Source organism: Streptomyces sp. SM10 (genome assembly GCF_002910915.1).
GTDB lineage: Bacteria > Actinomycetota > Actinomycetes > Streptomycetales > Streptomycetaceae > Streptomyces.
Genome location: NZ_NEUF01000194.1, coordinates 14,063 through 98,513, shown reverse-complemented (window position 1 = coordinate 98,513; position 84,451 = coordinate 14,063). Strand labels below are relative to the sequence as shown.

At 70.8% G+C, this 84,451-nt stretch carries 79 protein-coding genes, 7 pseudogenes and 1 riboswitch; of the genes and pseudogenes, 41 read left to right on the top strand and 45 right to left on the bottom strand.

Annotation, left to right across the window (positions count from 1 at the left end):
- Positions 1-149: 149 nt before the first annotated feature.
- The 3 genes and pseudogenes from B9S57_RS33915 to B9S57_RS33905 form a co-directional block, all read right to left on the bottom strand.
- Positions 150-458, bottom strand: coding sequence for a hypothetical protein (locus B9S57_RS33915; RefSeq protein ID WP_258036754.1), 309 nt, complete (start codon positions 456-458; stop codon positions 150-152).
- A 40-nt stretch (positions 459-498) separates the two neighbouring features.
- Positions 499-831: pseudogene (locus tag B9S57_RS33910) on the bottom strand (substrate-binding domain-containing protein); the annotation flags it as partial.
- A gap of 136 nt (positions 832-967) precedes the next feature.
- Entirely contained in the window at positions 968-2,407 is a 1,440-nt protein-coding gene (locus B9S57_RS33905) for a pre-peptidase C-terminal domain-containing protein (protein WP_107499037.1), read from the bottom strand.
- A 342-nt stretch (positions 2,408-2,749) separates the two neighbouring features.
- Here B9S57_RS33905 and B9S57_RS33900 point away from each other — a divergent pair, with 342 nt between their 5' ends.
- The 12 genes from B9S57_RS33900 to B9S57_RS33845 all read left to right on the top strand — a co-directional run bounded on the left by B9S57_RS33900 (position 2,750) and on the right by B9S57_RS33845 (position 14,307).
- A complete protein-coding gene (locus tag B9S57_RS33900) occupies positions 2,750-3,703 on the top strand; it encodes an ABC transporter substrate-binding protein (protein WP_258036753.1) in 954 nt (317 codons plus the stop codon).
- Between the two features lie 2 nt (positions 3,704-3,705).
- Positions 3,706-4,665 carry an amino acid ABC transporter permease gene (locus B9S57_RS33895; protein ID WP_103760982.1) on the top strand — a complete coding sequence of 320 codons (960 nt, stop codon included), beginning with the start codon at positions 3,706-3,708 and terminating at the stop codon, positions 4,663-4,665.
- Positions 4,666-4,670: 5 nt separating this feature from the next.
- Entirely contained in the window at positions 4,671-5,423 is a 753-nt protein-coding gene (locus tag B9S57_RS33890) for an amino acid ABC transporter ATP-binding protein (protein WP_181011568.1), read from the top strand.
- Positions 5,420-6,634, top strand: a complete 1,215-nt coding sequence (locus B9S57_RS33885; RefSeq protein WP_103760980.1) for a M20 family metallopeptidase — start codon at positions 5,420-5,422, stop codon at positions 6,632-6,634. Before B9S57_RS33890 ends, B9S57_RS33885 begins: the two co-directional genes overlap by 4 nt.
- 127 nt (positions 6,635-6,761) lie before the next feature.
- A complete protein-coding gene (locus tag B9S57_RS33880; protein ID WP_103760979.1) occupies positions 6,762-8,054 on the top strand; it encodes a cyanophycinase in 1,293 nt (430 codons plus the stop codon).
- A gap of 129 nt (positions 8,055-8,183) precedes the next feature.
- Positions 8,184-9,056 carry a MurR/RpiR family transcriptional regulator gene (locus B9S57_RS33875; RefSeq protein ID WP_103760978.1) on the top strand — a complete coding sequence of 291 codons (873 nt, stop codon included), beginning with the start codon at positions 8,184-8,186 and terminating at the stop codon, positions 9,054-9,056.
- 159 nt (positions 9,057-9,215) lie between these two features.
- A complete protein-coding gene (locus B9S57_RS34805) occupies positions 9,216-9,476 on the top strand; it encodes a hypothetical protein (RefSeq protein WP_181011569.1) in 261 nt (86 codons plus the stop codon).
- Positions 9,477-9,537: 61 nt separating this feature from the next.
- Positions 9,538-9,789: a hypothetical protein gene (locus tag B9S57_RS33870; protein ID WP_365909803.1), complete on the top strand. Its 252-nt coding sequence runs from the start codon at positions 9,538-9,540 to the stop codon at positions 9,787-9,789.
- A gap of 610 nt (positions 9,790-10,399) precedes the next feature.
- Positions 10,400-11,932: a sodium-dependent transporter gene (locus B9S57_RS33865; RefSeq protein ID WP_103760976.1), complete on the top strand. Its 1,533-nt coding sequence runs from the start codon at positions 10,400-10,402 to the stop codon at positions 11,930-11,932.
- Complete coding sequence (locus tag B9S57_RS33860; RefSeq protein WP_103760975.1) at positions 11,932-12,069, top strand: methionine/alanine import family NSS transporter small subunit; 138 nt, start codon at positions 11,932-11,934, stop codon at positions 12,067-12,069. The genes B9S57_RS33865 and B9S57_RS33860 overlap by 1 nt, the downstream gene beginning before the upstream one ends.
- 954 nt (positions 12,070-13,023) lie before the next feature.
- On the top strand, positions 13,024-13,350 hold the full coding sequence (locus B9S57_RS33850) for a MerR family transcriptional regulator (protein WP_103760974.1): 327 nt from the start codon (positions 13,024-13,026) through the stop codon (positions 13,348-13,350).
- Between the two features lie 474 nt (positions 13,351-13,824).
- The gene (locus B9S57_RS33845) at positions 13,825-14,307 is read left to right on the top strand and encodes a hypothetical protein (protein WP_103760985.1); all 483 of its coding nucleotides are present in this window, start codon (positions 13,825-13,827) and stop codon (positions 14,305-14,307) included.
- 274 nt (positions 14,308-14,581) lie between these two features.
- Here B9S57_RS33845 and B9S57_RS33835 read toward each other — a convergent pair whose 3' ends face one another.
- The 3 genes from B9S57_RS33835 to B9S57_RS33825 all read right to left on the bottom strand — a co-directional run bounded on the left by B9S57_RS33835 (position 14,582) and on the right by B9S57_RS33825 (position 17,141).
- The gene (locus B9S57_RS33835) at positions 14,582-16,105 is read right to left on the bottom strand and encodes a catalase (protein WP_103760973.1); all 1,524 of its coding nucleotides are present in this window, start codon (positions 16,103-16,105) and stop codon (positions 14,582-14,584) included.
- 151 nt (positions 16,106-16,256) lie between these two features.
- Positions 16,257-16,523 carry a GlsB/YeaQ/YmgE family stress response membrane protein gene (locus tag B9S57_RS33830; RefSeq protein ID WP_103760972.1) on the bottom strand — a complete coding sequence of 89 codons (267 nt, stop codon included), beginning with the start codon at positions 16,521-16,523 and terminating at the stop codon, positions 16,257-16,259.
- A 264-nt stretch (positions 16,524-16,787) separates the two neighbouring features.
- On the bottom strand, positions 16,788-17,141 hold the full coding sequence (locus tag B9S57_RS33825; protein ID WP_103760971.1) for a PRC-barrel domain-containing protein: 354 nt from the start codon (positions 17,139-17,141) through the stop codon (positions 16,788-16,790).
- Positions 17,142-17,680: 539 nt separating this feature from the next.
- Positions 17,681-17,774, top strand: a riboswitch (TPP riboswitch).
- Here B9S57_RS33825 and B9S57_RS33820 point away from each other — a divergent pair.
- Entirely contained in the window at positions 17,764-19,179 is a 1,416-nt protein-coding gene (locus B9S57_RS33820) for a cytosine permease (protein WP_103760970.1), read from the top strand. It overlaps the preceding riboswitch by 11 nt.
- 261 nt (positions 19,180-19,440) lie before the next feature.
- On the opposite strand, the gene B9S57_RS33815 is transcribed toward B9S57_RS33820, so the two are convergent.
- A complete protein-coding gene (locus tag B9S57_RS33815; RefSeq protein WP_103760969.1) occupies positions 19,441-20,379 on the bottom strand; it encodes a GlxA family transcriptional regulator in 939 nt (312 codons plus the stop codon).
- A 218-nt stretch (positions 20,380-20,597) separates the two neighbouring features.
- Here B9S57_RS33815 and B9S57_RS33810 point away from each other — a divergent pair, with 218 nt between their 5' ends.
- The 4 genes and pseudogenes from B9S57_RS33810 (at position 20,598) to B9S57_RS33795 (ending at position 23,193) form a co-directional block, all read left to right on the top strand.
- On the top strand, positions 20,598-21,287 hold the full coding sequence (locus B9S57_RS33810) for a DJ-1/PfpI family protein (protein ID WP_103760968.1): 690 nt from the start codon (positions 20,598-20,600) through the stop codon (positions 21,285-21,287).
- 54 nt (positions 21,288-21,341) lie between these two features.
- A complete protein-coding gene (locus B9S57_RS33805; protein WP_103760967.1) occupies positions 21,342-21,668 on the top strand; it encodes a hypothetical protein in 327 nt (108 codons plus the stop codon).
- Positions 21,665-21,895 (top strand): annotated as a pseudogene (locus B9S57_RS33800) (hypothetical protein); the annotation flags it as partial. The gene B9S57_RS33805 and the pseudogene B9S57_RS33800, both read left to right, overlap by 4 nt.
- A 29-nt stretch (positions 21,896-21,924) precedes the next feature.
- Positions 21,925-23,193: an MFS transporter gene (locus B9S57_RS33795; RefSeq protein WP_103760966.1), complete on the top strand. Its 1,269-nt coding sequence runs from the start codon at positions 21,925-21,927 to the stop codon at positions 23,191-23,193.
- Between the two features lie 230 nt (positions 23,194-23,423).
- Here B9S57_RS33795 and B9S57_RS33790 read toward each other — a convergent pair whose 3' ends face one another.
- The 4 genes from B9S57_RS33790 to B9S57_RS33775 all read right to left on the bottom strand — a co-directional run bounded on the left by B9S57_RS33790 (position 23,424) and on the right by B9S57_RS33775 (position 27,502).
- On the bottom strand, positions 23,424-24,221 hold the full coding sequence (locus B9S57_RS33790; RefSeq protein ID WP_103760965.1) for a VOC family protein: 798 nt from the start codon (positions 24,219-24,221) through the stop codon (positions 23,424-23,426).
- An 85-nt stretch (positions 24,222-24,306) separates the two neighbouring features.
- The gene (locus tag B9S57_RS33785; RefSeq protein WP_374936010.1) at positions 24,307-25,665 is read right to left on the bottom strand and encodes a carboxyl transferase domain-containing protein; all 1,359 of its coding nucleotides are present in this window, start codon (positions 25,663-25,665) and stop codon (positions 24,307-24,309) included.
- Complete coding sequence (locus B9S57_RS33780) at positions 25,658-27,121, bottom strand: acyl-CoA synthetase (protein WP_103760964.1); 1,464 nt, start codon at positions 27,119-27,121, stop codon at positions 25,658-25,660. The genes B9S57_RS33785 and B9S57_RS33780 overlap by 8 nt, the downstream gene beginning before the upstream one ends.
- Positions 27,122-27,253: 132 nt before the next feature.
- Positions 27,254-27,502 carry a hypothetical protein gene (locus B9S57_RS33775; protein WP_103760963.1) on the bottom strand — a complete coding sequence of 83 codons (249 nt, stop codon included), beginning with the start codon at positions 27,500-27,502 and terminating at the stop codon, positions 27,254-27,256.
- A 233-nt stretch (positions 27,503-27,735) separates the two neighbouring features.
- On the opposite strand from B9S57_RS33775, the gene B9S57_RS33770 reads away from it, so the two are divergent.
- Positions 27,736-28,167 (top strand): Lrp/AsnC family transcriptional regulator, encoded by a 432-nt coding sequence (locus B9S57_RS33770; RefSeq protein WP_103760962.1) that lies wholly within the window; start codon positions 27,736-27,738, stop codon positions 28,165-28,167.
- Here B9S57_RS33770 and B9S57_RS33765 read toward each other — a convergent pair.
- The 3 genes from B9S57_RS33765 to B9S57_RS33755 all read right to left on the bottom strand — a co-directional run bounded on the left by B9S57_RS33765 (position 28,145) and on the right by B9S57_RS33755 (position 31,450).
- Positions 28,145-29,644, bottom strand: a complete 1,500-nt coding sequence (locus B9S57_RS33765; RefSeq protein WP_103760961.1) for a GAF domain-containing protein — start codon at positions 29,642-29,644, stop codon at positions 28,145-28,147. The two genes, B9S57_RS33770 and B9S57_RS33765, sit on opposite strands and share 23 nt — an antisense overlap.
- A 17-nt stretch (positions 29,645-29,661) precedes the next feature.
- A complete protein-coding gene (locus B9S57_RS33760) occupies positions 29,662-30,699 on the bottom strand; it encodes a rod shape-determining protein (RefSeq protein WP_103760960.1) in 1,038 nt (345 codons plus the stop codon).
- A 178-nt stretch (positions 30,700-30,877) separates the two neighbouring features.
- Entirely contained in the window at positions 30,878-31,450 is a 573-nt protein-coding gene (locus B9S57_RS33755) for a hypothetical protein (protein WP_103760959.1), read from the bottom strand.
- 121 nt (positions 31,451-31,571) lie between these two features.
- On the opposite strand from B9S57_RS33755, the gene B9S57_RS33750 reads away from it, so the two are divergent.
- Entirely contained in the window at positions 31,572-32,267 is a 696-nt protein-coding gene (locus B9S57_RS33750; RefSeq protein ID WP_103760958.1) for a hypothetical protein, read from the top strand.
- Between the two features lie 13 nt (positions 32,268-32,280).
- Here B9S57_RS33750 and B9S57_RS33745 read toward each other — a convergent pair whose 3' ends face one another.
- A complete protein-coding gene (locus B9S57_RS33745; RefSeq protein ID WP_103760957.1) occupies positions 32,281-32,718 on the bottom strand; it encodes a MarR family winged helix-turn-helix transcriptional regulator in 438 nt (145 codons plus the stop codon).
- Positions 32,719-32,831: 113 nt separating this feature from the next.
- On the opposite strand from B9S57_RS33745, the gene B9S57_RS33740 reads away from it, so the two are divergent.
- The 3 genes from B9S57_RS33740 to B9S57_RS33730 all read left to right on the top strand — a co-directional run bounded on the left by B9S57_RS33740 (position 32,832) and on the right by B9S57_RS33730 (position 36,186).
- Positions 32,832-33,851, top strand: a complete 1,020-nt coding sequence (locus B9S57_RS33740; protein WP_103760956.1) for an NADP-dependent oxidoreductase — start codon at positions 32,832-32,834, stop codon at positions 33,849-33,851.
- A gap of 203 nt (positions 33,852-34,054) precedes the next feature.
- The gene (locus B9S57_RS33735; protein ID WP_103760955.1) at positions 34,055-34,483 is read left to right on the top strand and encodes an organic hydroperoxide resistance protein; all 429 of its coding nucleotides are present in this window, start codon (positions 34,055-34,057) and stop codon (positions 34,481-34,483) included.
- A 185-nt stretch (positions 34,484-34,668) separates the two neighbouring features.
- Positions 34,669-36,186 (top strand): alpha-N-arabinofuranosidase, encoded by a 1,518-nt coding sequence (locus B9S57_RS33730; protein ID WP_103760954.1) that lies wholly within the window; start codon positions 34,669-34,671, stop codon positions 36,184-36,186.
- A gap of 78 nt (positions 36,187-36,264) precedes the next feature.
- Here the strand turns inward: B9S57_RS33730 and B9S57_RS33725 are convergent, their stop codons facing one another.
- From B9S57_RS33725 to B9S57_RS33690, 8 genes are all read right to left on the bottom strand, one after another.
- Positions 36,265-37,008 carry an alpha/beta hydrolase gene (locus B9S57_RS33725; RefSeq protein ID WP_103760953.1) on the bottom strand — a complete coding sequence of 248 codons (744 nt, stop codon included), beginning with the start codon at positions 37,006-37,008 and terminating at the stop codon, positions 36,265-36,267.
- Between the two features lie 241 nt (positions 37,009-37,249).
- The gene (locus B9S57_RS33720; RefSeq protein ID WP_103760952.1) at positions 37,250-38,416 is read right to left on the bottom strand and encodes an aldose epimerase family protein; all 1,167 of its coding nucleotides are present in this window, start codon (positions 38,414-38,416) and stop codon (positions 37,250-37,252) included.
- A 27-nt stretch (positions 38,417-38,443) separates the two neighbouring features.
- Positions 38,444-39,688, bottom strand: a complete 1,245-nt coding sequence (mmsB, locus tag B9S57_RS33715; RefSeq protein ID WP_103760951.1) for a multiple monosaccharide ABC transporter permease — start codon at positions 39,686-39,688, stop codon at positions 38,444-38,446.
- Complete coding sequence (mmsA, locus tag B9S57_RS33710; protein WP_103760950.1) at positions 39,685-41,235, bottom strand: multiple monosaccharide ABC transporter ATP-binding protein; 1,551 nt, start codon at positions 41,233-41,235, stop codon at positions 39,685-39,687. Before mmsA ends, mmsB begins: the two co-directional genes overlap by 4 nt.
- A gap of 32 nt (positions 41,236-41,267) precedes the next feature.
- Positions 41,268-42,377: a multiple monosaccharide ABC transporter substrate-binding protein gene (gene chvE, locus B9S57_RS33705; RefSeq protein ID WP_103760949.1), complete on the bottom strand. Its 1,110-nt coding sequence runs from the start codon at positions 42,375-42,377 to the stop codon at positions 41,268-41,270.
- Positions 42,378-42,507: 130 nt separating this feature from the next.
- Positions 42,508-43,491, bottom strand: coding sequence for a hypothetical protein (locus B9S57_RS33700; RefSeq protein ID WP_103760948.1), 984 nt, complete (start codon positions 43,489-43,491; stop codon positions 42,508-42,510).
- A 111-nt stretch (positions 43,492-43,602) separates the two neighbouring features.
- Positions 43,603-44,622, bottom strand: a complete 1,020-nt coding sequence (locus B9S57_RS33695) for a zinc-binding dehydrogenase (protein WP_103760947.1) — start codon at positions 44,620-44,622, stop codon at positions 43,603-43,605.
- Entirely contained in the window at positions 44,619-45,773 is a 1,155-nt protein-coding gene (locus B9S57_RS33690; RefSeq protein ID WP_103760946.1) for a mandelate racemase/muconate lactonizing enzyme family protein, read from the bottom strand. Before B9S57_RS33690 ends, B9S57_RS33695 begins: the two co-directional genes overlap by 4 nt.
- Positions 45,774-45,897: 124 nt before the next feature.
- Between B9S57_RS33690 and B9S57_RS33685 the strand changes: the two genes are divergently transcribed.
- A complete protein-coding gene (locus tag B9S57_RS33685) occupies positions 45,898-46,689 on the top strand; it encodes an EI24 domain-containing protein (protein WP_103760945.1) in 792 nt (263 codons plus the stop codon).
- Positions 46,690-46,728: 39 nt separating this feature from the next.
- Here the strand turns inward: B9S57_RS33685 and B9S57_RS33680 are convergent, their stop codons facing one another.
- From B9S57_RS33680 to B9S57_RS33670, 3 genes are all read right to left on the bottom strand, one after another.
- Positions 46,729-48,660: an FAD-dependent oxidoreductase gene (locus tag B9S57_RS33680; RefSeq protein ID WP_103760944.1), complete on the bottom strand. Its 1,932-nt coding sequence runs from the start codon at positions 48,658-48,660 to the stop codon at positions 46,729-46,731.
- 125 nt (positions 48,661-48,785) lie between these two features.
- Entirely contained in the window at positions 48,786-49,784 is a 999-nt protein-coding gene (locus B9S57_RS33675; RefSeq protein WP_103760943.1) for an aldose epimerase family protein, read from the bottom strand.
- 5 nt (positions 49,785-49,789) lie between these two features.
- Positions 49,790-50,704, bottom strand: a complete 915-nt coding sequence (locus B9S57_RS33670) for an SGNH/GDSL hydrolase family protein (RefSeq protein ID WP_103760942.1) — start codon at positions 50,702-50,704, stop codon at positions 49,790-49,792.
- A gap of 361 nt (positions 50,705-51,065) precedes the next feature.
- Between B9S57_RS33670 and B9S57_RS33665 the strand changes: the two genes are divergently transcribed.
- Entirely contained in the window at positions 51,066-51,560 is a 495-nt protein-coding gene (locus B9S57_RS33665; protein WP_103760941.1) for a DUF3145 domain-containing protein, read from the top strand.
- 246 nt (positions 51,561-51,806) lie between these two features.
- Here the strand turns inward: B9S57_RS33665 and fabF are convergent, their stop codons facing one another.
- The 5 genes from fabF to B9S57_RS33640 form a co-directional block, all read right to left on the bottom strand.
- Complete coding sequence (fabF, locus tag B9S57_RS33660) at positions 51,807-53,069, bottom strand: beta-ketoacyl-ACP synthase II (protein WP_103760940.1); 1,263 nt, start codon at positions 53,067-53,069, stop codon at positions 51,807-51,809.
- 79 nt (positions 53,070-53,148) lie between these two features.
- Entirely contained in the window at positions 53,149-53,397 is a 249-nt protein-coding gene (locus B9S57_RS33655; protein ID WP_014045780.1) for an acyl carrier protein, read from the bottom strand.
- A gap of 63 nt (positions 53,398-53,460) precedes the next feature.
- A complete protein-coding gene (locus tag B9S57_RS33650; RefSeq protein WP_103760939.1) occupies positions 53,461-54,492 on the bottom strand; it encodes a ketoacyl-ACP synthase III in 1,032 nt (343 codons plus the stop codon).
- Between the two features lie 13 nt (positions 54,493-54,505).
- Complete coding sequence (locus B9S57_RS33645; RefSeq protein ID WP_103760938.1) at positions 54,506-55,420, bottom strand: ACP S-malonyltransferase; 915 nt, start codon at positions 55,418-55,420, stop codon at positions 54,506-54,508.
- 89 nt (positions 55,421-55,509) lie between these two features.
- Complete coding sequence (locus B9S57_RS33640) at positions 55,510-56,709, bottom strand: CdaR family transcriptional regulator (RefSeq protein ID WP_181011567.1); 1,200 nt, start codon at positions 56,707-56,709, stop codon at positions 55,510-55,512.
- Positions 56,710-56,790: 81 nt separating this feature from the next.
- Between B9S57_RS33640 and B9S57_RS33635 the strand changes: the two genes are divergently transcribed.
- The 4 genes from B9S57_RS33635 (at position 56,791) to B9S57_RS33620 (ending at position 58,950) form a co-directional block, all read left to right on the top strand.
- Positions 56,791-57,459: a pirin family protein gene (locus B9S57_RS33635; protein ID WP_374936011.1), complete on the top strand. Its 669-nt coding sequence runs from the start codon at positions 56,791-56,793 to the stop codon at positions 57,457-57,459.
- 81 nt (positions 57,460-57,540) lie between these two features.
- The gene (locus tag B9S57_RS36135; protein WP_258036751.1) at positions 57,541-57,723 is read left to right on the top strand and encodes a hypothetical protein; all 183 of its coding nucleotides are present in this window, start codon (positions 57,541-57,543) and stop codon (positions 57,721-57,723) included.
- A gap of 55 nt (positions 57,724-57,778) precedes the next feature.
- Positions 57,779-58,567: a hypothetical protein gene (locus B9S57_RS33625; protein ID WP_103760935.1), complete on the top strand. Its 789-nt coding sequence runs from the start codon at positions 57,779-57,781 to the stop codon at positions 58,565-58,567.
- A gap of 191 nt (positions 58,568-58,758) precedes the next feature.
- A complete protein-coding gene (locus B9S57_RS33620; RefSeq protein ID WP_181011566.1) occupies positions 58,759-58,950 on the top strand; it encodes a hypothetical protein in 192 nt (63 codons plus the stop codon).
- A gap of 5 nt (positions 58,951-58,955) precedes the next feature.
- Here the strand turns inward: B9S57_RS33620 and B9S57_RS33615 are convergent, their stop codons facing one another.
- Positions 58,956-59,594, bottom strand: coding sequence for a DUF4232 domain-containing protein (locus B9S57_RS33615; protein WP_103760934.1), 639 nt, complete (start codon positions 59,592-59,594; stop codon positions 58,956-58,958).
- A gap of 672 nt (positions 59,595-60,266) precedes the next feature.
- Between B9S57_RS33615 and B9S57_RS33610 the strand changes: the two are divergent.
- The 4 genes and pseudogenes from B9S57_RS33610 (at position 60,267) to B9S57_RS33600 (ending at position 62,443) form a co-directional block, all read left to right on the top strand.
- A pseudogene (locus B9S57_RS33610) lies at positions 60,267-60,960 on the top strand (MFS transporter).
- A 15-nt stretch (positions 60,961-60,975) separates the two neighbouring features.
- Positions 60,976-61,247 (top strand): annotated as a pseudogene (locus B9S57_RS36600) (recombinase family protein); the annotation flags it as partial.
- Between the two features lie 32 nt (positions 61,248-61,279).
- The gene (locus tag B9S57_RS35060; protein WP_219818608.1) at positions 61,280-61,438 is read left to right on the top strand and encodes a hypothetical protein; all 159 of its coding nucleotides are present in this window, start codon (positions 61,280-61,282) and stop codon (positions 61,436-61,438) included.
- A gap of 192 nt (positions 61,439-61,630) precedes the next feature.
- Positions 61,631-62,443 carry a MerR family transcriptional regulator gene (locus tag B9S57_RS33600; protein ID WP_103760933.1) on the top strand — a complete coding sequence of 271 codons (813 nt, stop codon included), beginning with the start codon at positions 61,631-61,633 and terminating at the stop codon, positions 62,441-62,443.
- 416 nt (positions 62,444-62,859) lie between these two features.
- Here the strand turns inward: B9S57_RS33600 and B9S57_RS33595 are convergent, their stop codons facing one another.
- The 3 genes from B9S57_RS33595 to B9S57_RS33585 form a co-directional block, all read right to left on the bottom strand.
- The gene (locus B9S57_RS33595) at positions 62,860-63,258 is read right to left on the bottom strand and encodes a hypothetical protein (RefSeq protein WP_103760932.1); all 399 of its coding nucleotides are present in this window, start codon (positions 63,256-63,258) and stop codon (positions 62,860-62,862) included.
- 44 nt (positions 63,259-63,302) lie between these two features.
- Positions 63,303-63,824 (bottom strand): hypothetical protein, encoded by a 522-nt coding sequence (locus tag B9S57_RS33590; protein WP_103760931.1) that lies wholly within the window; start codon positions 63,822-63,824, stop codon positions 63,303-63,305.
- 71 nt (positions 63,825-63,895) lie between these two features.
- On the bottom strand, positions 63,896-64,204 hold the full coding sequence (locus tag B9S57_RS33585) for a helix-turn-helix domain-containing protein (RefSeq protein ID WP_103760930.1): 309 nt from the start codon (positions 64,202-64,204) through the stop codon (positions 63,896-63,898).
- Positions 64,205-64,282: 78 nt separating this feature from the next.
- On the opposite strand from B9S57_RS33585, the gene map reads away from it, so the two are divergent.
- Positions 64,283-65,059: a type I methionyl aminopeptidase gene (gene map, locus B9S57_RS33580; protein WP_103760929.1), complete on the top strand. Its 777-nt coding sequence runs from the start codon at positions 64,283-64,285 to the stop codon at positions 65,057-65,059.
- 218 nt (positions 65,060-65,277) lie between these two features.
- Here map and B9S57_RS33575 read toward each other — a convergent pair.
- Positions 65,278-66,061 (bottom strand): annotated as a pseudogene (locus tag B9S57_RS33575) (helix-turn-helix domain-containing protein).
- Positions 66,062-66,145: 84 nt separating this feature from the next.
- Between B9S57_RS33575 and B9S57_RS33570 the strand changes: the two are divergent.
- Positions 66,146-66,556, top strand: a pseudogene (locus B9S57_RS33570) (ATP-binding protein); the annotation flags it as partial.
- Positions 66,557-66,567: 11 nt separating this feature from the next.
- On the opposite strand, the gene B9S57_RS33565 reads toward B9S57_RS33570, so the two are convergent.
- Entirely contained in the window at positions 66,568-67,389 is an 822-nt protein-coding gene (locus tag B9S57_RS33565) for a serine hydrolase (protein ID WP_103760928.1), read from the bottom strand.
- A 108-nt stretch (positions 67,390-67,497) separates the two neighbouring features.
- Here B9S57_RS33565 and B9S57_RS33560 point away from each other — a divergent pair, with 108 nt between their 5' ends.
- Both B9S57_RS33560 and B9S57_RS33555 read left to right on the top strand, forming a co-directional pair.
- Positions 67,498-67,962 (top strand): MerR family transcriptional regulator, encoded by a 465-nt coding sequence (locus tag B9S57_RS33560; protein WP_103760927.1) that lies wholly within the window; start codon positions 67,498-67,500, stop codon positions 67,960-67,962.
- Between the two features lie 5 nt (positions 67,963-67,967).
- On the top strand, positions 67,968-68,984 hold the full coding sequence (locus tag B9S57_RS33555; RefSeq protein ID WP_103760926.1) for an aldo/keto reductase: 1,017 nt from the start codon (positions 67,968-67,970) through the stop codon (positions 68,982-68,984).
- Positions 68,985-69,009: 25 nt separating this feature from the next.
- Here B9S57_RS33555 and B9S57_RS33550 read toward each other — a convergent pair whose 3' ends face one another.
- The 7 genes and pseudogenes from B9S57_RS33550 to B9S57_RS33525 form a co-directional block, all read right to left on the bottom strand.
- On the bottom strand, positions 69,010-70,218 hold the full coding sequence (locus B9S57_RS33550) for an acyltransferase (RefSeq protein ID WP_103760925.1): 1,209 nt from the start codon (positions 70,216-70,218) through the stop codon (positions 69,010-69,012).
- Positions 70,215-71,258 carry an alpha/beta hydrolase gene (locus B9S57_RS33545; protein WP_103760924.1) on the bottom strand — a complete coding sequence of 348 codons (1,044 nt, stop codon included), beginning with the start codon at positions 71,256-71,258 and terminating at the stop codon, positions 70,215-70,217. The genes B9S57_RS33550 and B9S57_RS33545 overlap by 4 nt, the downstream gene beginning before the upstream one ends.
- A gap of 223 nt (positions 71,259-71,481) precedes the next feature.
- Positions 71,482-71,703 (bottom strand): annotated as a pseudogene (locus B9S57_RS36595) (alpha/beta fold hydrolase); the annotation flags it as partial.
- A gap of 130 nt (positions 71,704-71,833) precedes the next feature.
- Positions 71,834-72,514, bottom strand: a complete 681-nt coding sequence (locus B9S57_RS33540; protein WP_103760923.1) for a response regulator transcription factor — start codon at positions 72,512-72,514, stop codon at positions 71,834-71,836.
- Positions 72,511-73,857, bottom strand: coding sequence for a sensor histidine kinase (locus B9S57_RS33535; protein ID WP_181011565.1), 1,347 nt, complete (start codon positions 73,855-73,857; stop codon positions 72,511-72,513). Before B9S57_RS33535 ends, B9S57_RS33540 begins: the two co-directional genes overlap by 4 nt.
- A 170-nt stretch (positions 73,858-74,027) precedes the next feature.
- The gene (locus tag B9S57_RS33530) at positions 74,028-74,954 is read right to left on the bottom strand and encodes a DUF4429 domain-containing protein (protein ID WP_103760921.1); all 927 of its coding nucleotides are present in this window, start codon (positions 74,952-74,954) and stop codon (positions 74,028-74,030) included.
- A gap of 107 nt (positions 74,955-75,061) precedes the next feature.
- The gene (locus B9S57_RS33525) at positions 75,062-76,273 is read right to left on the bottom strand and encodes an alpha/beta hydrolase (RefSeq protein ID WP_103760920.1); all 1,212 of its coding nucleotides are present in this window, start codon (positions 76,271-76,273) and stop codon (positions 75,062-75,064) included.
- A 745-nt stretch (positions 76,274-77,018) separates the two neighbouring features.
- On the opposite strand from B9S57_RS33525, the gene B9S57_RS33520 reads away from it, so the two are divergent.
- Positions 77,019-78,629 (top strand): MFS transporter, encoded by a 1,611-nt coding sequence (locus B9S57_RS33520; protein WP_103760919.1) that lies wholly within the window; start codon positions 77,019-77,021, stop codon positions 78,627-78,629.
- 208 nt (positions 78,630-78,837) lie between these two features.
- Positions 78,838-79,266, top strand: a complete 429-nt coding sequence (locus B9S57_RS33515; protein WP_103760918.1) for a peptidase inhibitor family I36 protein — start codon at positions 78,838-78,840, stop codon at positions 79,264-79,266.
- A 166-nt stretch (positions 79,267-79,432) separates the two neighbouring features.
- Here B9S57_RS33515 and aceE read toward each other — a convergent pair whose 3' ends face one another.
- Positions 79,433-82,174, bottom strand: a complete 2,742-nt coding sequence (gene aceE / locus B9S57_RS33510) for a pyruvate dehydrogenase (acetyl-transferring), homodimeric type (protein WP_103760917.1) — start codon at positions 82,172-82,174, stop codon at positions 79,433-79,435.
- 481 nt (positions 82,175-82,655) lie between these two features.
- On the opposite strand from aceE, the gene B9S57_RS33505 reads away from it, so the two are divergent.
- From B9S57_RS33505 to B9S57_RS33495, 3 genes are all read left to right on the top strand, one after another.
- On the top strand, positions 82,656-83,093 hold the full coding sequence (locus tag B9S57_RS33505; RefSeq protein WP_103760916.1) for a DUF3052 domain-containing protein: 438 nt from the start codon (positions 82,656-82,658) through the stop codon (positions 83,091-83,093).
- A 168-nt stretch (positions 83,094-83,261) separates the two neighbouring features.
- Positions 83,262-83,729 (top strand): peroxiredoxin, encoded by a 468-nt coding sequence (locus tag B9S57_RS33500; RefSeq protein WP_103760915.1) that lies wholly within the window; start codon positions 83,262-83,264, stop codon positions 83,727-83,729.
- 229 nt (positions 83,730-83,958) lie between these two features.
- Positions 83,959-84,451: TerD family protein (locus B9S57_RS33495; RefSeq protein ID WP_103760914.1), on the top strand; the 493-nt coding region annotated here is incomplete at its 3' end.

The following is an 84,451-nucleotide window of genomic DNA, read 5'->3' as shown; positions in this document are numbered from 1 at the left end:
TGCCTCCGGGGCGCCCATGTCCTTTCCCCAGTGCGAGGCGCGCCCGTCCGTCGTCCGGTGTTCATCTTCGCCGGCACTCGAACAGGAGGTGAGCAGCAGGGCGGCCCCGAGGGCCGCGAGCAGCCGTGGCCGCAGGGCAGATCGGTTGTTCACCGGTTCTCCTCGTCGCCGCGCGAGACGTCCCCGCGGGACCCTTCGCGCCCAGGGTCCGCCGGTGTCACCCCGAGGGCTGAGCCACTGTTCAGATCCTGGGTGTAGGTGCCGCTGCTACCGCGCATGTCGAATTCCTGGGCGAAGCCCACTTTGTGCAGGCGCCCCATGTCGTCGTCGGGAATGGTGACACCACCGGGGAACGTCGTCGATTTTCCGGAGCCCCAGTTGTACCGGTCCCACACGTTGACCTGGTAGTCGAGCGAGACCTGTGGCTTGCCCCCGTCGCCCGGACTGACGGTGACCATGCCCGACACGTTCTGCTGGTGCGACCCGACCGCGTGGAACGGCCTGCCGGCCCATCGCCACGGCAGGCCGGCGCACCGAGGTGAGCGGGACGACGGCGGACGCGGCGAATTCGATGTCGCCGTAGCCGACCACCGCAAGATCCTCCGGCACCTTCAGCCCGGCTTCGTACAGCGCCTGGAGTACGCCCAGGGCAAGCAGGTCGTCGGCGCAGAACACGGCGGCGGGGCGGTGGGGGAGCCCGAGGATGCGGTGCCCGGCGTCCTTGCCCGCGCCCACGGTCAGGTCCGCACAGGCGGGCTCCCTCAGGGCTGTGAGCTGGAGTCCGGCTTGGTTGACGGCGTCGACGGCTCCCCTGCGGCGGTCCCGTGCCTGCGGCGAGGAGACGACCGGTGAGGCCGCCGTCCGCGTCGGGGATCAGGCCCTCGCACGGCCGACGGGTCTCACGCCGCGCTGACCCCGCGGGTGGTTCCGCCGGGCACGCCTGACGCCGGACGGTTCATTCGGTACGTCAGGACAGGGCGAGGCCGCAGCTGTAGGCGGCCGAACCCGATCCGGAGTAGGACTCCAGCTCCAGGTAGTACGTCCCGCTGCCGGACGCCGTGCGGGTGTAGGAGACCGCCTCGTCCACGCCGCGGCCGTTGTTGACGGACCGGGCCGCGGTACCGCCCGAGGAATCGAGCAGGTAGACGTCGGCGTCGTAGGCGTCGGGGACCGCGCAGGTCGTTGTGGCCCTCTGGCCCGAGGCCAGGGTGAAGGAGAAGTAGTCGCGGTCGGACGTGGTGGTCAGCGCACCCGTGACGGTGAGGGGCCGGGCGCGGCCGGAGACGTCGTCGGCCGCGGACCGGGAGTCGTTCGGCTCGCTCTCCTGGACGGTCGAACCGCCGCCCCCCTGGGAGCCGCAACCGGTTTCCGGCGTGCCGTTGTAGAGGTTGGACTGCGCGACACCGTTGGTGACGCTGCGCTTGTAGTAGCCGCAGGTGGGGCGATTCTTGAAGTCGAAGGTCTGGCCGGCGGTGAGGTGCCAGATCTTGAAGTCGGAGTAGGTCAGAGGCTTCCCGGCTGTGGCCTGTTCCGGTTGGTGGTCGCCGAGCACCACGTAGGCGTTGCCGCCGCTCAGTGTCGCGAGCCCGTTCTTGTCGATGAACAGCGAGCTGCCGCCCTCGTCGACGCCGACCCCCCACGCCTTGCCCTGGCTGGTGAGGCCGTCCTTGATGGCTCGCGCGACGAAGGCCATGGTCCGGCCCATCCGGTCACGGGCGACGAAGTGGGAGTCGTTGATGGTGTCCCCGTAGTCGGGCCAGTTGAACATGCCCGTCGTGAACGTGACGGACTTGTCGTACGGGTTGGCGAGCGCTCCCGCCGAGGTGGCACTGGCCCGGCAGGCGTCGTAGACGAGAGAGCTGTTGATGTGCAGGCCCGCGCTGCCGCCGCCGGAGCCTCCGCCCTTGGCGACGACGGACTGCACGGACGCCTGGAGGGCGGTGCCCTTCCACGCGGCGTAACGGCACTGGTCACCGCCCGCGAAGTAGACGAACTCCGCGTTGCGGATGTCGGTGTTCAGCTGGGTGTTGTTGCCGTCGGACGCGGCCGTGAGCGTCCAGGTGGTGCAGGAATTGACGCCGCCGAGGTCGGTGATGGTGTCGCATTCGGGCGTCTCGCTGCCTGATGAAGGCGCCGAGCCCGCCAGCACGACGACGTCGAGGCTCCCGGTGTTCGCGCGGATGGCGTTGATGGCCTTGGTCATCGACGCGGCGACCACGGCCCCGTCGCCGTTCATGGTGAAGGCAGGGCCGGACCAGCTGGGGCGGCTGACGTCGGAGGCGTTGCCCAGGCGGACGCGGTCCGCGGACGCCTGGGCGGGATGGCTGCTGACGCCCAGGGTCGCAGCGGCTGCGGCCATGATCACGAGGAGTGAGGTCAGGGGTCTGCTCGGCATGTGCACGGTCATCGATGCTCCTGGGTGCAGGACTGCATGAAGGGACGGGGCATGCCGCTTCTCCTGGCGTGAGCGGCGCCTCTCACGACGAGTAGTGGCGGCAGTAGCGGAACATACAAGCAGTTACTTGTTACGGGAAGATGTAATGCGGAGTTCGCCGAGAAGGCCTCGACGGGCGCACGTAGTGAGGCTTCTAGTCGAAAATGTGGTGAATCTGTAGCGCTTCGTCGGTGGTGTGTGGAGCTGTAACCGGCGTTACATCTAGTCGTATCGATGGTCATCCTGTAGCTTCCTCTCGTGTCAGAGGGGGAGGGTGTCCCTCCCCCGCAGGACTTCTGAGAGGGATCGATCGTGATGCCGAACTCCCCCCGCCGTGTCGGCGCGGCAGCTGTGACCGCGGTCGTGGCACTGATGGCGGTGAGCGCCTGCAGCAACGGTGTGGACGACGGCTCGGCGGGCCGGGCGACCGCAGAGGTAAGGGTCGCCGGGGTCACGGTGACCAAGGACAAGGCGTTGCACGAGGCGCTGCCCGAAGCCGTCAAGAAGTCCGGGAGGGTGAGAGTGGCAACGGACGTCCCCTACCCGCCCTTCGAGATGTTCGTCAGCGAGGGCAGCAAGGAACTGACCGGTCTCGACCATGACCTGGGGCAGGCGATCGGTGCGAAGCTCGGGGTGGAGTTCGTCTTCACCCCGCAGAAGTTCGACGGCATCGTGCCGGCACTTCAGGCGGGCAAGTTCGACGTCGCCATGTCGGCGATCACGGACAACAAGGAGCGGCAGAAGGTCGTCGACTTCGTCGACTACTCCCAGTCCGGCTCCGGCATCCTCGTGGCGGAGGGCAACCCCCACAAGATCATGACGCTGACCGACCTGTGCGGTAACCGAGTGGGGGTGCAGGCCGCCACCAACCAGCTCAAGCTGCTGACCGGGACGCAGGCGAAGTGCACCGCGGCGGGCAAGAAGAAGATCAGCATCTCCACCTACCCCAAGGACTCCGACGCCCAGCTGGCGCTGCGCTCGGGCAAGGTCGTCGCCGATGTGGCGACCAAGCCGGCCGCGGGCTGGACGGCGAAGACGGCGGACGGCGGCAAGGCATTCGACCTCGTCGAGGACCCGCAGGCTCCCGGCGGCTACAACGCCTCGCCGAACGGCATAGCGGTCAGCAAGAAGCTTCCCGGCCTCACCACCGCGGTCCAGAAGGCACTGCAGGCGCTCCTCGATGACGGCACCGTCACCAAGATCTACGAGAAGTACGGTGTCGCCTCCATCGCGGTCAAGGAAGCGACCCGGAACGCGGCGGTGGACTGACCATGCCCGCCCTCACCTCTCCCCTCGACGCCCATGCCCGCGAGGATTCGGCCCCACCCGGCATCGAGATCGTGCCCGTCCGCCACTACGGCCGCTGGCTGGCCGCCGTGGCCGCCGTGGCCGCGGTCGCCGGGCTGATCGGCTCCCTGGCCAAGAACGCCAACCTGCACTGGGACGTCATCGGCCACTTCCTCTTCGCCGACCTCATCTTCGACGGACTGGCGACGACCCTCTGGCTGACCGTCGCCGCCATGGTGCTCGGCCTTGGGCTCGGAACCGTCATCGCGGTCATGCGCCTTTCGCCCAACCCCGTGCTCTACGGGCTCTCCTCGCTCTTCGTCTGGATCTTCCGCGGCACCCCCCTGCTGGTGCAGATCATCTTCTGGGGATACGCGGCAGCGCTCTACAAGAACGTCATGATCGGGATCCCCTTCACGCACGTCACGTTCGTCCAGGCCGACACGAACACCCTGCTGACGCCTGCGGTGGCCGCCCTCCTGGCCCTCGGCCTCAACGAGGCCGCGTATGCCAGCGAGATCGTGCGCGCCGGTATCCAGTCGGTCGACGTCGGACAGACGGAGGCCGCGCACTCGCTGGGTATGCGTCCTGTTCTCACGATGCGCAGGATCGTCCTGCCCCAGGCCATGCGGGTGATCATCCCGCCGATGGGCAACGAAACGATCAACATGCTCAAGATGACGGCTCTGGTCTCCGTGATCGCGGCCCACGATCTGATGTCGAACATCCAGGACGTGTACGCGCAGAACTACCAGGTCATTCCGATGCTCGCGGTCGCCAGCATCTGGTACCTGGCCCTGGTGAGCCTGCTGAGCATCCCGCAGGCATGGATGGAACGCCGTTACGGCCGGGGGACCGCACGCGGCACCGGTGCCTCGCCCCTGCGGAGAGTGCTCGCGGGCGTCTCCTTGCCGGGCCGCGGGAAGAAGGAGTCGGACCGATGAACCCCATGGTGTACGCCCAAGGCGTACGGAAGCGCTTCGGGAAGCTAGAAGTCCTCAAGGGAATCGATCTGACCGTGGACGCGGGACAGGTGTGCTGCCTCTTGGGGCCTTCCGGGTCGGGCAAGTCCACGTTCCTGCGCTGCATCAACCACCTGGAGACGGTGGACGGCGGAAAGCTCTCCGTCGACGGGCAGCTGGTGGGATATCGACGACACGGCAACCGGCTGCATGAGCTGCGGGAACGTGAAATCGCCACGCGGCGGCGGGACATCGGGATGGTGTTCCAGCGGTTCAACCTCTTCCCCCACCTGACCGCTCTGCAGAACGTGATCGAGGCCCCGGTGCGGGTGGCCGGCGTCGGCCGTGACCAGGCCCTGGAGGAGGGCACACGCCTGCTGGAGCGGGTCGGCCTCGCCGACCGGGCCCGTCACTATCCGGCGCAGCTCTCGGGCGGTCAGCAGCAGCGGGTGGCGATCGCGCGAGCGCTCGCGATGAAGCCCAAACTGATGCTGTTCGACGAGCCGACCTCCGCGCTCGACCCGGAACTGGTGGGCGAGGTCCTGGACGTCATGCGGCAACTGGCCGCGGACGGCATGACCATGATCGTGGTCACCCATGAGATCGGTTTCGCCCGGGAGGTCGGTGACACCGCCGTCTTCATGGACGCGGGGACCGTGGTCGAGGCGGGAGCCCCCCAGCAGGTGCTGGTCGCACCGGAACAGGAACGCACCCGCGGCTTCCTGTCGAAGGTCCTGTGAGTACCCGCACCGGCCGGCAGCGCCGCACCGCTGACCTGTTGACGCTGGCACAGGCCCGTGGGCCGCACTACCTCGAGGCACTGGCCGAGCTCGTCGCGGTCGACTCCGGTTCGTACAGCCCGGCGGGTGTCGACCGCGTCGGCGCTCTCGTCGGCCGGCGACTGGACGGTCTCGGCTTCGAGACGGAACACATCAGACTGCCGCCGATGGGCGACCGCAGAACCGGTGACCTGCTGATGGGTCGGAAGCGCGGCGCCCTGTCGGTTTGGGAGGGAGGACGCAGGATCCTGCTCGCCGCCCACATGGACACGGTCTTCGAGGACGGCACCGCCGCGGCGAGGCCGTTCAGCCTGACCGGATCGCATGCCCGCGGGCCCGGGGTGAGCGACGACAAGGGCGGCCTCGTCTGCGGACTCACCGCGCTGGGCGTACTCCAGGAGGCCGGGCTCGACCAGTACGCGGAGCTGGTGTTCCTGGCCGTCCCCGACGAGGAGATCGGCTCACCGGCGAGCCGTCCCGTGACCGAGGACGTCGCCCGGGGCATGCACTACGCCCTGGCCCTGGAGTGTGCCCGGGAGAACGGGGACGTCGTCATCGCCCGCAAGGGAGTGGCCGACTTCCAGCTCACCGTCACCGGGCGGGCGGCCCACGCCGGCATCGAACCCGAAAGGGGCGCCAACGCGGCTCTCGCGGCAGCCCACCTCACCGTCGCCCTCCAAGCACTCAACGACCACTGGGACGAGGTGACGGTCAACGTAGGCATGGTGCACGCGGGCACCAGGACCAACATCGTCTGCCCGATGGCCGAACTGCACGTCGAGGTCCGCTCGGCCACGCTCAAGGGCATCCACCGGGCCCGGCAGGCGATCGAGGACATCGCCGCACGCCCGGCCGTCGTCGGTACCACCGTCCGGGTCGAGCAACTCGACCTCTGCCCCCCCATGGAGGACACCGGCGCCTCCCGGCAGATCCTTCGCACGGCCCAGACCATCGGCCGTGAACTCGGCCTCCCCTTCGGTGCCGCGGCGACCGGAGGCGTGGGCGACGCGAACTTCATCGCCGGTGCCGGAGTTCCCGTACTCGACGGTCTCGGTCCGGTGGGCGGCGGTGACCACAGCCCGGACGAATGGCTGGACACCACCACGGTGGCACCCCGTGTCGCCCTTCTCGCCGCACTGATCGCCGAGCTGGGTGACAGCCGGAACCACTGAACCAGCCGTTGTCCCACCGCCCGGACGCACGGCTCCGGTCCGGACGACAGAAGCCGCCCCGACCCGGCCGGAGCCCGCCGGGGGACACCACCCCTTCCTTCCCGTTCCGCCCCTGGAGGTATCAGTCATGCGTGTTCCGAGCAGAGCCGGCCGCACAGTCCTGGCAGGAAGCACCGCGCTCCTGCTGGCCCTCGCCGCCGCACCGACGGCCGTGGCACATCCCGCACCTGACCACCGCTCCGCCGGTTCGCTCGTCCTGGTGGGCGGAGGGCTGAAGGACGACAACGACCAGGTGTACGGCGAGATCATCGACCGGGCCGGCGGAAAGGGGCACGCGCGGATCGGTGTGCTGACCGCCGCTTCCGTGCCGGAGAGTCAGGACCCCCACGCCGGTGATCCGGCCACGTGCTCGAACTCCGCCTGCAACGGCGCCTACTACGCCGACCTCTTCACCCGGCACGGCGCGGCTGACGCGCAGTGGATCCCCGTCGACATCGAGCACGTCGCCGCCGCGGACTCGGACCGCCTCGTCGAGCAGATCAACGGCATGACCGGATTCTTCTTCGGCGGCGGTGACCAGTACCGCTACGTGACAAGCCTGATGCACGGCGCGGCCCACACCGACTCCAAGGTACTGGCAGCCATCCGTGCCAAGCTCGCGCGCGGGGCGGTGGTCGCGGGGTCGAGCGCGGGAGCCCAGATCATGGCCGGCACCGACATGATCACCGGAGGGGAGTCCTACGAGGGCCTGCGCGACGGCAGTCGTGCCGGCTACTTCGAGGACGCGTCCAAGCTCGGCTACCTGCCACAGGGCGGCTTCGGCTTCCTGCGCTCAGGCCTGCTGGACACCCACACCGGTACGTCGGGCCGCGAAGGCCGCTCGCTGCGACTGGCCGCCGACACCGGCCACCAGCGTGTCTACGCACTGGAGGAGAACACCGCTCTCGTCGTGGAACACGTCGGCTCCCGCGACGAGAGCATGCAGGTCGTGGGTCCTCAGGGCCTCGCCGTGTTCGACCTGAGACACGCCCGCACCCGCGAGGGAGCTGCCGGCTGGTCACTGACCGGGGCCGACTACAGCTACCTCACCGACGGTGACCGCTACGACCCCCGGCACTGGCGTGTGCGTCCCGCCGCGGACAGAACGCGCCTGCATCCGCAGGGGCGAACCGCGGTGCCCGAGAACAACGACGTGTTCTACTCCCTGGCCAACGCCGACGGCGTCCCGTACAGCTTCCTGGGTACGGCACGCGCCCTGGCTTCGTCGGCCGGGCAGCGTGAGGCCACCGCGTCCACCTACGAGTCCGGACCGCGATTCACCGTGACGTTCGCCAAGGACCGGCGTTTCACCGCCCTGACGAGCGACGGCACCGAAGCGACCACGCTGATCGCGCTGCATGTGTCCATCGACCCCACATAGCGACGGAGCGCGGGGCAACCCGGCAGGGGCCGGCCGGTGTCTCCCGTGGACCTTTGAGCATATTCGGGGACCGGCGGCCCGGTAGGCTTCGCCGACAAGGCCCTCGCGGCCCGGAAAGGGAATTTCACGATGGCTTCTGGCACGCTCGCCGACGAGATCAGGCTCAAGCTGGGCGAGCTCAGCCCTGCCGAGCGCAAGGTCGGCCGCGTCATGCTGGCCGGCTATCCGGCAGCGGGATTCGAGACGATCGCGACGATCGCCGAGCGGGCGGCGGTCAGCGCGCCGACCGTCCTCCGGTTCGTCGGACGCCTCGGCTTCCGGGGATATCCCGATTTCCAGGCGGCCCTGCGTACCGAACTCGACGAGCGCAGCGCGTCCCCGCTCTCCCTGTACGAATCCGCCGTGCACACCACGTCGGGGGACGAGGACGACAGCGACCAGTCACTGCTGCAGCTCGGCAGCCGGCTCTTCGCCACGGCACTCACCCAGAGCCTCGCGGAGCTCCCGCCGCATGACGTCAACCGGGCCACCCAACTGCTGGCGGATCCCAAACGGCGGATCGTCCTCGCCGGCGGGCGGTTCACGCACCTCCTGGCGCAGTACCTCGGTCTGCATCTGATGCAGTTGCGCGACGATGTCATGTTTCTGCCGGACCGTGATGTGGAACGCACGTCCGTGCTGGCCGCACTGACCCGCCGCGATGTGCTCGTCGTCTTCGACTACCGCCGCTACGAGGAGGACAAGGTCGCCATGGCCCAACTCGTGCGCGAGCAGGGAGGGAAGGTCGTCCTGTTCACCGACACCTGGCTCTCCCCGGCTACCGCGCACGCGGAGGTCGTCCTGCCGAGCCAGGTCACGTCCCCATCCCCCTACGACAGCCTCGTCCCCACGATGGCCGTCATCGAGACCGTCGTGGCGGCGGTCATCGTCTCGCTGGGCGAGGCCGCACACCAGCGCCTGCGGCTCGGCGAGGACGTCGCGCAGCGCGTGGGCCTGGTCTGACCGAAGCGTGGGCCGCTGACCCACGCACCGGGACCCGCCTGCCGGAACACACCGCGCTTCGGCGCCGTCCCACCCGCCTCGCCAGAGGAAACACCGCACCTCCGATGCGTTCGGTGGCCACCGCTGCCCCGGACCTTCCCGCTCGCGGAAGCAACTGTCATGCCCAGAAACGGGCGCACGCGCACCCTCGGCCCCATTTCCCTGATCCTCATCGGCTCGCTCGCACTGGCCGGCTGTGGTGGCGATCACGAGGCCGGCTCTTCATCCGCCGAGGCGACTTCCGTCGAGGTGATCCCCGGTGTCCTCGTGAAGTCCGACCCGGCCCTGCACGCGGGGCTGGGCGAACAGACGCGCAGGAGTGGCGTGGTGTGGGTGGCCACCGATCTGCCCTATCCCCCTTCGAGATGTTCACCAGCGTAGGCAGCAAGCAGATGACAGCGCACTGCGCAGCGGACGCGTCGTCGCCGACTACCTGGACGAGGTGACGGCCGCGTGGGTCGCCTCGACGACAGATGACGGACAGGTCTTCTCGACCCTCACGGGCGACAAGGCGGTCGGCCCTCACAGCCCCTCGCCGATGGGCATAGGGGTGTCCAAGTCCGACGCGCGGCTGTCACGTTCCATCCAGGTGGTGGTGCAGTCCCTCATGGACGGCGGCACCTACCTCAAGGTCCTGAAGAGGTACCACGTGCCTGGCATCTCCATACCGAAGGCGACGATCAACGCCGGCTAGCGGATCCGCTGTTGATGACGATCCCCTGCGAGTCGGATCGAGGGGGGCACAGGATCGTTCTGACCTGGGGAAACGCGTTCTTCTGGGGCGGTTTCCCGTGCAGCGCTCGCCGCGCGGGAGTGCGGCGAACGTGGCGCTTGGGGCAGGCGCGACAAGCCTTGTGTGGCTGTGACCTGGGTCTTTTCCGGTACCGGCTCCGTGGGAAGGTCATGGATGCTCCCACGACTCCTGCTCATGGCCGGCGAGACGTTCCTGGTTTCTCTGCACCCGCGGTGCCCAAGACCCGAGGGCGTCCTGCCCGGGCTGAGACTGGGCGCGCCGGTCTGAGCATCCCCGCCCCCATCGTCCTGCTCCCGGTCGGCTCCGCCGTCGGCGCACTGACGACGTCGACCCCGAGCCGCTGCTGGGGGCGGCGTTCTCACGGGGCCGCCGGGGCCGCCGGGGCTGGCGGGACCGCAGCGCGTGGTTCGGCGAACGTAGGCATCTCTCTGCCGTGTGCCGGGCGCTGTCACGCATTTGCCGGGCCCTGTCACGGCGTTCTCGGGCCCACTTCACGTTAGCGTTCCACCGGTCTGATCCGCAGCGCCATGAGGAGACACGAGGACTGTATATGGCAGATCAGCCACGTGAGCAGTGGGCCACTCGCACCGGGTTTCTGCTGGCTGCGATCGGGTCGGCCGTCGGACTCGGCAATATCTGGCGGTTCCCCGCCATTGCCTACGAGAACGGCGGTGGAGCCTTCCTGCTGCCGTACCTCATCGCGCTCCTCACGGCGGGCATCCCGCTGCTGATCATGGAGTACGCCATCGGGCGGAAGTACCGGCTCTCGCCCCCGGCCGCGCTGCGGAGGATGGCCCGGCCGGCAGAGGCCATCGGATGGTGGCAGGTCGTGATCGCCTTCGTGATCGCCACCTACTACGCCGTCATCATCGCCTGGGCCGTGCGCTATGTGGGCTTCTCCGTCGGCCGGCAGTGGGGTGACGACCCGGAGGCGTTCCTCTTCGGTGACTTCCTGCGGGCACCGGAGACACCGGGTTTCCTGGACGGCTATGTATCAGGGGTGTTCTGGCCGCTCATTCTTGTGTGGGCGGTTGTGCTGGTCGTCCTGGCGTTCGGAATCCGGCGAGGCATCGAACGTGCCAACAAGATCTTCATTCCGTTGCTCTTCGTCCTGTTCGCGGCACTGGTGATCCGGGCACTCACGCTGGACGGGGCGGCCACCGGACTCGATGCCCTCTTCTCGCCGGACTGGTCGGAACTCGGCAACGGCAGCGTCTGGGTCGCCGCCTACGGGCAGATCTTCTTCTCGCTGTCCATCGGCTTCGGCATCATGGTCACCTACGCGTCCTACCTGGGCCGCCGGGCCGACCTGACGGGCTCCGCGATGGTAGCGGGCTTCGCCAACAGTTCCTTCGAGATCCTCGCGGGCATCGGAGTGTTCGCGACCTTGGGCTATCTGGCCACCGCCTCGGGGGTCGGCGTCGACGAAGTCGCCGGCGCGGGCATCGGCCTGGCGTTCGTCGCCTTCCCTGCGGTGATCTCGGAAATGCCGCTCGGCGCCCTCTTCGGTGTGCTGTTCTTCAGCTCCCTGGTGATCGCGGGACTCTCTTCGCTGATCTCCATCGTGCAGGTGGTCGTCTCGGCCGTGCAGGACCGGACCGGAATGCGTCGCATGCCGGCGGTTCTGGGCATCGGCGGTTTCGTCGCGCTGGTGTCGGTCCTGCTGTTCCCGACCGAGTCCGGCATCTATCTGCTCGACGCGTCCGACCACTTCATCAACCAGTACGGCATCGCGCTGGCAGCTCTTGTCGGGCTGATCGTCGTCGTCTGGGTGCTGCGGCAACTCCCCGGCCTCCAGCAGGACGCTGACGCCACCTCCGCCATCCGGCTCGGCCGCTGGTGGCGCATCTGCCTCGGGGTCATCACGCCAGTGGTGCTGGGCTGGATGATGGTCGACAGCCTGCGGACCGAGTTCGAAGAGAACTACGAGGGCTATTCGACCGGGTTCCTGCTCTCCGCGGGCTGGAGCGTCGCCATCGGAGCACTGCTGGTCGGGGTGATCCTCACTCTGATGCCGTGGCCCGCCGGCGGTGAGGACATCGACCTGGACATGAAGTCGCCCGCAGACCGGAAGGACCGCTGATGTCCGCCAGCGCCATCGTCATGATGGTCATCGCCATGATCATCGTCTGGGGCGGACTGATCACCGCCATCGTCCGGCTGCGGAGCCACCCGGACCCCTCGGACCCGATGCCGCCCGACTCCCACCCGGCAGAGTGACCAGCCCGTAACGACCGGGCGGGGTGGAAAGTCTCCGCCGCCGAAGGCGCCTACTCACCGTCGAGCGCCCTTCGTACCGGGGAGTCACCCCGTCACGCTGATCACCGGGAGCGCTGAGGCGGGTGCGCCGTTCAGCCGTCTACTGGACACACCCTGAGCCAGCCGAAGCCCTGCGTCGCCCTCCAGGCCCGCTCCATGAGGTGCCCTCTGCCGCGGCCCCAGCCCCTCAACCGCCTGATCCAGTCGGGTGGAGCTGCTGCCTAGTCACCGGACACGAGAAAACCTGTGTCGGCAAGAGTAGACATTGAGTGGTGGTGTGGTTATGGTTTCTCTCGTAGCCGAGATCGAGGAAGGCCTGGCAGAGATGAACTGCCGGGCATGCGCAGGTGCATTTCGCAGGACGGTGCGGTGGTGGAGTCTCGAAGCCGGAGTGGTTGCAGATGGCGACGGGGCTGGCGACCGTGCCGGGTGGCCCGCAGTGATTCAGGGGCCGCCATGAGCAGTGCCGCAGTTCGCAATACCAGCAGCACGATGTTCAGCGGCACCTCGGTAAAGGCGTCGGCTGCGGGCGCGCGTACCGGGACGTTCGGCAGCGGGGTTCCAAGCCGGAGCAGGTAGCAGGACGGGCGACGGGGCTGGCTGCCGAAGAGTGGCGCTGTTCGAGGCCACAGCAGTAAGCAAGTGATCGGGTCCAGAGGGAAAGAACGGAGGAGCCAGGCGCCATCAGGATCGCCCGGGCGGAGTGTTGAGCCCGGGTACCGCAGGACATCGATAGTGAGGTGGTCTCCGGTCAAGCAACCGCGATCCCCGCACCCCCGGCGGCAGTTCGGCCGGGTCGGCGGAAACAGAGGGCCGACGCAAGATCAGGGTCGGCAGATGGTGTAGAAGGTCCTTCGGGGCCCGGGTGCGGATATGGCACCCGGGCCCCTCCAGCGTGTTCCACAGAGAGGTGCAATGACAGCAGACGACTCGTTCGGCCGTCTCGATGACGACGACTACCCCGCCTACACCATGGGCCGGGCCGCCGAGATGCTCAACACCACCCAGGGCTTCCTGCGCGCCATCGGCGAAGCCCGCCTCATCACCCCGCTGCGCTCCGCCGGCGGCCACCGCCGCTACTCCCGCTACCAACTGCGCATCGCCGCCCGCGCCCGCGAACTCGTCGACCACGGCACCCCCATCGAGGCCGCCTGTCGCATCGTCATCCTCGAAGACCAACTCGAGGAAGCCCAACGCATCAACGCCGAGCACCACCGGGCCGTCCGAACGACCGACCCCTAGCCCGCCCCAGGCGCATGCGACACGGACCGTGGGGGGCCGTCACCGGCTCGGGCGCCGTGGACGCTGCGTTCGGTCAGCTGGGCGCCAGCGAGAGCTGGTGCTGTCACGGGTCCAGTGCTTCGGCTCGGAGCCGGCTGCCGGGCGGGTCGCCGTCAGCGCGGCTGCCGCGGCGCGCCACTCGATCATGACGCCCGCACTCGTACAGCCCCGTTTTCCAGTACGAATGGTCGGTGGTCGCTTCGGTGGTCCGCTTGAGGGCGAGGGCGGCTGCGCCGCGGTCGATGGTGCGCTCGCGGCAGGGGGCGTCGGGGGCCCCGGAGCGCGGGGAGCGCGTTCCGCGGCCTTGTCGAGTATCGCCAGGCCTCCGCCGTAGCCGGCGGCCCGCCGTGGTGCGGAATCCGGTGATGCTGACCGTCGTGCTGAATCCTGTGTTCTGCGGTTTGCTGAAGGGGTGTGCAAACGAAGGGGCTCGTGATGTACCGCGACACGCTGCATACCTACCTCAACGATCACTTGGCCGGGGCGAGCGCCGGTTCCAGGCTCGCCCGCCGCATCGCCACCCGGCACAGCGACTCGGTGCGCGGCGCGGACCTGAACCAGGTGGCCGGAGACATCGACCAGGACCGGCAGACGCTGCTCGTCTTCATGGACACCCTGGGCGTACCTGTTCGGCGTTACAAGGTCAGTTCGGGTCGGGTCGCTGAACTGGTGGGGAGACTGAAACTGAGCGGCGCGATCTGCCGGCCTTCCGGGTTGAGCGCCGTCCTCGAGCTCGAGACCCTCCGCCTGGGCGTCGAGGGCAAAGCCCTGCTGTGGCGTACGTTGCGCGCGGTGGCGTCGAAGGACAGCCGCCTGAGCGTGTCGCAGATCGAGGGTCTGCTGGCGCGCGCGGAGCAGCAGATCGACGTGCTCGAGCGGTTGCGGATGACAGCAGCGGTCGTGGTCTTCTCTCCCTGAGCCACCGAAGTCGCCTCCAGCAGGGCAGGCGTACTGGCGGGAAGCCGGAAACGCGTAGGCACCTGGGGTCGGCGCCGACGGCGACTGCATCGGCGTGGACCCCGTTCCCCGAGGTCGCCTGCCTGCGCCGGTCCCCGCTGGTGGACATCGGGCTCGACCTGGCGCGGACCCTCCCTGCCTCCGGCCGGGTGGACCCCGTCCCGGGCGCCGGTCTGTGCCAGCACTGAAGGGGGAGGGGCCGCCGACCCCCTTTCGGGTGGCCGGCGGCCGGGCGTCAGGCTTTGTGCTGCATCGAGGAGCGGGCCGGGTTGCCCTGCTCGCCCGCCTTCGGGTCCTTCTCGCCAGCCTTCGCGCGGACGCCCTGCTCGACGCGCTTGCCGAGCGTGCTGTCGACGTTCGACCAGTACTGGAACGCCCGCTGCAGGATCGGTTCGCTCACGCCGTTGAGGAGGTGGCCGACGATGTTGTCCACCAGCCGGTCCCGCGCCGCGTCGTCCAGAACCTCGCGGACCATCGTGCCCGCCTGGCCCCAGTCGTCGTCCTCGGCGTGGTCGACGTACGCCGCCCGGGTGATGTCGCCGTCCGCGTACCAGCTCGGCGGGGAGCCGTAGCGTTCCGTGTCGGCCTCCGGGCCCCCCTTGGAGTTCGGGGCGTAGACCGGGTCGGAGGTCTTCCGGTACGCCATCGCTCCGTCCTTGGAGTACGTGTGCACCGGCGCGACCGGGGCGTTGACGGGGAGCTGCTGGTAGTTGCCGCCGATGCGGTGGCGGTGCGCGTCCGCGTAGGAGAACAGCCGGGCCAGGAGCATGCGGTCCGGGCTGGGGCCGATGCCCGGTACGAAGTTGTTCGGCTGGAAGGCCGCCTGCTCGATCTCGGCGTGATTGTCCGTGGGGTTGCGGTCCAGCGTCATCCGGCCCACCTCGATCAGCGGGTAGTCGCCGTGCGGCCACACCTTGGTCAGGTCGAAGGGGTTGAACCGGTAGTCCTTCGCGTCCTCGTACGGCATGATCTGGACCTTCAGGGTCCAGCTCGGGTACTCCCCGTCGCGGATGTGCTCGAAGAGATCACGCGTGTGGTAGTCGGTGTCCGCGGAGGCCATCTGGTCGGCCTCGTGCTGGGTGAACGTCTCGACGCCCTGGTCGGTCTTGAAGTGGTACTTCACCCAGAACCGTTCGCCCTGCGCGTTGATCCACATGTACGTGTGCGAGGTGTAGCCGTTCATGTGGCGCCAGGTCCGCGGGATACCCCGGTCCCCCATCAGCCAGGTGACCTGGTGCGCCGACTCGGGCGAGAGGGTCCAGAAGTCCCACTGCATGTCGTGGTCCCGGAGGTTGTTGTCCGCCCGGCGTTTCTGGGATCGGATGAAGTGTTGGAACTTCATCGGGTCCTTGACGAAGAACACGGGGGTGTTGTTGCCCACCATGTCGTAGTTGCCTTCGCTGGTGTAGAACTTCACCGCGAAACCGCGGGGGTCCCGCCAGGTGTCCGGGCTGCCCCGCTCCCCGGCCACGGTGGAGAACCTGATGACCAGGTCGGTCGTGGTGCCGGGCTGAAAGAGCGCGGCCTTCGTGTACGCGGAGACATCCGCGGTCACCTCGAACGTCCCGAAGGCGCCGCTGCCCTTGGCGTGCGGCTGACGTTCGGGGATACGTTCGCGGTTGAACTGGGCCATCTGCTCGATCAGGTAGGAGTCCTGGAGCAGGATCGGCCCGCCCGGGCCGACGGTGAGCGAATGCTCGTCGCTCTCCACCGGGGCGCCGGAGTCGGAGGTGGTCGGCTTGCGCGAGATATCGGTCATGTCGTCGCTTCCTCTTGTTTGTCTTTGCAGACGCGTCGGCGATGCCTCCTGCTACGGCTGCCCTACTGGACCTATACCAATGTAGGCAAACACGGTCGGATCGACCCGCCGAGAAGTCGACGGCGCGGACCGCCCGAGGGCGTGGGCCGTGTCAGCGGGAGCGCTGTCCCGCGACCAGCCGGTAGACCAGCAGGACGAGGACCGAACCGACGACGGCGGCGATCCACGTCGACAGGCTGAAGAATCCGTCGATCGAATCGACGCCGAAGACCACCTTGCCGAGCCAGCCGCCGAGCAGCCCGCCCACGACGCCGATGACGATCGTGACGAGGCAGCCCCCGGGGTCCTTGCCGGGCGTCAGCGCCTTGGCGATGAGCCCCGCGAACAGGCCGATGAGGATCCAGGCGATGATGCCCATGGAAATCTTCCTTTACCTTGCCGACGCCCGGCGCCCCCGTGGCGCCAGGAACCCTCCGCGTATCCCCGTAACCGAAGCTCACACATCCGCAGCCGCATCAACCACATCACCGAGCTGGTGAAGGCCGTCTCATCCTTCAACTCGCCTCAACGTGAGGTTGGAAAATGTCGGTGACTGCGCACTCGGAGGGAATTTGTCCCGTGTGAATAGCGGGGGCCGGAACGCTTGTAGCGTTCCGGCCCCCGCTATTCACACGGTTTCGAGTCACACACGACGGTGGCGACCGTAGTACTCGCCAGTCGTGCGGTGGAAGTCCGCATCGCCGATGTGCTTGTCCTTGTCGAACTCGGGGGAGTTCTTGATCTGGTCCTTCGTGAGGTCGACGTAGACCTTCTTGTCGTCGGTGTCGATCCGGCTCACCGTGCCCGCGGGAAGCAGAACATGCTTTCCGAAGATCCAGACACCGGTGTCGACCACCAGATAAGCGGAGGTGACATCGTCGGAGTGCTTGTCGACCTTGCCGATGCTGCCGTCCGTCGCCTCGACCTTGTAGCCGATGAGGTCGGTTCCGGCGGTGTGGCCGACGCTCGGCTGGTAACCCCACAGGTTGTCGCTCATGAAAAGCTCCTTTGTTCACGTCAAAAGACAAAACGTATTTGAGGTGGCCTTCAGGGGGTGCTGGAGCCTTTCCGCTCTGTCGCCCGCTCGGCAGCCCCTTACTTCGGTCTGCTGACAGCCTCGTGCCCCTTCTCGTCCTGCCTATGCCCGAGGAATGCGTCCGTGCTCGAACAGTTGCGGAGGAGAAGAGCGGCAGTGCTCTTCTTCCCGTGAGCCGCCGAAGCCGTCTGTGCACGCCCCGGTGCGGAGTTTCTCTTCTCCCGTGGATGGTGAGATGGTGCCGCGCTCCACATAGAGCTCGGCCTCCGCCTCGCACGCCGCGGCGGCGCTCTCTGTGAATCAGCCCATCGAATGCCCCGACATACAGCGGGAGGGGCGGGACGTGGACGTGACAACGATGTCACCGGGATCGGGGCGTCAACGGTCAGGACGGAAACGGGTGATCCCTGGTCGCCCCGCTCTCGGGTCGGCGGCCCCCGCTCCCGCCCCGGTCACCCCGGCGGCCGTGGCGGGGCGGCTGCCCGGCTATCCTGGCCGCCGAACCGGACACGGGGTGCCCCGCGCGGGGCTGAGAACACACCCGTCGAACCTGAACCAGCTAGCACTGGCGGAGGGATGTCTCATGCCGTTGCCGTACGCCCAGGACGACCGTGAGGTCGCGCAGCGGGCAGCCCCGGACCCGCGGCCCGCTTTCGGGGGGCGCATGCCGACCGCCCCCGGCGACCTGCGGATCGAGACGCACGGGATAGCCCCTGTTCCCGAGGACCGGCGCTACGGCGGTCCCGGCCGGTTGTTCACCGTCTGGTTCGCCCCCAACCTGACCATGACCGGCGTCTTCACCGGCACCGTGGGCATCGCGCTGGGCCTGGACTTCACCACGGCGCTCGTCGCCGTCGTGCTGGGTACGCTCGTGGGGGCGGTGCCCACCGCGTACCTCGGGACCTGGGGAAGTCGGACCGGGCTCGGCCAACTGCCTCTCTCACGGCTGGCGTTCGGCCGGGGTGTCGTCCTGCCCGGAACGTTGCAGTGGCTGTCCTCGGTCGCCTGGGACGCCCTGATCGGCCTGTTCGGCGGGGACGCGCTGGCGCAGCTCTGCGGCTGGCCCTTCTGGCTGGGCGTGCTGGTCATGATGGCTGCCCAGGGCGCGCTCGGCGTTCTCGGGTACGAGGCGATTCACCGGCTCCAGACCGTGATGACGTTCGTCCTGGCCGCCGCCTTCGCCGTGCTCTCCGTCAAACTGCTGGGCGGCGTCCACCCCGCAGCCTCCGGCACCGCGCACGGCGGTGACCGGGCGGGCGCGTTCGTCCTGACGTTCACGATCGCCCTCAGCCTGGCGCTGTCGTGGGCCCCCTACGCCAGCGACTTCAGCCGGTACCTGCCGACGGCCACCTCGCGGCCGCGCATGTTCTGGTGCACGCTGCTCGGCATCGGTGTCTCCTTCGTCGCGGTCCAGATGATCGGCCTGTGGGGCGCGTCCGTCCTCACCGACCAGACCGCGCGTGGGGTCGACACGCTTCTGGGCGGGGGAGCGCTCGGGGCGTTCGGTCTGCTCGCCGTGGCCCTCGCCGCGCTGTGCAGCAACGCGATGAACGACTACAGCGGTTCCCTGGCGCTGCAGACGATGGGGGTGCGCATCCCGCGCCCCGTTGCCGCCGCGCTCGCCGCGGCGCTCGGTTTCCCGCTCGTGCTGTGGATGCACGCCGCCGACACGACGGCGCGCTTCCAGAACGTGCTGCTCCTGGTTGGCTACTGGATCCCCGGCTTCGTCGCGATCGTGGCCGTCGACTGGGTGGTACGGGCCAGGGCCCGCCGTGGCGCACCGATCGACCTCGTCGCCGAGAGCGCCGTCGTCCGGCCCTGGTGGCCGGCGATCGCCGCCTTCGTGGCCGCCTTCGCCGCGGCGGTGCCGTTCATGAGCACCGGCCTTTACGTGGGCCCGGCGGCGAAGGCCCTGCACGGAGCCGACCTCGCCTACGGCGTGGCGTTCCTCGTGGCCCTCTCGGTCTACACCCCGCTGCGGCTCAGGCACCGCTCCTGACGGGCCCGGGCCGTCCTGCAGCGGCCGTGCGAACGGCCATGATGCGGGTGCCCGCCACACTGCGGTACGTCGCACGGCCGCGCACCGGATCGTTGTCCGTTCCACCGCGCAGGATGTAGAGGGCAGCGGAGTGACGTGGACGCCTCCTGGGCGTCGATTACCTTGACCTAGGGACATGTGACGGTCCGTCGGGTGACGGGGCATCGCCATCGCGGTGCGCTCCTGGGGCGTCGGCAGGGCCAGGGACTTCCCCCGCCGACGTCACCCGAAGGAGCGGCGGTAGCCGTGGGGGCTGACGCCGGTCGTCCTCTTGAATCGGTCGCGGAAGGCGGTAGGGGAGCCGAAGCCGACCTGGGCGCCGATGCGTTCCACGGTGTGCTCGGTGGATTCCAGCAGGTGCTGTGCCTGGCGGATGCGGGCGCGGTGCAGCCACTGGAGAGGGGTCGTGCCGGTCTGCTCGCGGAATCGACGGATCAGCGTCCGGGTGCTGATTCCGGCGTGGGCGGCGATGTCGGCGAGGGTGAGGTCGGTGCCGAGGTTGTCCTGGAGCCAGGCGAGCAGGGGTTCGAGGGTGCTGCCCCGAGGGGCCGGTGCGTAGTCATGGACGATGAACTGCGCCTGTCCACCCTCGCGTTCGAGCGGCATGACGGAGAGCCGGGCCGCATCGGCGGCGACCGCGGAGCCGTAGTCCTTGCGGATCATGTGCAGACACAGGTCCAGCCCGGCGGCGGCGCCCGCCGACGTGAGGATCTGACCGTTGTCGACGTACAGGACCTCGGGGTCGACCTCGATGTCCGGGTACGAGGCGGCCAAGAGGCCGGCCGCGATCCAGTGGGTGGTGGCCCGCAGGCCGTCCAGGAGCCCCGTGGCGGCCAGCGGGAAGGTGCCCGAACAGATGGACGCGATGCGCGTGCCGTCCCGGGCGGCGGCCCGCAGCGCGTCACCGACGGCCGTGCTGAGCGGGGCGGCGGGGTCGGCTGTGCCGGGCACGATGATCGTGTCCGCGCCCATGAGTCCTTCCAGTCCCCAGGGTGCGCGCAGCGTGAAGGCGCCGGCGTCCGTCTCCTCCTGCTCGGCGCAGACGCGGATCCGGTACCCCGGACGGCCGTCCGGGAGGCGGGTGCGGGTGAAGACCTCGATCGGGGTGGAGAGGTCGAACGGGATCACCTGGTCCAGCGCGAGGACGGCGATGGTGTGCATGGCACGAACGTACCCGGACGACGGGTGAGCGCCAGGGCTCATGGGGCGCGGAAACTCGCAGAGTCCCCTGTCTCCGCAGATCAGAAAGGCAGTGCAGGGCTTGGCGTTATCCCGTTGATACCTGGCATTCTCGCCTCTGGGCCGGGGCGGTACGGCCGGTTAGCGTCGGGATCGAACCCGGCGCGGACCGGGCCGTCCGGATCCTGAGGACCCTCCCCATGCATGTCCAGATCATCCTGTTCGACGGGTTCGACCCCCTCGACGCCATCGCCCCGTACGAAGTGTTCTACGCCGGCGGCACCGCCTCCGGCGGCCTGGTGACCGTGGAGCTCGTCTCCGCCGAGGGGCCGCGCGAGGTGATCAGCGGCACCGGGGCCTTGGCGCTGCGCGCCACGGCGGTCCTCGACCCCGCACGGGCCGGAGTGATCCTCGTTCCCGGCGCCTCGGGGCGGGTCGGCGAACCCGGCGAGGTCCCCGGGCACGAGGCGGGCGCCGAGGAGTGGCAGCAGGACGCGTTCATCCCCGTACTGCTGGGCCGCACCCTGACCACCGCGCTGCCCACACAGCTGAGGACCGCGATGGAGGACCCCGGTGTGATCGTCGGCGCGGTGTGCGGAGGGTCGCTCGTCCTGGCGATGGCCGGCCTCCTGGAAGGCCGGCACGCGACCACCCACCACCTGGGCCTGGACGTCCTCGACGCCACCGGGGTCCACGCGGTGCGGGCGCGCGTCGTCGACGACGGGGACGTCGTCACCGGTGCCGGGGTCACCTCCGGACTCGACCTGGCACTCCACCTCCTGGAGCGCGAGGTGGGCCCCCGGGTCGCCCACGCCGTCGAGGAACTGTTCGCCCATGAGCGGCGCGGCATCGTCTGGCGCGAACGGGGACCGGCCGTCACCGCCTCCTGACGGGCACACTCTCTCTTCCTCCCCTCCCCGCACACCACCGAAGGACATACCGACATGCCCGTCGAAGGCACCTGGGACCTCTCCGTCTCCACCCCCATCGGTACGATCGACGCCGTCGTCGAACTCCGCCGCGCGAACGGTGCCCTGGCCGGCGTCGCCCGCGGTTCGGGGGAGGAGGTCCCGCTCGGCGACGTCGCCCTCGACGGCGACCACCTCACCTGGAAGCAGGCCGTCACCAGGCCCCTCCGCCTGAACCTGGCATTCGCCGTGACGGTCACCGGCGACACGATGGCCGGGACATCCAGGGCCGGACGGCTGCCCGCCTCCCGGGTCACCGGCCGGCGCCGCCCCGGTCCGCAGGCCACGGAGCTCCGGCCGTGACGAAACTCTTCCTGTCCCTGCACGTCCTGGCCGCCGTCCTGGCCATCGGCCCGGTCACCGTCGACGCGAGCATGTTTCCCCAGGCACTGCGCAAGGCCCACGGCGAGCCCCGCGACGGTGAGCCCCTGACGGCTCCGAGACTGCTGCAGCGCATCTGCCGCGTCTACGCGGGCGTCGGCATCGCCGTCCCCGTCCTCGGATTGGCCACGGCCACCACCATGGGTGTGGCTCCCCGGCGGGGTCGTTACCATCCCGTGTGACCGAAACAGCCAAACAAGGTGTATCCCGCACACGCATACTCGCCGACCTGACGCCGCTGCGTACGTCCCCCGACTACCGGCGGCTCTGGTTCGGGAACACCGTGTCCTGGACCGGGCAGGGCATGACGGCGCTCGCCGTCTCCCTCCAGGTCTACGACATCACCGGCTCCGCCTTCTCCGTCGGGCTGATCGGTCTCTGTTCCCTCGTCCCGCTGGTGCTCCTCGGGCTCTACAGCGGAGCCGTCGCCGACACCGTCGACCGGCGCAGACTGGGGCTGTTCAGCGCGACAGGATCGTTCCTGCTGTCCCTGGTGCTGGCCGCTGTCACCTTCGCCGGGGTCGAGCGCGTGGGGCTGCTCTACGCGGTCGTCGCCCTCCAGGCCGTCTGCTTCGCGCTCAACTCGCCGGCCCGCAGTTCCATGATCGCCCGGCTGCTCCCGGCGGAGCAGCTGCCCGCCGCCAACGCGCTCAACGCGATGACCTCCACCACCGGCGGCCTGGCCGGGCCGATGCTCGGCGGTCTGATCGTCGGCTGGTGGGGCTACAAGGCGGCCTACACCGTCGACGCCGTCACCTTCACCGCCTCGCTGTACGCGATGTGGCGGCTGCCGTCGATGCTGCCCGGCCGGGGCGAGGGGGAGAAGGCCGCCAAGCGGGCCTCCGTCCTCGACGGCCTGCGCTTCCTCGGCAGCCGGCCCAATCTGCGGATGACGTTCTTCAGCGACCTCAGCGCCATGGTGCTCGCCCATCCGCGCGCGCTCTTCCCCGTGGTCGCCGTGGTCTGGTTCGGCGGCGACGCCAAGACCACCGGACTGCTCGTCGCCGCCCCCGCGCTGGGCGCGCTGCTGGGCAGCGTGTTCTCCGGCTGGCTGGGCCGGATCAACCGGCACGGGTTCGCCGTCCTGGTCGCCGTGGCCTGCTGGGGCGGGGCCATCGCCCTGTTCGGGCTGACCCGGCAGCTGTGGCCGGGGCTGGTCCTGCTCGCGCTCGCCGGCTGTGCGGACTCCATCTCGATGGTCTTCCGCAACACCATGCTCCAGGCAGCGGTCCCCGACGACATGCGCGGCCGGCTCCAGGGCGTCTTCATCGTCGTCGTGGCGGGCGGTCCCCGGCTCGGCGACCTCGTGGCCGGTTCCGTGGCCGACCTGACGTCTCCGGCCGTCGCGGTGACCGGCGGCGGGCTCGCCTGCGTCCTGGTGGTGTGCCTGCTGGGGCTGCGGTGGCGAGGTTTCGCCCGCTACGACGCGCGGGACCCGCAACCGTAGCGGGCCCGGCGGGTCCCACGCGCTCCGCGCGGGACCCGCCGGGCCCGTCCGTGCGTGCCGTGGTTCACGCGCGGCATCCCTCTGAACCGGCCGATGCGCCCTCAACCGTGATCATCGGCCAGGCGCGAACCGCTGTACCCGCGGGCTCACGTGCGGTACTGGGACTCGCCGCGCCGGTCCGTGCGCCGTGGGCTCAGGCACCGGCCTGGCGGAGGGGACCGGAGCGCCGGTCAGGGCGCCTCCGAGACGTCAGGCATCCGGCCCCCGGTCGTCGTGGGATCGAAGAGCGAGAACACCGCGCCCTGCGGGTCCGTCAGGGTGGCGAACCGCCCGAACGGGATGGTCATCGGACCGAACCGGAGCTCCGCGCCGAGCGACGTCGCCTTCTCCACCGACGCGTCGCAGTCCGCCACGGTGAAGTACACGTTCATGTGGGCCGGCACCTGGGGAGGGAACTCCGCCCCCATCTTCATCCGTCCGAGGACCGGGTCCGCGCCGAGGTCGTAGAGCGAGAAGTCGATCGCGTCGTCGTCCAGGTGCTTCACCCCGTACCCGAAGACGGCCGCGAAGAAATGGTCCGCCTTCTCCGGCTCCCGTGTGTAGACCTCGGCCCAGGCGTAGGCACCAGGCACGGTCCGCGCCTCGAAGCCCTCGTGGCGGCCTGCCTGCCACACCCCGAAGGCGGTCCCGCCGGGGTCGGTGGCCAGCACCATCGTCCCGAAGTCGCCGACCTGCATCGGCTCCACCAGCACCTCGCCCCCGCACGCGCGGATCTTCGCGGTGGTGGCGGCGGCGTCCGGGGACGCGAGGTACAGGCACCAGGCGTTCGGCGCGTCCTGGCCGGGCATGGGCGGCGACAGCGCCGCGACCGCCCTGCCGTCCACATGGGCCTGGGTGTACTCGCCGTACTCGGGCATCGACTCGCCGAACGACCAGCCCAGGAGCTCACCGTAGAAACGCTTCGCCCCCTCGAGATCGCCGAACGTGCCGTCGGCCCAGCACGGGGTGCCCTCGGATTGTGCGGCCATGGCTCGGACCCTTTCTTCGGTCGGCGGACGGTCCTTCCCGTCACGCTAGCCAACGGTCGCCCGGGCGGCGCGCCGAATCCCCGTCTCAGCCCTCCGGCGAGGCGGGCCCGACGACCGACCGGGCGACACCCAGCTCCACCAGGTCCTGGGGGCGGAGCCGGAGCTGGCCGGCGGTGGACCGCACCGCGTCCGGACCGCGCTTCAGGATGGCCGCCGCCAGTTCCGGTGCGATCACCGAGAAATAACTGTCCGCGGTGACATGGGTGTTGTCCGGTGAGGCCAGTGCCAGTGCACCGCCGGAGCCGCCCTCGCCGATCACGAGGGTCGTCACGGGGACCCGGGCGGCGGCGACGGCCGCGAAGGCGTCGGCGATGGCCGCGCCCGCGCCCGTGCGTTCCGCCTCCGCGTCGTTGGCCGCGCCGGGTGTGTCGATCAGGGTCAGCACGGGGAGGCCGAGCCGGTCGGCGAGCCGGATCACCCGGGCCGCCGTGCGGTAGCCCGCCGGGCGGGTCGCGGTGCCGCACTGGGCGGCGTACGCCACCGGCTGCCCGTCGCGCAGTCCCACCCCGCAGAGCATCCCCGGGTCCCTGCCGCCGCAGCGGTCCCCGCTCAGCGGCAGCCGGTGTGCGAAGTACGCGTCCAGGTAGGCCCCGGCCCGTGGCCGCTCCGCAGCCCGTGCCTGCTCGACCGCGTCCCAGCCCGTCTCCGGCAGTTCCGCCGCGGACAGGGCGTCCGGCACCTGCGCCGCCTGCGCCGGACCTGTGACCGTCAGCGCGGCCAGCCAGCGGCCCAGCGTCCCGGTCAGCTCGTCGGGTGTGACGACGGCGTCGATCTGGCCCGCCGCCAACTGCCCCTCGGCGGTGTACGCGTACGGGTCGGCGCCCGTCGGCCGCACCCGGGAGCCCGCGAACCCGATCTGCGCCCCGGGCAGCGCCAGCACCACATCGGCACCCGCCCCCACGGTGGCCCAGCCGCCCCCGGTCGTCGGATCCCGCAGTACGGCGATCTGCGGCAGCCCCTGGGACCTCAGCAGCGAGGACGCCCGGGCCACCCGCTGAAGCTGTATCAGCGCGATCATGCCCTCCTGCATCCGGCTGCCCCCGGTCGCCACGAGGGAGACGAGCGGCAGCCTCCGCTCACCGGCCAGCGCGTACGCCGCCTCCAGCCGGTCCCCGGCGCTGCGGCCCAACGAGCCTCCCAGGAAGCCGAATTCGAAGGAGACGAGGACGCACTCCCGTCCGCCGACCACCGCGGTCCCGTAGAGGACGGACTCCTCCTCCCCGGTCCGCGCCGAGGCGCGCTCCCGGGACTCCCCGTAACCGCTCCAGCCCAGAGGGCCGTCCGGAGGGAAGGGGCGGGCGGCCGGACGGTGTTCCGTGAAGCTCTCCGCGACGGCCCCCGCCGCCTCCCGCGCGGACAGGCGGGCGCACCGGGCGTCAGGCACCGAGCGACCTCTTCATGATCTTGCCCAGCTCGTTGCGGGGCAGCACATCGAGGTAGCGGACGACCCGCGGGCGCTTGTGGGGTGCCAGGAGGTCGGCCACGTGGTCGGCCAACTCCCGCTCGCCGGGCGGCGATCCGGCGTCCGACGGCACCACCCAGGCCACGATCCGCTCGCCGAGATCCGCGTCCGGCTCGCCGGTGACGGCCGCCTCGCGCACGCCGGGATGGTCCAGCAGGGCGTTCTCGATCTCACCCGCACCGATCTTGTAACCGCCGCTCTTGATGAGATCCGTGGCCTTGCGCCCGACGATCCTCACGTAGCCGTCGGGGTCGATCGTCGCCATGTCGCCGGTACGGAAGAAGCCGTCCTCGGTGAAGGCGGCCGCCGTGGCGTCCGGCCGGTTCAGGTAACCGGTGAAGAGGTTCGGGCCGCGCACCTGGATCTCACCGATGGACGCGGTGTCCGCGAGCACGGTGCCGTCCTCCTCGACGAGCCTGAGCTCCACGCCCGACAGCGGCGGGCCGACCGTCCCGGCACGGGGCGCGCCCTCGGCCCGTACGCCGGTGTTCATCAGGGTCTCCGTCATCCCGTACCGCTCGATCACCCGGCGTCCCGTGGCCGCCGCGATCCGCTCGTGGTCGTGGACCGGCAGGGCCGCCGAACCGGACACCAGCAGCCGGGCGCCCGTCAGGGCCTTCGCGAGGTTCCCCGGTCCGGCCGGCTCCGCCAGCGCGCCGGCCAGCCGGTGGTACATCGTGGGCACGCCGAACAGCATCGTCCCCCCGGAGAGCAGCTCCCGGGCCACTCCCTCGGCCGAGAACCGGCCGAGGTGGCGCACGGAGCCGCCCCGGCGCAGGGGGCCCAGGACGCCGAGGATCAGCCCGTGCACATGGAAGAGCGGAAGGGCGTGGACGAGGACGTCGTCGCCCGTCCACCCCCAGGCGTCCTCCAGCGCGTCCAGCGACGCGGCGATCGCACGGCGGGGCAGGACGGCGCCCTTGGGCGGGCCCGTCGTGCCGGACGTGTAGACGACCAGGGCGGGCGAGTCCTCGGAGGGCTCGGCGACGTCGGCCACCGGGGGGCCGGGGACCGCCCCGGCGCCGACGTCCAGGCGCTCCAGCCCGTCGAGCGCGGGCGGCAGTTCGTCGCCGGCCCCGGCCAGCACCACCGTCGGCTCGCTGTCGGCGACGATGTGCGCGAGCTCCCGCTCCCCGGTCCTCGGATTGAGGGGTACGGCGGGCACTCCCGCCCTGAGGGCCGCCACGACGGCCACCACGGTCTCCGGGGTGGACGTGGCCCAGACGGCGACGCGCCCCGCACCCGCGATCCGGGCGGCGAGGGAGGCGGAGGCCTCGGCCAACTGGGCGTAGGTCAGGACGTGTTCGCCGAACCGGACGGCCTCGGGGGAGTCCGTCCGGCCGGACGCTCCGCGCAGCGCGGGCAGAAGAGAGGTCACCCGGTGAAGCCTAGGGGGTACCGCCGGAGGCCGTCCGGGCCCACCGGTCCGTCACACGTCCGGATCCACCACCCCGCCACGGCTCCGCACCGACCGCCGGCCTCACGGCTCCACGGGTCCCTGCACGGGGCGTTACGGACCCACGGCCCGGATGAGCAGCAGCACCGGGGCGATCGGCAGGGCCGGGACGACGGGCAACGTCAGCCCGTACGCGCTGGTCAGGGCGCCCGCCGGTATGCAGCCCGGCGGACCGACGAGGACGGGAACCGCCACCAGGATCGACTGCCGGGTGCTCACGCCGAGCCGTTCCCTGACCTCACCCGACGGCGGGGAGACCAGGCTCCACGCCCAGGAGGTAGGCGCGAAACCGATCGTGGCCATGACCAGGTTCCGGTAGGCGGCGGCCGACTGCTTCCGGTCCGGAGCCGGGGCATGCTCGGCGGTGGTGTCCGCACGGCACGGTCGGGGGCGGGCGCCGGGCCGGGCGCGGCGGACTGGGCCATCCGGGTAAGGCCGTCGGACCGCAGGCGCCCCATGGGCCCCGGGCCTTCGAGGGGCCCGGCGCGAGGCCGCTCACCCGCCGCTTCCGGCCCTGTGCTGCGACAATCGCCGTTATGGACCGGTTGGACAGAGAGATCCTCGGCATTCTCCAGGAGGACGCCCGGATCTCGTACCGTGATCTGGGCGTACGCGTGGGGCTCAGTGCCAACGCGGCGGGTGACCGTGTGCGCCGCATGCGCCGCGACGGGGTGATCCGCGGCTTCACGGTCATTGTCGACCCGGCCGCCGACACCCGTTCGGGCCTCGTCGTCTTCATCGACGTCTCGCTGCGCCTCGACACGACGAACGAGGAGTTCGAACGCTCGGTGCTCACTCTGCCCGGCATCACCGAGGTGGTGCACGTGACGGGCGGCCACGACTACCTCGTGCGCGCCACGGCGGCGGACCCCGGCTCCCTGGACGCCCTGCTGCGCCGGCTGAAGAAGGACGCGGGCGTCGCCCACTCCAACACCCGGATCGCGCTCAGAGCGGCGCCTGCCAGGTGACGGTGGCCGACCGGCTGCCGTCCTCGGCACGCCCGTCGTCCGCGACCACGAGCCGCACCGCCGCACCCCCGTCGGGCAGCCGTACCGTCGCGTCCACCTCCACCTCGACGGCCGACACCCCCTCCCGCCGGTGCGCGGCGGCGAGGGCCCCGCGCAGCACGTCGAGCAGCTCGCCGTCCACGGGCTCCGCCACCAGGGAGTCGACGGCGCCGGTGAACTGCACGGACGGCTGGAAGCCGAGCACCGCCGCGGCGCCCCCCGTCTCGCGCAGTACCCGGCCGCGGAACGTCGTGGGGGCCTCGGCGGGCGGCTGCTGCAGGGCGAAGATCGCCGTCCTGACCTCCTGGATGGTGGAGTCCAGTTCGTCCACCGCCCTCGCGAGCAGCTCGGCCGTCCCGCTGTCACCCGCCGTGTCCTTGCGGCGGGTCGACTCCAGCATCATCTCCGTCGCGAACAGCCGCTGTACGACGAGGTCGTGCAGGTCACGGGCGATGCGGTCGCGGTCCTCGTAGACCGCGAGCTGCTCCCGGTAGTGCTGCGCGTCGGCCATCACCAGGGCCAGTGCGGCCTGGGAGGCGAACTGGGACGCGAGCAGCCGGTCCGTCTCCGTGTACGGGGCGTCGCCGCGCCGGCGGGGCAGCGCGAGCGTGCCGATGAGCCTGCCCCCGCTCTGCAGGGGCAGCATCATGCTGGGGCCGAACCGTGACCGTACCGGCGTCGTCATCCGTTCGTCCGTCGCGGAGTCCTCGATGAGCACGTCCTCGCCGCCCAGCAGCTGGACCAGGACGGGGGCGCCAGGCTCGATGGCGGTGCCGACGAGGCCCGCCGGATCGTCGGGGGTGGAGGCGGCGACGATCTCCATCCCCCCGCCCGGGGTCGCCTGGAGGATGACCCCCGCCACCGCCCCGGACAGCACCCTCGCGCGCTCGGCGACGGTCGTCAGCGCATCCGTCGTGCCCGCGCCGGCCAGCAGCGCCCGGGTGATGGCGGCCGCCCCCTCGATCCAGCGCTCCCGCTGCCGCGCCGCCTCGTACAGGTGTGCGCCGCCGATCGCGGCGGCGGCCTGGGAGGCGAGCAGCCGCAGCAGCGCCAGCTCGGTGTCGGTGAAGCGCCCCGGCTCCCGCGCGGTGAGGCAGAGGACGCCGAGCACCTCGGTGTGCACCCGGACCGGCGCCCCCAGGAAGGAACGGACCTGCAAGGGCGGGGGCGGTGCGCTCCGCGGGCCGGCCGTCAGATCGTCGACGCGCACCGCCTGGTCGTCGTCGACGAGGACCCCCAGGGCTCCCGTGCGGCCGTCCAGGAGCGGACCCGCGGCGCTCCGCTCACCGGCGGACATTCCGCTCGTGAAGAGGTCGGTGACACGGCGGTCCTCCCCGTGGAGGAGGGCCAGGGCGCCGTGGTGCGCCCCGGCCAGCGCCGTGGCGGTGTCCACGATGTGCTGCAGGGTGGCCCGCAGGTCCAGACCCGTCCCCGCCACCGGGAGCCCTGCGGCTCTCAGCCGACGAGCGGGGCGAGGACGAGGGGCTGGACCGTGCCGTCCAGCATCGCTCCGAGGCCCAGCACCGAGCACACGTCGGGCCGCTCGGCGATGTGCACCGGCACGCCCGTCGCGTCGCGCAGCATCTGGTCGAGTCCCGGCAGCAGGGCGCTGCCGCCGACCATCATGATCCCGGAGTCCGCGATGTCGGCCACCAGGTCGGGCGGGCAGTCGCGCAGCACCTTGCCGAGTCCGTCGAGCACCGCGGTCAGCGGGGTGTGGATCGCCTGGCGCACGGCGGCGGTGTCGACCTGGACCGACCGGGCCAGGCCCGTGGCCACGTCACGGCCGTGGATCTCCGTCACCGCGGGGCCTTTGAGTGTGAGGCCGTTGCCGCGCAGCGCCAGCTGCAGCGGGCGTACGGACTGGCTGGGCAGCATCAGCTCATGGTGCTGGCGCAGGTGCTGGATGATCGCGTGGTCGATGGCCTCGCCGCCGATCGGGATGCGTACGGCCGTCACGATCGAGCCGAGCGAGAGCACGGCGATCTGGGTGGTGGCCGCCCCGCACACCATGATCATGGTGGCGGTCGGCTGCTCCACCGGCAGCCCGCAGCCGATGGCGGCCGCGATGAGGGTGTCGACCAGCTCCACCCGCCGCGCACCGAGCCCCACGAGGGTCTCGACGGCCGCCCGCTGGGCCAGCGGATCGGCGTCGTGCGGGACGCAGGCGGCGGCGCGCAGCCGGGGCTTCCGGCGCAGCTGGCGGCGGAGCTTCTCGCCGAGCAGGTGGCGCAGCATGCGCTGGGCCATGTCGATGTCGACGACGGTTCCGCCGGAGACCGGGCGGGCCACCCGGATGTACGCGGGCGTACGGCCGGTCATCTGTTCGGCGAGCGCGCCGACCGCGATGAGCGAGCCGGTGCGCGTGTTCACGGCGGCGACACTGGGCTCGTCGACGACGAGCCCCACTCCCTTGATGTACACACGGGTCCTCGCGGCCCCGAGATCGACGGCTACATGGCAACGGCGCAACTGTTCGAGACTGACGGTCACGGCAGGGTCTCCCGAGAGCGCTGACGGGGGGTACCGGCGGCAGCCGGCTCTCCTCGCATCGTCGCGCCGGGGCGGGAGGGGCGCGCGCTGGGTGAGCCGTAGGGGGGACCCGGAGCTGACGGCGCGACAGATGCCGGGCGTCGTCGGGAAGCAGCCGCCGGGAATGCTGCGACAGATCTCAGGCGCCGCCGGGCAGCAGCCTCTGGAACAGTCCCCAGGTGAACTCGGCGACGCGGGGACCGCCGTCCGCCGGGTCGGTGAAGGCCAGCGCCCAGCGGGTCGGCGCGCTGCCCTCCATGGGGCGGGCGGGGGTGAAGGCCCTGGCCACCTCGTTCACGGTGCAGGACCACGGGGTCAGGTCGGCGGCCGTGTCCAGCACGGGGCCCGGTGCACCGGGGGCCCGCACCAGCCACTCGTTCCACACGGCTCCGCCGGGACCCGCCATGACCTCGAAGCGCAGGTCCGGCCAGAGGGGCAGCGGCCACAGCAGCGCGTCGCACTCCAGATCGCCGACCGTGCGGCGTACGGACGACTCGGGCGCGCCCAGGACGGAGCGGTAGCGGCGCAGCGCGCCCCGGCCGCGCGGCGCGCGCAGCATGGCCTGCCAGCGCCGGTTCGCCTCCCTCATCTCGGCGAGGGAGGCGCTCAGTTCATGACGGGCGTCCTCGACGAGGTCCGGCTGGTGGTCGGCCATCCGGCGCAGCAGGACGAGCTGGAACTGGAGCGGCCCGAACGGGGCGGGAGCGGTCATGACCCCATCCTGCCGCGCGGGCGGCGATCGGGGCGGCGGCCCCGGAGTTCCTGATTCCACACAGGATCCTCACCTGTGCGCCTTCCTGAGCTGTTCCTGGCGCGTCTAGTCTGCGGGCGCCATGGATTACTGCCACCCGTGCCAACGGCACCTCAACGGGGCGCTGGCCTGCGCCGGTTGCGGGACCCCCGCCGACGCGCTGGCCCCCTACGCCGTCGCTGACCACGCCGGCCGTGAGCCGGAACCCCCCGGCGAGACCCTGGACGCCTCCGGGGCCGCAGGTCACCGCCGCCGTGCCCGGGGCGCATCCCGCAGGCGGGGGCGCCGTACCCACCGGAGGCGGGGGCGTGCGCTGCTGCTGACGGCCGTGGGCGTGGTGCTGGCGCTGGGGGCGCTGAGCCTTGCCGAGCTGGCACTGGAGCCCGACGGGGGCAGCGGCGCCTCGGAGTACGTGAGCGAGGCCACGTCCTCCGCCACGGAGCCTGTCCCGTCCGCGCCGTCCAGCACGGAGCCCGACGATCCCGGCCCGGTGGAGGTGCCCACCGTCGTCCCGGTCACCGATTCCCACTCCGCGACCGCGACGAGTGGTCCGGCCCGCAGCACCACGGCGCCCGGAGTGCCCCCGTCGCCGTCCGCCCCCGGGGAGGTCTCTCCGTCCGCCTCCGAGTCCGGTGACCCGGAGGAAACGGAAGCGCCGGCCGAGCCCTCGGGCTCCGGGAGTCCGACCGCGGACCCGACCCCGCCGGAGCCGTCGGACGTTCCGGCGCCCACTCCGTCGCCGACGGAGACCTGTCACTTGTGGATCTTCTGCTTCTGACGCGGCAGACGTTCTAGGCGTTGTCGTCCTCGCCGAGCATCCGGCGCAGCAGGTCGCGCAGCACTGTCCGCTCGGCCTCCGACAGCTCGGCGAGCGGCTCCCGGGCGAAGTCCAGCGCGTCCCGCAGCTGCCGGGCCGTCCGGACGCCCTCCTCGGTCGGGGCGGCGAGCTTCACGCGCCGGTCGGCCGGGTCCGGGCGGCGTTCCACCAGGCCACGAAGCTCCAGCCGGTCGACTATGCCCGTGATGTTGGACGGTTCGCACTTCAGTTTCCGGGCAACCTTGCGCATGGGCATCGGCTCCAGCGAGAGCAGTCCGAGAACCCTGGCCTGGGCGCCGGTCAGCGCGTGCGCGGACGCGGCCCGGTCGTACTCCTCGTGGTAGCGCGCCACGACCCCGCCGATGAGCTGGATGACATCGAGGGTCAGCGGGTCGGTGCGCGAGGTGGCCATGACACCCAGCGTACCGAATTACTTGACAAGGTGAAATATCTGGACGCATGGTTGTTTCATGTACTGAAGCTTTTCCCGCTTCCCCCGGCACGACATCGAGGAGACCCGAGCCCATGTCCGCACTTCCCACGTCCAGCCGCGAATGGCACCTCGTAGCCCGTCCCCACGGCTGGCCCGCGGCCACGGACTTCGCCCTGCGCGAGGCGCCGGTGACGGCTCCCGGTGAGGGCCGTGTCCTCGTCCGCAACCTCCACTTCTCGGTCGACCCCTACATGCGCGGCCGGATGAACGACGTGAAGTCCTACACCCCGCCCTTCAAGCTCGACCACCCCATGGACGGCGGCGCGGTCGGCGAGGTCGTCGCGTCGAACGCCGAGGGCTTCGCCGTCGGAGACCACGTCCTGCACGGCCTCGGCTGGCGCGAGTACGCCGACGTCCCCGCCAAGCACGCGGTCAAGGTCGACGGCTCGATCGCCCCGCTCTCGTCCTACCTCGGCGTGCTCGGCATGCCCGGACTCACCGCCTACGCCGGGCTGTTCGAGGTCGCCTCCTTCAAGGAGGGCGACGCCGTCTTCGTCTCCGGCGCGGCCGGCGCGGTCGGCAGCCAGGTCGGTCAGATGGCGAAGATCAAGGGTGCCTCCCGCGTCATCGGCTCGGCGGGATCCGACGAGAAGGTCAAGCTCCTCGTCGAGGAGTACGGCTTCGACGCGGCCTTCAACTACAAGAACGGCCCCGTCCGGGAGCAGCTCGCCGAGGCCGCCCCCGACGGCATCGACGTCTACTTCGACAACGTCGGCGGTGAGCACCTGGAGGCCGCGATCTCCGCGCTCAACGTCCACGGCCGCGCCACCATCTGCGGAATGATCGCCCAGTACAACGCCACGGAGCCCGCCCCGGGGCCGCGCAACCTCGCCCTCGTCATCGGCAAGCGGCTGCGCCTCCAGGGCATCCTCGTCGGCGACCACGCCGCGCTCCAGCCGCAGTTCGTCCAGGACGTGGCCGGCTGGCTGGCCTCGGGCGAGCTCAAGTACAACGAGACGAAGGTCCAGGGCATCGAGCACGCCTACGACGCGTTCGTCGGCCTGCTGCGCGGCGAGAACACCGGCAAGATGATCGTCTCGCTGGACGCCTGAGCGGATCCGGCAGCCGCCGGGGCCGTCACGGCCCCGGCGGGCGCCACCGCCCTTCGTGGTCCGAGGCCGGCCGGACGTACGGCCTGCCGGAGTCCCGGACGGCGGGCGATCGGAGTGCCCGGGAGGCCACCGGTTAGGCTCGGGCCAAGGCCGTCGCGGTCGTGGGCGCGAGTCGCGGCGCATCAGCAGGAGGAATCACCCGCATGACCATCCAGAACATCGACGTCGCCTACACCGCCGTCGCCACCGCCGAGAACGGCCGCGACGGCCGCGTCTCCTCCGACGACGGCAACCTCGACGTCGTCGTCAACCCGCCGAAGGTGATGGGCGGCAGCGGCGCGGGCACCAACCCCGAGCAGCTCTTCGCGGCGGGCTACAGCGCCTGCTTCCAGGGCGCGCTCGGTGTGGTCGCCCGCCAGGAGAAGGCCGACATCTCCGGTTCGACGGTGACCGCTTCGGTCTCCATCGGCAAGACCGAGGCGGGCGGCTTCGGCCTGGAGGTCGCGATCAGCGCCTCCATCCCGAACGTCGACACGGCCACCGCCCAGGCGCTCGTCGAGAAGGCGCATCAGGTGTGCCCGTACTCGAACGCCACCCGGGGCAACATCAAGGTCGAGCTGTCGGTCGCCTGAGACCGCACCCGATCGCGTACGACCGAGGGCCGCATCCCGTCACATGGGGGTGCGGCCCTCGGCCGTGCGCCCGCGCGGCTCCGCAAAAGGCGCGCGCACGGGCATTGACGGCCGCGGAGGCGGAACTCTACGGTCCCGTTCGAGGTTACGAGCAGCATTCGGCATATCGAACGAGTAAGGAAGCCATGACCCGTACCGCGCGCTTCACCCTCGACCCTGCCTTCACCGTCGGCGACGTCGACCCACGGCTCTTCGGCTCCTTCGTCGAGCACCTCGGCCGCTGTGTCTACGACGGGATACTCGAACCCGGCCACCCCTCGGCCGACGAGGCCGGACTGCGCACCGACGTGCTGGATCTCGTCCGCGAACTCGGCGTCACCGTCATCCGCTACCCCGGCGGTAACTTCGTCTCCGGCTACCGCTGGGAGGACGGCGTCGGCCCCGTCGACGAGCGCCCCCGCCGTCTCGACCTCGCCTGGCGTTCCACCGAGACGAATCGTTTCGGCCTCTCCGAGTACATGGCCTTCCTCAGGAAGGTCGGCCCGGAGGCCCAACCGATGCTCGCGGTCAACCTCGGCACCCGCGGCGTCCAGGAGGCCATCCAGCTCCAGGAGTACGCCAACCACCCGTCCGGTACCGCGCTCTCCGACCTCCGCGCCGCCCACGGCGACAAGGACCCCTTCGGGATCAGGCTGTGGTGCCTGGGCAACGAGATGGACGGCCCCTGGCAGACCGGCCACAAGACCGCCGAGGAGTACGGCCGGCTCGCGGCCGAGACGGCCCGTGCGATGCGCCAGATCGACCCGTCCGTACAGCTCGTCGCCTGCGGGTCCTCCAGCCGTGCCATGGAGACCTTCGCGGCCTGGGAGGCGACGGTCCTCGCCGAGACGTACGACCTCGTCGACCACGTCTCGCTGCACGCCTATTACGAGGAGACCGACGGCGACCGCGACTCCTTCCTGGCCTCGGCCGTCGACATGGAGTCCTTCATCGAGAGCGTCGTCGCGACCTGCGACCACGTGGGAGCGCGGCTCAAGTCCACGAAGAGGATCAACCTCTCCTTCGACGAGTGGAACGTCTGGTACCAGAAGCGCTTCCAGCAGGAGACGGAGGAGAATCCGCTCGACTGGCCCGAGGCGCCCCGGCTGCTGGAGGACAACTACACCGTCACCGACGCCGTCGTCTTCGGAAGCCTGCTCATCGCCCTGCTGCGTCACGCGGACCGGGTGGCCGTCGCCTGTCTCGCCCAGCTGGTCAACGTCATCGCGCCGATCATGACCGAGCCCGGCGGGCCCGCCTGGCGGCAGACGACCTTCTTCCCCTTCGCGCAGGCCGCGCGGTACGGGCGGGGCCAGGTCCTGGACGTACGGGTGGACTCGCCCACCTACCCGACGGCGAAGTACGGCGAGGCCGACCTGCTGCACGCCACCGCCGTGCGGGACCCGGGGACGGGGGCCGTCACGGTCTTCGCCGTGAACCGGAGCCAGGACGCCGAACTGCCGCTCGAAGTCGCCCTGCCGGGGCTGGACCTGGGCCGGGTGGCCGAGCACCTGGTCATCGCCGACGCCGACCCGGAGGCGCGCAACACCCTCGCCGAGCCCGAGCGGGTGCTCCCGCACGCGGCCGAGGGCACCGAGCTCGCCGACGGCACCCTGAAGGCCGTGCTGGCGCCGATGTCCTGGAACATGATCCGGCTGGTGTAGTCCGGACGTACGGGTACCCGCTCCAGGTGGCCCGCGGTGGGGCCGGGCTCCGGCCCCGGCCCCATCACGGGCTCTTCCTCAGGGCCGCAGGTGCCGGGTGAGGAAACGGGCGGCTGCGTCCCCGGCGAACTGCGGAACGCCGGTGTGCCCGCCCATGTTGGCGTGCAACGTCTTCTCCTCGGAGCCGAAGGCGTCGAACAGGTCCAGTGCCGCCTGCCGGTCGTTGCCCTCGTCGTCCCACTGCAGCAGGACGTGCAGCGGGACGGTGACCTGGCGCGCCTCCTCGAAGATGACGCGAGGGACGAGGCTTCCCGCGAACAGGACGGCGGCCGCGACACGCGGCTCCACCGCCGCCAGCCGGGTGCCGACGGAGATCACTCCCCCCGAGTACCCGACCGGCCCGCCGATCCCGGGCAGGGCGAGGAGGGCGTCGAGGGCGGCCTGCCATTCCGGGACAGCCCTGTCGACCAGAGGGAGGACGAGGGCGTCGACGATCTCGTCGCCGACGGGCTCGCCGGCCTCCACGGCCCGGCGCATGTCCGCGCGCGCCCGGTCGAGGGCGGGCCATCGGGGCCGTTCGCCGCTCCCGGGGAGTTCGACGGTGGCCGCGGCGAAGCCGTCCGCCCCGGCCTGCCGGGCCCGCTCCGCGAGCCGGGGGTACATCCTGTGCAGCCCGAGCGGAGGGTGGCCGAGCAGGATCAGCGGCGCCGGCGCCGACGCGGGTGCGGACGCGGGCGTCCACAGGATGCCGGGGATCTCGCCGAGCAGGAACCGGCGTTCGAGGATGTCGTCGCCGAGGCGGTGTTCGGAGGTGAAACGCATGGATATGCCTTTCGGGAGGGCTCAGGAACGGCGCTCCCGGACGACCTGTCGCCCGGCCATGACTCCGCAGGGGAGCACCCATGTCGATACTGCGTCCACGGGTACCACCTCCTGTCCCTCTCGCACGGCCTCCGGCAGGCTAACAGAGCGGCGGGGCCGGTTCGAAGCGATATCGGCGGCCCTGATGACGGAAGGAGCCCACCCCGGCCAGGGGGTGGGCGCCTTCCGTCATGACGGCGGTTCAGCGGGCCGAGAAGGCGTGCACCGTCGTCGAACGGTAGGTGTCGCCCGGCCGCAGCACCGTCGAGGGGAACGACGGCTGGTTGGGGGAGTCCGGGAAGTGCTGGGACTCCAGGCAGAACGCGTCGCCCTGACGGTAGACCCGCCCCGAGGTGCCGGTCAGGGTGCCGTCGAGGAAGTTGCCCGTGTAGACCTGCATGCCGGGCTCCGTCGTGTACATCTTCATCACCCGGCCCGAGCCGGGGTCCGTCACCGTCAGCGCGTACTCCGGGCGGGCCGATATCCCCTTGTCCAGGACGTAGTTGTGGTCGATCCCCTGCCCGAAGCCGATCTGCTCGTGCGGGGTGCGGACCGCGTCCCCGAGGGCCCGGGACCGCCGGAAGTCGAACGGCGTACGCGCCACCGGGGCGAGCTCACCCGTCGGGATGAGCGTCGCGCCGACCGGCGTGTAGCGGGAAGCCGCCAGCTCCAGCAGATGCCCGTCGACGCTGCCGCTGCCCTCGCCCGCCAGGTTGAAGTACGTGTGGCTGGTCAGGTTGAGGACCGTCGCGCGGTCCGTCGTCGCCGAGTAGTCGATGCGCCACTCGCCCCGCGGGGTGAGCGTGTAGACGACACGGACGGCGAGCGTGCCCGGATAGCCGGCCTCGCCGTCCGGGCTGGTCCGGGTCAGGACCAGCCCGACGTCACCGCGCTCGGTGAACGGCCGCACGTCCCAGACCCGCTTGTCGAAGCCCTGGTCGCCGCCGTGCAGGCTGTTCGGGCCGTCGTTGACGGGCAGTCGGTGCGTGACACCGTCGAGGGTGAAGCGCCCCTCGGCGATGCGGTTGCCGTACCGGCCGATCAGCCCGCCGAAGTACGGGGACTTCGCCACGTAGTCCGCGAGGTTGTCGAAGCCGAGCGCGACGTTCACCGTCCGGCCCCTGCGGTCCGGCGTCTCCAGGGAGTGGACGACGCCGCCCCACGACAGGACCTTCAGCCGGGTCCCGCCGTTGGCGAGGGTCCAGCGGTGCACCTTCGTCCCGTCGGCGAGCGTGCCGAAGAGCTCTCTGGACGGGGTGCGCCCGCGGGTCGCGGCCTGTGCGGACGGTGCGCCCGCCGCCACGGCCACCCCGGCGGCGGCCGTGGCCGCCAGGACGGTGCGTCTGCTGGTTCCGGTCATGAAGGTCATGAACAACTCCTGTCGTGGGAAGGGGTGTTACGAACCGACCTTGCGCTTGTTCCAGACGTCGAAGCCGACCGCGGCCAGCAGCACCGCTCCCTTGATGACCTGCTGCCAGTCGGTGCCGATGCCGACGAGGTTCATTCCGTTGTTCAGCACGCCCAGGACCAGGCCACCGATGATCGCGCCGAGGACCGTGCCGACGCCGCCGCTCATCGACGCGCCGCCGATGAACGAGGCGGCGATGGCCTCCAGCTCGAAGTTGAGGCCGGCCTTGGGCGAGGCCGCGTTGAAGCGGGCGGCGAAGACCAGGCCCGCCAGGGCCGCGAGCATGCCCATGTTCAGGAAGACCAGGAAGGTGACCTTCTTGTCCTTCACGCCCGACAGCTTCGCCGCGGGAAGGTTGCCGCCGATGGCGTAGATGTGGCGGCCGATGATCGCGTTGCGCATCAGGTAGCCGAACCCGACGACCAGCACACCGAGGATCAGCAGCACGACCGGCGCGCCCTTGTAGCTGGCGAGCAGCAGCGTGACGACGAGGATCGCCGAGACGAGCGCGACCAGCTTCAGCAGGAACAGCTTGGCCGGCGGCACGTCGAGGGCGAACTCCTGCTGCCGCTTGCGGTCGCGGATCTCCTGGATCACCACGAAGGCGATCAGGGCGAAGCCCAGCAGGAGGGTGAGGTTGTGGTAGTTCGTGTTCGGGCCGACCTCGGGCAGGAAGCCGTTGGCGACCTTCTGCAGGCCCTTCGGGAACGGGCCGAGGGTCTGGCCCTTCAGGACGATCTCGGTCAGACCGCGGAAGAGCAGCATGCCCGCGAGGGTGACGATGAAGGACGGTATGCCGAGGTAGGCGATGAAGAAGCCCTGCACGGAGCCCGCGACCGCGCCGATGGCCAGGCACAGCACCACCGCGAGCGGCCAGGAGAGATCGTGCTCGACCATCAGCACGGCGGACATCGCGCCGATGAACGCGGTCAGCGACCCTACGGAGAGGTCGATGTGCCCGGCGATGATGACCAGCATCATGCCGATCGCCAGGATCAGGATGTAGCTGTTCTGCAGCACCAGGTTGGAGACGTTGCGCGGCAGCAGCAGGTCACCGCCCGACCACACCGCGAACAGCACCACGATCAGGCCGAGGGCCATCAGCATGCCGTACTGCCGCATGTTGCGGCGCATGCCGTCCAGCATCAGCTGCAGCAGTCCGCCGCCGGCGGCCGGTTTGCCTCCGCCCGACGGCGCGGGGGCCGGGGTCCTGTCGGTCACGTCCGTGCTCATCGGGTTACCTCTTTGTCCTTCGTCATCTGACGCATGAGTGCTTCCTGCGAGGCCTCGGCCCGCGAGAACTCACCCGTCAGCCGTCCCGCGGCCATCGTGTAGATGCGGTCGCACATGCCGAGCAGCTCCGGCAGTTCGGAGGAAATGAAGATGACCGCCTTGCCCTCGGCGGCCAGTTGGTCGATGACCGTGTAGATCTCGTACTTGGCGCCCACGTCGATGCCGCGCGTGGGCTCGTCCAGGATCAGCACCTCGGGACCCGCGAAGATCCACTTGCTGAGGACGACCTTCTGCTGGTTGCCGCCGGACAGCTTGCCCACCGGCTCGAACACGGTCGGTGCCTTGATGTTCATGGACCTGCGGAAGTCCTCGGCGACCTGCTGTTCCCCGTGCTCGTCGACCAGACCCCGCTTGGCGACCTTGCGGAGCGCCGTCAGCGAGATGTTCCGGTTGATGGTGTCGATGAGGTTGAGGCCGTAGTGCTTGCGGTCCTCGGTGGCGTACGCGATGCCGTGCTTGACGGCCTCGGGGACGGTCTTCGTACGGATCTCGGTGCCGTCCCGGAGGACCGTACCGGCCGCGTAACGGCCGTACGAGCGGCCGAAGACGCTCATCGCCAGCTCGGTGCGGCCGGCGCCCATCAGCCCGGCGATCCCGACGATCTCGCCGCGCCGCACCTCGATCGAGACGTCGTCGACGACCTTGCGCTGCTGGTCGACGGGGTGGTGCACGGTCCAGTTGCGGATCTCCAGCGCGGGAGCGCTCCCCTCCTCGGGGTGGTGCGGGGTCCGCTCCGGGAAGCGGTTCTCCAGGTCGCGGCCGACCATCCCGCTGATGATCCGGTCCTCGGTCGTCGCCTCCGCCTTCACGTCGAGCGTCTCGATGGAACGCCCGTCGCGCAGGATCGTGACCGAGTCGGCGACCCGGCGGATCTCGTTGAGCTTGTGCGAGATGATGATCGAGGTGATGCCCTGTTCCTTCAGCGAGAGCATCAGGTCGAGGAGCTTGCCGCTGTCCTCGTCGTTGAGCGCCGCCGTCGGCTCGTCGAGGATGAGCAGCTTCACCTTCTTGGAGAGCGCCTTGGCGATCTCCACCAGCTGCTGCTTGCCCACGCCGATGTCGGCCACGCGGGTCTCGGGGTGCTCGTCGAGACCGACCCGCCGCAGGAGTTCCCCGGCGTGCCTGAGGGTGTCGTTCCAGTTGATCAGTCCGCGCTTGGCGTGCTCGTTGCCGAGGAAGATGTTCTCCGCGATGGAGAGGTACGGCACCAGCGCCAGTTCCTGGTGGATGATCACGATGCCGTGCTGTTCGCTCGCCCGGATGTCCTTGAACCGGCAGGTCTCGCTCTCGAAGAGGATGTCCCCTTCGTAGCTGCCGTGCGGATGGACGCCGGAGAGCACCTTCATCAGGGTGGACTTTCCGGCGCCGTTCTCACCGCAGATGGCGTGGACCTCGCCCTGACGGACGGTCAGTGTGACGTCCGACAGCGCTTTGACACCGGGAAAGGTCTTGACGATCGAGCGCATTTCCAGGACGGGTCCCGCCATGGTCTCGCCTTCCAATCCTTGAGGGGGCCCGGTTACTTGAGGTCGTTCTCGCTGTAGTAGCCGTCGTCGATGAGGGCCTCCTTGTAGTTCGCCTTGTCGACGCTGACCGGCTGCAGCAGGAAGGCGGGGACGACCTTGGAGCCGTTGTCGTACGACTTGGTGTCGTTGAGTTCGGGCTTCTTGTCGTTCAGCGCCGCGTCGACCATGTTCGTGGCGACCTTGGCGAGCTTGCGCAGGTCCTTGTAGACGGTCTGCGTCTGCTCACCCGCGATGATCGACTTCACGGAGGCGAGCTCCGCGTCCTGGCCCGTGACCACCGGCATCGCCTTCGCCGCGGTGCCGTAGCCGTCCGACTTCAGGGCGGACAGGATGCCGATGGAGATGCCGTCGTACGGCGAGAGCACCGCGTCGACCCGGGCGCTGCGGTAGCTGGAGGTCAGCAGGTCGTCCATGCGCTTCTGCGCGGTGCCGCCGTCCCAGCGCAGGGTGGTGACCTGGTTGAGGGCGGTCTGCTTGGACCTGACGACCAGCTCGCCCTTGTCGATGTACGGCTGGAGGACGTTCATCGCGCCCTGGAAGAAGTACTTGGTGTTGTTGTCGTCGTTGGATCCGGCGAACAGCTCGATGTTGAAGGGGCCCTTCTTGCCCTCCTTCAGGCCGAGCTTCTCCGCGATGTAGCCGCCCTGGAGCTCGCCGACCTTCTCGTTGTCGAACGAGGCGTAGTAGTCGACGTTCTCGGTGCCGAGGATCAGCCGGTCGTAGGAGATGACCGGGATGTCGGCGTCCTTCGCCTGCTGCATCACGTTGTTGAGCGACTTGTTGTCGATCGCCGCGACGATCAGGGCGTCCACGCCCTGCGTGATCATGTTCTCGATCTGCGAGACCTGCTGGTCCGGGTCGTCCTCACCGTAGACCAGCTTGGTCTTGTAGCCCTTGGCCTTGAGCTCCTTCACGACGTTGGCGCCGTCGGATATCCAGCGCTCGGAGGACTTGGTCGGCATGGCGACGCCGATGGTGGCGCCTTCGCTGCCTCCCTTCTTCTCCTCGCCGCCGCCTTCGCTGTTCTGGCCGCAGGCGGTCAGGGCGAGGGCGAGCGTGGCGGTGGAGGCTATGGCGGCGAGTGCGGCTCTGCGGTTGCGCATGGTCATCATCCTTGATGTGTGTCATGGCTCGGTCCGTCGACGCCGGAATGCTGGGGGCGGCTCGACCGAGAACAGGTGTGTGGGATTCTGCGCGGCTCTGTCTTCTTTTGGGGAGGCTGTTTCCGGAACGTTATGACGAGATCTCGAACCGGCCGAGCGGGCCCGGCAGTCGGCTGCCGAGAGGGGCCATGCCCCCGTCCGCCCCGTGCCGTGCGAGGAGGTCCAGTGCGAGCCGCCCGCGCCGCACCCGCTCCTTGGCGGTGGACAGGGCCAGCTCCCGCAGGTGCTGGCCGTACGGATAGATCCCGGGCGACTTGGAGAGGCCGAACTTCAGGTAGAGCGGTGCGCCGCGCCGGATCAGTTCGGCGACCTCGTACATCCGCACGTAGCCGCCGAGATCGTCCGGCGCCTCGATGTAGAGATCCATCGGGGCCCTCGACACCCGCCGTATCTCGGTGAACTGAGCGAGCGTCAGGTCGGAGGGGATATTGATCGAGTCGGCGCCGAGCTGCTCGAAGACGGCGTACGAGGCCGGGTTCACCGGCCCGATGAGCGCCGACACCTTGAAGGTGGTGTCCGCGGGCAGCGCGCCCTGCGCGCGCAGCCGGTGCAGGGTCCAGAGCACGCCCTCGTCGGCCACGAGCAGGCACTTCACCCCCAGTCCCGTGGCGCGCAGCGCGTCCTCCACGCAGCCGGCCAGGGCGTCCTGGCCGCGGGCGCGCAGCCCGGCGCCGCCGGAGTCGGTGCGGACCGATGCGCCGGTGTCCCAGGTGCCGCGCGGCCCCGTGAACAGACAGAGCTCGATGTCCCGTTCGGCGCAGCCCTCCACCATCTCGGTGATCTCCGCGTCGGTCAGCATCCAGATGCCGCTGCCCTGGCTGATCCGGTGGACCGGGACGTCGAGCCTCGCGGACTCCTTGAGCACGACACCGAGGGCTTCCGGGCCCTCCACGGACGGCACCTCGGTGCGCCAGCTTCCCCCGCCGGGGAAGGAGTGCGGGGAGGTGTCGGCCGGGGACAGGGGTGCCGGGCCGAGACCGAGCGCGGTGAGCGCGGCGTCACCCGGACGGCGGGCGCCGGCGGCACCGGAGGAGGAGACAGGGGCGTCGTTCACGACTGGTCCTTCATGTTCGGTATTTCGGACGACATTCGGATCATTGGGCGTGCACCGGTGCGGAGGCGGTCAGGGCGCCGCCGTGCCGGCGCACGGATCAGGGCGGGCCCGTCACGGCCGCAGCAGCACCTTCCCGGTCTCCGGATTCCCGGACCCCACCAGCGCCACCGCCTCGGCGAACCGCTCCAGCGGGAACTCGTGGGTGACCAGCGGCGCCGGATCGAGCAGCCCGGCCGTGAACGCCCGCACGGCGTAGGACCAGGCCGCCGAGGACGCGCCGAATACGCTGCGCACGGTGAGCTGGCTCAGCGACAGATGCACCGGGTCGATGCCCACGGCGCCCGGGGCGAACATCCCGGTCAGCACCACCCGTCCGCCGCGCCGCGCCAGCAGGCACGCGTCCGCCGCGGTGGACGGCGCTCCGGCCGTCTCCACGACCAGGTCGTAGCGGCCCCGCACCTTCTCGGCCTCCTCCGGGACCCTGGCCTCGTCCGCCCCGAAGCCCAGGGCCAGCGAGGCGCGTTCCCGCCTCGGGTCGATCACGGTGAGCTCCGCGGGCGACACCGCCGCCAGCAACTGGACCGCGAGCAGGCCGAGGGTGCCCGCCCCCACCACCGCGATCCGCTCGCCGGGCTCGGGAGCCCCCGCCCGTACGGCCGCCGCGATCACCGCGGCCGGCTCCAGCAGGGCCGCGGCCCGCAGGTCGGCGTCGTCGGCCAGCGGGTGCAGCAGCCGCGCCGGGATCACCAGGTGGTCGGCGAAGGCCCCGGGGCGGGTGAACCCCGTCTCGTCGTAGCCCGCCGTGCACAGGGAGGTCTCCCCGGACCTGCACCGCTCGCAGCGCCCGCACGCCCGGAAGCCCTCGGCGACCGTGCGGCGGCCGGTCAGCGCCGGATCGACGCCCTCGCCCACCGCGTCGACGGTTCCCGACCACTCGTGACCCGGCACGACGGGGTAGCGCACGTAGGCGGCGTCGCGGTGGCCGTCGTACACCTCGCGGTCGCTCATGCAGATCCCGGCCGCGGCGACCCGCACCCTGACCTCGCCGGGGCCCGGCTCCGGGACCGGCCCCTCGGTCAGCCGGTGAATGCCGGGGCGCTCGACGTTCAACGAGCGGGAGTGGGTGCTCACTTGGGCTGCCTCTTCTCCCAGCCGTCCGCCCACAGGTCGAACCGCGCCTGCTGCTGCGGGAACTCCGCCGCCGCGTCCACGTCCAGCTCCACGCCGAGCCCGGGGGCGTCGGAGAGCTCGAAGCAGCCGGTGGCGGGGTCGACGGCCGGGGCGCCCTTGACGACCTTCTTGATGTCCGCGTCCGCGAAGTCGTTGAAGTGTTCAAGGATCTTGAAGTTCGGGGTGCAGCCGGCGACCTGGAGGCTGGCCGCGGTCAGCACCGAACCGCCCACGTTGTGCGGGGCGATCAGCGTGTAGTGGGTCTCCGCGGTCGCCGCGAGCTTGCGGGTCTCCAGGATGCCGCCGATGTGGCCGACGTCCGGCTGGATGATGTCGGCGGCGCCCGACTCGAAGAGCTCACGGAACTCGATCCGGTCGTGGATGCGCTCACCCGTCGCGATCGGCAGGTCGACCTTGTCCGCCACCCTGCTCAGCGCCTTGAGGTTCTCCGGCGGCACCGGCTCCTCCAGCCACGCCGGCTTGAACGGCGCCATCTCGCGGGCGATCCGCACCGCGGTCGACGGGCTGAACCGCCCGTGCATCTCCAGCATCAGCTCGGTGTCGGGGCCGATGGCGTCCCGCACGGCCTCGATGAGGGAGACGGCGTAGCGGGTCTCCTCGTGGCCGAGCTCGAAGTGGCCCGTACCGAAGGGGTCGATCTTCAGGGCCCGGTAGCCGCGCTCCACGACTCCCTGGGCCGCCTTGTGGTAGGCCTCCGGGGTGCGTTCGGTGGTGTACCAGCCGTTGGCGTAGGCCTTGACCCGGTCGGTGACCTTCCCGCCGAGCAGCTGCCAGACGGGGACACCGAGCGCCTTGCCCTTGATGTCCCAGCAGGCCATCTCGATGACCGCGATGCCGGACATCACGATCTCCCCGGCCCGCCCGTAGTCGCCGTACTTCATCCGGCGGACGAGGTCCTCGATCGCGAACGGGTCGGAGCCGTTGATGTGGTTGGCCGACGCTTCCCGCAGATAGCCGAGCAGCGCGTCCGTGCGGCCCAGCATCCGGGTCTCGCCGACCCCGGTGAGGCCCTCGTCGGTGTGCACCTGGACGTAGGTGAGATTGCGCCAGGGCGTGCCGACGACATGCGTGCTGATTCCGGTGATGCGCACGGGTGTTGCCTCTCCACGTGTTCCGTATTTCGTGTTCGGTATTTCGTCACTCGTTCGAAATGCTGGCGTGACCGTAATTCGGGCCCGGGGACGTGTCAATGGTTCGCGCAAGTACGCTGAGGTCATGAGTGATCTCGGGGCGGGTTTCGGTTACTTGGTCAAGGGCCAGCGCTGGGCCTTCGGGCACGGCAGGTGGTTCGGATTCGGCCTGCTGCCCGCACTGATCACCCTCGTCGTCTACGCGGGCGCGCTCGTCGGCCTGGGCTACGGCGCCGACGACTTCGTCGGCTGGGCGACCCCGTTCGCCGACGACTGGTCCTCGCCCTGGCTCGGACTGCTCCGCAACACCCTGGTCGTCCTGACCTTCGTGCTCGGGATATTCCTCGCGGTCATCACCTTCACCGCGGTGACCCTGCTGGTCGGCCAGCCGTTCTACGAGTCGCTCTCCGAGGAGGTCGACCGCACCGAGGGCGGCGAGGTACCCGAGTCGGGCCTGCCCTTCTGGCGCGAGCTGTGGATCTCCGCCCGCGACTCCGTCCGCATCCTGCTGCGCGTCGCGGTCTACGGCATCCTGCTCTTCGCCCTCGGCTTCGTCCCCGTCATCGGGCAGACCGTGGTCCCCGTCCTCGGTTTTTGCGTCTCCGGCTACTTCCTCTCCGAGGAGCTCACCGCCGTCGCCCTCCAGCGCCGGGGCATGGTCCTGAAGGACCGGCTCACGCTGCTTCGGGGCCGGCGCTCGATGGTCCTGGGCTTCGGCGTCCCCCTCGCGCTGGCCTTCCTCGTGCCGTTCGTCGCCGTGCTCCTGATGCCGGGTGCCGTCGCGGGGGCCACGCTGATGGCGCGCGAGCTCACCGCGCCTCCCGTGGCCGGCCCGGAGCCGGTCCCGTCCTCGCCGTACACCCTGCACAAGGACTGAGCGGGCTGCCGGACCGGCCGGTCCGGCAGCCCGCCGGGGTCAGCCGCTGTGGACCTCCAGCGCGGTCCTGACCGCCGACTCCAGCGCGCCCTCGATCCAGGCGGGCTTGACGGACGTGTGGCAGCCGGCGAAGTGCAGCGGCCCCTCAGGGGTGCGGACATCAGGGAAGAGCTCGGTGTGCTGGCCGGGCAGGAGCACCGACGCCTCCCCGTACGCGTAGGGGTCACGCATCCAGGACTGGGTGCGGCCGACGCCCGTGTAGAACACCTCGACGCGCTGCCCGTACACGTCCTGGACGCCGCCCAGGGTGTGCGGGTAGCGCTCGTCGTCGTCCAGCGAGTCCCACTTCAGGGCGTCGTCGGCCCAGCTGTAGGAGGCGAGCAGTACCCCGCCCTCGCTGCCCTCGACCGGATGCGAGGGCTGGTAGATGAAGCGGTTGGCGTTGTCGGTCACCGAGCCGCCGCCGATGACGTGGGCCGCCTCGGGCTGGTCGCGGTCGGTGGAGCGGAAGGCCGCGTAGTGCACCCGCTGGTCGGGCGGGATGTGGCCGCGCGGGACGGAAGGGTGCGCGCCCAGCAGCGAACCGTCGGCCGGGGCCTTGCCCGTCCGGTACTCCTCGTACAGCCCCGGCCGCACCGCCCCCAGTTCACGCCTCCAGTCCGTCTCGTCGAACTCCCACCAGCGGCGGCTGAATTCGAGCAGCACCTTGGTCGCCGCGTCGTAGTGCACCTCGGTGATCGCCCGGCGCTTGCGGTACGAGAGAGCGGGCGTCACCGGGAGGTGCCGCAACCCGGAGAAGGGCACCGTGATGATCGCCCGGTCGCCGGTGAACGTCTCCCGGACGACGGGGCCGCCCCGGCCCTCGGAGACCGTCTCGACGCTCACCCCGTCCTCGGTGTGGCTGATCCGGGTGGCCCGGCGATCCAGGTGCACCAGGTCCTTCACCTGCGCGTACATGGCGTCGACCAGGGTCGCGGTGCCGTCGGGCAGTTCGAAGAAGGAGGTCGCCGGGCTGATCAGCGAAGCTCCGATGAAGCTGTGCAGGAAAGCGAGATGGAGGCGCGAGGTCATGTTCTCGACGGTGCCGATGAGGTCGACGGTGCGCTCGTCCAGCTTGGCCACCTCGGTCATGTACCGGAACATCGAGAAGTGCCCGTACCGCTGGAGCACCGTCGCCCAGCCCTCGACCAGGGCCGTCCCCTCCTTGCCCTCGATCTCCTTGCGCACGGGGGCGAACGCGTCCCGCACGATCTGCGAGGCGGGCGTGTTCTCGTAGGCGGCGGGCACGCCGAAGGAGCGGTTGACCGCCTGAGGCTTCGCGGCGTAGTCGGTGCGGCGGACCCGGACGCCGTTGACGTGGATCCAGGTGCGGTTGGCGGGACGCCCATCGGCATCGACGTCGACCAGGTGGAAGCGGCGGGTCTTCAGCCCGAGACCGGCCATGAGCCCGGTGACCAGCGGGTGGCTGTCCGGGATGCGCATCGCGCCGGCCTCGGCGTACTGCTTCGGATCGGCGAAGGGCGGGTCGGACTGCTCGTGGCCGCCTGCCCGGAAGGTCTTGATCCGTCCGCCGACACGGTTGCCGTTGGCCTCGATCACGGTGACGGTGTGGCCGGCCTCGTGGAGGAGTCGCGCCGCAGTGAGTCCGGCCGGCCCCGCACCGACGACCAGCACCTTCTTGCGCGCGGCACGGGTACGGGGCAGGCCCTTGTCCAGGAGGACCTCGCGGTAACCGGGCACCAGGTCCTTGTCGTTCCCGTCGCGTACGAGGATGGCGCGGGCGACGGTGAGGCAGGCGTCCCAGTCGGAGCCGGGCGCCGCCCCCGGCGCGGCGGCGGCCCGTGGCGCCGCCGCCCTCGAGGACGGGGCGGCGGCGGTCACGGCGAGCGCCGCAGCTCCGGCGGTGGCGCCCGCGATCAGGGACCGGCGGGACGGCAGGGCGGGTGACGGTTCGTCAACAGGTGAAATCATGGTGATCACCCTGCTGTGCGGGACCGGCCGGGAGCGTCGCGGACGCGCGCCCACCGCCCTGATTCACCCGCTGGTGATCTTGGTCGTCCGGTGTTGACACGAGCCGGAACAGGGGGAGTTGGGTCTCAGCGCACGGAGAAGCCGTACACCGTCGTCGAGGCGAACTCCTCGCCCGGGCGCAGCACCGTGCCCGGGAACTCCGGGCGGTTCGGCGCGTCGGGGAAGTGCTGCGTCTCCAGGGCGATCCCGGCGCACGGCACGAAGGGATCCCCGCCGAGGTGGTCGGCGGTGTAGAGCTGGAGCCCCGGCTCCGTCGTGCGGACCGTCAGCAGGCGTCCGGACGCCGGGTCGTACAGCTCGGCGACCGGCTCCCCGCCGGTCTCCTCCAGCTCGTAGTTCGTGTCGTAGCCGGGACCCACCGGCTTCGGCTCCCGGAAGTCGTACCGGGTGCCGTCCACCGGAAGGAACTCCCCCGTGGGGATCGACTTCTCGTCCCCCGGGGTGATCCGCCCCGCCGCGAGCCGCAGCTCGTGACCCAGCGCGCTCCCGCTCCCGGCGCCTGCCAGATTCCAGTACGTGTGATTCGTCAGGTTCACCACGGTCGGTGCGTCCGTCGTCGCCCGGTAGGCGATCCGCAGCGCTCCGTCCTCGTCCAGGGTGTACGTCACCGACACCGCCAGCCGCCCCGGGAAGCCCTCCTCGCCGTCCTCGGACACCAGGCGGAGCCGCACTCCGCCCGGCACCTCCTCGGCGTCCCAGACGCGCTTGTCGAAGCCCCGCTCACCGCCGTGCAGGGTGTTGCGGCCCTCGTTCCGCGTCACCCGGTGCGTACGCCCGTCCAGGACGAACGACCCGCCGCCGATCCGGTTCGCGTACCGGCCGACCACGGCGCCGAAGTACGGGCCGGGCTGCGCCTCGTACCCCTTGACGTCCGGCAGCCCCAGGGCCACCTCGGCGCGGGCACCGTCCCTCCCGGGCACCACGACGGACTGCACCACGGCGCCGTACGTCAGCACCCGCACCCGGGTGTCCCCGCGTTCCAGGGTCCAGCGCCGGACCGGCGTACCGTCCGTGCGGGTGGAGAAGTCCTCGCTGCGTACCGTTGTACCCGTCGTCACGATCATGGACCTTACGCCGGAGGCCCGGCCGCCGTGACATTGCGGTAGGCGATCTCCGCCAGCCTGGCCTGGCCGTTGCGCCCCGGGTGGAACCAGTCCCACTCGCTGAGCTGCTCACCGGTGAAGCGGTAGTCGAACACCGCCCCGCCGTCGTAGCGGCAGCGTTCGTCGCGTGCGCAGACCTCCCGCAGGACCTCGTTGTAGGCGACGACGCGCTCCCGCACGGCGTCGCGGCGCGCGACCGCCGCCGCGCCCATGTCGTCCGCGTCGCCCAGCATCGACCGGCAGATCCCCAGCTTCCAGATCTGCTTGCCCAGCGGATTCTCCCGCCCGGTCGACCAGAGCCGCTTGAGATCGGGCACGCTCGACACGTAGACCTGCGACGTCGGGGCCGAGGCGCGCAACTGCCGCATCGACGCCTCGAAGGAGGTCCGGAAGTCCGCCACCGGGGTCATCAGCCGCACCGAGTCCCGGCAGGCGTCGTTCGCGCCGATCATCACCGTGACCAGCTCCGGCCCGTCCTTCGCCGCGCGCGCCATCTGCTCCGGGAGCTGCGCCATCCTGGCACCCGACACGGCGTGGTTCCAGCTGTGCGACGCCGCCTTCGACGCCCCCAGCAGGCGCACGGCCAGGCTCCGCACCCCGCCGTCGCTCCCCGTCGCCCAGGACACCTCGGGGCAGTCGGCCAGGACCGAGCAGGCGTCGAACCCCCGGGTGATGGAGTCCCCGACCGCGGCCACCGAGGCGGGGCTCGCGTCCCACGCCGGTGTCGGCGCGGGGGAGGGGACCGCGGCGCCCGAGCCGCTCCGCGCGGCCGGGCGGCCGTCGGAGGTGCACCCGGCGAGCACGGCGGCACCGGCGAGCGCGACCGCCGTCAGAGTGGCCCCGGCACCCTGGACGCGACGACGTGACGAACGCTCGGCCATCCCTGATTCCCCTCCGCTCACACGGGTGATTGTGCCCCTGGCACAACCGGACAGCCCCAGGTGGCGGGCCCCCACGCCCTCGCGGGTGAATGCTGAGCGAATCACGGGCCCGGGACCGACGGTACGTCACACACCCGGCCCCGGCGCACGGTAGCTTTTCCCCGTCGAACCAGTGGCGCCGACCGGCCCGCCTGCGCATGAGCGGGTCCGGTAAGTTATCTCACGTCACATACTGTCCCTTTTCAGGAGATTCACTCCCGATGCTGTTTACTGATGACAACCTCGGGAGCCGGCCGGGAAGAGGCGGTACGGGCGCGAGGCCCCTGGGGAAGGCGAACCTCGTCCCACACTGGAGGTCCCGGTGACGACACGTGGAGTCCTGTACGTACACTCCGCACCGCGCGCGCTGTGCCCGCATGTCGAATGGGCGGTGGCGGGTGTGCTCGGTGTGCGGGTCCAGCTCGACTGGATCAGACAGCCGGCCGCCCCCGGCACATGGCGCTCCGAATTCTCCTGGCAGGGCCGGGCGGGTACGGCGTCGGAGCTGGCCTCCGCCCTCCGCGGCTGGGACCTGCTGCGCTTCGAGGTGACGGCGGAGCCCTGCCCCACGGCGGAGGGCGAGCGCTACAGCTCCACGCCTGGCCTCGGCATCTTCCACGCCGTCACCGGCATGCACGGCGACATCCTGGTCCCGGAGGACCGTCTGCGGGCCGCGCTGGCCCGCTCCGTGCGCGGCGAGACGGACCTGGAGACCGAGGTCGCGGGGCTCCTGGGCAAGCCCTGGGACGACGAACTCGAGTCCTTCCGCCACGCGGGAGAAGGCGCGCCCGTGCGGTGGCTGCACCAGGTGGTCTGACCGGGCCCTCTGCCCTGTACCGCTCCGTTCTCCGGCCGTGCTGAAACGTTCCCTCGCGGGCGGGACCCGCAGGGCCCACGCGGACGGCCTTCGTAGCGGGCGTGAGCACGCTCTCCCGCATGCCTCGAAGCCGCGTGCTCGAAGCGACATGCCTCGGGCCCCGGGCGGCCCCCTCGGAACGGCGCCCGGCATGCGGAAGGCCCGCCTCCCTCGCGGGAAGCGGGCCTCCTCGGCAGAACCGGCGGATCAGACCGAGCGGAACGCCAGCACCACGTTGTGGCCACCGAAGCCGAACGAGTTGTTGATCGCGGCGATCGGGCCCTCGGGCAGCGCCCGAGGCTCACCGCGCACGACGTCCGCCTCGACGGCCTCGTCGAGGTCGTCGATGTTGATGGTGGGCGGCGCCATGCGGTTGTGCAGCGCCAGCACGGTCGCCACGGTCTCGATGCCGCCCGCGCCACCCAGCAGGTGGCCCGTCATCGACTTCGTGGCGGAGATCGCGACGTGGTCCAGGTCGTCGCCCAGCACCGCACGCAGCGCCTTGATCTCCGCGACGTCGCCCTGCGGCGTGGACGTGGCGTGCGCGTTCAGGTGCACGACCTCCGACGGCTTCAGGTCGGTGGAGTCCAGCAGGTTCTGCATCGCCGCGGCGATCCCGCGCCCGGTGGGCTCGGGCTGCGCGATGTGGTGGGCGTCCGCGGACAGACCCTGGCCCAGCACCTCGCAGTAGACCCTGGCGCCGCGCGCGGCCGCGTGCTCCGCGGACTCCAGGATCACGACGCCGGCGCCCTCGCCGAGGACGAACCCGTCCCGGGCGGTGTCGTACGGCCGCGAGGCCTTCTCGGGCTCGTCGTTGCTCTTCGACATCGCCATCATGTTGGCGAACGCGGCGATCGGCAGCGGGTGGATGGCCGCCTCCGTACCGCCGGCGACGACCACGTCGGCACGGCCGGTGCGGATCATCTCGACGGCGTACCCGATGGCCTCGGCACCCGACGCGCAGGCGGAGACCGGGGTGTGGACACCGGCCTGGGCGTTGACCTCGAGACCGACGTTGGCCGCCGGGCCGTTGGGCATGAGCATGGGAACGGTGTGCGGGGAGACGCGGCGTACGCCCTTCTCCTTCAGCACGTCGTACTGGTCGAGCAGGGTGATCACGCCGCCGATGCCGGAGGCGATGACCGAGCCCAGACGCTCGGGCTGGATCTTCTCGTCCTCACCGGCCTTGCCGGTGAAGCCGGCGTCCGCCCAGGCTTCGCGGGCCGCGATCAGCGCGAACTGCGCCGAGCGGTCCAGCTTGCGGGCGAGCGGCCGGGGCAGAACCTCGCCCGGGTCGACGGCCGCGAGGGCGGCGATCCGGACGGGCAGTTCGGCGAAACGTTCGCCCTCGAGAGGCTTGACGCCGGAACGGCCGGCCATCAGACCTTCCCAGGTCGATGCGGAGTCGCCACCCAGCGGAGTGGTTGCGCCGATACCGGTGACGACCACGGTGCGATTGGTCGGGCTCACTGGAAAATCTTCTCCACGTGTAGAGGGTCGTGAATCAGCGGCGCCACCGCCGGGTGGCGACACACGGGACGGGCTGGGATCAGCCCTGGTGCTTCAGGATGTAGTCGGCGGCGTCGCCGACCGTCTTGAGGTTCTTGACGTCCTCGTCGGGGATCTTGACGTCGAAGCGCTCTTCGGCGGCGACGACGACCTCGACCATGGACAGCGAGTCGACGTCCAGGTCGTCGGTGAAGGACTTGTCCAGCTGGACGTCCTCGACCGGGATACCGGCGATCTCGTTGACGATCTCGGCGAGACCGGTGACGATCTCTTCCTGAGTGGCGGCCATGTTGGCGCTCCTTCGATATGTTTCTGCAGGGTTCGGGCGTGCGGACCGAAAGGTCCGGTGTGCCTAGGGGAGGGTAACGACCGACGCGGCGTAGACGAGACCCGCCCCGAAGCCGATGATGAGCGCCGTGTCGCCGCTCTTGGCCTGACCGGTCGCCAGAAGCCGCTCCATTGCGAGCGGGATCGAGGCGGCCGACGTGTTGCCGGTGGTTTCCACGTCACGGGCGACCGTGACGTGCTCCGGCAGCTTGAGCGTCTTCACCATCGAGTCGATGATCCGCATGTTGGCCTGGTGCGGAATGAAGACATCCAGGTCTTCCGGGGCGATCCCGGCCGCTTCCAGCGCCTGCTGGGCGACCTTGGCCATCTCGAAGACGGCCCAGCGGAAGACCGCCTGGCCCTCCTGCGTGATGGCCGGGAACTTGACCTCGCCCCGCTCGTTGAGCGGCAGGTTCGAGACGTCGCCGATGTGGAAGTCGTTCCACGAGACGGTCTGCTTGATCGTCTCGGACTTGTCGCCCTCGGAGCCCCAGACGGTGGGGCCGATGGCCGGCTCCTGGGACGGGCCCACGACGACCGCGCCCGCTCCGTCGCCGAAGAGGAAGGCCGTCGCGCGGTCCTCCAGGTCGGTGAGGTCGCTGAGACGCTCGACGCCGATGACGAGTACGTACTCCGCCGAGCCCTCGACGATCATGCCCTTGGCGAGCGTGAGTCCGTAGCCGAAGCCCGCGCAGCCGGCCGAGATGTCGAAGGCGGCGGGCTTGCCCGCGCCGATCCGGTGCGCGATGTCGGTCGCGACGGCGGGAGTCTGCTTGAAGTGCGAGACGGTGGAGACGATGACTCCGCCGATCTGTTCGGGAGTGATCCCGGCGTCGGCGATCGCCTTGCCGGAGGCCTCCACGGACATCATCGACACGGTCTCCTCGTCGGAGGCCCAGTGGCGGGTGGCGATACCGGAGCGGGAGCGGATCCACTCGTCGGACGAGTCGATCGTCTCGAGGATCACCTCGTTGGGCACGACACGGAGGGGGCGGTAACCGCCGACACCCATGATCCGTGCGTACGGGGCGCCCTTGCTGGGCTTGATCTTCGACATGCTCTCGGGCTCCTTAGGCGCCTGCGTGCTCGGAGATGAGCGCGCGGGCCGCGTCGAGGTCGTCGGGGGTCTTGAGCGCGAGGGTCTTCACACCGGGCAGCGCGCGCTTGGCGAGCCCGACCAGGGTCCCGCCGGGTGCGGCCTCGATGAGAGCCGTGACACCGAGCTCGGCGAAGGTCTCCATGCACAGGTCCCAGCGGACCGGGTTGGCGACCTGGCCGACGAGCCGGGAGATGACCTCGGCGCCGTCGGCGACCGTCTTCCCGTCCGCGTTCGACACGTACGTGACCTTCGGGTCGGTGACCGTCAGGGTGGTCGCCGCCGCACGCAGCTTGTCCACGGCCGGAGCCATGTGGCGCGTGTGGAACGCACCGGCGACCTTCAGCGGCACCACGCGGCGCACGCCTTCGGGCTTGTCCTCGGTCAGCGCGGCGATCTGGGCCGCGGTGCCGGCGGCGACGACCTGCCCGCCGCCGTTGACGTTGGCCGGGGTGAGCCCCAGCTTCTCCAGGTGAGCGACGGTGACCTCGAGGTCTCCGCCGAGGAGCGCGGCCATGCCCGTCTCGGTGACCGCGGCGGCCTCGGCCATGCCGAGCCCCCGGGTGCGGACGAGGCGGAGCGCCGCCTCGTCCTCGATGACGCCGGCGAGCGCGGCGGCGGTGATCTCACCGACGCTGTGTCCCGCGACGACGCCGGGCGAGGCGTCCAGGGCGTCGGCCGAGAGCAGACCCGCGGCGACCAGCAGCGGCTGAGCCACCGCCGTGTCGCGGATCTCGTCCGCGTCGGCCTTCGTGCCGTAGTGGGCAAGGTCGAGCCCGATGGCGTCGGACCATCCCGCGATGCGGGCGGCGGCACCGGGGAGTTCGAGCCAGGGAGTCAGGAAGCCGGGCGTCTGAGCGCCTTGGCCGGGAGCGACGAGTACGAGCACCCTCACACTCTCTCTTGTGGACGGCCCCGGACGCCCGTGGGGACAAGGACGAAGAACCGTCAGGGGAATTGTTGAAGTTCGACAAAAGTCTAGGACTGAGTATCGCCGTCGGCCAAGCGTCCCAGGATGAGGGCGATCCGCAGAGTGAACGCGGATCGCACATCGGAGGGTGACCACCCGGTGACGTCGGTCACACGTCGCAGCCGGTAGCGCACGGTATTGGGGTGCACGAACAGCATCCGTGCCGCGCCCTCCAGACTGCTCGCCTGCTCCAGATACACACTCAGGGTCTCCAGAAGTGCCGAACCCGCTTCTTCGAGCGGTCTGTAGATCTCCTCCACCAGTTGATCGCGTGCGGCGGGGTCACCCGCCATCGCGCGCTCTGGAAGGAGATCGTCCGACAGGACGGGCCTCGGAGCGTCCTGCCACGCCGAGCAGGCCTTGAGACCGGCAGCCGCGGCCTGCGCGGAGCGGGTGGCCGCGAGCAGGTCGGGCACCACGGGACCGGCGACGACCGGACCGGCCGCATACGGTCCGATCAGCGACTTCGCGACGTTCAGGGGGTTGTCGCTGCCGCCCGCGATCACGACCAGACGGTGTCCGAGGACCCCGGTCAGGACCTGGAGCTTGGCGTGCCTCGCCGCCCGCCGGATCGCCTCCACGGTGAGCTCGCTGTCCCCCTCGGGGGCCGTGCCGAGGATGACGCACACGTGCTCGGGGGAGTTCCAGCCGAGGGCGGCGGCGCGGGACACGGCGCCCTCGTCCGCCTCGCCGGAGAGCACCGCGTTCACGACGAGCGACTCCAGACGGGCGTCCCACGCCCCCCGGGCCTCGGCGGCCTGCGCGTAGACCTGGGCGGTCGCGAAGGCGATCTCGCGGGCGTAGACGAGCAGCGCCTCGCGCAGCACCGACTCGTCACCCGGGGCCGCGACCTCCTCGATCGCGGTCTCCATCACCTCGATCGTCGTCCGCACCATCTCGACGGTCTGCCGCAGGGTGATCGCCCTGGTCAGTTCGCGCGGAGCCGTGCCGAACACGTCGGTCGAGATCGCCTGCGGCGTCTCCGGGTGCCGGAACCACTCGGTGAACGCGGCGATACCGGCCTGGGCGACCAGGCCGATCCAGGACCGGTTCTCCGGTGGCATCGCCCGGTACCACGGCAGCGTCTCGTCCATGCGGGCGATGGCGTTGGCGGCCAGCCGGCCGGAGGACTGCTCCAGCCGTTTCAGGGTCGCGGCGTGGAGGTGGGCGTCATGCGTGGCGGGCTGCTCAGGATCGGGTCGGGGCACGCACACAAGACTGCCTTATCGGGACAGGTGCCCGGAGGGGCGGGGCGGAAGGTCGCCCGGCGGGGATACCTTGGGGGTGTGATGGACGTACGCCGCTCCGGGGACCGCTTCCGCGGCGGGGACCCGGCCACGGGTGACTCCGCGGGCATCGAGACGCTGCACGCCTTCTCCTTCGGGCGGTTCTACGACCCGGACAATCTGCGGTTCGGGCCGATCCTGGCCTGCAACGAGGAGCGTCTCGCCCCGGGCGCCGGCTTCGACGAGCATCCGCACAGCCACACCGAGATCGTCACCTGGGTGGTGGAGGGCGAGCTCACCCACCGCGACTCCGCCGCGCACGCCACCGTCGTACGGGCCGGTGACGTCCAGCACCTCAGCTCGGCCGCCGGGGTCCGGCATGTCGAGCGCAACGACGGTCAGGCCCCGCTGACGTTCATCCAGATGTGGCTGGCCCCGCTGGAGCCGGGCGGGGAGCCCTCCTACACGCACGTCGCCGGGATCGCCGACTCCACGCCCTACGCCCTCCCCGAGGCCGGGGCGATGCTCCACGTCCGCCGCGTCTTCGAGGGCGAGCGCACCGCCGTACCGGACGCGGCGGGCGTCTACGTCCACGTCGTGCGGGGCCGGGTGCTCCTCGACGGCGAGGAGCTGGCGGCGGGCGACTCCGCGCGGATCACGGAGCCCCGTGGGCTGGAGGTCGAGGCGCTGGAGCGGGCCGAGGTCCTGCTCTGGGAGCTCGCCGGGGTGTGATCCCGGCATCCGGCCGGGGGCGGATCTAGCGAGTGGGCCGACCAGTCCGCCGAGCTCGCCGAAGCGCTGGGTTACCACGTCGTGTTCGGCGCGAACATCGACAACGACCCGCCGGTCGGGAGCGAGCACCGCGTGCAGTACGGCACCGCGATCCTCTCCCGCTACCCGATCACCGCGTCGGACAGCACCTGGCTGGTCAAGCCACCGGACCAGGAGCAGCGCGGACCGACCGGCTCCGGCAGACCGCCCAGGTCGTGGACCTGATCGGCGCGAGGAAGCCCGGGATCCTGGTGGGCGACTTCAACGCCCTGAATTGACGATGCGTCACACGCGTGCGCGACGGCTGTCGGGAATCGCTCTGCTGCCCCTGCTCGGTCTGGCCGTGGCCTGCTCCGAAGGCGGGACATCGGCCGGTGCGCCCGAGGTCTCGGAGCGGGAGCCGGCGGCGGAGGGCATGGCGGTCCGCTCGACGCCCCTCACCGCCGACGCGCTCGAGGCCGCCTTGCTCACCGAAGTGGAGGCGACGGGCTTCACCGTCACGGGCGGGGACGCCCGGGAGGGCGCGGCCACGCGTGATCTCGGCAAGGAGAGCTCCGAGCCGTCGCAGTGCCTGGCACTGCGACGCGTGCGCAGCGAGAACGTGCCGGATCGCGGTGAGTCGGCCATGGCCTATGCGGTCATGTACCTCGGCGACGACACCCTGTCGCCCAGGAAGACCGTGCTCACCAGCTTCCCGGCGGGCACCGCCCGCGCCCGCATGGCGGAGTTGCGCCGAGCTGTGGGCACCTGCGGCCGGTTCGACGTGAACGGCGCCTACGGGCCTTCGTCCGTCACGACCGAGACGCTCTCGGTCCCGCGTCTCGGCGAAGAGGCCGTGCGCTACCGCATGCTGAGCCGCATGGAGGTGGACCCGGGGAAAGCGGACCACTACGCCTACAGCCTGGTCACCGTCGTACGTGTGGGAGGCGTCATGGCCTCGGTCGAGACCGGTGCAGTCCTCGGGCCGCTCCCCTCCGGGCAACTGGAAGAGCTCACGCCGGAACCGGGACCGGACGAGCGGATGATCGCGGCGCTGGTGGAGAAGGTGAAGGAGGCCGGAGGGTCCTGACCGCGCTGGTCGCAGGCGACGTCCGGCAGTTCGGAGTTGACCGCGATCCCCGTGTCCTCGGTGAAGCGGTCCAGGGTCCGGCACAGGGTGGCCACCACGCAGCCGGGGGCCATACGCTCTGCGGGGCCGAACCGACGAGTGCGCGCGCCTCGGCGAGGTTCTGCGCCGTACTCGCCCACCGGCTTCCCTCGGTGGTCGCCTGGGCCGGCACCACGACCAGTGTCGCCGTGGCGGTCGCGACGCCCGCGCTCGCCGTCGCCGCGGCGCTCACCGCGGACCGGCCGCTGCTCGCTCTGGCAGGCGCCCTCTCGGCGGCCTCGCACGCCGTCGTGGTGTCCTCGGCCCGCGCCTGCCGCCGTTGCGCCGGCCTGACCGCGGTGTAGTGGTCTCACTGCTTGCCGGTGCCGACCGGGTCCACCACGACCCCGCCGTCGCCGTCGCCGTCGGCGCCGACCGGGAGGCGGAGGTCGACCGACAGCGCCTTGGAGTGCGTCTCGTCGGGCGGGGTGACCTCGATGGCGGTGACGTACACGCCCGAACCGCCGGTGTTGTTCGGCGGGTAGTGGAGGGTGAAGCGGGTGGTCTCGCCGTTGCCGAGGTCGACGACCGGCGCGTCGAGTTCGCTGCGCTCGGCGCTCAGGGGCCCGGAGGCGTCCTGGGACCTCAGGTCGACTCCGGGGAAGCCCTTGAGGGTGCAGGCGTCTCCGGTGTTCTTGAGGCTGACGAGGAGGTCGCCCTCGCCCATGCCGTGAGCGGTGCCGAATTCGAGGTTCGACGTCATGCAGGTACCGGTGGTGACCTGCCCGTTGCCGCTGCCCTGGGCGGACTCCGAGGCGGTGGCGTCGTGGCCGGAGGCCGCAGCGCTCTGGTCGGACGTGCCGCTGTCGCCGGAGGCCGCGGCCGAGGACGACGAGGAGGCCCCGGAGCCGCTCGTGTCCGCGGCCGAGTCCTCGTTCCCCTGGCAGGCGGTGAGCGAGAGGCCTGCGGCGAGGGCCAGGGCGGTGAGGGTGAGCTTCTTGACGCGCATCGTTTCGTCCTTCGTGGTCGGTTCCGTCCGCTCGGCGGGAGCGAGCGTTACTGATCATGAGGACCCGGTTCCGCCCGGGGTGCGTTCCGTCCGACCGCCCTCTCATACATGCCCGTTACATGCGAGTGCGGGGAGCAGGGGTGCCGTGGCAGCGCGCACGCCACCCGGGCCGGGGGCGGGGCCCTCGCTCCGCACTGCCCGTCAGGCCCGGAATTCAGGGCCTGGGCACCCCGGTGGGCAGTGGCCGTCGACCGCAGCCGCTCGCCGGATCCACCGGTTCCGGCAGGGTTCGGAACGGACCTCCCCGGCCCGCGCGGGCTGGGACAGGCCCGTGACCCGCCACCCCTTGAACATCATCGGCGGCACACTCTCTTCACCCGCCGCACACCGCTTCCGCCTTGCTCCGGGGAGAGCCCGTCGCCGTGCTCACCCCGCCGGAAATCCGCTTTCCGGCTCACCCGTCGAGGATTAGGGTGCGGGCAGCGAGTGCTCATGAGGAGTGGAGACATGCCCGGTCGTCCGAGCGCGCGTTGACGTCGGGGCCGTGACCGGCCCGTCATCGCGTGCTGCCCCTGAGGGTGCGGCAGAGCGAGCCTTCCCCTGCCCGGATCGCGGGCGCACCAGGTGTGCGCCGGGCGACGGGCCTCGCCGTCGGCAATCCGAGGGATCTCCGTGCCCTCCCCTTCCTCCGCTGTACCTGTGTCAGTTCGTCGTGTTCCGCGGGGCCTCTGGCGGGATCGTGAGTTCCGCAGATTCTGGGTGGGCCAGACGGCCTCCCAACTCGGGGAACAGACCGCTCTGACCGTCCTCCCGCTCTTCGCCGTCCTGACGCTGCACGCCGGCGCCGGCCAACTGGGCCTCCTCCGCGCGGTGGGGCAGGCACCCGTCCTGTTCCTCTCGCTGTTCGTCGGTGCCTGGGTGGACGGATGGAGGACGCGCACGGTGATGGTGGTGACGGACGCCGGCCGGACCCTGGTCCTGGGCGCCACCGCCGCGGCCGGCCTCCTCGGGCTGTTCGGCCTGCCCGCGCTGTTCGTGGCCACCTTCGCCGTCCGCCGGCCAGTTGGTGAATGTCACGGTCATGGCCGTGCGGCAGGCGGTCACTCCGGACGGGATGCAGGGCCGTGTGGCCGCGACGATCACGTTCGTCGGCATGGGGACGGCTCCGCTCGGCTCCCTGCTCGGCGGGCTCCTCGCGACGGAGTGGGGGCTGCGCACCAGCCTCCTGGTGGCGGCCGCGGCCATGATGGCGTCCCCGGTGGTGATGGCTCTGTCCCCGCTGGCGCGCCTGGGACGGGCGCTTCCGTCCGTGCGGGCCCTGCCGTCGGCGGCAGCTTCTTCCTGGACGACGCGGACCGGGAGCTGATCGAGCGGGCCCGCCCTGGGGTACGCGAGGGTCCCGACCACCAAACAGAGCCTGGAACACCGACTCGACGCACTCGAAGCTGCTGGCATCCCCGACGACCGGATCCACGTGGACAGGAAGAGCGGAGCCAGCGTCGTGCGCCCCGGCCCGGCCGACCTGCTCGCCTACGCCCGCAAGGGGACACCGTCGTCGTGCACACCCTCGACCGGATCGGCCGCAACCTGCGCGAAGTCCTCAACCTCGTCCACGACCTCGACAAGCAACAGATCGGCGTGCGATCCCTTGCAGACCCCTGCCGATCAACACCGCCGACGAAGGCATGGCCCGCATCGCCTTCCTCCTTCTGGCCCTGTTCGCCGAGATGGAACGCACCTTCACCGCCGAACGCGCCGCCCACGCCCGCACCGTCGCCGAAGCCGCCGCATCGGCCGACCGGACGCCCACCCCGCCGACAAGATCGAGTACGCGCGCCTGCTGAAAGCCCGGGGCGCCGCCTGCGGCGAGATCAGCGCCAAGACCGGCATCCCGAAGACCTCCCTGCACCGATGTCTGCAAGAGTGAACCGCGGCACCAGGGGGAGCCGTCACCGATCCCGCTCACGGCCCTTTCCAGGGATCCGAGCAGTGTTCTTGACCCTCACACCGTGTCAGGCGGTCAACTCGGAGACATCATGTTCACCATCGGAGACTTCGCCCGACATGGTCGCGTCTCGGTCCGGATGCTGCGTCATTACGACGCGACCGGCCTGCTGCGCCCGGCTCACGTCGACCCGACCACCGGCTACCGCTACTACACCGCCGCCCAGCTGGCCCGCCTCAACCGCGTCATCGCACTCAAGGACCTCGGCTTCACCCTCCAGAAGGTCCAGGCGATCCTGGACGAGAAGGTGACCACCGAGGAACTGCGCGCCATGCTCCGGCTGCGGCACGCCGAGCTGGAGGCGACGATGACAGCCGCAGCGGCCCGGCTGACCCAAGTCGAGGCGAGGCTCCGCTCGATCGAGAGCGAGGGGCAGATGCCCAGCAACGATGTCGTACTGAAGAGCCTGCCGAGCGTGCGTCTGGCCGAACTTACCGCAGTGGCACCAGACTTCGACACGATCGGCCCGGTCGTCGAGCCGCTTTACGGCGAGCTGTTCCGGCGTCTGGAGGCGGCAGGCATCGCCCCCTCCGGGCCCGGGGTCGCCTACTACGAGGACGCGCAGGACGGCGGGATCCTCATCCACGCGGGTGTCGAGGTCTCAGTGCCCCTCAGTGACCACGACGGGCTGCAGATCGTGGACCTGCCGCCCGTCGAGCAGGCGGCGACCGTCATGCACCGCGGCTCGATGGAGACCGTCCTGCCCACCGTTCAGACTCTTGGCCGCTGGATCGACGCCAACGGCTACCGCTCGGTCGGCCACCCCCGAGAGATCAACCTGGAATGCCCCGACAACCACGGCGAATGGGTCACCGAACTCCAAGAACCCGTGAACAAGGCCTGACACGAAGGGCTGACACGAAGAAGGGCCGGCCAGGCTCCCCTGGCCGGCCCCACTCAATCCGCCATCAGCGAGTGCGGACGACTTCGAAAGCTGACCGGAAGTTGTGCGACGGTGGCCACCGCTTCCCCCTTGGCACGGACAACAGGGCCGCTTCGCGCAGCGGCTTGTGGGCGTCGCCGCAGGTCGCGGTCAGCCGTGCCGCAGACAACAGGGCGATATCTGTGGAACGACGTCGGACCATGAGCCGGCACCCCGTCAGCCACCCACCAGGGACGACGAAGGCTTGGCGCCGGTCTTCGTTCGGATGTTCCTCAACCCCCGACGTGCGCGCGGCGACGTACGCGATTCCCCCGGGGCGGTGCGGTCACCGGTCACCCGCGGCCCGGAGGGGCGCCGGGCCGCGGCCGGGGTGCGGGTCAGTCCCGCGTCTTCTCCGTCAGCTTGTCCAGTTCGCGTATCGCCTGGCCGTGGGCGCTCATCCGGCGGGAGACCGTCCCGATGGTGAAGATCGATGCTCCGACGACCGAGACCGGTATGGAGACCCCGAGCACGGCGAGGGCCTCGGGCCAGTCGCGCTCCTCGGCGCAGGTCTCTCCCGATTCCCGCGTGTTGGCCGTACCCGCGTCCGTGAACAGGCGTGACTCACAGGTGGCGGGAGTGTCGTCGTCGGGCTCGCTCTCGGCCTGGTACGGCAGGATGAGCAGGACGGCGCACCAGATCCAGAACAGCCCGGCCAGGGACAGCAGGGCAAGTCCCCACTTGCGTGTCTTCTCGGCCTGGTAGCGGAAGTCGAGGTCGAAGTCGCGTGATCGCATAGCGGCCCAATCTAGCGGAGCGTGAGCGGAGCCTGCCGGGCCGGTCAGCGCCCCGCGCCCCGCAGCCACGCGTCCAGAGTGGCGAAGTCCGCTCCGGTCAGGCCCTGCCAGGCCTCGACGTGGTGGAGGAGGGCGCGCCCCGGGTGATGCGCCTCCACCCACGCGCGGTCGAAGTCCGTGATCTCGTCGTCGACCCAGGCGAACGGGCGTCCGGTGGCCCATCCGACGAGTCCGGAGGTCTTCCAGTGCAGCCCCTTCGGCTCCTCGGGGGCCGGGTCCGGCCAGTCGACCAGGGGAAGTCGGGGCAGTCCGAGCCACGGAGCGATGCAGTCGTTCGCCTCGGACATCCACGTCGTGGCCCACACCAGCTCGCAGGGCAGGGCCAGCAGGCGGGGGCCGTGGGCGGGATCGATCCTGGCGGTCAGCGGATTCGCCCAGGCCTCCTGGGGTGCGTGCCCACTCCCGTAGGTCGGATAACCGTCCGGGAGCTGCCGGCGGGTCGCGCCGAAGGGGAGGAGGGGCCCGTCGACATCGAGGAAGAGGAGGGGCAGCGCGGAACCGGTCACGCCTGCACGCTAGCGACGTCCGGCCCCCGGTGCACCGCGAAACCGCCGCCGCACGGCCGGGGCGCGGTGGCTCAGGCGGTCAGCCGCTCGACCGCGCGGTGGTCGGCCTCCACCGGTACGGCGTCACCGTCACTGTCGGACCGGCTGATCTCGGTCCACACCGCGTCGAGGGAGAGGCCGAGCACATCGGTGATCGCCGCGATGGTCGGGAAGGCCGGGGTGGCCACGCGGCCCGACTCGATCTTCCTGAGTGTCTCGGGGGAGACGCGGGCGGCGAGCGCGATCTCGAGCATCGAGCGATCGCCCCGTGCCCGGCGCAGGAGGACGCCGAGGCGGCGGCCGCGTGCGACCTCTGCGGGAGTGAGCGGCAGTCTGACCATGGCCCCGATTCTAGTACCGGTATAGTTTGACCGGTATAGTTGTTGGTTCAGTTGTTGGTTCCATGAGGAAAGTGGCACATGATCGAGATCCTGAATACCGCCCTGCTGGCCCGCGCGAAAGACACGGGCGCCCTGGTCGCAGAGATCCTGCAGACGCTGAAGGGTCGGGTCACGGTCGGCACGAGCCTCCTGGACATCGACCGGTGGACCAAGGCCATGATCACCGAGGCGGGGGCGCAGTCCTGCTACGTGGACTACGCGCCGTCCTTCGGGCGCGGCCCGTTCGGCCACTACATCTGCACGGCGGTCAACGACGCCGTGCTCCACGGGCTGCCCCACGAGTACGCGCTCGCCGACGGCGATCTGCTCACCCTCGACCTCGCCGTCTCCAAGCGCGGAATCGCCGCGGACTCCGCCATCAGCTTCGTCGTGGGCAGTGCGCGGCCCCCGGAGAGCGTCGCGATGATCGAGGCGACCGAACGCGCCCTGGCCGCGGGGATCGCCGCCGCCGGACCCGGAGCGCGTATCGGCGACATCTCCCACGCCATCGGCACGGTCCTCGGTCAGGCCGGGTACGAGATCAACACCGAATTCGGCGGGCACGGCATCGGGTCGACGATGCACCAGGACCCGCACGTCGCGAACACCGGACGTCCGGGCCGTGGATACACACTGCGCCCCGGCCTGCTGCTGGCGTTGGAGCCCTGGGTCATGGCGGACACCGCCAAGCTCGTCACCGACGCCGACGGCTGGACCCTCCGGAGCGCGACGGGCTGCCGGACGGCCCACAGTGAGCACACGATCGCCATCACCGAGGACGGAGCGGAGATCCTCACCTTGCCGAAGTCGGCGTAGCCGCAGGGGAGACCCCGCACCGTGCTTCCCGTTGCGGTGTGCGCGGGCGGCCTCCCGGTCGGCCGTTCTCGCGCGGAGAGCCCGGTTTCAGTTCTCGCGGATGCGCTGAGCCTCGGCCACGAGCCGGTCGGGCAGGTTCGGTCCCGCACACGCGTAGTCGATCAGCAGGTTCCGGTAGCCGGTGTCCGCGACCTCCGGCGCCAGGGCGATCAGGGCCCTCAGGTCGTCGGACGCTCCAAGACGGAGAGGGCTGCGGCCTGCACGTGAGCGTAACGGCGCGAGGCCTCTCGGATGGTCTCGGGGTTGGCGGTCATGTGGCCGGAGATGAGGTCCTCCGTGTAGATCAGATCCGGATCGTCGTCGAATCGGAGCATGTTGAACGACCCGGCCAGGCTTGAGTGTTCACCCGCGACGAAGGGCAGCACCTGGATCCGCATCCATCTGTGGGAGGTGAGATCCAACAGCCGCGCGAGTTGGTTTCGCATGACCTCGCGGCCCCCGACCGGCCGGTGCAGCACCGCCTCGTCCAGGATCGCCCAGGCCAGCGGCGGCTGTTCGCGCTGCAGGATGCGCTGGCGCTCCATCCTGGCCGCGACCAGGCCCTCCAGGTCATCGGGCATGCCGGTGGCCAGCACCGCCCGCGCGTACTCCTCCGTCTGCAGCAGCCCGTACACCAACTGCGCCTGCTACGTGGAGATGTACGTCGCCCGTGCCTCCGTCTCCGCGTACGGCTGGAACCACGTCGGCAGCTGGCTGCGCAGGACCAGGCCGACCAGCCGCGAGAACACCCCGTCCGTGCCGAGCGCGGCGTCCAGGCGTTCCGGGAAGTCGCGTCGGGACCTTCCGCGTCGTCTCGATCTGGCCGATCAGCGAGCCCGTGCAGAAGATGATCTCGCCGAGCTGTCCCTGCCGCAGGCCGTGGGCCTCCCACTGGCGGCGGAGCTCCCAGCGGTAGTAGTCCAACGGGGAAGCGCCGGGGTCGAGCGACTGCACGTTGGTCACGGCGGGGTGCCTCTCGCTTCAACGCCCGAGGGCGTTGGATTCAGGTCGTAGCCGAGAGTAGTCACCGCGCTGCACGCTGGTGGCATGACTCACGTATCCGACACCCGGACCGGTGACGCGGAGGAAGCGGGCTACCGCGCCGACCTGGCGAAAGGCGAGCACTCCGCGCGTCACCTGCGCCGCATCCTGCGGCTGTACCTCACCGGCTGGGGCCTGCTCGCCGTGGCCGACGCGGCGGAGCTCGCGCTGACCGAGCTGATCGCCAACGTCGTGCGGCACGCCCCCGGCCGTCGCTGCCAGACCCTGATCTATCTGCTCCCGGACCGGGGTGTGCGGGTCGAGGTCGCCGACGCGTCGCCCCGCCTGCCCCACGCGGTCGCGGGCGACGCGCTCGACGAAGGCGGGCGGGGGCTGCTGCTGGTGGACGCCGTCACCGACCGCTGGGGTGTCGAGGCGCGCGGCGGCGGCCGGGGGAAGACGGTCTGGTTCGAGTGCGGGCAGCGCTCTCAGCGGGAGGTGCCGAGCTCCGCCAGCACCGCGTCGGTGAACGGCGTCCAGACCTCGGACGCCCACGGGCCGAAGTCCCGGTCCGTCAGGGCGACGCAGGCCGCGCCCGCCGCCGGGTCGATCCAGAGGAACGTGCCGGACTGGCCGAAGTGGCCGAAGGTCGCGGGGGAGGAGGAATTCCCGGTCCAGTGCGGCGACTTGGAGTCGCGGATCTCGAAGCCGAGCCCCCAGTCGTTGGGGTTCTGATGGCCGTACCCGGGGAGTACGCCCTTGAGGCCCGGGTGGACCGCGGTCTGGGCCTCCAGGACCGTGCGCGGGTCCAGGAGCCGGGGGGCCTGCACCTCCGCCGCGAACCGCACCAGGTCGTCCACCGTCGAGACGCCGTCCTTGGCCGGTGAGCCCTCCAGGGTCGTCGACGTCATGCCCAGGGGCTCCAGGACCGCCTGGCGTGCGTACTCCGCGAAGGGGATCTCGGTGGCCTTCGCGATGTGGTCGCCGAGCACTTCGAAGCCCGCGTTGGAATACAGCCTGCGGGTGCCGGGGGGCGCCGTGATCCGGTGCTCGTCGAAGGCGAGACCGCTGGTGTGCGCGAGGAGGTGGCGGACGGTGGAGCCTTCGGGGCCCGCCGGCTCGTCCAGCTCGACGGCCCCCTCCTCGTAGGCCACCAGCGCCGCGTAGGCCGCGAGCGGCTTGGTCACCGAGGCCAGCGGGAAGCGGTGCGCGGTGGGACCATGGGCACCCAGGAGCGTGCCGTCCGAAGTGACGACGGCGGCTGCCGCGGTGGGTACGGGCCAGTTCTCGATCATCGCCAGGCTCTGCATGCGTACGAGCCTAACGAAAGCCCGTACGAGCTCGACCGGCGCCCGAATCCGAGATCGCCACCGGGATACGCTTGCTTGGAGTGCACTCCAAGGTTCTAGCGTGGAGGCATGACGGTGATGGAGAGCACGGAGAGCGTTACCGCACGGACCGAGACCTGCGCCTCGGCCCCGAAGGCGCACCCGCGCCCCGAGGGCCAGGACCGCTACACCATCAGCGAGGTCGTCGCCTTCAGCGGACTCACCGCCCACACGCTGCGCTGGTACGAGCGGATCGGGCTGATGCCGCACGTCGACCGCTCCCACACGGGCCAGCGCCGCTTCAGCAACCGCGACCTGGACTGGCTGGCCTTCGTCGGCAAGCTGCGGCTGACCGGGATGCCGGTCGCCGACATGGTCAGGTACGCCGAACTGCTCCGCGAGGGCGACCACACCTTCGCCGAACGGCAGGAACTGCTGGAGGCGACCCGGCGCGACGTGAGGACGCGGATCGCGGAGCTCCAGGGCACCCTCGCCGTACTCGACTTCAAGATCGACTTTTACAGCGGCGCCCGCACGGCGCCTGAAGGGGTCTGACGCACATGAGCGACACCACCAAGATCGCGACAGCACAGCTCGGCACCGGAGGCCCGCAGGTCGGCGTGCAGGGCCTCGGCTGCATGGGGATCAGCGAGTTCTACGGGGACACCGACGAGGCGGCGGCCCGCGACACCCTGGAGGCGGCCCTCGAAGCCGGCGTCACCCTCTTCGACACCGCCGACATCTACGGCCGGGGCGCCAACGAGACGTTCCTCGCGCCGTTCGTCGGGGCGCACCGGGACGAGATGGTGCTGGCGACGAAGTTCGCCGTAGAGCGCACCGACGACCCGCACTACCGGGGTGTCCGCAACGACGCCGCGTACATCCGGGAGGCCGTCGAGGCCAGCCTCCGGCGGCTGAACACCGACGTCATCGACCTGTACTACATGCACCGCCGCGACCCGCTCGTCCCCTTCTCCGAGTCCGTCGGCGCGATGGCGGAACTCGTCCAGCAGGGCAAGGTGAAGCAGCTCGGCCTGAGCGAGGTGACCGGGGACGAGCTCCGCGAGGCGCACGCCGTGCACCCGATCGCGGCCCTCCAGTCCGAGTGGTCGCTCTTCAGCCGGGACGTGGAGCGCAGCGCCGTGCCCGCGGCCGTCGAGCTCGGGGTGACGTTCGTGCCGTACTCGCCGCTCGGGCGCGGATTCCTGACCGGGTCCTTCGCGGACGCGGGCAAGGAGCTGGGACAGGACGACTTCCGCGCCCACCAGCCGCGTTTCACCGGCGAGAACGCGAAGACCAACGCCGCCCTGCTGGAGCCCGTGCACAAGATCGCCGCGGCTCACGGGGCGACGGCCGCACAGGTCGCCCTGGCCTGGGTGCAGCAGCGGGCGCAGGTGCACGGCCTGACCGTGGTGCCGATCCCCGGCACCCGTAAGCGGAGCCGTCTGCTGGAGAACGTCGGCGCGACCCGGCTGGTCCTCAGCGATCAGGAGCTGGAGCAGCTGGAGCCGATCGGGGCGCAGGTGGCGGGCGACCGCTACCCGGACATGAGCAGCACCTCGGCGGCGCGCGAGTAGAGGGGGCGCGGCGGGGAGCCCGCTCTCAGGCCGGCCGGAGCGCGAACACCGCGAACCCCGCCGCCAGCAGCCCGGCCGCTGCCCGGCGGGCGGTTCCGGCGCCACCGGCCGCCTCCCAGGGCGCCTCGAAGCGGCGGGCGTACCGCGCGATCAGCACCAGCAGCGCGGCGAACAGCGGCATCCAGGCGAGCCGGGCCAGGATCCAGCCGACGGTGTCCGGTGCCGTGGTCAGCCCGGGGACCGCGCCGGCGAAGGAGGCCGGGACGGCGGCCGCCAGCATCGCCGTCTGGTGCCAGCACAGGATGGTCATCGCCGACAGGTTGACCACCACGACGGGGGCCCACAGGGCGGGGCGGCGCAGGGCCCGGCCGATCCGGCCGTGCAGCAGGACCGCCGCACCGCTCTGCGCGGAGGCCAGGGCCAGGACCAGCAGCGACGGCGGGTGCGAGTTGGTGCGCGCCTCGCCCGGGACGCCGACCATCGACGCCGGGTAGTGGAAGGCGAGCAGCAGCACGGCGAACAGGGCCGTGCCGCCCACGAGCAGGAGCCCGGCACCTCTCCGGGAGAGGCGGCCCAGCCCCCAGGAGACACCGAGCTGATACGCGAACAGCCAGCCGGGCAGGATGTTCAGCACGGACAGCCAGGACGGCACGGCATCCGCGTACGGCCCGTAGCGCACCAGGTCGACCAGGGCGACCGAGCCGATCAGCGGGGCCGCCGCCCACATCCCGAGCCGCCCGGCCGCACGTACGCAGTACGGCGTGAGCGCCGTGACCACGGCGTACACCCCGACGAACCAGAGCGGCTGGATCACCAGCTTCGCTCCCGTGCGCAGGGTGTCCTCGGGCACACCGGCGGCGTACAGCACCGGGATCATCAGCGCCCACACGGCGGTCACACCGAGCACCGGCCTGCCGAGGCGGACGACCCGGCCGCGCAGCCAGGCCCCTGTGGTGGAGGGCCTTCGGTGGTAGGAGCGGACGGAGGCGTATCCCCCGACCAGGAAGAACACGCCCAGCATCTGGAGCACCCAGCTCACCGGGGAGAACACGGCGAACGCGGAGAGCGGGCTGGCGTTGTGCAGGGCGCCCTCCCCGCCCGTGGTGAATCCGCCGAGCAGCCAGTGACCGGTGGGGACGGCCAGCAGCGCCAGGGCACGCAGCCCGTCGACCGCGCGGTCCCGGTGGGCGGGGGTGCTCGCGTCGATGCGGGAGACCAGTCGGCGCACGCTCATCGGGAGGCCCCCTCGGCGATGGCCGCGAAGGCGCGGAGCGAGTCGGTGCCCGGAGCGAAGTAGCCGGTGTGGCCCTCGGCGTCCTGCGCCGGCACCCGGCGCGCCCCGAACTCCTCGCCGGCCGGGTCGGCGCCGTGGCCGAGTCCCGCCACCTCGACGTGCGGTACGCCGTCGATCCAGTCGGTGGCGTCCTTGGCCGCCCAGACCCGCGCCCGGGTGTGCAGACCGGAGACGTCGTCGGCGCGCATCCCGGGGGAGCCGAGCACGACCAGGTCCGTGGCGCCGAGCCCGGAGGCCGCCAGTCCGCACACCACGGAGCCGTAGCTGTGGCAGAACACGACGGGTGCGGGCAGCCCGTCGGCGGCCAGGCCCGCTGTGAACCGGGCCAGCCGCTCCGCCCCCGCCTCGGCCAGGGATCCGGTCGCCGCGTCCAGTCCGAGGCCGACCGGGGTCGTGTACCCGGCCCAGGCGATCACCGCGCTGCCCGCGCCCGTCTCGGCGTACAGCGACCTCGCCATGCCCGCCGGGGTGCCGTACACGTCGCCGCGCCGGTCGAAGGTCCCGGCGTCGATGTCCGACCCGGGCACGACGACCGACACATGACGTGCGGAGCGGAGATTCCCGAACACCTCGGCGACCTGCCCGCGCCCCCGAGGGTCGAACGCGAGGATCTGCCGGCCCGGCGCCGCGAGGGAGGCGTACCGGGGATCGTGGGAGGCCCGTAGCGCACGGGCGTTGGCGCGGTAGCGGAGCTCCAGCGGCACCCCGTCCAGATTGCCGACCACCGACGGGTGCCGCTCCAGCAGCTCCCGCTGCTGGGCACCGGTCAGCCCGCGGAAGAACCGCCGGACCTCGGCCGGGGACGCGCGGCCGGGGTCGGGCAGCTCCCTGCCCAGAGCCCCGTCGGCGCGCCACGACGCGCTGCCGGGTGGCGGACCGGTCACCGCCCGCTGGGTGTTCCCGGCCGCCCAGCCCGCCGTCCCCGCCACCACGGTGGTCGCCACTGCGACCGCGGCCAAGGTCCTCGCGAATCGGCGCATCGTGCCCTCCCCTTACGTCCGTCCACACCGTTCGGTGTGCAGGGGAGGAAGGTAGGAGGGCGACCGGTGACAGGGCGTCACCCCGCGGAGCCAACTCCCCTGTCGCACCGGGGTAGGGGGTGTACGGGGGGAAAGCCCTACCGCCGGCCGGGTGCCCGCCGTACGTCGCGGGGGAAGCGGTCACCCCGGGTGCCGGGACGGGGCGGCGGACGGCCACGGCGCTGCCGAGCGACTCACCGACTACGGCGAACGACTCCTGCCCCGACGCCCGTGCGGAGGCGAACAGTCGGTCGGCGAGTTCGTCCGGATCCAGGGGGCCGGAGGCCACGGGGCTGCGGCCCGTCCCCGGGTAGTGCGGCCCGATCAGGGTGTGGTCCCGGGCGAGATCGTCCAGGACGAGGCCGAAGTTGCCCTCGATGCCGCCGCCGGCACCGTGGGCGAGCAGCAGGGCGGGGCCGCTGCCCCTGGACGAGGACGTCGAGGCCGGAGTCGAGGGGCGCGTGTTCCGTGGTCATGCCGGTGAAGCCAAACCCTCACACCGGTGCCGGAGCCAAGCGTCCGGCGGGGCCAGGGCCTCAGGCCTCTCCCGGGGCCACCAGCCCCGACTCGTACGCGAAGATCACCGCCTGCGCCCGGTCCCGCAGGCCGAGCTTGGCCAGCACCCGGCCGATGTGCGTCTTCACCGTCTGTTCGGCCAGGACCAGCCGGGCCGCGATCTCCTGGTTCGACAGCCCCCGGGCGATCAGCTCCAGGACCTCCCTCTCACGCGGTGTCAGACCGTTCAGCCGCAGAGCCGGTCCGCCGGACGGCGCCGCCGGCCGCTGACGGGCGAAGTCCGCGATGAGCCGCCGCGTCACGGACGGCGCGAGCAGCGCGTCCCCGGCCGCCACGACCCGCACCGCCGAGATCAGGTCGCCCGGCGGGGCATCCTTCAGCAGGAACCCGGACGCCCCGGCGCGCAGCGCCTCGTAGACGTAGTCGTCGACGTCGAAGGTGGTGAGCATCAGCACCCGCGGCCGGTGGACCACCCCCACCGGCGGGTCCAACAGCTCGCGGGCGGCGGCCAGTCCGTCCATCTCCGGCATCCGGACATCCATCAGGACGACGTCCGGATGCGCCGCCCTGCTGACCTCGACGCCCTTGCGCCCGTCCGGTGCCTCGCCCACCACGTCGATGTCGCTCTGGGCGGCCAGCAGTGCGGCGAACCCGGCCCGCACCATGGCCTGGTCGTCGACGATGATCACGCGGATGGTCACAGATCCTCCGGATTCAGGGACGCCGAGGGCGGCTGCAGCGGGAGCCTCGCGGAGACCCGGAAACCCCCGTCCGGCAGCGGGCCGGTGTCGAGTGTGCCGCCGGTCAACCGTACGCGCTCCCGCATACCGACCAGCCCGTGTCCCGTCCCCGACGCCTCGAGCGGTGAACCCGGCCGGACCGCGGGGTCGTTGACCACCAGCACCGTCAGATGGCCGTCGAGCGCCGTCACCGACACCCGGGTCCGGGCACCCGGCGCGTGCCGCACCACGTTCGCCAGCGACTCCTGCACGATGCGGTACGCCGACAGATCCACCGTCGGCGGTACGCCGCCCCGCTCCACCGCCTCCCCCACGTCCCCCGCCAGCGACAGCTCGGCCGGGAGCCCCGCCCGCACCGTCGCCTCCACCAGCTGCTGCAGCCGGTCGAGACCGGGCTGCGGAGCCAGCTCCCCCCGGGTTCCGTCACTGCGCAGCACCGACAGCAGCCGGCGCATCTCGGCCAGCGACTCCCGGGCCCCCGCCGCGATCGCCGCAAACTCCGACCGCGCCTCCTCGGAGAGCCCGCCGATCCGGTACGGAGCCGAGTCGGCCTGCACGGTGATCACCGACATGTGGTGCGCGACCACGTCGTGGAGCTCCCGTGCGATCCGGGTGCGCTCCTCCAGCAACGTCCGCTGCGCCCGCTCCGCCTCGCTGATCGTCTCCTGCTCGACGAGCCGGCGCTGGGCCTCGCCCCGCTCCCGCACCGCCTGCCCGATCACCAGCACCAGCGCGCCGAGGACGACCAGCAGGAGTGCGCCGCCGCCGCTGCGCGCCGGCGCCACGAGGTGCAGGGCCAGACCGGCCGCGCCCGTCACCAGCCAGACGCCGATCACGGTCCTCCGGCTCTCGCGCAGACCGAGAGCGAGCAGCACGAAGAGATAGCCGACGATGACCGGCGGCGTCCACGGCCAGATGGTGCCCTGCGGCTGCTCGGCCGTACCGAGCAGGACCAGCGCACCCGCGACGTCGGCGGCGAAGACGATCCACCAGGCCTGCAGCGGCCGGTGCGCCAGCATCAGCAGGGGCGCGGCCTGGCCGACGGCCAGGGCGGCCGCGAGCCCGCCGGGCACCCCGTAGTCGTTGGCCAGGACCTGGATCGTGGTGGGGACGAAGACGGCGGTGAGCGCGAGCACGACGGCGTACGGCAGGAGCCGCAGCCAAAGCTTCGGGGACCCGGCGAACGGAGGGGCCGACGAGTGGGACGCGTGGGACAGCCCGTGGGCGAGCTCGCGCAGATTGCGGCGGGCGGCGCTCAGCAGACCGTCGGCGGGCGTGGGCGGCCCGGCGGGAGAGGTGGGCATGATCGGGTCAGCGTAGGCGCGGAGTGCGCCGGGTGGCGTCATACCCAGGGGTGGGCCGGCGGCCCTCCCGCCCGTACCCGGGCAGGGGACCGGAGGCTACGGCCGTCACCTCGGGCGTCCTCGAGCGGGCGGGTGCGCGGCGTGCGGTCCGGGCCCGGCCGCCGGAGACCTCACAGCTCGGCGAGCAGCTCCGCCTTCTTCGCGCTGTACTCGGCGTCGGTCACCAGGCCCGCCTGATGGAGATCGCCGAGGTGGCGTATCCGCTCGGCGATGTCCGCCGGGTCGCGCCGCGCACCGCCCACCGGGACGGGTGCGGTCGCGACGGGCACCGACTGGGTGCGGCGCACCGACTCCAGGACCCCTGCGGCGAAGGGAAGCGACTCGTGCACCGGGCCGTAGCCCAGACCGAACACGACGGCCGCCGGATCCTGGTCCGGCTGGACGCGCTCCACGACGGGGGAGCCCACCCCGGTGATCGGCTCCGCCCCGGGGCCGCCGGCCTCGGAGGCCGCCGCCGCGCCACGCGGCACCAGCCGGAGATAGCCCTCGAACGCCTCGGGCGAACGCCACTCGATCCCACCTAGCTCCGCCACGGGGAACGTCTGGTCACCGGCCTTCCACTTGGCGCTCGACGCCCCCGTCCAGAACCACCGGAAGGAGACCAGGGCCCCGTCGAAGCCCGCCCGGCCGTCGTACGCCTTGAAGTGCATGGGCGCCTCGGGGGCCGTCACCATGAACTGCTCCGCGGGCAGGCCGGCCTCAGGGCCGAGCAGGGCGCGGAGCTCGTCGGCGTAGTACTCGGCGAGCGTCTCGCGCTCTGCCGGCAGGACCAGGCGGTAGGGGTCGATGCCCTCCTTGAGCTGGCCGGCCGCAGCCGCCAGCAGCGGATCGGCACCGGGTCTCGGCACCGCGTGCAGGACCACCGTGCCCCGCTTGCCCGGGGTCAGCGTCACCGACGACAAGGCCGCGTACGGAATGCGGCGCTCACGCAGGCTCTGGAAGAGCCTCGGCGTGCGGATTCCCCGTTCGAAGCGGATGAGCACGGAGTCGGTGTCGAACTCCCAGGTGGCATGAATTCCGGCCAGCACATCACCCATGTGCCTCATCGTATGTGGCACAGGCCCGCACGTCCCCCTTCGGTACTGGCGAAATCGGGCAGGCCGTTCGCCGTTCTCTACGCGCGTCAGACGCCCTTCTACGCGCGTCAGGCCTCCTGTCCGCCGGAAATATCCCGGTGACACGCGGCGTCGGCACGTGCGCAACTGACCGAGTCGTAGGCGCCCACGCCGATCGCGGCGAAATTGCTGAGACTCTCGGTGCCCGGCTCGAAATAGCCGCTGTGACCGATCGCGCCGTTCGCCGACACGATCCGCGCGCCGAAGGCCGGGTCGACCGGGTCGGCACCGTGGCCGAGGCCGCCGACCTCCATGTTCGGCACGTCCTCGATCCAGTCGTCGCCGTCCCGCATCGCCCACACCCTGGCCCGGGTGTGCAGCGCCCCGGCGTTGTCCGCCCGCATCCCGGGACTGCCCGCGACCGCGATGTCGGACACCCTGGGCGGCAGGTCGTGCGCGGCCACACCGCAGAGCACGGAGCCGTAGCTGTGGCAGAACAGCGAGACGTCCGACGCGCCGGGGAGCGACTCCACGAGGGCGCTCAGCCGCACCGCCCCCTCCTTCGCGAGCCCGCCCAGCGCGGCGTCCATGCCGATCCCGGCGGGCGCGGTGTAGTCCGCCCACGCGATGACCGCCGTACGCGAACCGGGGCGCGCCGACCGCTCGGCGCCGTACAGCGACCGCGCCATGCCGACGGGCGCCGCGTTCGTCTTCGCGCCGGTGCGCTCCAGCGTCAGAAGGTTCGTGTCGACCCCGGGCACGACGACCGAGACCCGCTCGGCCCGGTCGAGGTCGCCGAAGACCTCGGCCGCCCGGCCGCGGCCCGACGGGTCGAAGGAGAGGATCTGCCGGTCACCGGCGAGCAGGGAGCGGAAGCGGTCCAGCCGGGCCGTGGCCTGATGGCGGCCGTCCGGGGAGAGCCGTGTGTCCTGTGTCCGCTGTTCCTCGGCCGTCTCCGCCTGCACCAGCGCATGCCGGTTGGCCCGGTAGCGCAAGGTGACCGGAGCCCCGTTCAGATTCCCCACCACCAGCGGGTACGTGTCGGCCAGTGCGACCTGCTGCCCCGCCGTGAGCGTGGCGAAGAAGTGGGCCAGCCGGTACGCCGGGGCGCCCACGTCGGGGAGGGCGTGGCCCGCTATGCGGTCCTTGGCCCATGAGGCGAGCGCGGTCTCGCGCGGTCCGGCGGCGTGCTGGTGACGCACGGCGGTCCAGCCGGTGGTCGCCAGCATCACGAACACGACCGCCACGGCGGCCAGCGCGCGCCCTGCGGTGAGAGTGGGGGAGGTGTCGAAGGAAGTCACTGCGCCCCACCCTAGGAGACGCGCCCGTGACGTCGTCGCAGGGGTGACACGGATCACCCACACGTGAGGAATTGATCCCTCCTCTCCTACGCTCCGTGTGTGCCCGGTTCACTCTCCGACGCGCCGGATGGCCGCCGGATGCGTGAAAAGGCCTGGGATGCGGAGCCGTTGTGAGTTCGGCCATGCGGTCGCGATGAGGGGTCCGGCACAACTGTGCGGTTCGCGTAAGGACATACGTCCGTGGCGCACCGCTCCCTGGGAGCGCAGGTCCGACCGCGATCGAGCCGCCGGCCGAGGCTTCCCGGCCCACTCGCTCCCGCCGTCCCGGCCCTGTCCGGTCGGTGGCGTGATCCCGGGGAGGGCGGCGAATCCGCCGTCTGAGGGCGCGGATCCGCTCCCCGGGCCAACTCTCACGCTCCGTGATCATTCGGCAGGTGGGCGTCCGGGGGTTCGGCCGCCCCCTCGCTGCCTTCGGTTTCTGCCTTCCGGCAGGTGTGCCGTCGTGTCGTCGGCCGGCCCCGTCCCGGCGATCACGGCCAGGGCTTCAGGAACGGCTCGGCACATCGCCCCTCTAGGGGGACGCGCCGGAGTGACGTTGACGGGGCTCCCTCACGGCCTCCCTCATGCCACCCGCCGGACGCAAATCAGCGGTTTCGCCCTGCGCCGCCACCCTGTGAGCTACGTGACAGTCAATGTCCGGTGAATTGGTTTGTCTCCTGGCAGTGGCCGCCATAATGTCCAGCGCATGACTAGTCAGACCAGTGTCGAGAAGGCACCGCGGGAGCCTGAGGACACCCCTGTTGCCGTACCGGTGAAGGGGCTGCGTGGCCACCCCTGGCTGACGCTCTTCGCCGTCGCCATCGGCGTGATGATGGTGGCGCTGGACGGCACGATCGTCGCGATCGCCAACCCCGCCATCCAGCAGGACCTCAAGGCCTCGCTCGCCGACGTCCAGTGGATCACCAACGGCTACATGCTCGCCCTCGCGGTCTCCCTGATCACCGCGGGCAAGCTCGGTGACCGCTTCGGCCACCGCCAGACCTTCCTGATAGGCATCGCCGGATTCGCCGCGGCCTCGGCGGCCATCGGCCTCTCCGGCAGCGTCACCCTGGTGATCCTCTTCCGCGTGCTCCAGGGCCTCTTCGGTGCCCTGCTGATGCCGGCGGCCCTCGGTCTGCTGCGCGCCACCTTCCCCGCCGAGAAGCTGAACATGGCGATCGGCATCTGGGGCATGGTCATCGGCGCCTCGACCGCCGGAGGCCCCATCCTCGGCGGTGTGCTCGTCGAGCACGTCAGCTGGCAGTCCGTCTTCTTCATCAACGTGCCGGTCGGTGTGATCGCGCTGGTCTTCGGTCTCGTGATCCTCAGGGACCACCGGGCGCTGAACGCACCGAGGTCCTTCGACATCGGCGGCATCGTCCTGCTGTCGCTGGCGATGTTCTGCCTCATCTGGTCCCTGATCAAGGGCTCCGAGTGGGGCTGGGGCGACCCGAAGACGCTGGGCTTCCTCCTGGCGTCCCTGGTGCTGTTCGGCCTGTTCGCGTTCGTCCAGACCCGCGTCCGCGAGCCGCTGATCCCGCTCGCCATGTTCCGCTCCGTGCCGCTGTCGGCCGGCGTGGTCCTGATGGTGCTGATGGCGTTCGCCTTCATGGGCGGCCTGTTCTTCGTCACCTTCTACCTGCAGAACGTCCACGGCATGAGCCCGGTCGACAGCGGGCTGCACCTGCTGCCGCTGACCGGAATGATGATCGTCGGTTCTCCGCTCGCCGGGGCCGCGATCACCAGGTTCGGGCCGCGCGTGCCGCTGGTCGGCGGCATGGTGTCCGTCGCCGTCGCCATGTTCGGGATGTCGCAGCTGACCGTCGGCACCGGCACGCTGATCATGTCGCTCTGGTTCGCACTGCTGGGATTCGGTCTCGCGCCGGTCATGGTCGGGGCCACCGAGGTCATCGTGGGCAACGCCCCGATGGAGCTCTCCGGTGTCGCCGGCGGGCTGCAGCAGTCCGCCATGCAGGTCGGCGGCAGCCTCGGCACCGCCGTCCTGGGCGCCATCATGGCGTCCCAGGTCGACGCGAAGCTCGGCGACAACTGGAAGGCCGCCGGCCTCCCGCCTGTCGACCCGGCCCAGCTCGACCAGGCATCCTCCGCCGTCAAGGTCGGCATGCCGCCGGTCGCCCCGGGCACCCCGCCCGAGGTCGCGGCGAAGATCGCGGGCGTCGCCCATGACACGTTCGTGTCGGGCATGAGCACCGCCTTCATGGTCGCGGGCATCGTCGCGGTGATGGCCGCCCTCGTCGCCACGCTCACCAAGCGCGGCACGAACGCCGAGGCCGGCATGGGAGCCGGGCACATCTGACCGTCCACGGCTCCTGACCCTCCCGGTGCCCTCCGGGAGCCCAGGACGTCAACACAGCGCACCCGACAGCCCCGCCGGACGGTTCCGGCGGGGCTGTCGCCTATCAGGGTGGTCCACCGCCCGACCCCTTCCCGGCCCGAACCCGCGCAGGTCAGAGTGCGGACATGGCGAGCCGCCCGGCTCGCTCGACCACGGGGGTTGATCCACCATGCGTACGACCGTTCTCGCCGCCACCCTGGCGGCCACCGCGCTCGTCCCGGCCACGGCCCTGTCCTCGGGCGCCGCACCCGCCGCCCACGACGGCACCACCGGGGCGGAGCGCTCGCGCCCCGCCCCGCAGGCCGCGCCGGCGGGGCTCGCGCCCTGCGGGGCGGGGCAGCTCTGCCTCTGGGCGAAGCCCGACTTCGCCGGGGCCGCGCAGGTCCATGAGCTGTCCACCGTCGACATCGAGAGCTGCGTCCCGCTGCCGTCGGGCAGCTCCGCCCAGGCCCTGGTGAACCGCACGGGCCGGCCCGTCACCACCTACCAGTCGGCCGAGTGCGCCGAGACCGGGGAGTTCGAGACGTATCCGGGCGGCGGCACCTGGGTGCCGCGGTCGCCGTATACGGTCAGGGCCTTCAAGATCTGGGAGAACTGAGCCGACGGCGCCTTCGAGGTCCGGGCCCAGGGGCGGCGGGCTCACGCGGGGACGCCGAAGGGTGGCGGATTCGCGCGGGGACGCCGAAGGGCGGCGGATTCGCGCGGGGACGCCGAAGGGCGGCGGGCCCAGGGGTCCGCCGCCCTTCTTCCGGAACTCGCGTTCCTTACGCGTCACCGCCGGCCGGGCCGGGGCCCGCGGCGGCCACGTCCAGCAGCTCGTAACGGTCGAGCGCCGTCTTCAGCGCCGAACGGTCGATCTTGCCTTCCTTCGCCAGCTCGGTCAGCACCGCCAGCACGATCGACTGCGCGTCGATGTGGAAGAAGCGGCGAGCCGCACCCCGGGTGTCGGCGAAGCCGAAGCCGTCCGCACCCAGCGACTGGTAGGCGCCCGGTACCCAGCGCGCGATCTGGTCCGGCACGGAACGCATCCAGTCCGACACCGCCACGAACGGGCCCTCGGAGCCGGAGAGCTTCTGCGTCACGTACGGGACGCGCTGCTCCTCCTCCGGGTGGAGCAGGTTGTGGCGCTCCACCTCGACGGCCTCGCGGCGCAGCTCGTTCCAGGAGGTCGCCGACCAGACGTCCGCCTTCACGTCCCACTCGTCGGCGAGGATCCGCTGGGCCTCCACCGCCCACGGGACCGCCACACCGGAGGCCATGATCTGGGCCGGGATCCGGCCCTTCTCGCCGGCGCTGTAGCGGTGCACGCCCTTGAGGATGCCCTCGACGTCCACGTCGGCGGGCTCCGCCGGGTGCTGGATCGGCTCGTTGTAGACGGTGAGGTAGTAGAAGACGTCCTCGTTCTCGTCGGGGGACCCGCCGTACATCCTGCGCAGACCGTCCTTGACGATGTGCGCGATCTCGTAACCGAACGCCGGGTCGTAGGAGACGCAGGCCGGGTTCGTCGAGGCGAGGAGCTGCGAGTGGCCGTCCGCGTGCTGGAGGCCCTCGCCGGTCAGCGTCGTACGCCCGGCGGTCGCGCCCAGGACGAAACCGCGGGAGAGCTGGTCGGCCATCTGCCAGAACTGGTCGCCGGTGCGCTGGAAACCGAACATCGAGTAGAAGACGTACACCGGGATCAGCGGCTCGCCGTGCGTGGCGTACGCCGAACCCGCGGCGATCAGCGAGGCCGTGCAGCCCGCCTCGGAGATGCCGTCGTGCAGCATCTGGCCGGTCGGCGACTCCTTGTACGCGAGGAGCAGCTCACGGTCCACGGCCTCGTACTGCTGGCCGAGCGGGTTGTAGATCTTCGCGCTCGGGAAGAACGCGTCCATCCCGAAGGTGCGGTACTCATCGGGGGCGATCAGCACGAAACGCTTGCCGATCTCCTTGTCCCGCATGAGATCCTTGAGGACGCGGACGAACGCCATGGTCGTGGCGATCGACTGCTGGCCCGAACCCTTCTTCGCGGTCGCGTACGCCTTCTCGTCAGGGAGGGGCAGCGGCTTCGCACGCACCACGCGGGTCGGGACGTAGCCGCCCAGACCCTGGCGGCGGTCGTGCATGTACTGGATCTCCTCCGAGTCGCGGCCCGGGTGGTAGTACGGCGGGTTGCCGTCCTCCAGCTGCTTGTCCGCGATCGGGATGTGCAGGCGGTCACGGAAGCGCTTGAGGTCGTCCGCCGTGAGCTTCTTCATCTGGTGGGTGGCGTTGCGGCCCTCGAAGTTCGGCCCGAGCGTCCAGCCCTTGACCGTCTGCGCGAGGATCACCGTCGGCTGGCCCTTGTGTGCCTTGGCCGCCGCGTACGCCGCGTAGACCTTGCGGTGGTCGTGGCCGCCGCGGCCCAGGTGCAGGATCTGGTCGTCGGACATGTCCTTGACCATGTCGCGCAGGCGCGGGTCGTCACCGAAGAAGTGGTCCCGGATGTACGCCCCGGTCTCGGTGGCGTACGTCTGGAACTGACCGTCCGGCGTGGTGTTCAGCTTGTTGACCAGGATGCCCGTGCGGTCCTGCGCGAGCAGCGGGTCCCAGGTCCGGTCCCAGACCAGCTTGATGACGTTCCAGCCGGCACCGCGGAACTGGGACTCCAGCTCCTGGATGATCTTGCCGTTGCCGCGGACCGGTCCGTCCAGGCGCTGCAGGTTGCAGTTGACCACGAAGGTGAGGTTGTCCAGGCCCTCGCGTGCGGCGATGGAGAGCTGGCCGAGCGACTCGGGCTCGTCCATCTCGCCGTCGCCGAGATAGGCCCAGACGTGCGACGTGGAGGTGTCGGCGATGCCGCGGGCCTCCATGTAGCGGTTCATCCGCGCCTGGTAGATCGCACCGAGCGGGCCGAGGCCCATCGAGACGGTCGGGAACTCCCAGAAGTCCGGCATCGACCGCGGGTGAGGATAGCTGGACAGTGCGTGCCCGGCCTTCGACTTCTCCTGACGGAATCCGTCGAGCTGCGCCTCGCTCAGCCGGTCGAGCAGGAAGGCGCGGGCGTAGATGCCCGGGGACGCGTGCCCCTGGAAGAAGATCTGGTCACCACCCAGACCGTCGTCCTTGCCACGGAAGAAGTGGTTGAAGCCCACGTCGTACAGCGAGGCGGAGGAGGCGAAGGTGGCGATGTGGCCGCCGACGCCGATCCCGGGGCGCTGGGCGCGGGAGACCATCACCGCGGCGTTCCACCGGGTCGCGTTGAGGACCTTGCGCTCGATCTCCTCGTCGCCGGGGAAGAACGGCTCGTCCTTCGTGGCGATCGTGTTGACGTAGTCGGTGCTGCGCATCTCGGGCACGGCCACGCGCTTCTCGCGCGCCCGCTCGATGAGCCGGAGCATCAGGTAGCGGGCCCGCTCACGGCCACGCTCGTCGACGGCGGCGTCGAGGGAGTCCAGCCATTCCTGGGTCTCTTCTGGATCGAAGTCCGGGACCTGGCTCGGAAGGCCGCCAATGATGATCGGGTTGCGATCGGATCCGGAAGCCACGCTGTTCCTTCGCTGTTCGGTGGTGCACTTCGGGGCCTGGTTGCGGGCAACGTACCCCCGGGTGGCTGCTCTGCGCCGCCTCCATCGTGTACCGCGAGAGTCGCGACCGTCATCTCTACTGTGAGGTAACACGAGGTTCCCGGACGCCGTGTCCGGGCACGAGTACCAGCAGCGCGAGGGCGGTCCTGCCCAAACCGCAACCATACGCCCAACCCGGCCAAGCGTTCCCAAAGCCCGTTCGAATCCGAATGGCGGAGCGAAACGGCATAAGCTGAGGAAGGACGTAAAGGGTCCGGACACCATTTCCGGCCCCGCGGGAGACATGCCGGACGTTGCGGTGACGTGGCAGGGAACGTCACCGTTTAGGCGGTCTCGGACGCCGGGTACTTGCGCGATTCGCCGAGCCCGTGTGGACTACGGCCAACGCCCCGCGCACGCGCGTGGCTGAAGCATTTTCCGAAACATGATCAGGAGGCAACCCGTGAGCGCGACCGCGGACCACGCGGAGGAACGGACCAACACGGCCGCAAGGCTTGGGTTCGAACCCGGACAGGTGGTCCAGGAGATCGGCTACGACGACGACGTCGAGCAGGAGCTCCGTGAGGGCATTGAGGCCACAATCGGCCAGGATCTCGTCGACGAGGAGTACGACGACGTCGCTGACGTCGTCCTGCTCTGGTTCCGCGACGAGGACGGCGACCTTACGGACGCGCTGGTGGATGCCATTGGTCTGATCGAGGACGGTGGGGCGGTCTGGCTGCTGACGCCCAAGACCGGCCGCGACGGATACGTCGAGCCGAGCGACATCAACGAGGCTGCCCAGACAGCTGGTCTCGCCCAGACCAAGAGCATCAGCGCGGGCAAGGACTGGACGGGCAGCCGTCTGGTCACCCCCAAGGGGGCCCCGGCCAAGCGCTGAGAGCTCCTTCATCACCCGAGGGGCCCCCGGACGGCATCACGCCGCCGGGGGCCTTCTCACGTGCCCCCGCGGGCCTGCCCGGGGTTCGTGGGGGACGCTGCGTAGGGTGGGTGTCACCCGGACGGCCCAGGCCGGGACGTGCGACGTTTGCGAAGGGATGCGTTTTACATGGCGATCGAGGTCGGCACGAAGGCTCCGGATTTTGAGCTGAAGGACAACCACGGGCGGACCGTGAGGCTCTCCGACTTCCAGGGTTCCGACGGCGCCAAGAACGTGGTGCTGCTCTTCTACCCCTTCGCCTTCACCGGTGTCTGCACGGGCGAGCTGTGCGCGCTCCGCGACGAGCTCCCGAAGTTCGAGAACGACGACACGCAGCTGCTCGCCGTCTCCAACGACTCGATCCACACCCTGCGCGTCTTCGCCGAGCAGGAGGGCCTCGAGTACCCGCTGCTCTCGGACTTCTGGCCGCACGGCGAGACCTCGCGGGCGTACGGCGTCTTCGACGAGGACAAGGGCTGCGCGGTGCGCGGCACCTTCGTCATCGACAAGGAGGGCGTGGTCCGCTGGTCCGTGGTCAACGGCCTGCCGGACGCGCGTGACCTGAACGACTACATCAAGGCGCTCGACTCGATCTGATCCGGCCGGTCCGAGGAGGTCCCCGGGGGCCGCCGTACCGGTTCCGGGGTCCGCGATGTGCGGGATCCCGGGGTTTGTGACACGGCGTATCCGGGGATCTCCTGGCGGCGACCGGCCAAAAGCCTGTTTTGGCCGGGAACCGGTCACTAGGATCCAATCGTTGATCCGATGCCACAGCACGACGGGGGCGCCGGCGTCTGCCGGCCCTCTCAAAACGTTTGGAGGACTCGTGGGAGTCAGCCTCAGCAAGGGCGGCAACGTCTCGCTGACCAAGGCCGCGCCGAACCTGACCGCGGTCATCGTCGGTCTGGGCTGGGATGCCCGTACGACCACCGGCGGTGACTTCGACCTCGACGCCAGCGCGCTGCTGACGAACGCCGAGGGCAAGGTCGGCAGCGACGGGAATTTCGTCTTCTTCAACAACCTCAAGAGCCCCGACGGCTCGGTCGAGCACACCGGTGACAACCTCACCGGTGAGGGCGAGGGCGACGACGAGGTCATCAAGGTCAACCTGGCCGGTATCCCGGCCGACGTCGACAAGATCGTCTTCCCGGTCTCGATCTACGAGGCCGAGAGCCGGCAGCAGAGCTTCGGCCAGGTGCGCAACGCGTACATCCGCGTGGTGAACCAGGCGGACAACAGCGAGCTCGCGCGCTACGACCTGAGCGAGGACGCCTCGACGGAGACCGCCATGGTCTTCGGCGAGCTCTACCGCAACGGCG

Bases quoted from the DNA above. Each gene is read 5' to 3' on its own strand.
- B9S57_RS33915 (WP_258036754.1), bottom strand. From the start codon at position 458: ATGGTCACCGTCAGTCCGGGCGACGGGGGCAAGCCACAGGTCTCGCTC.
- B9S57_RS33905 (WP_107499037.1), bottom strand. From the start codon at position 2,407: ATGACCGTGCACATGCCGAGCAGACCCCTGACCTCACTCCTCGTGATC.
- B9S57_RS33900 (WP_258036753.1), top strand. From the start codon at position 2,750: ATGCCGAACTCCCCCCGCCGTGTCGGCGCGGCAGCTGTGACCGCGGTC.
- B9S57_RS33895 (WP_103760982.1), top strand. From the start codon at position 3,706: ATGCCCGCCCTCACCTCTCCCCTCGACGCCCATGCCCGCGAGGATTCG.
- B9S57_RS33890 (WP_181011568.1), top strand. From the start codon at position 4,671: ATGGTGTACGCCCAAGGCGTACGGAAGCGCTTCGGGAAGCTAGAAGTC.
- B9S57_RS33880 (WP_103760979.1), top strand. From the start codon at position 6,762: ATGCGTGTTCCGAGCAGAGCCGGCCGCACAGTCCTGGCAGGAAGCACC.
- B9S57_RS33875 (WP_103760978.1), top strand. From the start codon at position 8,184: ATGGCTTCTGGCACGCTCGCCGACGAGATCAGGCTCAAGCTGGGCGAG.
- B9S57_RS34805 (WP_181011569.1), top strand. From the start codon at position 9,216: ATGCCCAGAAACGGGCGCACGCGCACCCTCGGCCCCATTTCCCTGATC.
- B9S57_RS33865 (WP_103760976.1), top strand. From the start codon at position 10,400: ATGGCAGATCAGCCACGTGAGCAGTGGGCCACTCGCACCGGGTTTCTG.
- B9S57_RS33860 (WP_103760975.1), top strand. From the start codon at position 11,932: ATGTCCGCCAGCGCCATCGTCATGATGGTCATCGCCATGATCATCGTC.
- B9S57_RS33850 (WP_103760974.1), top strand. From the start codon at position 13,024: ATGACAGCAGACGACTCGTTCGGCCGTCTCGATGACGACGACTACCCC.
- B9S57_RS33845 (WP_103760985.1), top strand. From the start codon at position 13,825: ATGTACCGCGACACGCTGCATACCTACCTCAACGATCACTTGGCCGGG.
- B9S57_RS33835 (WP_103760973.1), bottom strand. From the start codon at position 16,105: ATGACCGATATCTCGCGCAAGCCGACCACCTCCGACTCCGGCGCCCCG.
- B9S57_RS33830 (WP_103760972.1), bottom strand. From the start codon at position 16,523: ATGGGCATCATCGCCTGGATCCTCATCGGCCTGTTCGCGGGGCTCATC.
- B9S57_RS33825 (WP_103760971.1), bottom strand. From the start codon at position 17,141: ATGAGCGACAACCTGTGGGGTTACCAGCCGAGCGTCGGCCACACCGCC.
- B9S57_RS33820 (WP_103760970.1), top strand. From the start codon at position 17,764: ATGCCGTTGCCGTACGCCCAGGACGACCGTGAGGTCGCGCAGCGGGCA.
- B9S57_RS33815 (WP_103760969.1), bottom strand. From the start codon at position 20,379: ATGCACACCATCGCCGTCCTCGCGCTGGACCAGGTGATCCCGTTCGAC.
- B9S57_RS33810 (WP_103760968.1), top strand. From the start codon at position 20,598: ATGCATGTCCAGATCATCCTGTTCGACGGGTTCGACCCCCTCGACGCC.
- B9S57_RS33805 (WP_103760967.1), top strand. From the start codon at position 21,342: ATGCCCGTCGAAGGCACCTGGGACCTCTCCGTCTCCACCCCCATCGGT.
- B9S57_RS33790 (WP_103760965.1), bottom strand. From the start codon at position 24,221: ATGGCCGCACAATCCGAGGGCACCCCGTGCTGGGCCGACGGCACGTTC.
- B9S57_RS33775 (WP_103760963.1), bottom strand. From the start codon at position 27,502: ATGGCCACGATCGGTTTCGCGCCTACCTCCTGGGCGTGGAGCCTGGTC.
- B9S57_RS33770 (WP_103760962.1), top strand. From the start codon at position 27,736: ATGGACCGGTTGGACAGAGAGATCCTCGGCATTCTCCAGGAGGACGCC.
- B9S57_RS33755 (WP_103760959.1), bottom strand. From the start codon at position 31,450: ATGACCGCTCCCGCCCCGTTCGGGCCGCTCCAGTTCCAGCTCGTCCTG.
- B9S57_RS33750 (WP_103760958.1), top strand. From the start codon at position 31,572: ATGGATTACTGCCACCCGTGCCAACGGCACCTCAACGGGGCGCTGGCC.
- B9S57_RS33745 (WP_103760957.1), bottom strand. From the start codon at position 32,718: ATGGCCACCTCGCGCACCGACCCGCTGACCCTCGATGTCATCCAGCTC.
- B9S57_RS33740 (WP_103760956.1), top strand. From the start codon at position 32,832: ATGTCCGCACTTCCCACGTCCAGCCGCGAATGGCACCTCGTAGCCCGT.
- B9S57_RS33735 (WP_103760955.1), top strand. From the start codon at position 34,055: ATGACCATCCAGAACATCGACGTCGCCTACACCGCCGTCGCCACCGCC.
- B9S57_RS33730 (WP_103760954.1), top strand. From the start codon at position 34,669: ATGACCCGTACCGCGCGCTTCACCCTCGACCCTGCCTTCACCGTCGGC.
- B9S57_RS33725 (WP_103760953.1), bottom strand. From the start codon at position 37,008: ATGCGTTTCACCTCCGAACACCGCCTCGGCGACGACATCCTCGAACGC.
- B9S57_RS33720 (WP_103760952.1), bottom strand. From the start codon at position 38,416: ATGACCTTCATGACCGGAACCAGCAGACGCACCGTCCTGGCGGCCACG.
- mmsB (WP_103760951.1), bottom strand. From the start codon at position 39,688: ATGAGCACGGACGTGACCGACAGGACCCCGGCCCCCGCGCCGTCGGGC.
- mmsA (WP_103760950.1), bottom strand. From the start codon at position 41,235: ATGGCGGGACCCGTCCTGGAAATGCGCTCGATCGTCAAGACCTTTCCC.
- chvE (WP_103760949.1), bottom strand. From the start codon at position 42,377: ATGCGCAACCGCAGAGCCGCACTCGCCGCCATAGCCTCCACCGCCACG.
- B9S57_RS33685 (WP_103760945.1), top strand. From the start codon at position 45,898: ATGAGTGATCTCGGGGCGGGTTTCGGTTACTTGGTCAAGGGCCAGCGC.
- B9S57_RS33680 (WP_103760944.1), bottom strand. From the start codon at position 48,660: ATGATTTCACCTGTTGACGAACCGTCACCCGCCCTGCCGTCCCGCCGG.
- B9S57_RS33675 (WP_103760943.1), bottom strand. From the start codon at position 49,784: ATGATCGTGACGACGGGTACAACGGTACGCAGCGAGGACTTCTCCACC.
- B9S57_RS33670 (WP_103760942.1), bottom strand. From the start codon at position 50,704: ATGGCCGAGCGTTCGTCACGTCGTCGCGTCCAGGGTGCCGGGGCCACT.
- B9S57_RS33655 (WP_014045780.1), bottom strand. From the start codon at position 53,397: ATGGCCGCCACTCAGGAAGAGATCGTCACCGGTCTCGCCGAGATCGTC.
- B9S57_RS33650 (WP_103760939.1), bottom strand. From the start codon at position 54,492: ATGTCGAAGATCAAGCCCAGCAAGGGCGCCCCGTACGCACGGATCATG.
- B9S57_RS33635 (WP_374936011.1), top strand. From the start codon at position 56,791: ATGGACGTACGCCGCTCCGGGGACCGCTTCCGCGGCGGGGACCCGGCC.
- B9S57_RS33625 (WP_103760935.1), top strand. From the start codon at position 57,779: ATGCGTCACACGCGTGCGCGACGGCTGTCGGGAATCGCTCTGCTGCCC.
- B9S57_RS33615 (WP_103760934.1), bottom strand. From the start codon at position 59,594: ATGCGCGTCAAGAAGCTCACCCTCACCGCCCTGGCCCTCGCCGCAGGC.
- B9S57_RS35060 (WP_219818608.1), top strand. From the start codon at position 61,280: ATGGCCCGCATCGCCTTCCTCCTTCTGGCCCTGTTCGCCGAGATGGAA.
- B9S57_RS33600 (WP_103760933.1), top strand. From the start codon at position 61,631: ATGTTCACCATCGGAGACTTCGCCCGACATGGTCGCGTCTCGGTCCGG.
- B9S57_RS33595 (WP_103760932.1), bottom strand. From the start codon at position 63,258: ATGCGATCACGCGACTTCGACCTCGACTTCCGCTACCAGGCCGAGAAG.
- B9S57_RS33585 (WP_103760930.1), bottom strand. From the start codon at position 64,204: ATGGTCAGACTGCCGCTCACTCCCGCAGAGGTCGCACGCGGCCGCCGC.
- map (WP_103760929.1), top strand. From the start codon at position 64,283: ATGATCGAGATCCTGAATACCGCCCTGCTGGCCCGCGCGAAAGACACG.
- B9S57_RS33565 (WP_103760928.1), bottom strand. From the start codon at position 67,389: ATGCAGAGCCTGGCGATGATCGAGAACTGGCCCGTACCCACCGCGGCA.
- B9S57_RS33560 (WP_103760927.1), top strand. From the start codon at position 67,498: ATGACGGTGATGGAGAGCACGGAGAGCGTTACCGCACGGACCGAGACC.
- B9S57_RS33555 (WP_103760926.1), top strand. From the start codon at position 67,968: ATGAGCGACACCACCAAGATCGCGACAGCACAGCTCGGCACCGGAGGC.
- B9S57_RS33550 (WP_103760925.1), bottom strand. From the start codon at position 70,218: ATGAGCGTGCGCCGACTGGTCTCCCGCATCGACGCGAGCACCCCCGCC.
- B9S57_RS33545 (WP_103760924.1), bottom strand. From the start codon at position 71,258: ATGCGCCGATTCGCGAGGACCTTGGCCGCGGTCGCAGTGGCGACCACC.
- B9S57_RS33535 (WP_181011565.1), bottom strand. From the start codon at position 73,857: ATGCCCACCTCTCCCGCCGGGCCGCCCACGCCCGCCGACGGTCTGCTG.
- B9S57_RS33530 (WP_103760921.1), bottom strand. From the start codon at position 74,954: ATGGGTGATGTGCTGGCCGGAATTCATGCCACCTGGGAGTTCGACACC.
- B9S57_RS33520 (WP_103760919.1), top strand. From the start codon at position 77,019: ATGACTAGTCAGACCAGTGTCGAGAAGGCACCGCGGGAGCCTGAGGAC.
- B9S57_RS33515 (WP_103760918.1), top strand. From the start codon at position 78,838: ATGCGTACGACCGTTCTCGCCGCCACCCTGGCGGCCACCGCGCTCGTC.
- B9S57_RS33500 (WP_103760915.1), top strand. From the start codon at position 83,262: ATGGCGATCGAGGTCGGCACGAAGGCTCCGGATTTTGAGCTGAAGGAC.